We start from the raw sequence: 104,714 nt of genomic DNA on the forward strand, positions 1-104,714 counted from the left end.
AAACGGCGGGGCCGTCCGGCAGGTTTTCCCAGCCTTCGATACGGTAGCGAATACCGTTCAAATAGCGGACGACGGCAACCGTCGCGCGGCACCAGCCCACCGCCATCCAGTAGCGGCGGTCGGCGTTCATGAACGGGAAGGCGATGAAGCATGCCGTCGCGTAAGGGACCGTGAACGCGATAAAGTAGAGAAACAGTAGCAGCGAGCGGATAAAGCGGGTGAGTGGCATCGGGTGTCTTCGATCGGTTGGCAATCAGGCGCGCTTGCGCCTCACTCGTGCTGATCCGCGAGGAACGACAGCACGAACGCTTTGAGGTCGTCGTAGACTTTGGTGCCGTCGGGCAACCCCCCGGCTGCGAGCGTTTTCTTGCCTTTGCCGGTCAGCACGAGGTGCGTCGGAAAGCCGAGCGCGGCGCCGGCTTGCAGATCGCGCAGAGCATCGCCGACGACGGGCGTCGCGGCCGGATCGATCTCGAAACGGTCGACGATCATCTGCAACATACCGGGCTTCGGCTTGCGGCACTCGCAATGATCTTCGGCCGTATGCGGACAGAAAAACACCGCATCGATGCGGCCGCCGACGACCGCGGCCGCGCGATGCATTTTCACGTGCATGGCGTTCAGCGTGGCCATATCGAACAGGCCACGGCCGATTCCCGACTGGTTCGAGGCAACGGCCACGCGATAGCCGGCCTGATTGAGCCGCGCGATCGCCTCGAGGCTGCCCGGTATCGGGATCCACTCGTCGGGCGATTTGACGAACGCATCGGAATCGACGTTGATGACGCCGTCGCGATCCAGGACGACGAGTTTCTTGGCGGAAGTCATATGCGCGCCTCGGTGGCCTCGGTTACGCCGCCAGCTTCGAGATGTCGGCGACGCAATTCATCTGCGCGTGCAGCTCTGCCAGCAGGGCAAGCCGGTTCTTGCGCAGCGCGCTGTCCTCGGCATTCACCATGACGTCGTTGAAGAAGGTATCGACCGGATCGCGCAGGGCCGCCAGCGCCGACAGCGCGCGCGTATAGTCGCGCTGCCCGAGTTGCGCTTGGACGGCCGGCGCGACCTTCTTCAGTTCGTCGTTGAGCGAACGCTCCGCCGGCTCGACGAGCAGCGCCGCCTGCACCGGCGCCGCGGCCGTCGCGCCGCTTGCCTCGGTTTCCGACTTCTTCAGGATGTTCGTGATGCGCTTGTTCGCGGCGGCCAGCGCGCCGGCTTCCGGCAGCGCCGAGAATTCGCGCACGGCCTCGAGCCGCGCGACGATATCGTCGAGCTTGCTCGGCTGCAGGCTCAGCACCGCTTCGATTTCGCTTGCCGCGTGGCCGCGCTCGCGCAGCAGGCCGCGCAGCCGATCCATGAAGAAGGCGTACAGCGCGTCGGTGCAGTCGGCGACTTGCGGCGTGGCGGCGAAGCAGCCTACCGCCTCGCGCAGCAACGCGACCAGATCGAGCCGCAACTGCTTTTCGATCAAGATGCGCAGCACCCCGAGCGCGTGACGGCGCAGCGCGAACGGGTCTTTTTCACCCGTCGGCACGAGGCCGATCCCCCAGATGCCGACGAGCGTCTCGAGCTTATCGGCGAGCGCAACAGCGGTCCCGACCGCCGTGACGGGCAACGCGTCGCCCGAGAAGCGCGGCTGATAGTGCTCGGTGCACGCCAGGGCGACTTGCTCGGCCTCGCCGTCGTGGCGGGCGTAGTAGGTCCCCATCGTGCCTTGCAGCTCGGGGAATTCGCCGACCATGTCGGTCAGCAGATCGGCCTTGGCGAGCAGAGCCGCGCGCTCGGCGAGCGCCGGATCGGCCGCGACGGACGGCGCGATCTTGCGCGCGAGCGCCGCGAGGCGCTGGACGCGGTCGAGCTGCGAGCCGAGCTTGTTGTGATAGACGACGTTGGCGAGGAGCGGGACGCGGTCGGCCAGCGGCTTTTTCTTGTCCTGCTCGAAGAAGAACTTCGCATCGGCCAGGCGCGGGCGCACGACGCGCTCGTTGCCTTCGACGATCTCGCCGGGCGTGGCCGTCTCGATGTTCGAGACGATCAAGAAGCGCGAGCGCAACTTGCCGGCATGATCGGTCAGCGCGAAGTATTTCTGATTCGTCTGCATCGTCAGAATCAAGCATTCCTGCGGCACGGCCAGGAACTGATCGTCGAAGCGGCATTCGTAGACGACGGGCCACTCGACGAGCGCGGTCACTTCCTCGAGCAGCGCCGCGGGCATCACGACGCGATCGTCCTTCGCATGGGCGTTCAGTTGTTCGACGATGCTCGCGCGGCGCTCGTCGAAATCGGCCATTACGCGGCCCTTCGTGCGCAGCGTCTCGGCGTAGTCGTCGGCGTGCAGCAGCCCAACGAGCCCGTCCGACATGAAACGATGGCCGAGCGTCGTATCGCCCGCATCGATGCCGAAAGCCGTCACGGGCACGACATTTTCACCATGCAATACGGTGAGGCGCTGCACCGGACGCACGAACTGCACGCTCGCGCCGTCAGGGCGCTGATAGGTCATGACCTTCGGGATCGGCAGCTTGCCGAGGGCGAGCACTTCGTCGAGCGCGGCTTGCAGGCCGTCGGCGAGCGTCGCGCCGGGTGCGGCGTAGCGCAGAAAAAACGCTTCGGCTTTGCCGTCCGAAGCGCGTTCGAGATCGGTCAGCGCGATATCGGGAAAGCCGAGCGCGGCGAGCTTTTTCGCAAGCGGGGGCGTCGGCTGACCGTTCGCATCGAGGGCGACCGCCACGGGCAGCACTTTCTCGCGCACGTGCTTCTCGGGCGCGAGCTCGCGCACGTTCTTGATGAGCACGGCCAAGCGGCGCGGCGTGGCGAAACGTTCGAACGACGGTTCGCCGTCGATCAAGTCGCGCGCGGCCAGGCGGTCGACGAGGCTTTGCGCGAACGCGTCGGACAAACGGGCCAGTGCCTTCGGCGGCAATTCCTCGGTGAGCAGTTCGACGAGCAGGGTGGCTTGGTGAGCGTGAGTCATGTTCTTAAAGTCTCGTCATTGCTTGTCGATGGCGCGCTCGACCTTCAGCGGCGGCGCCCAGGCGGGCATGGCGGCGTCTTGCGCGTCCGTGGTCAAGCCGGGGACGCCGTGCACGGGGTTGCCGAGCATCGGAAAGCCGAGCTTTTCGCGCGAATCGTAGTAGGCCTGCGCGACGAGTCGCGACAGCGCGCGGATCCGGCCGATATAGGCCGCGCGCTCCGTGACGGAGATCGCGCCGCGCGCATCGAGCAGGTTGAACGTGTGCCCGGCTTTGAGCACGAGCTCGTAGCCGGGCAGCGCGAGCTGCGTTTCGATCATGCGCTTCGCCTCGGCCTCGTAGCTGTTGAACAGCGTGAACAGCAGATCGACGTTGGCGTGTTCGAAGTTATAGGTCGATTGCTCGACTTCGTTTTGATGGTAGACGTCGCCGTAGGTCAGGCGCCGCACCTCGGGGCCGTTCGGGCCCATTTCTTCCCATTCGGTCCAAACGAGGTCGTAGACGTTTTCGACCTTTTGCAGGTACATGGCGAGGCGCTCGAGCCCGTATGTGATTTCCCCGAGCACAGGCTTGCAATCGAGCCCGCCGACTTGCTGGAAGTAGGTGAACTGCGTGACTTCCATGCCGTTGAGCCAGACTTCCCAGCCGAGGCCCCAGGCGCCGAGCGTGGGATTCTCCCAGTCGTCCTCGACGAAGCGCACGTCGTTTTGCTGCAGATCGAAGCCGAGGGCGGCGAGCGAGCCGAGGTACAGATCGAGGATGTTCTCGGGCGCCGGCTTGAGCACGACTTGATATTGGTAGTAGTGCTGCAGGCGGTTGGGGTTGTCGCCGTAGCGGCCGTCTTTCGGGCGGCGCGACGGTTGCACGTACGCCGCGCGCCAAGGCTCGGGCCCGACGGCGCGCAAGAACGTGTGGACGTGCGAAGTGCCGGCGCCGACTTCCATGTCGATCGGCTGAAGCAGCGCGCAACCCTGTTTGTCCCAATAGGATTGCAGCGTCAGGATGATTTGCTGAAACGTGAGCATGTCGTGCCTTTCGAGGCAGGCGGCGTATGTGCCGCTGCGATGCCGGAAAACCGGCGGAATCGGGGCTCCCGTCCGGGCGGCCGATGCGCGGGCCGCGGCGACGGCCGCCGCTCGCGCGGTGAAAACGCTAGATTTTACCGGATTGGGGCTGGCTTGCGGCCGTCGCGGGGTGGGGTGGGGGTTCAGGGATTGGTCGCCGAAATCGAAGCGATCATTGCACAACGATGTCCAGCGTCTCGGCCTACTGAGGCTCCGCCCTGACGTGGCCCGACCGAACGCGGCCCGACCGATATACGAACCCCACCGCGATCAGCACGAACGAGACGGCGAGCACGAGGTTGTTCCCCAAGGTGATATAAGGCGTGCGTCCCGTCATGCCTTGCACCCTCGCTTCGATCTGCCCCGTCGTGAAAGCCGGTAGTTGCGCGCTTACGCGGCCTTTCGCATCGATCACCGCGGTGGTTCCCGTGTTCGTGGCCGCAAGCATCGGCCGCCCGGTCTCCAGCGTGCGCATGCGCGCCATCTGCAGGTGTTGATCGAGCGCGATCGTATCGCCGAACCAGGCAAGATTCGAAGCGTTCACGAGGATGCCGGCCGGCACGGCGGCCTCGCGCAGCCTGCGTGCGATCTCCTCGCCGAAGATGTCCTCGTAGCAAATGTCGACGTCGACCGGTTGGTCGCGGACGAAGAACGGATGTTGCACCGGTTTGCCGCGCGCGAGATCGCCGAGCGGGATGTTCATGAGCTGCACGAACCAGTGAAATCCCAACGGCACGAATTCGCCGAACGGCACGAGGTGGTGCTTGTCGTAGCGGTATAACTGCCGCGAGCCCGGTGTCACGCCGAAGAAGCTATTCGTCTCGTCGGTGTATCGCCCGTCGGGCCCGATCGAGGCGCCGAACGCGCCGATCAGCAGCGACGATCCGGTGTTGTCGGCAAAGCGGCGCAGCGTGTTTGCGAACGTCTCCGGAAACTGTTGCGGCAGCATCGGGATTGCCGTTTCAGGCGTCACGATGAGGTCCGCACCGTGCGAGGTGATCATCCGCTCGTACAGATCCAGCGCGTCGCGCACCCCGGCTTCGTCGAACTTCATCTCCTGTTTGACGTTGCCTTGGAGCAAACGGACGGTCACCGGCGCATTGCCGGGCCGTGTCCACGCCACATGCGAGAGCAGCGCGCCCACGCCTAGGGTGGCCAGCGCCACCAGCGCCGGACCGGCGATCGCCGCGCGGCGCCGCGGGATCGCGAACGCCGCCGCAACGCTCTGAACAATCAGCGCGCAGGTGAGCGCCAACAACCAGCCGACGCCATAGACCCCCACGATCGCCGAGAAACCCGCGAGCGGCCCTTCCACTTGCGCGTAGCCGCTTGCGAGCCAGGGAAAACCGGTGAACACGGTGCCGCGCAGCCATTCGCCGATCGCCCAGGCGCTCGCGAACGCCAAGGCCCCTCGCCAGGTCGGCAAATAGCGGCCTGCCTCGCGGGTGTCTTGAACTACTTGACTCGCGCGGCCCGCGCACAACGACCATAGCCCCGCCGAGAAAGCCGGATAGAGCGCCAAGTACAGCGAAAACAGCACCAGCGCCGCGCCGGCTAGCGGCGCCGGCATTTCGCCGTAGTGATGCATGCTGACATAGAGCCACCAGACGCCGGTGACGAGATTGCCGAAACCGAACGCGCCGCCGGTCAACGCGGCGCTGGCCCAGCCTCTCGTGCGCATGAGCCACGCGTAGAGCACGGCGATGATGCCGATTTCGAGCCAGCCGCCATGTGGCGTGGGGGCGAACGAGAGTGTGTTCAACGCGCCCAGCGCCAGCGCGGCGACGTAGTGCCAGCGCGAGATGGCACCCGGTCCGGTGGTCGTGGTCGAGGCAGCGGCGTAATGACGCAAGCGTGAGGTGATCGATTCGGCCATGGATACGCGGCTAGGGAAAAGCATGGAATCGGGACGGGGCGGAACGAGCGCTCGCCGCAGAGGCGAGTCTGCGCCCGCGCAGCCGAGGCGAGCGCCTCGGCGCGCCGGTTAGGTCTGAACGTGTTGCGCGTCGCGTTCGCGCTGGCCCGCGAGCGGGTCGCGCCGAACGAGCAGCATATGCACCTGGCGCGCGTCGCCGCGCAGGATTTCGAAGATCAGATCGTCGATCCGCACGCGCTCGCCGCGATGCGGTACCCGCCCGAAGTGATGCGTGACGAGGCCGCCGATGGTGTCGACCTCCTCGTCGGAGAACTGCGTGCCGAACGTCTCGTTGAACTGCTCAATCTCGGTCAGCGCGCGTACGCGATAGCGTCCGTCGGGCGAGGCGATGATATTGCCGCTTTCCTCGTCGAAGTCGTACTCGTCCTCGATATCCCCGACGATTTGCTCGAGCACGTCCTCGATCGTGATGAGTCCGGCCACGCCGCCGTATTCGTCGACGACGAGCGCAATATGATTTCGATTCATCCGGAAATCGTGCAGCAGGACGTTCAGCCGCTTCGCTTCCGGAATGAACACGGCCGGGCGCAGCATGCCGCGCACGTCGAACGATTCTTCAGCGTAATAACGCAGCAGGTCCTTTGCCAGCAGCACGCCGATGATGTTGTCGCGATTGCCCTCATAGACGGGGTAGCGCGAGTGCGCCTTTTCAAGGACGAACGGAATGAATTCCTCGGGACTGCATTCGATGTCGATGGCGTCCATTTGCGCGCGTGGCACCATGATGTCGCGCGCGCACAAATCGGCCACCTGAAAGACGCCCTCGATCATCGAGAGCGAATCGGCATCGATGAGGTTGCGTTCATGTGCGTCTTGCAGGATTTCGAGCAACTCGGCCCGCGATTCGGGCTCGGGCGAGATGAAATCGGTCAGGCGCTCGAGGAGCGAGCGTTTTTCGGTAGGCTTGTCGGTATGGCGTCGACTGGGATAGGCGTCGTTCATGGCGATGCGTCCGGGACGGCTGGACGCGTGGTCAACGAAAGAGTTAAGGATACACCACGCAAAAGCAGGACCATGACTGCCGATCGGCCTGCTAAAGTGCGCGACATGGACCGGTCCTGCCGCGCGAGGTGCCCCGAGGCGCGCCGGAGGCTGCCCTGTCACCGTTTTTACATCGTTTGCGCGAAAGAAATATGTCGGAAGAGTTTGAAGTGCGCGGGCCGCACGAAGAAGCGCTCGAACATGCCGGCCACGAGCACGGCCACCGTCACGAAAGCGGGCGCGCGCCGCTCGATCCGTTCGCGGGGCGCATTGCCGTCATGACGGCGATCCTCGCGACGATCGGTGCCGTTTTTTCGTATCAGGGCGGAGCAACCGAGGGCCTTGCGCTCTTTTACAAGAACGAAGCGGCGATCCGCAAGACCGAAGCGGCGAACCAATGGAGCTACTACCAGGCCAAGGGCGAGAAGCAAAATCTCGCCGAATTGGGGGCGGCGCTCACGGCGGCGGATCCGAAAGCCGGCGCGAAGTTCACGGCGGACGTCGCGAAGTACGCGCAGCAAAAGACGGCGATCCGGGCCCAGGCCGAAGCGCTCGAAAAGTCGGTCGCGCAAGCGGATGCCGCCAGCGAGCGGCAACTGCATCTGCACCACCGCTGGGCACAGGCGACGACGCTCACGCAAGTCGCCATCTCGCTCGCCGCCATTACGCTGCTGACGCGGCGCCGTTGGCTGCTCGGTGCCGCACTCGCCGTGGCCGGGTGCGGTACGCTCGTGGGCTTGGCGGCTTTCGCCGGATATTGAGCCGATCGGTCGAGCGACCGGCGAAGGGGCCGCGGGCGGCGTCAAACGCAGCGCCGGAGCAGCGCTTCCAGCGCGCGGTCGGGCATGCCGCATTCGCGCAGCGCTTCGACGGTGCGGCAGACGTAGTCGAGCGTGGTGCCGTAACGGCCCCGCGCGCAGGCGAGCACGGCCTTGACGACGTCGTCCGTGAGCTTGCCCGTATAGGTCGGCACGTCGCGGCGCATCACGAACGCGAGCGCTTGCACGCGGCGTCCGTCCGAGAGCCAGCACGGCAGCCAAGCAGGCCGGTAGGAGCCCATCGGCATCTCGCGCCGCCATAACGCTTGCAAATGCGGCCCGGCGCCTTCGCCTTCCAAGCGAAACGCCATGCCGGTGCACGAGCCGCCGCGATCGAGCGCCAAGACGAGTCCGGGCTGCTCGGGCGTGCCGCGGTTCACGCGCGACCACAGATACAGGCCCCGGTGATAACCGCGTACGCGTGCCCGCACGGTTTCCGCCGCGGGCATGCCGGGATTCCAAATCAACGAGCCATAGCCGAACAGCCATAGGTCGCTCGTACCGTCCCACCGGCTCATGGCTTTAGCGAGGGATTCGGCGAGTTCGCGATCGTCCAGCAAGCGCGCTTCGCCGAGCGCGGGCGGGTAGCCTGGGCAGACGGGTGAGAGCGAAGCGGGGGGCTGGATGGTTTCGGACATCGTGCGGGCCGCTAGTGGGATCGGGATCGATCTCCATACGGGTCGGCGAAGCCGAGGCGGGCGAGGATTTCCGTCTCGAGCGCTTCCATTTCCTGCGCCTCGTCGTCGTTCTCGTGATCGTAGCCCTGCGCATGGAGCGTGCCGTGCACGATCATGTGCGCGTAATGGGCGCCGAGCGTTTTGCCTTGTTCCGCGGCCTCGCGTTCGATCACGGGGCAGCACAGTACGAGGTCGCCGCTGACCGGGTCGTCCTCGCGCTCCGCGTAGGCGAACGTCAGTACGTTCGTGGCGTAGTCTTTGCCGCGATAGGTGCGGTTCAGAACGCGGCCTTCCTCGGCATCGACCAAACGCACCGTCAATTCGCCGTCGGCGAGCAGTGCCGCCTTGACCCAACTCGCGACGTTGGCGCGCGACACCACCGCCTTATGTTCGGGAAAGGCTTTGGCGGCGGGAAACTGCAAGCTCAGTTTCAATTTCGGCGCGGGTGTCTTCTCGTTCATTCGTCGGTTCGATCCGGAGCGTCAGCGGCCGTCGATCGGCGCCGCATCGTCTTTTTTCGCGTGCTTGTCGTACGCTTCGACGATGCGGGCCACGAGCGGATGGCGCACCACGTCGGCGCTCGTGAAGCGCGTGAGCGCGATACCGCGTACGTTCGACAGCACCTGCTGCGCTTCGATGAGGCCGCTCTTGGCGCCGCGCGGCAAATCGACTTGCGTCGTATCGCCGGTCACCACCGCTTTCGACCCGAAGCCGATCCGCGTGAGGAACATCTTCATCTGCTCGGGCGTCGTGTTCTGCGCTTCGTCGAGGATGATGAACGCGTGGTTCAGCGTGCGGCCGCGCATATAGGCGAGGGGAGCGATCTCGATCATCTGCCGCTCGAACATTTTCGCGGTCTTGTCGAAGCCGAGCAGGTCGTAGAGCGCATCGTAAAGTGGGCGCAGATACGGATCGACCTTTTGCGCGAGGTCGCCCGGCAAGAAGCCCAGGCGCTCGCCGGCTTCCACCGCGGGGCGGGTCAGGACGATGCGTTTGACCTGGTCGCGCTCGAGCGCGTCGACGGCGCAGGCCACCGCGAGATAGGTCTTGCCGGTGCCCGCGGGCCCGACGCCGAACGTCACGTCGTGCGACACGATCTGCTTCAGATATTCGCGCTGCGCGGGCGTGCGTCCGCGCAGATCGGCGCGCCGCGTGTAAAGCTTCGGTCCGAGTTCCTCGGCGTCTTCGTCGTCGAGGCCGGCCGGTTCGTCGAACGGATGATCCGGGTCATAGCGCCCCGAGTCGGCGTCGTCCTGCTGCGCGCCGCGATTGGCGGGATGGCGCGCCTCGACGAGCGCGAGCTGGATGTCGTCGACCGACAGCGGATCGCGCGCGCGGTTGTAGAAGTTTTCGAGCGCGCCTAGTGCGAGCTTCGCACCGCGTCCGCGGATCGAGATGCGATGGCCGCGCCGCTGCAGCGTGACGTCGAGCGCCTGCTCGATTTGCCGCAGATTCTCGTCGAGCGGCCCGCACAGGTTGGCAAGGCGCGTGTTGTCTTCGCGCGGCGCGGTAAATTCCAGGGACGGTGCGGTCTTCAAGGCGAAAGTGGTTTCCTTAAGCGAGTTCCGGCTGCGGCACGAGCACGAGTTCGCCGCGCAGCGAGTGCGGATAAGCGCGCGTGATGCGCACGTCGATCATCTGGCCGATCAGCCGCGCGTGCGAAGCGACGGGCGCCGGGAAGTTCACGACACGGTTGTTGGCCGTGCGGCCGGCGAGTTCGGTCGGATCCTTGCGCGCGGGGCGCTCGACCAAGATGCGCTCGACGTTGCCGACCATCGATTCGCTGATGCGCACGACGTTGGCGTCGATGGTGGCCTGCAGGTGTTGCAAGCGTTCGAGTTTCACTTCGCGCGGCGTGTCGTCGTGCAAGTTCGCGGCCGGCGTGCCGGGGCGCGGACTGTAGATGAACGAAAAACTCGTGTCGTAGCTCATTTCGTGCACGAGCGCCATCGTCTTGTCGAAGTCGCTTTGCGTCTCGCCCGGGAACCCGACGATGATATCGGTCGATAGCGAGAGGTCGGGCCGGATCGCGCGCAGGCGGCGGATCACCGATTTGTACTCGAGCACCGTATAGCCGCGCTTCATCGCCATCAAGATGCGATCGGAGCCGTGCTGCACGGGCAGATGCAGGTGCGAAACGAGCTTGTCGACCTTCGCGTAGACGTCGATCAAGCGCTGCGTGAATTCCTTCGGATGCGAGGTCGTATAACGGATCCGCTCGATGCCGGGAATCTCGGCGACGTATTCGATCAGCGTCGCGAAATCGGCAATCTCACCGGCGCCGGCCGTCAGCGCGCCACGATAGGCGTTCACGTTCTGGCCGAGCAGGGTGACTTCGCGCACGCCTTGATCGGCGAGCCCGGCGATTTCGGTCAGCACGTCGTCGAGCGGGCGCGACACTTCGTCGCCGCGCGTGTAGGGCACGACGCAGTAGCTGCAGTACTTGCTGCAGCCTTCCATGATCGAGACGAACGCGCTCGGGCCGTCCACTCGCGCGGGCGGCAGATGGTCGAACTTTTCGATTTCAGGAAACGAGATATCGACTTGCGAGCGGCCGCTGGCACGGCGCGCATCGATCATCTGCGGCAGGCGGTGCAGCGTCTGCGGGCCGAAGACGAGATCGACGTAGGGCGCGCGCGCCACGATCGCGGCGCCTTCCTGGCTCGCCACGCACCCGCCCACGCCGATCAGCAGATCGGGCTTCGCTTCTTTGAGCTCGCGGACGCGGCCTAGGTCGGAAAACACCTTCTCTTGCGCCTTTTCGCGCACCGAGCAGGTATTGAAGAGGATGACGTCAGCGTCTTCGGGGGAATCCGTCTTGACGAGTCCTTCGGCGGCGCCGAGTACGTCGACCATCTTGTCGGAGTCGTACTCGTTCATCTGGCAGCCAAAGGTTTTTACATAAACTTTCTTGGTCATGAAGCTCGCCGTTCGCAGTGGTTGACCTGGGGGCGCGGGTAGTTCGATGCGCGAAGCGCGGCGAAACCTTCGCCGCAGAAACCTTCGCCGCATAACCGGACATTATAGCCTCTTGAGCGTTCGCGCTCGCGGTGCGGCTGGCGCGCTCAATCGCGCAGGCCCGGCAGGGTCGGCCAACGGTGCTCCACCTCGCGGAACCGCTCGATCAGAAAGTCGAGCAACGCGCGTACGCGCGGCGGGCGGTAGCGGTTGCGGTGGAACAACGCATGCAGGGGCGTATCGGGCGCATAACGCCATTCGGGCAACACAATGCGCAAACGACCGGCACGCAGGTCCGCGTCGATATCCCAAAGCGACTTCAAAACGATCCCGTGGCCGTCGATTGCCCACATGCGGGTGACCGCGCCGTCGTTCGTTTCGCGCGAAATCTCGAGCGGCACCGTATAGGTTTCCGTCTCCTCGCCGCGCACGAAGCGCCATTCGTTGAGCGGGCCGGATGCGATCGTGAGCACGACGCATGGAAACCGCGCCAGGTCGGCAGGCGAGTGCGGCTCGCCATGCCGAGCCACATAGTCCGGGGACGCGACGAGCACGCGGCGGTTCGTCGCGAGCAGCCGTGCGATCAGCGACGTGTCCTCGCGCGGCGCACCGAAACGGATCGCGAGATCGATATCGTCGTGCAGCAGATTCGAGACCGAATCGGACAGCGTCAGCGCGAACGTCACCTCGGGGTAACGCACGTTGAACTCGTCGAGCCAGCCCATCAGTACGGCGCGGCCGAAGTCGGACGTGGTCGAGATACGAATCTTGCCGCGCACGACGGTGCTGCCTGCCTGCAATTGCGCCTCGGCATCGTCGAGCGCCTCCAGCGCGCGCATGCAGTGCCGCAGATAGAGGCGGCCTTCGTCGGTCAGGCGAAGCTGGCGCGTCGTGCGCTCGACGAGCCGCGTGGACAGCGACGCCTCCAGCTTGGCCAGCCGCGCGCTTGCCGCGGCCGGCGTGAGGCCGAGTTGTCTGCCGGCGGCGGAAATGCCGCCGAGCCGCGCCGCCTCGACGAAGAGGCGGATGTCGCCGAGTCGATCCATGGGTTAGCCATCCCCTCGGCCGGCTTGCTCGTGTCGGGCTATGCGCTCGGCGTCGCGGCCGGCGCGCCCGTGCTGGCCGTCCTCACGAGCAAGCTGCCGCGCAAGGCGGCATTGCAGGCGCTGATGCTCGTGTTCATTGTCGGCAATGTGCTGTGCGCCGTCGCGGGTGACTACCGGATGCTCATGATCGCGCGCGTCGTTACGTCGTTCGCGCACGGGTCGTTCTTCGGCATCGGAGCCGTCGTCGCCGCCTCGCTCGTCGCGCGCGAAAAACAAGCCAGCGCGATCGCACTGATGTTCACGGGGCTCACGCTCGCCAACGTCCTCGGCGTACCGTTCGGCACGTTCGTCGGCCAAGGGTGGGGCTGGCGCGTCACGTTTTGGATCGTGGCGGGTCTCGGCGTGTTCGCGCTCGCGGGGATTAGCGCGCTCGTGCCGAATCGGCACGACTCGGGGCCGGTTGGGCTGGCCAGCGAAGTGCGCGTGCTGAAGGATCCGCAGGTATGGCTCGCGCTCGCGATGACCGTGCTCGGCTTCGGCGGCGTGTTCGTCGTCTTCACCTATATCGCACCGATCCTCGAACAGATCAGCGGTTTCTCGCCGCGCGCCGTCACGCTGATTCTCGTGCTGTTCGGCGCGGGCCTGACGGTCGGCAACGTCGTAGGCGGCAAGCTGGCCGATCGCGCGCTGATGCGCTCGCTCATGGGCATTCTCATCGCACTCGCGCTCGTCATGGCCGTATTCGCGAAGACGAGCCATGCGCCCGTGGCCGCGGCGATCACCGTGTTCGTTTGGGGCATTGCGGCGTTCGCGACGGTTCCCCCGCTGCAAATGCGCGTCGTCGAAAAGGCGAGCCACGCGCCGCACTTGGCGTCGACGCTCAATATCGGCGCATTCAACGTAGGCAACGCGCTCGGTGCTTGGCTCGGCGGCTTGGCGCTGACGCACGGCGCGGGGCTCGACGCCCTGCCTTGGGTTGCCGTTGCCGTCACGATCGCGGCGCTTTTAGTCACCGCGCTCGCCGCGAATCTCGATCGCCGCGGCACTCCCGCGTCGCCGGCCACGCCGCAGGGCGCGTCGTCCTGTTAATTGAGCAAGAGCCCGCGCGAGGCCGGGGGCTTTGGCTGCAACGGTTCCTGGCCTCGTGTATGCTTGTTTCGACCGGCTTGAAAGCCGGTCTTATATATCTAGTGCGTCTTCAGGGCGGGGTGAAATTCCCCACCGGCGGTATGCCGGCCATGTATTCCATGTGCCGGCGAGCCCGCGAGCGCCCGCAAGCGAGAATAGCCGGTACCGGCTCCTCGCGCGGGGTCAGCAGATCTGGTGCGATGCCAGAGCCGACGGTTACAGTCCGGATGAAAGAAGATGCGCAGACTGCCTCGTTCGCCGTCTCGCTCGGCCCGGCATGGTTTGCCGTGCCCGCGGCGTAGGCGCTCGTGCCGTTTGCGATGCCCTGAAACGTTTTTCGCTATTTTTCTCTCGCGAGGAGCGTTTCATATGTCCTTACCCGTTTCCACGGCCACCGCCGAACTTCCCTTCCTCGACCCCGCATCGGTCCCGCCGCGTATCGCCGCGGCACTTGCCGCATTGCGCGAAGGCCGCGCCGTCGTCTTGCAGGACGACCACGACCGCGAAAACGAGGCCGATCTGATCGTTGCCGCGGAGCGCTTGAGCGTCGAGACGATGGCGCTGTTGATCCGCGAGTGCAGCGGCATCGTCTGCCTATGCCTGCCCGAGGAAAAAATCCGCGCGCTCGAGTTGCCGCCGATGGTCGAGCAAAACGAAAGCCGTCACGGGACGGCCTTCACCGTCTCGATAGAGGCGCGCCACGGCGTGAGCACGGGCGTCTCGGCCGCCGACCGCGTGACGACGATTCGCGCCGCGATTGCCGAGGGCGCCAAGCCCGCGGACATCGTGCGTCCTGGGCACGTGTTTCCATTGCGCGCGCAACGAGGCGGCGTGCTTGCGCGCCGCGGCCATACCGAGGGCACGGTCGATCTCGCCGTGCTGGCTGGGCTGTCGCCGGCGGGCGTGCTGTGCGAGCTCATGAACGAGGATGGGACGATGACGCGCGGCGCCGAGGTCGAGCGCTTCGCGGCAAAGCACGCATTGCCGATGCTGACGATCGAGGAACTCGTCGAATTCCGGCGTACGCTGGCGGCCGCGCGCGAGCGCGATTGCTGCGCCAACGAGGCGTAAGCCGCCGCGACGCCGGCTGCGACGCCCTAAGACAGCAGTTGCCCGAACTCGCCGCGCAATCCCGCCGCGATCATCGCGGGCAATTGCTCCATGCGCTCGATGATGCGCGTCACGCCCAAGTTGCGCAGCACGCGCGCATAGCCCGCGGGCACGTGGCTCGCCCCGACGAACGCGATCGTCTTCATGCCCGCGGCCCGTGCCGCGGACAGTCCCGTCACGCTGTCTTCCACGACGAGGCACCGCTCGGGCGCGACGCCCAATTCGCGCGCCGCATGCAAGTAGACGTCGGGGTGCGGCTTGGGCCGGGCGACCTGCTCGGCGCTGAATACGCGAGGTCCGAAGACATCGGCGAGTCCGACGCGCGAGAGCGAAGCGGCGATCCTATGCAGGCGGCTGTTGGAGACGACGGCCGCCGGCAGCGGTACTTGCGCGAGCGCATCGCGCACGCCCGCGATCGGCGCGAGCGATTCCTTCAATTGCGCCTCGACCTCGCGCTCGACGCCGGCCAGGAAGTTCTCCGGGAGGGTGATTTGAAATCGTTTTTCGAGGTCGGCGAGGAAGGTCGAGGTACGCTGACCGAAAGCCAGATGGGCGACGCCGCCGAAGTCGATGCTGGGAAACTTGGCCGATAGGGCGCGTAGCAACACCCGCTCGGCAATCACTTCACTGTCGACGAGCACGCCGTCGCAGTCGCAAATGAGATGGTCGAACATGAAAAAAATGGCGCGCGCTCGGTAGCCGGCCTAACCCCGCAGCGCACTTTGTTGTGTAATGAGACGCCAATGATACGGTCATTGGCGTCTTGGCGCTGTTTTTCTTCGTTCGATTCCCACTGTCACGGACGTCAACCGCGCTTCTCCGGTTGCCGCAGCGCCACTCCCGGCGCTGGTTTGGCACCGATGCGGCATGCCGCCGCATCGGGTCGGGCGCGGTGATGCGTCCTGGCTTAGTGCGCGTGCACGTACACCCACGATGCCATCGCGCCGCCCATCAGCGGGCCGAACACGGGCACCCAAGCGTAGCGCCAGTCGCTGCCGCGCTTGCCGGGGATCGGCAACAGCGCATGCATGATGCGAGGCGCGAGGTCGCGCGCGGGGCTCATCGCATAGCCCGTCGGGCCGCCGAGCGAGATGCCGATGCCGAGCACGAGCAGGCCGACCGGCAACGCGTCGAGCGCGCCGAGCCCCACCTGCGGCGAGGCCAGATAGAGCACGCCGAGAATCAGGACGAACGTGCAGATCATTTCCGTCAGCACGTTTTGCGGGATGCTGCGAATCGCGGGCGCCGTGCAAAAGCAGGCGAGCTTGATATCGGCATCTTCGGTCGTCGAGAAATGCTGACGGTAAGCGAGCCATACGAGGAACGCGCCGGCCATGCCGCCGAGCATTTGCGCGGTAATGTAGCCGCCCACCTTGGCCCAAGCGAATTTACCGGCGAGCGCGAGGCTGACCGTGACCACGGGGTTCAGATGCGCGCCGCTGAACGAGGCCGTCACATAGACGGCGACGAACACGGCCATGGCCCATCCCCAAACGATGACGATGAGGTCGGCGCCCTTGCCCTTGGTGCGCGCGAGCAGCACGTTGGCGACGGCGCCGTTGCCGAGCAGCACGAGCAGCGCCGTGCCGAGAAATTCCGCGATGAGTGGTGACATGTTTGTCCGTCTCCTGGATAACTATTGTTGGTCGAGCGTTGGTCGATTTGGTCGAATGGTTTTGGCGCGGCCGGGGCAGTGGCATGCGCGACGCGTGTGATCTCGCCTGCCCGGCCCCGAGGCCGCATTCGGTGATTACGCGTCGGCCCAGGCCTTGGCGGCGTTGATCGCGCGCTGCCAGCCCGAGATGCACTGCTGCACGCCTGCCTGCTCCATTGCCGGCGAGAAGCGCCGGTCGAGCTGCCATTGGCTTTCGAGTTCGCCCACGTTGTTCCAATAGCCGACCGCCAGGCCCGCGAGGTAGGCGGCGCCGAGCGCCGTCGTCTCGCTGATGCGCGGGCGCACCGTGCCGACGCCGAGCAGGTCCGATTGGAACTGCATGAGCAAGTTGTTCGCACAGGCGCCGCCGTCCACACGCAACTCGCCGATCTTGATGCCGGAATCGGCTTCCATCGCTTTAAGCACGTCGAGCGATTGATAGGCGATCGAATCGAGCGCCGCGCGGGCGATGTGCGCGCTCGTTGTGCCGCGCGTCACGCCGAACAGCGTGCCGCGCGCGCGCGGATTCCAGTGCGGCGCGCCGAGGCCGGCGAAAGCGGGCACGAGATAGACGCCGTCGCAATGTTCGACGCTGCCCGCCAGCGCTTCGATCTCCGATGCGCTCTTGATGATGCCCAGGCCGTCGCGCAGCCATTGCACCACCGCGCCCGCGATGAAGATGCTGCCTTCGAGCGCGTAGTTCACTTCGTTACCGATCTTCCAGGCCAGCGTCGTGACGAGGTTGTTCTTGGACTCGATCGGCTTTTCGCCGGTATTCATCATCAAGAAGCAGCCCGTGCCGTAGGTGTTCTTGACCATGCCCGACTTCGTGCACATTTGGCCGAACAGCGCGGCTTGCTGGTCGCCGGCGATACCCGCGAGCGGGATTTTCGAGGCGAACACGGTGGTGACCGTGTTGCCGTAGATTTCCGACGAAGCGCGCACCTCGGGCAGCATGCTGCGCGGAATGTCCAGCGCCTCGAGCAAGTCGTTGTCCCACTGCAGCGTGTGAATGTTGAACAGCATCGTGCGCGACGCGTTCGTGACGTCGGTGATGTGCTGCGCGTGCTTGGTGAAGTTCCAGACGAGCCAGCTATCGACGGTGCCGAACGCGAGCTTGCCTTGCTTGGCCTTTTCGCGCGCGCCATCGACGTTGTCCAGGATCCAGCGGATCTTGGTGGCCGAGAAGTAGGCGTCGATCGGCAGGCCCGTTTTGGCCCGCACCTTTTCCTCGAGGCCTTGCGCTTTCAGTTGATCGCACAGGCCGGCCGTGCGGCGGTCTTGCCACACGATCGCGTTGTAGATCGGCTGGCCCGTCTCGCGGTCCCAGACGATCGTCGTTTCGCGTTGGTTCGTGATGCCGATCGCGGCGATCGACGTGCCGTTCAAGCCCGCGCGCGTCACGGCCTCGGCCGCGACGCCGGCTTGCGTCGACCAGATCTCTTGCGGATCGTGCTCGACCCAGCCCGGTTGCGGATAGATCTGACGGAATTCTTTTTGCGCGACCGAGACGATGTTGCCCTTGCGATCGAACAGCATCGCGCGCGAACTCGTGGTGCCTTGGTCAAGCGCAAGGATGTATTGATCCTGCATTGTCTCTTCTCCATGTGTTGTCGTGATGGACAGCGCTCGTCGGGCGAGCGGCTCCGGGGTACTACGGGTCTTGCGGGTACTGCCAATCGCGTTTGTTGAGCGCCGGGCGATCAGCCCGTCATAGCCGATGAGGCGCTCGCCGCGCGTTCGACGGGCGAGCGCGCGAACCAGTCATCGATATCGCGGGTCACGTCGTCTTTCGTGCCCGGCTTCAAGTGCAGGCCGATTTTCGAGCGGCGCCAGAGTACGTCGTGCGCATCGCGCGCCCACTCGACATCGCGCAAGTAGCGCAATTCCCGTTCGAACAAACCGGGCGCGAATTCGCGGCCGAGTTCGGCCAGACTCGTGGCGCCGCCGAGCACTTTGCGCGCTCGCGTGCCGTATGCGCGGGCGTAGCGCCGGGCCACGTCGGCCGGCAGCCACGGATGCTCGCCGGCGAACTTGGCCGCGAACGGTTCGAATTTGGCATGCGCGATATCGCCGCCGGGCAGCGGCGCGCGCGCCGTCCAGGCGCCCTTGGCGACGGGCACGACCGAGGCCAGGCGATCGACCGCTTCTTCCGCGAGCTTGCGGAACGTCGTGATCTTGCCGCCGAAGACCGAGAGCAGCGGGGCTTCGCCGGGATTGGCATCGAGTTCGAGCCGGTAATCGCGCGTGACGGCGGAGGGGTTGTCGGCCCCTTCCTCCTCGAGCAGCGGACGCACGCCCGAGTAGGTCCAGCAGACGTCCGCCGGCGTGATTTTTTTCTTGAAGTAGCGGTTGATCGATTCGCACAGATAGCGCGTTTCGTCTTCGTCGATTGCGACGACGGACGGGTCGCCGCGATATTCGACGTCCGTGGTGCCGATCAGCGTGAACTCGCGCTCGTACGGGATCGCGAAAATGATCCGCTTATCGGGGTTTTGAAAGATGTAGGCGTGATCGTGATCGAACAGGCGCCGCGTGACGATGTGGCTGCCCTTGACGAGCCGCACGCTGTGATGGGCGCCGCGGCCGAGCGCGTCGTGCAGCAACTGGCCCACCCACGGGCCCGCCGCGTTCGCGATCGCCCCGGCGCGCACGTTGATCTGCGAGCCGTCGGCGCGCTGCAACTGCGCGTGCCACTCGCCGCCCGCGCGCACGGCGCTCAGGAGCTTGGTGCGCGTGAGCACGGTCGCGCCGCGTTCGCAGGCGTCGAGCGCATTCAGAACCACGAGGCGCGCATCGTCGACCCAGCCGTCCGAGTAGACGAAGCCGCGCGTGATCGAATCGACGAGCGGCGCGCCGGCCGGATGGCGGCGCATGTCGATCCCGCGCGAGCCTGCGAGCAGTTCGCGCCGCGCGAGATGATCGTAAAGGAACAGCCCCGCGCGAATCAGCCAGGCCGGGCGCAGATTGGGCATGTGCGGCATCACGAAACGCAGCGGCCACATGATGTGCGGCGCCGCGCGCAGCAACGTTTCGCGCTCTTGGAGCGCCTTGCGGACGAGCCCGAATTCCTTGTACTCGAGGTAGCGGAGTCCGCCATGAATCAGTTTCGTGCTCGAGGAGGAGGTATGGGAGGCCAGATCGTGCTGCTCGACGAGCAGCACGGACAAGCCGCGTCCCGCGGCGTCGCGTGCGATGCCCGCGCCATTGATCCCGCCGCCCACGACGAGCAGATCGTATCGGCTGCCTTGCGTCACTTCGCTGTCCCCTCTGATGCCTACCGGCTATCGTCTAAATAAACCGAACCTATCAATGTTCGTTTGCGAAATCTAACGAACATATTCGAAAAAGTAAAGGGCGCGTTTAGGGTTCGTATTCGAACGACGCATGCGCGAGCCGCTGAAACGGCTGCGCGGAGCGGCTAACATCTCGGAAACGACGACGAGGTGCGCGATGCGAGGATGGAAGTGGGCGGCGGTGTGCGCGGGGACGGTAGCGCTGACGGCATGTGCCGGCTTGCTGCCGGGCGGCTCCAGTTTCGCGACGCTGCGCGCGGGCTGCGGCGCCGAAACCGACTACGGCGCGGATGGCCAAGCGGTCTACTCGACGCTCTTCGACGCCTACGTGGCCTATCGCCACAGGCGCTTATCGCAGGCGGATTACTGTGCGTTCGAGGGCGACATGGCCAGCCACTATCGCATGCGAACGGCGGGGGGCTCCGATGCGCAGCGCGCATGGGCCGAGTACCTCAACGCCCAGCGGGTGAAGGCGATCGATTGGCGCGCCGCCGTGGATCCGACATTGCGCGGAGGGTAGGCGCGGCGCGAACGCAAACCCGCCGTGGCGAGGCGGCTCGCCAAACGGGACTCGCGCGGCACGCCAAGCGTCCGCGCGCTGCGTCGAAAGAGAGGCGAAGCTAGGAAAAGCGTTTGATCGCGCGGATCGCCGAGTCGCCCGACTCGGTCAGCCGCCATTGTTGATGCCCGGACCCCAGGCTCTCGAGCCGCACGAGTTGTTGCTCGAGGAGGGCGTCGAGTTCTTCACGGTCCATATCGACTTGGTTCGGAGCGTCCTTGACGAGTAGCAACGTGGCGAATTCATGCGGACTCAGCATTGTTCTCTCCATGGGCAATCGGATTGCCTCGGCAACGGCTGCTCGGCTGCCGTGCGCTCAACCTATCGGGAATAGGAAAGCGATGGCCTGGCACGCGCTCGCTGGAGCGAGATAACGCGTGCTTCGGGGAACTGGAGTGTAGTCAAGCGCCCGTTCATATCCAAATCGTCCCCTGAAAATTTTCCGTTTGACAACGGTGCCTCGGGGAAGCGGTTCGGTTCCGGCGCGAATTCCGCGAAATTACTTTAGGTTTCGCGTGCGACGCAGCATGGAATAAGGCGCCGCCCGTTCACTCCGACGCGGCGACGTACACCTGAGTGCCGGCCGCCGCGAGCGTCTCGGCCATCTCGGGCGGCGCCGGTTGATCGGTGAAGAGGGCGTCGATTTGACTGAGATGGCCTTGCCGCACCAAGGCGGGACGGCCGAACTTCGAGTGATCGGCTGCCAGAAACACGGTTCGCGCGTGCTCGATAATCGCTTCGGCCACGCGGACCTCGCGCGTGTCGAAATCGCGCAGCGTGCCGTCGAGCTCGATGCTCGAGGTGCCGATGATCGCGAAATCGACCTTGAACTGACGGATGAACTCGATGGCCAGTTCGCCTACGATGCCCTTGTCCCAAGGGCGTACGATGCCGCCTGTGACGAGCACTTCGCACTCGGGATAGCCGCTCATCATATTGGCGACGTTCAGGTTGTTCGTGATCACGCGCAGGCCCCGATGCCGGTTCAGCGCGCGCGCGACTTCCTCGGTGGTCGTCCCGAGGTTGATGAACAGCGAGGCTTGGTCGGGAATATGCGTGGCGACGAGCGTGGCGATGCGGCGCTTTTCGTCGTGGAACATGCGTTGGCGCGCCGTGTACGAGACGTTCTCCGAACTCGTCGGCAGGCTGGCGCCGCCGTGATAGCGGCGCAGCAGGTTCATATCGGATAGCCAGTTCACGTCGCGGCGGATCGTCTGCGGCGTCACGGCGAAATGCGAGGCCAAGTCGTCGACCGTCACGAAGCCGTCGCGCTGCACCCAATCGAGCAATTCCTGTTGGCGGGCGTTCAGGCTCAAGCGGGGGTCTCGGCTCATGGCGTGCGTGGGCAGGGCAGTCAAAGGAAAGCTATTGTAAAACCTTCCAGCATCGGCCTTTTGGTAAAAGAAACGTTTTCAGAGCGAGAAACCGACATGAACCGCTTCGACTGGCACAACCCGTATCCCACCCCGCGCCTGCCCGTATTCGCCCGCAACGTCGTCTCGACCTCGCATCCGCTTGCGGCGCAAGCGGGGCTGCAGGTGCTATGGCAAGGCGGCAACGCGGTGGATGCGGCGATCGCCGCGGCGGCCGCATTGACGGTCGTCGAGCCCGTCTCCTGCGGGCTTGGAGGCGATGCGTTCGCGCTCGTCTGGGACGGCGCGAAGCTGCACGGATTGAATGCATCGGGCGTGGCGCCGGCGGCCTGGAACCTCGAATACTTCAAGGAGCGCTACGGCGAGGCCGGCGGCCTTGCGCGGCAGCCGAAGCGCGGCTGGGATACGGCGACGGTGCCGGGCGTCGTGGCGGGCTGGGAGGCGCTGCATGCCAAATTCGGGCTGTTGCCGTTCGGCGATCTCATGGTGAGCGCCATCGATATCGCCGAGCGCGGCCACGCGGTGGCCAGCATCGTCGCGCAAAAGTGGGCGGCCGCCGTGCCCGAGTTGCGCGATCAACCGGGTTTTGCCGGCACGTTCATGCCGTATGGACGCTCGCCGCTCGTGAGCGAACTCGTGCGTTTGCCCGACCATGCGCGCACGCTGCGGCTTTTGGCGGCGAAGGGCGCGCGCGAATTTTACGAGGGCGAGCCGGCGCAGCGGATCGCCGCCTATGCGCGCGAGGGTGGGGGCGCAATGACCGCCGAAGACCTGGCCGCATACCGGCCGCTCTGGGTGGAGCCGATCGGCAAGGACTACCGCGGTTACACCGTGCATGAAATTCCGCCGAATGGCCAAGGCATCGCCGCGTTGATCGCCCTCGGGATTCTCGAGCGGTTCGATTTGCCCGCACTGCCGCGTGACGGCATCGATTCGCAGCACTTGCAGATCGAGGCGATGAAACTCGCGTTCGCGGACGTCTACCGTTACGTGGCCGACCCGAGCGCAATGGAGGTGACGCCCGAGCAGATGCTCGACGACGCGTACCTCGCCTCCCGTGCTGCGCTGATCGATCCGCAGCGGGCCACGCATTTCGCCTTCGGCATGCCGAAGGCGGGCGGCACCGTCTATCTCACGGCCGCCGACGAGCGCGGCATGATGGTGAGCTTTATCCAATCGAACTACATGGGCTTCGGCTCGGGGGTGGTCGTGCCCGGTACCGGCATTGCCCTGCAAAACCGCGGTTGCGGGTTTTCGATGGATCCTCGCTCGCCGAACGTCGTAGCCGGCGGCAAGCGTCCGTTTCACACGATTATTCCGGCGTTCGTGACCGAGCGCGTGAACGGCCGGCAGGTGCCGGTCATGAGCTTCGGCGTGATGGGCGGCGACATGCAGCCGCAGGGACACCTGCAATCGATCGTGCGCATGCTCGATTACGGGCAGCAGCCACAAGCGGCTTGCGATGCGCCGCGTTGGAAGGTCAATCGCGATTTCACGCTCGATATCGAATCGACGTTCGACCGCGGCGTCGCGCGCGCCCTCGAGGCGCGCGGCCATCGAATCAAGGCGATCGACGATCCCTATATGGATTTCGGTTCGGGGCAATACATCTGGAAGCTGTCCCACGACGAACCCGAGCGAGGCTACGTGGCCGCGAGCGATACGCGGCGCGACGGCTTAGCCGCCGGGTTTTGAGCGCTGCGCCTCGTAATATCTTGTAATTCGAATCTATCCTCAAAATAGTCGGTAATGCGGTCGTTTCTCCCGTTCACGGGCTTTTCGGAACCGTCCTTGCTCGTGACGGTCTGTTCACAGTGAAAGCAGTGTCGCGGGACTCCGGCTAAGATTCGGAGAGATAAGTTCAACCACATTCAACGTACCGCATCCCGTCGTCCGCAATGAATTATTGCGCGTGGGTGGACCGCGCAATGCGGGTGAACGGATGCGGTTTTTGGAGCGCAACGTCATGACTCTCGACTCCGACCACGTGATGCCCTGGCGCATCGAAGACATCGACCTGACACGCATCGACCGCCAGCGTGCCGCCGCGAACGAGGATTTATTGCTGCTTCTGTGCGCGGCCTCTTTCATCGAGAGCGGCACCGACCTCTATACGAGCAACCTGACCGACTACTTTCACGGCGACCCGGAAGTATCGGCCTGGTTGAACCGCGAATGGGAGCCCGAAGAGCTCCAGCACGGGCGGGCGCTCAAAGCGTATATCGCGTACGTCTGGCCCGAATTCGATTGGGATACGGCCTTCCGCAACTTCTTCGACGAGTATTCCAAGACGTGTTCGGTGGAGGAGTTCGAGAAAACGCGCGCGCTCGAAATGGTGGCGCGATGCGTCGTCGAAACGGGCACGGCCACGCTTTACCGCGCCATCAACGAATGCTCGGACGAGCCGGTCCTCAAGGAGATCACCGACCATATCCGCAGCGACGAAGTGCGCCACTACAAGCACTTTTTCAAGTACTTCAAAAAGTACAACGTGATTGAGGGCAATGGACGCCTTGCCGTACTCGGCGCCCTCATGCGCCGCGTGATGGAGATCAAGAGCGAGGATTCGGAGATCGCGCTGCGTCACGTGTTCGCGATCCGTTATCCCGAACGCGTGCACGATTCGGCCTACAACCGCGAACGCGCGGCACGGATCAATTCGCTCGTGCGGCGTAATTTGTCCGCCGATATGTGCGTGAAGATGCTGCTCAAACCACTCGATATTCCCGCGCGGATCCAGTCCGGCGTGCACTATCCGCTCGCCAAGGTCGCGCAGCATGTCTTCTTCCGTTGAGAGCGCGGTGCGCGCGCTCGAGCAGCGCACCTATGACGAATGGCCGCCCGCGTTGCGGGCCCTGTTCGACGGCTCGGCACTGAGTTCGAAAGTGGGCTTTACGGCGTCGCTGATCACGAGCGACGCCGCGGGGCATTTGCGTACGTCGCTGCTTGGGATCGGCGAGCTATACGTTCCGGATTCGCGCACCATCGCGTTCGCGTTGTGGCCGAGTTCGCGCGCGGCACGCTCGCTGGCCGGCTCGAACGATAGCGGGGACGTCAGCCGCGGACATCGGCGCGTGCAAGCGGCGCTCGCATTTGTGCATGACGGCGCGTTTCACCAAGTGCAACTGGCCGTCGAGGCGTTGCCGAGCGAGGCGGATGCGGCCGGTTGCGGCCTTGCGCTATTCGTCGCATCGATCGAGGCGGGCGAGGCGCAGCAAGTCGGCTATGCGCGCCTCACGTGCGGCATTACTTTCGAGTTGCCGAACGACGTGCGGGAGCGGCAGGCCGTGCTCGCCCGGTGGGAAAAGCAGATCGGCGCGTTGCGCGAGGCGGTGAATCGCCGATCGGCAAGCGGCGGCTGAGCGCCCATCGAGGGTTGGGCTCGACGGCTCGCCATCGAACCATCGTCAGGCCCACCACAAACACCGTCGGCGTCGAATCAGCCGCGCTCCGCGCCGCGGTTCGGCGTGCCGCCGCGCGGCTTGCCGCCCAAAAGCGCGCCGGGATCGTTCGGCCGGCGCCGGCGATCTCCTTGGCCGGCCGGTGCGTCACCGGCATTGCGGCGCGGTGCGTCGCCGCGCTCTTGCCCGCCCCCGCGCGTGGCTTGCTGCCCCTGCGGTTGCTGGGCCCGTCCTTGGGGCTTACCTTGCTGCTTGCCTTGAGCGTTCTGCGGCTGGGGCCGGCTTTGTCCCTGGGGTTTGCCGCCTTGTCCCTGCGCTTTGCCTTGAGCCTGCGCGTTCTTGCCCTGTTGCGCTTGCGGTTTGGCCGCGCGTTTGACCTGGCCCTCGGCGCCGGCACCTTGTCCGTCCCGCCGAGCGGCCGTCGGGCGCGATGCCGGTTGTCCGCCCGGCGTGCGCCCGGCGTGCTTGCTCTGCTCCTTCGCGCGAGGCTGACGGCCCGCGCCGCCTTGGCCTCGCCGCTGCTGAATCGGCTCGGGTTTGGCGTTCGGATCGGGCTCGAAGCCCGGAATCACTTCCTGCTCGATCGTTCGCTTGATGAGCTTCTCGATGTCCTTGAGTAGCTGCTTTTCATCGACGCACACGAGCGAGACCGCCTCGCCGGTCGCCCCCGCGCGCCCGGTGCGGCCGATCCGGTGCACGTAATCCTCGGGTACGTTGGGCAAATCGAAGTTGACGACGTGCGGCAGTTGATCGATGTCGATCCCGCGCGCCGCGATATCGGTCGCCACGAGCACTTGCAGCGTCCCGTCCTTGAATTCGGCCAGCGCCCGCGTACGAGCCGATTGACTCTTGTTGCCGTGAATCGCCAGCGCGCTGATGCCGTCCTTCGTCAATTGCTCGGCCAGGCGGTTGGCGCCATGCTTCGTCCGCGTGAAGACGAGCACCTGGAACCAGTTGTGTTGCCGGATCAAATGCGTGAGCAGTTCGCGCTTGCGGTCGCGATCGACCGGATGGATCTTTTGCGCGACGAGTTCGGTGGTCGTATTGCGGCGCGCGACTTCGATCAGCGCGGGCGTGTCGAGCAGGCTGTCGGCCAGGGCCTTGATCTCATCCGAGAACGTGGCCGAGAACAACAAGTTCTGGCGGTTTTCGGGCAAGCGCGCGAGTACGCGTTTGATGTCGTGGATGAACCCCATGTCGAGCATGCGATCGGCCTCGTCGAGCACGAGGATCTCCAGCGCGGAGACGTCGATCGTCTTTTGCTGCATGTGATCGAGCAGGCGGCCCGGCGTTGCGACGACGATATCGACGCCGCGCTTGAGCGCGTCGATTTGCGGGTTGATGCCCACGCCGCCGAACAGCACCGTCGATTTGAGCTTCAAGTACTTACCGTAGGCGCGCACGCTTTCCTCGACCTGAGCGGCGAGTTCGCGCGTGGGCGTGAGCACGAGCGCGCGCACCATGCGTTTGCCGGCGGCGCCCGTGGGCGCCGGCGCGGCGCTCAGGCGCTGCAGGATCGGCAGCGTGAAGCCGGCGGTCTTGCCGGTGCCGGTTTGCGCGCCGGCGAGCAGGTCGCCGCCGCCCAGCACGGCGGGGATGGCTTGTTGCTGAATCGGCGTCGGCGAGGTGTAGCCGAGCTCGTGAACGGCTCGCACCAACGGTTCGGACAAGCCCAGTGAATCGAATGACATAAAGTTTCTTTGCAATGCGGTGAGGCAACCGCCGCTCGTCTTGTATGCAAGCTGGACGGCGCACGTGCGATCGTGAGCGTTAGTGGTGCCCGCGGACCGCGTGGGTCCTGGCGCGGCAGGTCGGCGGCGCCGGAAATGAGAAGGGCGCGGCCGCGGTTGCCCGCGTGGCCGCGCCCCCTAGAGGGTGATCAGTTTAATCCAGCGGCGCGGAGCGCAGATCGCTCACTTGCTGCGGCGACACCGGCGTGCCATGGTTGCCCCACGACATCCGGATGTACGTCACGACCGCGGCGACTTCCTCGTTCGACAGCGATTGCGCGAACGGCGGCATGCCGTACGGCTTCGGATTGCCACCCGTGCTCGGCGGGTAACCGCCGTTCAGAACCATGCGGATCGGATTGACGGCCGACGGCATCTGAATCGACTGATTGTTCGCGAGCGGCGGGTAGGCCGGCGGCTTGCCGAGACCATTGTCGGCGTGGCACTTCGCGCAGTTGTCGGCGTAGACCTTCTTACCCGTTTGCAGCAACTCGTCGCCGAACTTCTCCGACGTCTCGTACTGCATCGTCTCCGGCGCTTCGTGCTTCTGCGGGATCGTCTTCAGATACGTCGACATCGCGCGCACGTCGTCGTCCGACATGTACTGCAAGCTGTTGTGGACGACCTCGGCCATCGGGCCGAACACGGCGCCGCGCTGCGACACGCCGGTCTTGAGCAGATCGGCGATATCCTTGGTGTCCCAATCGCCGAGGCCGGCTTCCTTGTTCGAGGTCAGCGACGGCGCGTACCAGTTCTGCAGCGGGATCAAGCCGCCGGCAAACGCCGACGAATTGACGGGGCCGCCCATCAGGTTGATCGACGTATGGCACATCGTGCAGTGGCCGAGGCCTTCGACGAGATACGCGCCGCGGTTCCATTCGACCGATTTCGTCGGATCGTCCTTGTACGTGCCTTCACGGAAGAACAGCGTGCGCCAGCCGATCAGCAGGTTGCGGTTGTTGAACGGGAAACGCAGCTCGTGCGGGCGGCTCGGCACGGCGACCGGGGGCACCGAACGCAGATAGGCGTAGATCGCATCCGAATCGGCGCGCGTGACCTTCGTGTAGCTCGCGAACGGGAACGCCGGGTACAGCAAGCTGCCGTCCTTCGAACGGCCCGTGTGCAGGGCGCGGTAGAAGTCGTCGGAGGACCACTTGCCGATGCCGTATTGGTCGTCGGGCGTGATGTTCGGCGTGTAGAGCGTGCCGAACGGCGTGGCCATCGGCAGGCCGCCGGCGAATTGCTGGCCGCCGCGTACCGTGTGGCAGGCGATACAGTCGCCGGCGCGGGCCAGGTATTCGCCGCGCTTGATCAGCGCGGCTTGGTCGGCCGGCGTGGCCGCTTCGGCCGAACCGTTGTGCAGATTGTCGCTGCCCGACCAAAGGACGGGCACGAGCGCGGCGGCGGCAACGACCAGCGCCGACAGAGCGAACAGGGACTTGCGTTTCATAACTGTGTCTCTCCTCGCGCTTACTGTGGTTCGCTACCGCAGGCAAGCGGAGTCTTCATCGAGCGGGCCGGAGCCGGGACCGGATTGGCCGGGGCGGGTTGCGTCGACAGCCAGGCCGCGACGGCCGTGACGTCGGCGTCGGTCAGGCGCGAGGCGATGTCGTGCATGCAATCGGGCGCGATCGCGTGACGGGTGCCCGAGCGCCAGGCGCCGAGCTGAGCGCTGATGTAATCGCTATGCAGGCCGACGAGCCCCGGGATCGCGGGCTCCATGCCCGTCAGCGCCTTGCCGTGGCAAGCCGCGCAAGCGGGAATGTTCTTGCCTTGATCGCCGTTCAGCACGATTTGCTTGCCGCGCGCGAGGACGTCGTTCGACACGGTCGGCTTGGCCGGTGCCGGATACGGCGGACGCTGCTGCGAGAAGTACGTCGCGATCTGGTGCAGGTAGTCGTCCGAGAGGTACGTGACGAGATAGTTCATCGGCGGGTACTTGCGCCGGCCCGCGCGGAAATTCTCGAGCTGGTTGTACAGGTACTCGGCCGGCTTGCCCGCGAGACGCGGGAAGTAGTCGTTATCGGTGCCCTGACCGTGCGAACCGTGGCAGGCCGTGCAACCTTGCACGCGCTGCTCCATCGTATCGGGGGCCTGGGGCTGACTCTGCGCTTGCGCCGCGCTGTAGACACCGGCACCGCCAATCAAGAGAAGGGCGAGTAGCGGGCGAAAAATGCGTCTGGAAGACACGCGTAACTCCATCGTTATCGGGGACCTACCGGGCTACGATCGGCTCGGTATGGCTTTGGGCTTGGTATTGACTGTTCGATGCGCGATGTTGCAGCGGTCGCGGCAGGCGGGCTGCCGGCTGGGCGCGCGGGCCGAGCCAGGCGCTGCGACGCAGCATTCTATCATCGATGGGGGGCCGAGGCTATTTACCGCAAGCGCCGGGAATCCGTCGCCCCGCGACGGCGTGACAATTTGCCGCGCGTAACGCCGTCGCGGCGTGCATTCCGCGGCGCGGACCGGATCGCACATCGTTGTCTCCTTTTTGCACAGGCGGGCGTGGCAACAGGTAAGAATCCTCGCTGCTCGCATGCCATCCACGCGGCGCGCGCGGCGCCGCAGCGAAAGCACCGCGCGCTCGCGGCGTGCCCCCGGTCCATGCGCACGGCGCGTGCCGCGAATCGCGGGCCACGCGCCGCGGACGTGCGTCGCGCGCGCGGTCCTTCGCACGTACACTCTCGCCTGCGGCGCGCGGCGCCCCCTCGATCGCCGCCGGGGCTCGGCGGTCTTGCGTTCCCATAACCTTTCGAATTCGTTCCGATCCGATGACCTTTCTTTTCGCGCTATCCGGCCGCGCACGCGGCATACCGCTTCTTGGTCCTTCGTCGCAAGCAAGGTGCGGCCGATGAACGTATCGGGATTGGCGATCGGGCAAGTCGCGCTCGCCGCGCTCATGGATATCGCGTACGCGTTCGCGCTCGGCTCGGCGTTGCTCGAGCATTGGCTCGCGCTCGAAGGCCAGGGCGCGCGTCCCGCTCGGGAGCGCGCCCGCGCCTCGCTCGTCGCGGCGTCGTTCGCGCTGGTGCTCGCCGATGGCCTATGGCTGCTTTATCAGTCGGCGCAGATGAGCGCGCTTCCATTGTCGTCCGCGTTCGGTGAGGTGCCGACGGTGCTCGGCCGGACCCACATCGGCCACGCCTGGTGCGTCGCCGTCGGCGGCGCCGTGCTGGCGTTGGCCGCGACGCTGGCCGGGCGCGGCGGCCGCGGCGCAAGCGCCGTGTTCGCGCTCGCCGCCGTCATCGTTGCCATGGGTAAGGCCTCGATGGGGCACGCGGCGGATGCCGGGCCATGGTCCCTGGCGGTCGCCGTACAGGCGCTGCATCTAGCGGCGACGGGGCTTTGGGGCGGCATCGCGTTGGCCGGGGGGCTCGCCGTGCTGCCCGTGCTCGATTCGTCGACGACGCGCGGCGTGCTCATTCGCATCGCAGGGCGTATTTCCTACGTGGCCGCGATGGCGCTCGCCGTGGTGATCGCCACCGGCTTGTTCAATGCGCAACATGGATTGGGTGGCGATCTGGCCCCGCTTTCTGACAGCGGCTGGGGCCACGTGCTGACGCTCAAAGGCGCGCTCGTGCTATTCGCGGTTTTGCTCGGCGCGTTGAATCGGACCTCGGCGTTGCCGCGTTTGCGCCGGACCGCATCGACCACGGATGCCTATACCTTCAAGAACATCTTGCACCTCGAGGCGCTCGTGATGGTCGGCGTGTTCATCGTAGCCGCCGTGCTCGCGCATATGGCGCCCGGGTACGTCGCGTCGCATTGAAGCGTGGGCCGGTCATCCGCGATGTCTCGGATGTCTCAATAGCGAGACGGGGAGACGCGCGGATACGCGCGCGTGCCGATGCGCCTCGTGCCGCCGTTCGTCGCCAAGCGGGCGGTGCGACGCGAGAGGGCCAGAGGCCGGCGGCCCTGGCCCGCGCGGGTGCGCGCGCTCGGGGCGGTGGGGCGGGGTGCGAGCAGACACGCGCGGGATGGGGAGCGATAGTCATTCATAGCCGAGCCTGTGACTGAGGATGGGTGAAAAGAACAGCGCGATCGCCGAGCCGATGACTTTGCCTTCCAACTCGGCCGACGACGCATGCACGACATAAGGATGCGCGAGCACGTCGAAGAGTTGCGGCGCGCAGTAAAGCCCCGCCACGCCGATCGCGCATTTCTCGACGAGGGCGATCGGCCAGCCCCGGCTGAACGCGGCGACCGCCGCCAGCACGCGTAGGACGGCGAACAGCACGAGTGCGCCAACCGCCGCTTGCTCGCGGATCAAATAGTCCGGAATGAATTGCCCCATCTTTGCCTCCCTGAATTCTCGTTTTGCCGAGCAAAAAGCAAGGAGCAGGCCAATGGGCGCGCAGAACGGGTGCGGCAACGCCGCCGCGGCCTTATGGGGCAAGGATTCGAGGGATACGGAAGGGGATGGGCGAACGGCCTGAATGCGGGCGAAAAGCGCGCTTTCCGCCCGGAATGTTACGAATCCGAACACGACTGTTACGGCGCGCGGCGCACGACTCGGCGCACTCGCCGCACGGTGGGCGCGCGCGGCGCCCACGCGCGATTACCACTCGGCGACGCTTCCGTCCGCATGGCGCCAGACCGGGTTGCGCCAGCGATGGCCGATCTTCGCCATCTCGCGCACCTTCGCTTCATCGACTTCGATGCCGAGGCCGGGGCCTTGCGGGATCGCGACGAAGCCGTCCTCGTACTTGAACACCTCGGGGTTGTGCAAGTAGTCGAGCAGGTCGTTGCCTTGGTTGTAGTGGATGCCCAGGCTCTGCTCTTGGATGAACGCGTTGTAGCTGACCGCATCGAGTTGCAGGCATGCCGCCAGCGCGATCGGGCCCAGCGGACAGTGCAGCGCCAGACCCACGTCGTAGGCTTCGGCCATCGACGCGATCTTGCGGCATTCGGTGATCCCGCCCGCGTGCGAGGCGTCGGGCTGGATGATGTCGACGTAGCCTTCCGACAGGATCGATTTGAAGTCCCAGCGCGAGTAAAGCCGCTCGCCGAGCGCGATCGGCGTATTCGTTTGGTTCACGATGTCGCGCAGCGCCTCGACGTTCTCCGACAGCACGGGCTCTTCGATGAACAGGAGCTTGTACGGATCGAGTTCTTTCGCGAGCACCTTGGCCATCGGCTTATGAATCCGGCCGTGGAAGTCGACGCCGATTCCCACGTGCGGACCCACCGCTTCGCGCACGGCGGCGACGTTGGCGATCACCTGCTCCACCTTGTCGTAGGTATCGACGATCTGCACTTCCTCGGAGCCGTTCATCTTCAGCGCCTTGAAGCCGCGCTCGACGACGGCGCGCGCGTTATTGGCGACGTCGTGCGGACGGTCGCCGCCGATCCACGAGTAAACTTTGATGCGATCTCGCACGGCGCCGCCGAGCAGCGCGTGCACGGGGACGCCGTGATGCTTGCCGAGGATGTCCCACAGCGCTTGGTCGATGCCGGCGATCGCGCTCATCATGATGGGGCCGCCGCGATAGAATCCCGCGCGGTACATGACCTGCCAGTGGTCTTCGATATGGCGCGCGTCCTTGCCGACGAGGTAGTCGGCGAGTTCGTGCACGGCGGCCTCGACCGTATGCGCGCGGCCTTCCACGACGGGCTCGCCCCAACCGACGATACCTTCGTCCGTCTCGATTTTGAGAAACAGCCACCGGGGCGGGACGACGAACGTCTCGAGCTTCGTGATCTTCATGGGAACAACCTCCTCCTTTCCATCGATTGCGCTCGCGTGGCGACGACGCGGCGCGTCCAAGTTTCGCGCTTACTATCGTACATCAAAACGTCCTGAAGTACTATTAATAGTATTTATTGAGATTGTGTTGGAAATTCGATCTAACGGGACTCGAACGGCTTGCGCTTTGGCCTCGGCCCGCGATAATCGGCACAGCGCCGATTCGGCGAAAGTCCGAGGCTCGCCGGTGCGCCCGCCGGGAGCGGACCAAAACGACAGGGAGAACGATGATTCAACGGGATCTGCATGGGCGTGTCGCCTATATGCTGGCAACGGCCATTTTGCGCGGCGACTACGCGCCCGGGGCGCTACTGCCGCGCGAGGCGGAACTGATGGAATCGTTCGGCGTGAGCCGGACGGTCTTGCGCGAGGCGCTTCGCACGTTAACTTCGAAAGGGCTCGTCGAGTCGCGGCCGAAGGTGGGCACCCGCGTGAGACGCCGCTCCGCGTGGAATCTGCTCGATGCCGATCTGCTCGAATGGTATTCGCATGTCGCCCCCCCGCTCGCGTTCGCATTGAAACTGCAAGAGGTGCGCGAAATGGTCGAGCCCTATGCCGCGGAACTCGCGGCGCGCGCCTATACGGCCGAGACGATCGAGGCGCTCGAGCGCGCGCATGCGGCGATGGTCGCCGCGCGCAACGTCGACGAATGGGTGCGCGCCGATCTACAGTTCCACCTCGGTATTCTGGCCGCCTGCAGCAATGAACTGCTGATGCCGCTCGGACCGCTGATCGAGCGCACGCTCGAGGCGCAACTGCTGTTGAACGCGAAGCGCGCCGACGTCTTCAACGCCGCATTGGGTCAGCATACGGCCGTGTTCGATGCGATCCGCACGCGCCGGCCCGAGGCCGCGCGGGGGGCGATGGCGGAGCTGCTAGGCGTCACGCGCAAGCGCATCGAAGCATAGATCGGCCTGACGCGGGCGTGCTGTGCGCGGCGCTGTGGAACGCGCGTTGCTGGACTGGAGAGCGTTCCATCGGCAACGCGCCATCGGCGCAAAGGAGGTCACGATGCCATTGAAACGAGGCACCTCGCGCGAGGACATTTCGAAGAACGTCAAGACCGAAATGAAGCACGGCAAATCGCAAAAGCAATCGGTCGCGATCGCGTTGAACCAAGCCCGCAAGTCCGGGGCGAAGATTCCCAAGAAGCACGAGAAGTAACGCACATCGCAGCGTCATATCCGCGCCGGGCGCAACGCCTCTTGCCCGGCGCGGCCCGTTCCGGCCGTACTACAATACGCGCGTCTTTTCCACCCTCCAGGTCTTAACCCGCCGCCCGCCGGCGTCTTTAAGCGCGATGCTCGCAGAACAACGTCACCAACATATCTTGTCGCGTCTGACCCGGGACGGCGCGCTGACCGTCGCCGAACTCGTCCGCGAGCTCGGCGTCTCGCGCGAAACGATCCGTCGCGATCTGCTCGTCCTCGCCGAACGCGGTCTCGTCGTCACGACGCACGGCGGCGCGCTTTCCACCGATCGCCACGAGCCGGACCTGGACGTGCGCGAGGCTGAGAACGCGGGCGCCAAGCGCGCGATCGGCGAACGCGCGGCGCAGTTCGTGCCCGACGGCGCCTCGGTCATCCTCGACTCGGGCAGCACGACCCAAGCGGTTGCCCGCGCGTTGACGGCGCGGCGCCGGCTGTCCGTCTACACGAACGATTGGCGCATTGCGCTGTTGCTCGGCCGCCGCAACGAGAATCGCGTGACGCTGTTCGGCGGCGAGCTGTCCGATATCGAAGACGCCGTTTTCGGTCTCGACACCGTCCAGCAACTGAGCCAATACCATGCGGACTTCGCGTTCGTGGGGGCGGGCGGGATAGCGGCCGACGGCGCCCTGACCGACTACACGCGCATGGCGGCCGAGGTACGCGCGCGCATGTTGCGCGCGGCGAGCACGGCCATCGTCGTCGCCGACCATTCGAAGTTCGGACGGGTCACGCCCGTGCGCGTGGACGGCATCGAACGCGCGGGCTACGTCGTGACCGAGCGCGCGCCGGCCCGCTCGCTGGCCAAGGCCATTGCCGCGCGCGGGCCGAAGATCGTCACGGCCTGAAGGAAGGCGCAGCGAAATCGCTTGCGCTGAGCGAGCGCGAAGCGCCTTGCGGCCCCGGATCAGCGGACTCGAATGCCGAGCCGCTCGATCGCTTGCCCGATCGCGGCCACGGCGCCCCGCATCGCCTGCTCGTCGATGGCGCCGATACAGCCGACGCGAAACGTCTCCACTTCGGTGAGCTTGCCGGGATAGAGGATATAGCCGGCCTCGCGTACGGCGGCGTATAGATCGGCGAACCGCCATGCCGGATCGCGCGGCGCGTGGAACGTGACGATGACGTCCGATTGCGCGGTCGCGGGCAAAAACGGCTCGAACCCGAGTGCGCGCATCCCCTCGACCAATGTCGAACGATTGCGCGCATAGCGTGCGGCGCGCGCGGGCTGGCCGCCTTGGGCCGCGAAGGCGTCCAGTGCGCGGCGCAGCGCCGCGACGACGTGAGTCGGCGGCGTGAAGCGCCATTGCGTCGTCTTCTCCATGTAGGTCCACTGATCGTGCAAGTCGAGCGCGAGCGAGGGCGAGCGACCCGCGCATTGCGCGAGCAGCGCGCGCCGAACGATCACGAAGCCCATCCCCGGCACGCCCTCAAGGCACTTGCCGCTCGCCGAGACGAGCGCGTCGATGCCCGAACCGCGCAAGTCGATCGGCACCGCGCCGAACGAACTCATCGCGTCGACGATGAGCCGCCTGTCATGCCGCGCGCAGACGGCGGCGATGTCATACAGCGGGTTCAGCAAACCCGCGCTCGTTTCCAAATGAACCTGAGCGACGTGCGTGATGCGCGGCTCGCGCGCGAAGGCCGCTTCGATTGCATCGGCGCCGGCCGGCTCGTCTTCGCCGAGCGGCATCGTCACGCAGGCGATACCCATGCGTTCGAGGATCCGTACGATCCGCGCGCAATAAGCGCCGTTGTGCGCAACGAGGACGCAGGCGTCGCGCGGAACGAGCGTGCCGAGCGCCGCCTCCACGGCGAACGTCCCGCTGCCTTGCATCGGCACGCAGACGTAGTCGGTCTCGCCGTGCACGAGCGTGAGCAAGTCGGCGCAGACGCTCGTCGTCATCCGGTTGAACTCGCCGTCCCACGAGCCCCAGTCGCGCAGCATCGCCTCACGCGTGGCCGGTGCGGTCGTGAGGGGACCGGGGGTAAGCAGGATCGGGGAGGGGGCGGGCATCGAACAGTCTCCAGGAAAGGGCCCCGAGCAAACGCTCGACAAGCCGTCAGTTTGCATTTTATTGGCAAAATGTGTCAAAAAGTGCGGTTCTGACGTCTCGTCATCGCACTGTCACTAAAACCTGTGAATCTTGCGTCGCCCGCCGGGCAGCACGCGCTTTTTTCTTGAGCGCGCCGCCGGGCGGATTGTCGGCAATCTGCAATTTCGAACATTGCGTCGTGCGATCGGCAGCGCGGCTCGTGCCGCGCCGGCAGCGCGCTTTCACCGTTACACGGGCGGGGCGATACGCAACCGCCCGAATGTTTGGCATCACACCTTTGGAGATCGACATGAAACAGAGCCCCTCCCCGCGCACGAAGGCCGGTCTCGGTCGCCTGCTCGCCGCCGTGGCCGCCGCCGCGTTGTTCGAGGCGCTCGCGCTGCCGGCTCACGCCGCCAATGCCGTGGTGCTCTATACGGCCGACGGCCTCGAGAATCTGTACAAGGACGTCCTGCCCGCCTTCGAGAAAAAGGAAGGCGTGAAGGTGAACATCGTGACGGCCGGCAGCGGTGAAGTCGTGAACCGTGCGACGGTGGAGAAGGATTCGCCGAAGGCCGACGTCATCGTGACGCTGCCGCCGTTCATTCAGCAGGCCGATCAGGGCGGTCTGTTGCAGCCGTACGAAAGCGTGAACTACACGAACGTCCCGGCGATCGCCAAGGCGGGCAACGGCGCATGGGCCACGTTCGTCAACAACTACTTCTCGTTCGCGATCAATCCGGACACGGTCAAGAACCAGCCGAAGACGTTCGACGATCTGCTGCATCCGGACTACAGCGGCAAGGTGGCCTATTCGAACCCGGCCACGGCCGGCGACGGCATGGCCGTCATCATCCTGACGACCTCGCTCATGGGTGAGGACAAAGCGTTCGACTATCTGAAGAAGCTCGAACAAAGCGCGAAGTTCCACACGAAGGGCACGGGCTATCTCGACGTGCTGCTCTCGCGCAACGAAATCGCGGTGGCCAACGGCGACCTGCAGATGGACCTCGACGACGCGGCCAACGGCGGGCTCTCGCTCAAGCCGGTTTTCTTGTCGGCGAAGGCGGGCGCACAGCCGACGACGTTTCAACTGCCCTATGCGATCGGCCTGATCAAGAACGGTCCCAATGAGGCGGAAGGCAAGAAGCTGATCGACTATCTGATGTCGACGCAGGTGCAATCGAAGGTGCCCGACATCTTCGGCATTCCGGGCCGCACCGACGTGAAGCTGGCCGGCAAGAGCGGCGAGGCCGTCAAGCAAGCGATCGCAGGCGTGAAGCTGATCCCGGTCGATTGGAGCCAGGTCATGGCCAAGAAGGCTGATTGGACGGCACGCTGGAAGAGCGACGTGATCGGCAATTCGGGTAAGCCAATCGAAGTCGTGAAGCCGAAATAAGCGCAAATCGCATGGAGACGAATCCGGTGGATAGCGCGGTTCAGGCATATCGGGGCGCCGACGCGCCGGCGGCGCGCGCATACGACGATACGCTCGGACTGCGCCCGGGCGGGATCGAGATCGAGCGGCTCAGCGTGCGTTTCGGCGCGCGGACCGTGCTCGACGATCTGTCGCTCTCGATCGGCCGCGGCGAGTTCTTGACCGTGCTCGGCCGCAGCGGCTGTGGCAAGACCACGCTGCTCAGGTTCATCGCCGGATTCGTCAAGGCCGATTACGTGGCTGGGCGCCTGTTCGTGGCCGGCCGCGAACTCACGTACGAGCAAGCGCATCGGCGCAATCTCGGCTTGTTGTTTCAGAACTACGCGCTGTTTCCGCACTTGAGCGTGTTCGAGAACGTGGCGTTTGGCTTGCGGGCTCGGCGCACGAGCGCGGCCGAGATCTCGCGGCGCGTCACCGACGCGCTCAAGCTCGTGCAGCTCGCCGACGCCGGGCATGTCATGCCGGCACAGCTTTCCGGCGGCATGCAGCAGCGCGTCGCGCTGGCGCGCGCGCTCGTGATCGAGCCCGACGTGCTGCTGCTCGACGAACCCCTTTCGGCCCTCGATGCCAATTTGCGGGCGTCGGTGCGTTCCGAATTGAAGGCGCTGCACGAGCGCCTGCCGAACTTGACGATCGTCTGCGTCACGCACGATCAAGACGATGCGCTCGTGCTGTCCGATCGCACGCTATTGATGCGCGACGGCCGCATCGCGCAAATCGGCACGCCCCAGGCGCTCTACGACGCGCCCGCCGACGCGTTCGTCGCGCGCTACTTGGGCGCGGCCAATCTGCTGCCGCCGCGCGTCGCATTCCCGATCGGTGACGCGCGTTACGGCGAGCGAGAAAGGCTTGCGTGCTTGCGTCCGGAGAATTTGCGCCTGGTGCCGCTCGGCGCGGGACATCTGCACGGCACGATCGTATCGGTCGATTGGTACGGGCCGGCGCTGTCGGTGTCGGTCTTGCTCGATGCGATGCCCGAGGCGCCCGTGCTCGTCGCGGCGGCCCGCGGACAGGGGCTGACGCCCGAAAAGGGCGCACGCGTCTCGCTGCGCTATGAGGTGGATCATGTCGTCCTCGTTCGACCTTGAGCGCGCGAGCGCCGCGGTGCAAGCGCCGTCGGTGATGACGACGATGCAAGAGGCGGCGCTTGCATCGGATGCGAAAGAGCGCCGCGCGCATCGTAGGCGCCGCGAGTGGGGCGCCCGGGCGCATCTCGTATTTGTGGCGCTCGTCGTGCTCGGCCCGCTCGTGCTGTACCCGCTGGCGCGGCTCGTATTGCTGAGCCTCACCGGAGCGCACGGCGAGGCGAGCGTGCATGCTTATGCCGCGTTCTTTTCGAACCCCGATGCGAGCGGCGTTTTCGCGACGACGGTCGCGATCGTCTTCGCGAGCGCCGGCATTGCGTCGGTGCTAGGAGTTGCGCTCGCCGCGCTGCTCTTTTTCAGGCCGTTTCCGGGCGCCGCGATCGTTACGCGTTTTCTCGAGTTGTTCGTTGCGTTTCCCTCGTTCCTGGTCGCATTCACGCTGATCTTTCTTTACGGCTCGCAAGGGGCGGTCAGCATCGCGCTCCAGCAGCTTTTTCATCTGAGCGCACCGCCGCTGAACTTCCTTTTCGGCGCAGGCGGGATCGTCTTGGCCGAAGTCGTCTTTTACGCGCCGTTCGTCGTTAGGCCGACGCTGGCTTCGTTCGCGCAGATCGACATGCGGCTGCTCGAGGCGGCTCGCAGCCTGGGCGCGAACGGCTTCATGGTGGCATGGCGCGTCGTGGCGCCGCTCGCGTGGCCCGGTATCGCAGCGGGCACGATCTTGTGCTTTCTGCTCACGCTCAACGAATTCGGCATCTTGCTCGTGCTCGGTAGCGCGCATCTCGTGACGCTGCCGGTGGCCATCTATAGTTCGGCGACGGTCGATCTCGACTTGCCGGTCGCGGCGGCCGGCGCCGTGGTGATGTTGGCGATGTCGCTGTCGCTGTATGCGCTCTATAGAAGCGTCGATCGTCGGCAAGCGATGGGAGCGCGATGATGGCGGCGCGAATCGAACCGCGCGGGACAAGCGAGGCGGCCGGCGCGCAACGCGCGCCGCAACGACGAGTCGGCCGGCTCGGCGCCTTCGCCGTCACGGCATTGGCCGCATTGCTTTGCGTTTGGTTGTTCGTGCTGCCGGTGGTGGTCGTCGGGCTGTCGAGCGTCGCCGCGCGCTGGTCCGGCACGATCTTGCCGGCCGGCTTCAGCACGCGCTGGTTCGAGCGGTTGGGTTCGGACGATTTCGATGCGGTCTTGGCCAGCCTGGAGGTGGGGTTCGCCGTGGCGGTGCTCGGTACCGCGCTGGGGCTGTGGCTGGCGCTCGCGCTGGAAGGACGCACGCGGCGTGGCCTCGGAGCGATCGTCGATGCGGTGACGATGATGCCCAACGGCGTGCCGAGCGTCGTGCTCGGCCTCGGCGTGCTGATCGCCTATCACAAGGCGCCGCTCGATCTGTCGAGCTCGCCGGCAATCGTGATACTCGTGCAGCTCGCACTCGTTTTGCCGTTCAGCTATCGATGCGCCGCCGCCGCGCTGCGCCCGGAGTTGACCGTCTTGCGCGAAGCGGCGGCGAGCCTCGGCGCGCCGCCCGCGATGGTGCTCAGGCGCGTTGTGCTGCCGCAACTCGTGCCCGCGATCCGGGCCAGTCTCGCGCTCGGGTTCGCGCTCTCGCTCGGCGAGCTCGGGGCCACGCTCACGGTCTATCCGCCCGGGTTTTCGACGGTGCCGATCGTCGTCGTCGGCCAGGTCGAGCGCGGCTATTACTTGCCGGCTTCCGCGTTGTCGCTCATCTTGCTTGTCGCTTCGTTCGCGGCCCTCTTGCTGATCGCAGCCCGCGTCCCGAAGCGACGCGCCCGATAACGAGCCTTTTCACCCGGTCAGCGCGTGCGCCTTCGGGTCGCGACGCACGTCCGGAAATGTGGCAAAATGTGGCGAATTGACGATTAATATGGAACTGGACCCGATCGAGGTGGTGCGGCGCCATTCGTTGACGGCGCTCGTGCGCGATGCGCTCGAGCGGGAAATCGTCGAAGGACGGCTCGCGCCGGGCGAGAAGCTGAACGAGGCGTATTGGGCGGCGCGCCTGAAGGTATCGCGTGGGCCCGTCAGGGAAGCGTTCCGCGCGCTGGAGCAGACCGGGCTCGTGCAAACGCACAAGAATCGCGGCGTGTTCGTACGCACGGTCACGCTCGATGAGGCCGCCGAGATTTATATGGTGCGGGCGGTGCTGGAGGAGGCGGCGTGCCGGATGCTCGCGCAGCGCATCGGCGACGCCGAGCTGGGGGCGCTGCGCGCATCGCTCGAACGGATGCAAGCCGCGTTGGCGGCCGGCGATCGCGGCGCCTATGCGCGGGAGAACATCGCTTTTCACGACGCGATCGTCGCCCAAGCGGGTAACGCGAAGCTGGCGGAGACGTATCGGCGCCTGGTCGGCGAACTGAACTTGTTTCGCCGGGCGGCGCTGACGGTAACGGACGATGCGGCGCATTGCTCGCTGGCCGAGCACCGGGAGATCGTCGCGGCGCTTGCGGCGCGCGACGGCGAAGCCGCCGCGCTGGCGATGCATGCGCACGTGACGGGCGGCCTCGCGCGCGCGAGGCAAACGGCCGTCGGGCGGGCGGGGCGCGTCGGCGAATACTTCGATAACGAGGAGCATGATGCAGCAGGCAAATGAACGGCCGAACGAGCGCGCCGCTATCGAGGTGAACGGGCGCATCTATGACGTGCGGGGGCTCGCCGAGCGGCCGGTGGCCGTCGTTTGCGTCGATGGCTGCGAGTTCGATTACTTGGAAGCCGCCGCCGCGTCCGGCATCGCACCGTTTACCGCGCGTTTGTTGCGCGGCGACACGGCCACGGCCGTGCGCGCCGATTGCGTCATGCCCTCGTTCACGAACCCGAACAATCTCTCAATTGTCTGCGGCGTCCCGCCGTCGGTCCATGGCATTTGCGGCAATTACTTTTGGGACCCGCGCGCGGACGACGGCGCGGGCGCCGAAGTCATGATGAACGATCCCGCCTATTTGCGCGCCGGCACGCTGCTCGCCGCGGCGGCGCGAGCGGGCGCCCGCGTGGCCGTGGTGACGGCCAAGGACAAGCTGCGGCGGTTGCTCGGCTGGCAACTGGACGGCATTTGCTTCTCCGCGGAAAAGGCCGATTGCGCGACGCTCGCCGAAAACGGGATCCACGACGCGCGAACGCTCACGGGCTTGCCGCTCCCTGACGTCTACAGCGCCGGACTCTCCGAGTTCGTCTTCGCATCGGGCGTGCGCTTGGCCGAGCGCGGCGACGTGGATCTCATGTACCTCTCGACGACCGACTACGTGCAGCACAAGTGCGCACCGGGCAGCGAGGGCGCCAACGCGTTTTACGCGATGATGGACGGCTATCTCGCGCGGCTCGATGCGCTCGGCTGGACGATCGGCCTCACCGCCGATCACGGCATGAATGCCAAGCACGATCCGCGCACGGGCGAGCCCAACGTCGTCTATCTGCAAGACGCGTTGGACGTCTGGCTCGGCGGCTCGCGCTCGCGGGTCGTCTTGCCGATTACCGATCCTTATGTCGTGCACCACGGGGCGCTCGGCTCGTTTGCGACGGTCTATATGAGCGATCCGGCCGATATCGCGCCGGCGCTGGCGCGCATCGAAAAACTCGAGGGAATCGAGCTTGCGATCGGCAACGCCCAGGCCTGCGAGCAGTTCGAGTTGATGCCCGAACGGATCGGCGACATCGTCGTCGTGGCGCGCCGCGACGTGACGATCGGGTCGCGCCGCGCGGCCCACGACCTCTCGGGACTCACGGTACCGCTGCGGTCGCACGGCGGGTTATCGGAGCAAACGGTGCCGCTCGTTTTCAATCGGCGCGTCGAGCATATCGATCGATTGTTCGGCGGACGGCCTTTGCGCAACTTCGACGTCTTCGATATCGCGCTCAATCACGCGAGGCAAGCATGAACGCGTTGCTCGACGCACCGGTCCACGATCACGAGGCGTTCCGCGCGGAAGCATTGCGCTCATGCGGCGAGCGCGTATCGCGGGCACGCACGTTCGACGTATTCGATCCCTACACAGGGTTGCGCGCGGGCACGGTGCCGCTTGCGAGCGCCGATGACGTGCGCGCCGCGCTCGAGTATGCGGCAGCCTACCGGCCGACGCTCACGCGCTTCGAGCGCGCCCAGATACTCGAGCGCGCGGCTGCGTTGCTGCGCGAGCGCACGGAAGCGGCATCCGATCTGATCACGCTCGAATCGGGACTCTCGAAGGAAGACTCGCGCTACGAGATCGGCCGCGTGGCCGACGTCCTGAAGTTCGCCGCGATCGAAGCGCTGCGTGACGACGGACAGAGCTTTTCGTGCGATCTGACGCCGCACGGCAAGAGGCGTCGCGTTTTCACGCAGCGTGAGCCGCTGCCGGGCGTCATCGTCGCCATCACGCCGTTCAATCACCCGATGAACCAAGTCGCGCACAAGATCGCTCCGGCGATCGCAACGAACAATCGCGTCGTGGTGAAGCCCTCGGAGAAGGTGCCGCTCTCGGCCCTGTGGCTCGCCGATTTGCTCTACGAAGCGGGATTGCCGGCGCCGATGCTCCAGGTGCTCACCGGCGACCCGCGCGAAATCGCCGATACGCTGATCACGCATCCGCTCGTCGCGCTCGTGACGTTCACGGGCGGCGTGGCGATCGGAAAATACATCGCGAGCCGTGCCGGATACCGGCGCACGGTACTGGAGCTAGGCGGCAACGATCCGCTGATCGTGCTCGACGACGCGGACGTGGAGCGCGCCGCGCAACTGGCCGTGCAAGGTTCGTATCGCAATTCGGGCCAGCGTTGCACGGCGGTCAAGCGCATGCTCGTGGACCGGCGTATCGCCGATGCGTTCACCGAATGCGTCGTACAAGCGACGCGTAGCTGGACCCACGGCGATCCGTTCGATGCGGCCAACCGCATGGGAACCGTCATCGACGAACAGGCCGCGTGCCTCATCGAAGCGCGCGTGAACGAGGCGATCGGCGCGGGCGCTCGCTTGCTCGCGGGTCACCGCCGCGACGGCGCGCTCTATGCGCCGACGGTCCTCGATCGCGTCGCGCCGCCGATGACGCTCGTGCGCGAGGAGACCTTCGGTCCCGTTTCGCCGATCATCGCATTCGACTCGATCGACGAGGCGATCGCCTTGAGCAACGGCACGCCGTTCGGGTTGTCGTCGGGCATCTGTACGAACCGGCAGGACCTCATCGCGCGCTTCGTCAACGAGTTGCAGGTGGGCACCGTCAACGTATGGGAAGTCCCCGGCTATCGCATCGAACTCACGCCGTTCGGCGGTATCAAGGATTCGGGTCTCGGCTACAAGGAAGGCGTGCAGGAAGCGATGAAGAGCTTTACGAACCTAAAGACGTTTTCGTTGCCGTGGGAGTGATGCGATGGCATTGAATCTCGACGACATTCGCTTCCTGTTCGAGCGGCACGGGCACATCGCCTACAGCGGCGAGCCGGTTACGCAGTTGCAGCATGCATTGCAAAGCGCGGCGCTGGCCGAGGAAGCGGGCGCGCGTGACACGCTCGTCGTTGCGGCGCTCTTGCACGATCTCGGACATCTGCTGAACCTGCAAGGCGAGACGCCGAGCGAGCGCGGTATCGACGACCGGCATCAATACTTCGCCTTGCCGTTTCTGCGGCACGTCTTGCCGCACAGCGTGCTCGAGCCGATCCGGCTGCATGTCGATGCGAAGCGCTACCTATGTGCGATCGACGGCGAGTACGCGGCGGGCCTCTCGGCCGATTCGGTGCGTTCGCTAGCGTTGCAAGGCGGCGTATTCGATGCCTTGGAAGCGCAAGCATTCATCGAGAAGCCCTTCGCCGGCGATGCCGTCGAGCTGCGCCGATGGGACGACGCGGCCAAAAACCCGCGCATGCGCACCCCCGATCTCGCGCATTTTCTCGGCGTGGTCGAGCGGGTGATCGAGGCGTACGCGCGCGGTTGATTTCACGGTGTGCTCCGGTTTCGGTATGCTGACGGCGTTCGTGATCTCGACGGAGGGAACGCATGCGCTATTTCATCGGCATCGATATCGGCACGCAAAGCACGAAGGCCTTGCTCACCGACGCTAGCGGAAAAATCGTCGCGCAGCATTCGAGCGCCTATCGTCCCGATACCCCCAAGCCGTTATGGGCCGAGCAGTGGCCGAGCGTATGGTGCGATGCGGTAGAGCAGTGCATCGCCGCTTGCACGCAGGCCGCGCGCGATACCGGCATCGAAGCGCGCGAGATCGCCGCCGTCGCGATCAGCAGCCTGTACGGCGGCTCGGGGATCCCCGTCGACGAAGCGATGACGCCGCTTTACCCCTGCCTCATTTGGATGGACCGGCGCGCCACGGACCAAGTGGAGTGGGTGCGCCGGCAGGTGGACGTGCAGCGGCTCGAGCGCATTACGGGCAACGGCGTCGATAGCTATTACGGCTTCACCAAAATGCTCTGGCTGCGCGAGCACGAACCGGATGTTTGGGCGAAGACGCGTTATCTGCTCCCGCCCAATGCCTACCTCGCCTATTTGCTGACCGGAGAGTTGGCCGTCGACCATAGCTCGGCGGGCAATATCGGCGGCGTCTACGACATCGAGGCGCACACGTGGTCGAGCGAGGCGCTCGCGATGCTCGGCATCCCGGCGGCGATGATGCCCGCGCGCCTGGTCGAGTCCACCGAGATCGTCGGCCGTCTTTTGCCCGAATGGTCGGCCCGCTTGGGCCTTGAGGCCGGCACGCCGATCGTCGCGGGCGGGGTCGATGCGGCCGTCGCGACGTTCGCGGCCGGCGCGACGCGGACCGGCCAGCATGTCGCCATGATCGGCACGAGCATGTGCTGGGGCTACATCGATCAACGCGTGGATGCGCGTCACGGCCTCGTGGCGATGCCTCACGTATTGAACGGCCGCCGCGATCTCTACGTCTTCGGCGGCGCTATCAGCGCGGGTGCGTCGGTTGCCTGGTACCGCGACCAGTTTTGCCGCGAAGAAATCGAAGCGGCGCGGGCCACGGCGCACGGCGACCCTCATCGCTTGCTCGAGCAAGCGGCGGCGAGCGTGCCGGCGGGATCGGACGGCATCGTGTTCTTGCCGTACTTGATGGGCGAGCGCAGTCCCATCTGGGACGCACGCGCGAGCGGCGCGTTCGTCGGCCTGAATCTCGTCCATACGCGCGCGCATTTGTATCGCGCCGTACTCGAAGGCGTGGCCTTCGCGCTCATGCACAACATCGAAGCGGGCCGGCGCGGCGCGCGCGAGTTCGCACTCGACGAGCGTTTGATCGTCGTGGGCGGCGCCGCGCACTCCGATTTGTGGATGCAGATCATCGCCGACGTAACCGGCTACCCCGTGTTCACGATCGAACAAGAGGTCGAGGCCGCCATGGGCGCGGCGCTCTTGGCGGCCCTCGGTGTCGGGGCCATCGCGCAGCGGGACGCCGAGCGCGGATGGGTGAGCTTACGAGAGAGGGCACGTCCTGAGCCGGCGCGCCGCGAGGTCTACGCCCGTCAGTTCGAGGTCTACAAGGCGCTGTATCCGGCCTTGATGCCGTCGATGCACCGGTTGCGGGAGCAGTAAAGGGGCGCCGCACCCATCTGCCTGATGGATCGATAAAATTGTAACGACGTATTGTCACGATCGTTTCATCGGAATAGGATCGGTGCAAATAAACCATCACGGTATGTTGTGCATTGCACAACTTCCTGTGCCTGCGTGTGCCTATGTCCGACGCCTCAACTCATTCGATCGTCGTCCCTTCCGGTCTTGCGTTCGCGCTCGATGCGCGCAATCGCGGGGTGCCGTTCGATGGCTCGTGGATCGACGGCTTGCGTATCAACCCTTCCGCCGTCGAGCGGCGCACCGCCACGCTCGCCGCGCGCCGCGCCGTCAAGAAGGACGCGCAGGCGGCGTGGCTGCTGAAAGCCGTCACCTGTATCGATCTGACCACGCTGAGCGGGGACGACACCGAAGGCCGCGTGCGTCGCTTATGCGCGAAGGCACGCCGTCCGGTGCGCGCGGATTTGCTGGAGTCGCTCGGCATGCCGCCCGATGCGATCGCAACCGGTGCCGTGTGCGTCTACCATCGCTTCGTGGCGGCGGCCGTCGATGCGCTGGCCGGCACGGAGATTCCCGTCGCAGCCGTCTCGACTGGTTTTCCAGCGGGCCTGAACCCGCATCCGCTCAAGCTCAAAGAGATCGAGGCGTCGGTGGCCGATGGCGCCGCCGAGATCGATATCGTCGTCACGCGCGAGCACATCCTTACCGGCAATTGGCGCGCGCTGTTCGACGAAGTGCGCGAGTTCCGGGCCGCGTGCGGCGCCGCGCATCTGAAGGCGATCCTGGCCACGGGCGATATCCGCACGTTGAGCAACGTCGCCAAGGCCTCGATGGTCTGCATGATGGCCGGCGCCGATTTCATCAAGACGTCGACGGGCAAGGAAAGCGTGAACGCCACGCTCGATGTGTCGCTCGTGATGGTGCGGATGATCCGCGAGTATCGCGAGCGCACCGGTGCGCTCGTCGGCTTCAAGCCCGCGGGCGGCGTATCGAGCGCCAAGGCCGTGCTCGCGTACCAAGTGCTGATGAAGGAGGAACTGGGACGCGAGTGGCTCGAGCCGTCGCTCTTTCGTATCGGCGCATCGAGTCTGCTCGCCGATATCGAGCGCCAACTCGAGCACCATGTCACCGGCCGCTATTCGGCTTTCAACCGTCACCCCGTAGCGTGAGCGATCCGCGATGAGCGTTGCGCATTATTTTCAGACGATGGACTATGCCCCGGCCCCCGAGGACGATCAAGCCGCCCGCGCCTGGCTCGACCGGCACGACGCCACGTTCGGCCATTTCATCGACGGCGCTTGGCGCGCGAGCGCATCGGGCGAGCACTTCACCGTGCACGCGCCGTCCACCGGTGAGCCGTTGGCCGAAGTCGCTCAGGGCGGCTCGGCCGAGATCGACGCGGCCGTCGCGGCCGCCCGCGCGGCACAGCCGGCCTGGCTCGCCGCGGGCGGTGCCCACCGCGCGCGGCACTTGTATGCGCTCGCGCGAATGGTGCAGCGGCATAGCCGGCTGTTCGCCGTGCTCGAAGCGCTCGATAACGGCAAGCCGATCCGCGAGACGCGCGACCTCGACGTGCCGCTCGTCGCCCGGCATTTTCTGCATCACGCCGGCTGGGCGCAATTGCAGGAAACCGAGTTTGCCGGCTGGGCGCCGCTTGGCGTCATCGGCCAGATCGTGCCTTGGAATTTCCCGTTGCTGATGCTCGCGTGGAAGGTCGCCCCGGCGATTGCGCTCGGCAACTGCGTCGTGCTCAAGCCGGCCGAGTACACGCCGCTCACGGCGTTGCTGTTCGCCGAACTCGCGAGCGCGGCAGGTCTGCCCGACGGCGTGCTCAACGTCGTGACGGGTGACGGCCGCACCGGCGCCGCGCTCGTCGACCATCCCGATGTCAACAAGATTGCCTTTACGGGATCGACCGAGGTGGGGCGCTCGATACGTGCCGCCACGGCCGGCTCGGGCAAGTCGCTCACGCTCGAGCTGGGCGGCAAATCGCCGTTCATCGTGTTCGAGGACGCCGATTTGGACGGCGCCGTCGAGGGCGTCGTGGACGCGATTTGGTTCAATCAAGGTCAGGTCTGTTGCGCGGGCTCGCGCCTGCTCGTGCAGGAGGGCATCGAGGCCCGCTTCATCGAGAAGCTCAAGCGCCGCATGGCGACGCTGCGCGTGGGGCCCTCGCTCGACAAGACCATCGATATGGGGGCGATCGTCGATCCGGTGCAACTCGCGCGGATCGAGTCGCTCGTGCAAACGGGACGGCGCGAGGGGGGGGAAGTCTGGCAACCGGGCGAAGTCGCGCTGCCCGCTACCGGCGGCTCGTATTACCCGCCCACGCTCGTGACGAACGTGGCGCCGGCCGCCACGCTCGCGCAGGAGGAGATCTTCGGCCCCGTGCTGACGGCGATGAGCTTTCGTACGATGGATGACGCCGTGGCGCTGGCCAACAATACGCGCTACGGCTTGGCCGCCAGCGTATGGAGCGAGACGATCGGGCGTGCGCTCGATATCGCGCCGCGGCTCGCGTGCGGCGTCGTTTGGATCAATGCGACGAACCTGTTCGACGCGAGCGCCGGCTTCGGCGGCTATCGCGAATCGGGCTACGGCCGTGAAGGCGGGCGCGAGGGCGCCTATGAATATCTAAAGCCCGCGGGATGGGGCAAGGGGCCGCTGCGCGAAGCCTCGGCAGGGGCGCCGCATGCGGGCGCGACCGGCGAGCGTGTTGCCGATCGCGCGTCCGGCGTCGATTTCATCGATCGTACGGCGAAGCTTTTCATCGGCGGCAAGCAAGCGCGCGCCGACGGCGGCAATTCGCGTGCCGTCCACGCGCCGAGCGGGGCGCTGCTCGGCGAAGTGGCCGACGGCAACCGCAAGGACGTGCGCGACGCCGTGGCCGCGGCGCGCGCGGCGACGAAGTGGACGCAGATGAACGGGCACGCGCGCGCCCAAGTCCTGTACTTTCTCGCGGAAAACCTGGCGGCACGCGCCGATGAGTTCGCCGCTCAACTCGCTCGCCGCACGCAGTGCGATGCACAGGCGGGCAAACGCGAAGTGCAGGCCTCGATCTCGCGTCTATTCACTTACGCGGCGTGGGCCGACAAGTACGACGGCGCCGTGCATACGCCGCCGCTGCGCGGCGTGGCGCTCGCGATGCATGAAGCACTCGGCGTCGTTGGCATCGCGTGTCCCGACGAAGCCCCGTTGCTCGCGCTGATTTCGCTGATCGGGCCGGCGCTCGCCCTCGGCAATCGCGTGGTGGTGTTGCCGAGCGAGGCGTGCCCGCTGATGGCGACCGATCTCTATCAAGTCGTCGAGACATCCGACGTGCCGGCCGGCACGATCAATATCGTCACCGGGGCGCGCGATGCGTTGCTGCCAGCGCTAGCGAAGCATGACGACGTCGATGCGCTCTGGTGCTTCGGCCTCGCGCAGCATTCGACGCTCGTCGAACGCGAGTCGATCGGCAATCTGAAGCGCACGTTCGTCGATCATGGCCACCGCCTCGACTGGTTCGACGCGTCGGCCGAGGGCATGGCGTTCTTGCGCCAGGCCGCGCAAGTCAAGAATATATGGATTCCGTACGGCGACTGAGGGGCTGAGCCCCGCGTTCGGCGCAAGCGACGTGGCGCCGCACGACGAACGACTAAACAAAGGAGACATCGTGCTAAAACATCTCGACCCGCTGCTGAACGCGGACGTGCTCTATGCGCTGCGCGCGATGGGGCATGGCGACGAAGTCGTGATCTGCGACGCGAACTTCCCCGCCGATTCGGTGGCGCGCGCAACCGTGCTCGGCAAACTGCTGCGCATGGACGGCGCCGATGCCGCGAGCGCCGTGCGTGCCGTGCTCTCCGTACTGCCGCTCGATACGTTCGTCGAGGCGCCGGCCATGCGGATGGAAGTCGTCGGCAATCCCCACGCCATTCCGCACGTTCAGCGCGAGGCGCAGGCCGAAGTCGATCGCGCCGAGGGTCGCTCCTTGCCGTTCGCGCCGATCGAGCGCCACGCCTTTTACGCACGCGCGCGCAAGGCTTATTGCGTGATCGCGACCGGAGAGGCGCGCGGGTACGGCTGTTTCGTTTTCACGAAAGGCGTGATCTTGTCGCCCGACGCGCCTTTGAGCGCGGACGACGGACGGCGGACGGAGCGCGGCAAATGAGCGGGCGCGTCGTCATCCTCGGCATCTACGTGACCGACCTCGCGTTTCGCGCCGAGCGCATGCCCGTTATCGGCGAGACGATCGCGGGATCGGCGTTCGCGATGGGCCCCGGCGGCAAAGGCTCGAACCAGGCCGTGGCGGCGGCGCGCGCGGGCGCGCAAGTCGTGTTTTGCACGCGTCTGGGCGACGACGCGTTCGGAGCGATCGCGCGCGAGACCTGGCGCGCGGAAGGCATCGTGGCGCGGGCGGCTATTGCCGAAGGGCTGGCGACGGGCGCGGCGCACATCTTCGTCGATGCGGCGACGGGCTCGAACGCGATCATCGTGGCCGCGGGCGCGGCCGGTACGCTCGGCGCGGCCGACGCCGAGGCGATCGAGGCCGATATCGCCGGCGCCCAAGTATTCGTCACGCAATTGGAGCAGCCCGTGGCGGCCGCGCGCCGGGGCCTCGAAATCGCCCGCCGGCACGGCGTGACGACCGTACTGAACCCGGCGCCGGCATTGCCGCTTCCCGACGACATCTTCCCGCTGTGCGACTACCTCACGCCGAACGAAACCGAGGCGCAAGCGCTGACCGGCGTTGCGATCGCGTCGGCCGACGACGCGCGCCGCGCCGCCGATATCTTGCTCGACAAAGGCGCGGGCGCGGTGATCGTCACGCTCGGCGAAGCGGGCGCGCTCTTGCACTCGCGCACGCAATCGGTGCTCGTGCCGGCGTTCCGGTGCGGGCCCGTGGTGGAGACGGCCGGAGCGGGCGACGGCTTCACGGGCGGATTCGCCGCCGCCCTTGCGCGCGGCGCCGCGCCGCTCGACGCCGTGCGCTTCGGCTGCGCGCTGGCCGGGATTTCGGTCACGCGAGCGGGGACGGCGCCGTCGATGCCGCGGTTGGACGAAGTCAACGCGTTGCTCGGCGCAGGCTCGCCCGTTTCGGCTTAGCAAGAACGGTCGATAGGGAGTCGCCCGGCTTTTCTCATCGCGCGTCACGTAGCAAGCTTGGCGAGTTGGCGCATTGACGTATCACCATCGGTATCGCATCACGCATCACGCATCACGTTTCACGAAAAGGGCATCGTCCATGAAAGGCTCGTTCGTAATCGGCAAGTGGTTCGGCGACAGGCAGTTGAATTTCCTACTCGGCGTCAATGCGCTCGTCGTGATTGTGGCCGTCTGGCTCTCGCACGGCCAATTCATCGATATCGACAACCTGCAGTCGATGGGGTCGCAACTGCCCGAGGTCGGTTTGCTCGCGCTCGGCATCATGTTGTCGATGCTTTCCGGTAACGGCGGCATCGACTTGTCCGGGGTGGGGCTGGCCAATCTCTCGGCGATGATCGCGGCGCTCGTCGTGCCGAAGTGGGTCAGCGGCGACGATTCTCCGGCGTTGTATACGACACTCTTTTGCGCCGTCGTCGTGACGATGGGTTTGCTCGGCGGCTTGATCAACGGCCTCATCATCGCGCGCCTGCGGCTTACGCCGATCCTAAGCACGCTCGGTACCCAACTGGTGTTCACGGGTTTCGCGGTCGCCCTCAGCAATGGCGCCTCGGTGCACGTCGACTACGTCGAGCCGCTCGCCGAGATCGGCAACGGCGCCGTCCTTCAAGTGCCGATTTCGTTTTGCCTGTTCATCGCGGCCGTGCTGATCCTCGGCTGGCTCCTCAAACGCACGCCGTTCGGGCTGCGGCTGTATTTGATGGGCACCAATCCGCGCGCGGCGTTCTATGCCGGCATCGGATGCGAGCGCATGCTGATCGTCACCTACACGATCTGCGGCCTCTTGGCCTCGCTCGCGGGGCTCGTTACCGTCTCGCACACGCTCAGCGCGAAGTGGGATTACGGCAGCTCCTACCTGTTGATCGCGATCCTCATCGCCGTGATGGGCGGCGTGAATCCGGCGGGCGGGTATGGGCGCATCGTCTGCCTGTTTTTCGCGGCGACGGTGCTGCAACTGCTCTCGAGTTTGTTCAACCTGCTGGGCGTATCGCAGTTCTTCGGCGATTGCACGTGGGGCTTTTTGCTGCTCGTCTCGCTCGCGTTCGCCGACGGCGATCGGCTGCGGGCGATCTTTCGCTTCGGACGCACCGCGGCGGCGGCGCCCACGACGGGCGGAAAACGGGGGCTGGGCGGGTGACGGGCGGGCAACTTCGGTAGTCGACGGACATCTGGCCTCGGGTATCCGTCAGCGCAAACAAGGGGCGTCGAGGAAAAAAGGAAGGAGACAACGCAGATGAAGCTGAAACGAACGAGCCTCGCGCTCGCCGCTTGCGCGCTCGGCGCGGGCGTCATTTTCGCCGCCCAGGCGGCGACGAACGAAACGATCGTCACGGTGGTGAAGGTGACGGGGATTAGCTGGTTCAACCGGATGGACGAGGGCGTGAAGGAATTCGCGAAAGAGACCCCCGGCGTGACGACCTACCAGACGGGCCCCGGCCAGGCCGACGCCGCGCAGCAATTGCGCATCATCGAGGATTTGATCGCCAAGAAGGTCAGCGCGATCGCCGTCGTCCCCTATGATCCGCCGACGCTGGAGCCCGCGCTGAAGAAGGCGATGGACCGCGGCATCAAGGTCGTCACGCATGAGGCCGACAACGAGAAGAACACGATGGTCGACGTCGAGGCGTTCGACAACAGTGCCTACGGCGCGGCCCTGAACGACCGGCTCGCGAGTTGCATGCACAACGAAGGCAAGTGGGCGACGTTCGTCGGCTCGCTCGGCAGCCGTTCGCAAGTGCAGTGGGCCGACGGCGGCATCGACAACGCGAAGAAGAAATTCCCGAAGATGCAGCTCGTCGAGACGAACATCGAGACGAACAACGACGGGGAGCACGCGTATCAGCAAGCGAAGGAAGTGCTGCGCAAGCATCCCGACATCAAGGGCTTCCAAGGTTCGTCCTCGCTCGACGTACTGGGTATCGGACGCGCCGTGGAGGAAGCGGGGCTCGTCGGCAAGGTATGCGTATATGGCACCGGACTGCCGACGGAGGCGGGCAAGTACCTCGAAAGCGGCGCCATCAACGGCATCGCGTTCTGGGACCCGAAACTGGCGGGGCTCGCGATGAACAAGATCGCGAAGATGCTGCTCGACGGCAAGCCCGTGCAGACGGGGCTCAATCTCGGCATGCCCGGCTACGAGAAGATGACGGTGACCAAAGGGCCGGGCAAGGGCTTGATCGTGCGCGGACAAGGCTGGGTCAGCGTCGACAAGTCGAACTACAAGCAGTACAACTTCTGATGTTCCGACGGCGCGGGCGGCATGCCGCTCGCGCTCTCGGGCGTGCCCGGACGCGAGACGATGAACGACGAAGCGGTTTCGAATCCCTTGCTGCAAGTGATCGACGTGCATAAGCGCTTTACCGGCGTCTATGCGTTGCGCGGCGTGACGCTGACGTTCGCGCGCGGCCAGATCTATCACTTGCTCGGCGAAAACGGTTGCGGCAAGAGCACGCTGATCAAGATCATTTCGGGCGCGCAGCCGCCCGACGAGGGCGAACTCGTCGTGCAAGGCGAGCGCCATGCGCGGCTCACGCCGCTCGAAGCGCTGGCGGCCGGCATCGAAACGGTCTACCAAGATCTCTCCTTGCTGCCGAACATGAGCGTCGCGGAAAACGTCGCCTTGACCTCGGAGTTGGCCGAGCACGGCGGACGGCTCGCGCGGACGTTCGATCGGCGCGAAATGGCGCGCCGCGCCGCGCGCGCGCTGGAGTCGGTCGGTTTGCCGTCCGATGCCGAGTTTCAAGCGACGATCGTCGAAACGCTGCCGCTCGCCACGCGGCAACTCGTCGCCATCGCGCGCGTGATCGCGAGCGAGGCCAAGTTCGTGATCATGGACGAACCGACGACCTCGCTCACGCAAAAAGAAGTGGCGAACCTGATTGCCGTGTTGACGAGCTTGCGTGCACAGGGCGTGACCGTGCTCTTCGTGAGTCACAAGCTCGACGAGTGCTATGCGATCGGCGGCGAGGTCATCGTGCTGCGCGACGGCCGCAAGGTCGCGCAAGGGCCGATCGCCGACTATACGAAAGCGCAGTTGAGCGAGTTGATGACGGGGCGAGAGTTGGCGCATGCGCGCTATCGGACGCAGGCGCCCGAGTCCGCCGACATCGTGCTCGCCGTGCGCGGGCTCGGCCGCGGCAGGCAGTTCAGAGACGTTTCGTTCGCGTTGCGGCGCGGCGAGATCCTCGGCGTGACGGGACTGCTCGACTCCGGCCGTAACGAACTGGCGCGCGCGCTCGCGGGCGTCGCCCCGGCCGACACGGGTTCGATCGCGCTCGACGGGCTGCCGGTCGCGCTCGCCACGCCGGCCGATGCGAAGCGGCACCGGATCGGCTACGTCCCCGAGGACCGCTTGACCGAGGGACTTTTTCTCGACAAATCGATTCGCGACAATGTCGTGACGGCGATGATCTCGAGCTTGCGCGACCGCTTCGGCGGACTCGATCGCAAGCGCTCGCGCGCGCTCGCCCAGCAAACGGTAACGGACCTTCAGATCGCGACGCCCGATATCGAGAAACCCGTGCAATCGCTCTCGGGCGGTAATCAGCAGCGCGTGCTGATCGGCCGGTGGCTTGCGATCGATCCGCGCGTGTTGATTTTGCATGGGCCGACGGTGGGCGTCGACGTCGGTTCGAAAGACATCATCTATCGGATCATGCAATCGCTGTCCGAGCGCGGCATCGGGATCGTGCTGATCAGCGACGACTTGCCCGAGCTGCTGCAAAACTGCGATCGGATCTTGATGATGAGCAAGGGTCGCATGACGGGCGAATACGCGGCCCAGGGGCTGACCGAAGCGGACTTGTATCGTGCGCTGCTCGCGCAGGCCGCTTGAATCGAAGGGCGTGACACAGATGAATCAGACGATGAGTTCCACCGATCCCGTCGACATGGCCGGCCGGCGCCGCGCTCCCGACTGGCGCGCCAAGCTCGCGCGCCGCCCCGAATGGCTGCCCGCCGGACTGATCGTCCTCTCGGGCGTCGTCATTGCGTCGATCAATCCGCGCTTCCTGCAATGGGCGACGCTGTTCGATCTGCTCCATTCGGCGACGACGACCGCGCTGTTCGCGCTCGGCACGCTCGTGGTGCTCGCGTCGGGCGGCATCGACGTCTCGTTCACGGCGATCGCGGCCTTGACGATGTACTCGATCACGAAGGCCGTTTTCGCCTGGTGGCCCGATGCGCCGTTCGCGTTGATCCTGCTCACCGGAGCCGTGGGCGGCGTCCTGCTCGGGCTCGTCAACGGCGTGCTCGTGCATCGGCTCAAGGCGCCGTCGCTGATCGTCACGATCGGTACGCAGTATCTGTATCGCGGCATCTTGCTGACGTTCGTCGGCACGACCTTCTTTATGAATATCCCGCACAGCATGGACCGCTTCGGGCGCATACCGCTCATGGCCTATCGCACGGTGGATGGGCTCGACGCCGTGCTGCCGGTCTCCGTGCTGGCGTTGGCGGCGGCGGCCGTGCTGACCTGGTGGCTGCTCAATCGGACCATGATGGGGCGCGCGGTCTATGCGATGGGCGGCAGCCTCACGATCGCCGAGCGGCTCGGCTACAACGTGCGTGCCGTTCATTTGTTCGTGTTCGGTTATACGGGCTTGCTCGCGGGCATCGCCGGCATCTTGCATGTGTCGAACAACCGGCTCGCGAATCCGTTCGATCTCGTGGGTTCCGAACTCGACGTCATCGCCGCCGTGATTCTCGGCGGCGCGCGCATCACGGGCGGCAGCGGGACCGTCCTCGGCACGCTGCTCGGCGTGGCGCTCGTCACGCTCGTCGACAATACCCTGATACTCGTCGGCGTGCCCAGCACGTGGCAGAAAGTCATCGTGGGGGCATTCATCCTGGTTGCCGGCGTGCTGTTCGTATTGCGCCGCCGCGGCTGATCGCCCGCGCCCGGCGGCAAGGCGCATCAAGCGCTGCGCTTGCGCCGCTCCTGTCCTTTCTCCGTGACGATCGAGTCGAAGGCATCGATCTGCGAGAAGCGCACGGCTTTGACGACGCCGAACTTGCTCGTATCGGCGACGAGATGGCTTTCGACGGCGTTGGCCATGGCCGCTTGCTTGATCGCCACCTCGTGGAAATTCCAGCATGTGACGCCACGCGCGTCGTCGATGCCGCCCGCCGAGATGAATGCCTTGTTGATGCCCATGCGCCTGAGCATCTCGAGGCTTTCGTCGCCCGTGAACGAATCGGACGACGGCACGTAGACGCCGCCGAGCAGAATCATCCGCACGTTGGGCATGCCGCGCAAAATCTCCGCGATGTTGAGCGAGTAGCAGACCACGGTGATTTGCATGTCCGCGGGAATCAGACGCGCCAGCGTCGTGAGCGTCGTGCCGCAGTCGATGAAGATCGTTTCGTTATCGGCGATTAGTTCGGCGGCGTGCGCGGACGCTTGCGCCTTGGCCTGCGCGAAGTGATCTTCCTCCTGTTCGAGCGAATAGCCGGCCGCGTTCGGTACGTTGGCCGCGCTGACGATATAGCCGCCGAGATAGGTAAAGCGTTCGGGGTTCGCATTGATATCGCGCCGCACCGTCATTTCCGACACGCCGAGTAGCGCGGCGGCGTCGCGCAAGCGCATGACGCTGTGTTTATCGAGCGCATCGGCCAGGGCGCGCAGACGATCGGATTTGGACATCGATTCTTTCAAGGAACGCCGCGAGGCGGGGAGGGACCGCCGATCGAATACGTTACATTTATAGCGGAAAGTTGATCGAATTATAACAAGTGCATGCGCGGCCGCGCAAAGAAATCGGTGTTGCGGTGCGAGCTTATCCCGCCGTACCGGCTGACAATTGCGTATGTACGGTACGCGCGAGGCCCAGCAACACATTGCGGTCGATCCCGCCGGAGACCGCGTAGCCGAAGTCGCCGTCGACCCAGTAGAAGACGTTGACCGGGCCGTCCCGGTAGAGCCTGAAGGCCGTCGCGTGCGTGCTGGGATTGCGGCGCGCGATGCACAAGGTGACGCGTTCGCCTTGCTGATCCCGATACATGAACAATGCGGTCGGCCCATCGGCGCCGGGCAGCAGGCGGCCGCCCGTCAACTCGAAACCCGCGCGGGACAGCAGCGGCGGATGGATGGTGGTCCCCAGCCGGTCCGTGAGCCAGCGCATGAATTCGCGCTCGTCTTGTTCGGCGGCGTTCGCAGGCCGGTCCACCGCGGGCATGTAGACCACGTGCGCGACGGCGGCCTGCCGGGCGAAGCCGGTGCCGGTCTCGAGCGCGACCGTATGCGGTGCCTCGTTGCCCCCCATCGGAAAACCCCCGTCGGCGAAGCGGCGCACGCCGGAATCGACGCCCGCTCCGATGCCGATGCCCAACACGAGCATCGCCGCGAGCGCCATCCAACGATGCCGATTCGCGAACGGCCCTTGCGCTTGCCGCTGCATAGCGGCTTGCAAGCGAGCCGGCATGGGCTCGTCCAAGACGCGATCGTAGCGATCGTGCAAAAGGGCTCCGAGCGAACGATATTGGCCGACGCGCTCGGCCAGCTCGGGGTGCCGCGCGACGAGCGCGTCGATCTCGACACGGCGCGCTTCAGGCAGCGCGCCGTCCACGTACGCGTGCAATTCGGCGTCGTCGATGGCGTTTATCTCGTCTCTCACTTGACCACCCGTAGCTTTTCGACAGGGCGTGCACCCGTCATCAACGTTCTGAGCTTTTCGCGGCCGCGCGACAACCGCGACATCACCGTGCCGATCGGCACACCCAGCATGAGGGCAACCTCGGCATAGCTCATGTCCTCCAACCCGACGAGCAGCACGACGACGCGCTGCTCGTGCGGTAGCTGCTGCAGAGCGGCATCGAGGTCTCTGACCTCGAGCGACCGCGTTTGAGGTGCCGGCACCGCGAACTCGCGTTCGTCGACGCCCGCGTCGTCGACGCTGACATGCAAGGCGCGCACGGACGCGCGGCGCGCCTGATTGGCGAACAGATTGTGCATGATCGTGAAAAGCCACGCGCGCAAGTCGGTGCCGGGCGTGAACAGCGCGACGCGCGCCAGCGCGCGCTCGAGCGTGTCTTGCACGAGGTCGTCGGCGAGCTCGCGATTGTGCAGCAGGGCTCTCGCATAACGGCGCAAGCGCGGGACGTGCACCGCCAATTCGTTCCGGATATCCATTCGTCTACCGAGCGCATGCCCGCGCGGCGGCCGGGATGGCGCCGCGCACTGTCGCCCTCAAGCGGGCAAACACGTGTGGCGCGAGTTTATTCCAGCCGAAGCCGGGCGTCCTGCGACAGGGCCGAGGCCGCTCGCCGGGGGCCGGGGAATAAAGGACACCGGCTTGTGTTTGCCTCGACGGTGCTGTCCCATTTCTTATCCGGAGGCTCGATGAATTTGCCTACGCTGCGCCGATCGCATGCGTTCGCGCTTGGTATTGCCGTGTGTTGGGCGTGCGCGGGGAGCATTCCCGTCGTGGCCCTGGCCGCGCGCGCCGATAGCCGTGAGGCTGCTTTTCTCGCGGAGAACGACGAGGCGATGACGGCCATGATGGCCGGCATGGACGCGAAACCGAGCGGCGATGTCGATCGCGACTTCGTCGCGATGATGATCCCTCACCATCAAGGCGCCATCGATATGGCCCAGGCCGAATTGCGCTACGGCCACAGCGAAACGTTGCGTCGTATGGCGCAAGAAATCATCGTCGAGCAGCAACAGGAAATCACGGCAATGCGGTTGGCGCTCGGTCAGCCATTGCCGCCCGCGCTACCCGCCCCCGACCAATTGAAGCGCGTCGAGTCCGAACCGCCGTCACGTTAACTCATCGATCAGGAAACGTAATGAAAACCGAAGCAACGCGAATTTTCCGAGCGGCGCTGGCCGCGTCTTTTCTCGCCGCCATGCCTTGCGCTTTCGCGGGCCAGGCGCCGGGCGCGGCGTCCGCTCCCGACATCCCGGTGAGTCATCGCGACCGGGTCTATGCCGCCGAGCAGTTCTCGAACACGGTATCGGTCATCGATCCGCTCGACAATCGCCTGCTCGGCGTCATTCGTCTCGGCGATCCCGCGCCTGCCAATTTCAGTCCGCTGTACAAAGGGCAACTTCTCGTCCACGGCATGGGGTTCTCTCCCGATCATCGAACCCTCGCGGTCGTCTCCATCGGCTCCAATTCCGTGACGTTTATCGATACGCAGACCAATACGGTCAAACACGTCACCTATGTCGGCCGTTCGCCGCACGAGGCGTTTTTCACGCCCGACGGTCGCGAACTGTGGGTGACCGTGCGCGGGGAGGACTACGTGGACGTTCTCGATGCGGCGACGTTCGAGGAGAAGACGCGCATCAAAGTCCCGGCCGGCCCGGGCATGCAAATCTTCTCCCCCGACGGCCGCTACGGCTATGTCTGCTCTTCGTTCAATCCCGAGACGGAGGTGATTTCGGTCGCCGATCATCGGATCGTCGGCAAGGTTGCGCAAGCGAGCCCGTTTTGTCCCAACATCGCGGCCACCCCCGACGGCAACGAGGTGTGGTTTACGTTGAAGGACGTAGGCAAGACGCAAGTCTTCGAGGCCCGGCCGCCGTTTGCGTTGCTCAAAACGATCGACACGGGCCCCATCACGAACCACGTCAACATCGTGCGTAACGCGAACGGGATGTTCGCCTATGTCACGATCGGCGGACTGAACGAAGTGAAGGTTTTCCGTACCGACGATTTCAGCCAAGTCGCGACGATCCCCGTAGGCAGCCTGCCGCATGGCGCCTGGCCGTCGGGCGACGGCAGCCGTCTATACGTCGGCCTCGAAAACGCCGATGCGATGGCGGTCATCGATACGCTGACGAACAAGGTCTTGGCGAACGTGCCGATCGGACAAGCGCCGCAAGCCGTCGCCTACGTGCCCGAAGCGGTGCCGCGTGGCGATGGGACCTCGAATTTGCAGCCGCTCGGCATAGCCGGCAGCACAGCCCAGATCGCCTTGCTGCCGCGCGCGGGCGCGACCGATGCGCATACGAGCGTGACCTTGTTCGATCAGGGATTGTCTCAAGTGATGCAAGCGGCAGTGGCGGGCTTGCAGCCGAAACGATCCTATGTGTTGGGTCTTGCCGATCGGGCGGATGGCAGCGGCGCCATCGACGTGCTCTCGCGTTTCACGACCAATCCGGCGGGCGCCGCGATCGTCAATGCGGTGGGTCAGATCCGGCAGGCCGTTGCGGCCGCCGATCCGGGTTCGGCGCCGAACGATAGGCGCCGCTATCTAGTGATCGCGCCGGAGACGGACGGCAAGATCGGCGTTCCGGTGCAAACGCAAGCCCTTTGAACGAACCCGTGAGTCTGAAATGGGCGGCAACGCTCGGACCGCTTTTACGGGGGTTGATTTTAATACCCGGCCCCGTTTAACTAAATCTGCTCCGGTCTAATAAAGTTAAGGAAACCTAAGTAACCGAAATGCCACGCAAAAACAAACGTTTACGCGAACGTTTGCGCCCTATGTAAACGTTTTCTTCGTTGGGGTTTCTGAGTACTTCAGATTCAAGGCAGGCGGCCGTTATATCAGACAGGTTTCGAAGGAATAGCCGAAAATGGGATTGCCTGTACTGGTCGTGGACGATTCGACGCTCGCCCGCCGACTGCTGATCAACGCCTTGCCCGAGGCGTGGGACGTCGAAATCACTCAAGCCGCGAACGGTGCGGATGCGCTGGCGGCCTACCGCGAAGGACGCGCCTCGGTCATGTTTCTCGATCTGACGATGCCCGGCATCACGGGTTTCGACGTGCTCGAGACCGTCCGTGCGGAAGGCCTCGATAGCTTCGTGATCGTCGTCTCCGCCGATATTCAACCCGAAGCGAAAGCTCGTGTGAAGGCGCTCGGCGCCGTCGCTTTCATCGATAAGCCGATTTCGAGTGCAAAGTTGTTGCCGGTCTTGAAAGAGTACGGATTGTATGAGTGAGCCTATCCTCACCGAAGACCAGCGCGACGCGCTGCAAGAGATCGCGAACATTGGCATGGGCCAAGCGGGCGCGCGCCTTGCCGCGCTGCTCGGGCGCTTCGTGCACCTGTCCGTGCCGCGCATCCGCATGGTCGATACCGACACGCTGCCCACGGCCGTGCGCGATATGCTCGACTTCACGGAGCCCGTGACGGCGCTGCGCCAAAGTTTTCGCTGCGACATCGCCGGGGAGGCGATCTCGCTGTTCGACAGCCGCAGCGCCGAGCACATGAAGGCGGTGTTCGGCTCCGATGACATGCTGGGGGAGCAGGGCGAGGAAGAAATGTCCGACGCCGAGGCCCTATCGGACGTCGCCAATTTGATCGCCGGCGCGTGCTTGACGGGATTGTTCGAGCAGCTCGGGCAGTTGCCGACGTTTACGCCCCCGCGCGTGATCGGCGTGCAACTCGACCTCGAAGAGGTGTTGCATCCCTCCAAGCTCCCTTGGGACCGCGCGTTGTTGCTCGAGGTCAATTTGCAGACCGAAGACGGCGTGTTCGGCTCGCATCTGCTGACGCTGATGACGGCCAAGGCGGTGCAGTCGCTCGTGACGGCGCTGGAAGGCTTCCTGGCCAATCTTTGAACTTATCGTAGCTGCACAAGATGGACATCCCTGGCACCGCTCGCTTGAGCGAGCTCGCACTGGAGCGCGTTGGGCTCGGCATTTTTGCCGTGGATCGCGACTACCGCGTCGTGCTTTGGAACCGCTTCATGGATGAGCACAGCGGCCTCACCGCCGCGCAAGCGATCGGGCGTAGTTTCTTCGATTGCTTTCCCGACTTGCCGCGCGCGTGGCTCAAGCGCAAATTCGATACGGTCTTTTTGCTCCATAGCGGCTCGTTCTCGTCATGGCAGCACCGGCCGTGGCTGTTGCCGTTCGAGCATGATTGCCCGATCACGGGTTCGCTCGATTTGATGCAGCAAGATTGCTCGTTCATGCCGTTGATCGAGAACGGCGAGGTCGTGGCCGTGTGCGTGACGATCGCCGACGTGACGGAACTCGCGACGGCGTGGAAAGAGCGCGAAGCCGCGCTCGACGCGCTGCGCGACTCGTCCGAGCGCGACGCGCTTACGGGGCTGTACAACCGCCGGCACGTCGATCGCAGGCTGCTGGCCGAATACAACAGTTGGACGCGCCATCACGATTCTTTCGCCGTGCTGCTGTTCGACATCGATCATTTCAAGCGGATCAACGACACGTACGGCCACCCGACGGGCGATGCCGTACTGCGCAAAATCGCCGCCACCGTTTCGCCGCAACTACGTAACAGCGATATCTTGGGGCGCTATGGCGGCGAGGAGTTCATGGTGGTGCTGCCGCATTGCGACGAGTCGGGCGCCGCGGTCGTGGCCGAAAAGATTCGCCATGCTATCGAGGCCGATGCGCTCGAAGTGAGCTCCGGCCAACTGAAAGTGACGGTGAGCGTGGGCGGCTGCGCCGCCTCGCCCGGCTTGACCGGTGTGGCCGCGCTCGTGGCCGAGGCCGATCAAGCGCTTTATGACGCGAAGCACGCCGGGCGCAATCAAGTGTGCATCGTCGCGCACCACGCCTGAGTCTTGCTTGCCGATCCGCCGCACGCGTCGCGCGTGCGGCCGATGAGCTTGCCCCTTCACCCGCTCAGTGGCTCTCCGAACGAGCCGCAATCCAATCCATCGCCGCGAACAGCACGCCCGACACGATGAACGTCAGGTGCAAGATCACGAGCCAGCGCACGCGCGCCTCGTCGAGCGGGATGTCTTGCTCGGTCAGACTCATGAACGCGCGGAGCAACGAGATCGCCGAGATGGCGACGATCGAGCCGATCAGTTTCATCTTCAGGCCCGAGAAGTCGAGCGTGCCCATCCAGCTTGGACGGTCCTCGCTGTCGCCTGTATCGATCTTCGAAATGAAGTTTTCGTAGCCCGAGAAAATCACGATGACGACGAGGTTGGCCGCGAGCGAGAGATCGATGAGAGAAAGCGTCGCGAGAATGATCTGCTCGGGGGAAGCGTGCAGTACGCCGCCGAGCGCGTGCACGAGCTCTTCGACGAACGCGACCAGCAGCATGACGAGCGAGAACACGAGACCGACGTAAAACGGCGCGAGCAGCCAGCGCGACTTGAAAAGGGAAAACTCGAGCAGTTTTTCCAGAGGCTTGCGTTGATGCATGGGGCGTTCTTCCTGTTTTGTTCCCGGTTGCGCGCGTGCATCGACGATCCATGCACGCGCGAACCGGCAATTTTACAGTTTCCTTGCGAACGACTCGTGACGCCCGCCGGCGAAGGCCGCTACAACGGTTTCGCGGCGACGAGGTTCGATACGCGCGCGAAGGTGCCGCCGCCTAGATGGTGGATGGTATGGAGATCCGCGTTCGCATCGTCGAACCGCCAGCGGCCTTGATCGAACACGCGCGCATCGGCCGCGGCCGCGACGACCTCGCCGAAACAGGTGTCGTAGGCGTCTTCCGTATGCGGCTCGCGAATCAGCTTGCACTCCATCCACGCCGCGCAGCCGGCTTCGATCAGCGGCAATCCGAGTTCGGGCCCGGTCGCCGTGGCAATCGCAAAGCGCGCGAACTTATCGACCTCGCGGCCGCTCGTGCTGCCGACCGCGTAAGTCAAATCGATCGCCGCGGCGCCGGGGATACAGACGGCGAACGTGCCGCTCGCGGTCATCAACTGGCGCGTGAACGTGGTTTTGTCGATGACGATGGCGATGCGCGGCGGCGTGAACTCGACGGGCATCGACCACGCAGCCGCCATGACGTTGCGACGTGAACCGTCGGCCGTGGTGACGAGGACGGTAGGGCCATGGTTGATCAGGCGGCTGGCGTGTTCGAGTGCAACGGGGCGGAAGTGGCTCATGGGGGCGATAGGCAACGGATAGGCAACGGATAGGCAACGGGACGAAAGTTAAACGATTCTACTGTCCTATCAAGCCGAACACCGCCACGCCGTTGGTCGTGCCGACATAGACATGGCCGTGCGCGATCATCGGCGCGATGAATTTATTGCCCGGCCCGAACGTATCGCGCGAGCCCGCCTGGTTGCTGTTGTAAAGCTCCTGGCCGAGGTTGCTTGCGTTGAACGCGCGCAACGCGCCGACGGCGCCGTTTTGCGCGGCCCAGACGATGGCGTTTTGCGTACCGTTTGCCGAGACGCTGGGCGTCGTGCCCGGATAGGGGAACGTATTCGCACTGCTCGAGCTGGGTGCCGACGCCAAGCGAGCCGACGCGATCGGAAAGGCTTTGAGCCGATCGCCGACGGCGCCATAGTAGACGGCGTTGCCGTAGTAGGCGGGCATGCCGAACACGCCGCTAGTCAGTTGCCCGTCGATCTCCTGCCAAATGGCGTTCTTGGTGCTGTCGAACTTGCCCATCGCATCTCGATCGACGATGTAGATCTTCGAGTCCTTGCCCGCCCCGACGGCCAGATGCCGTGTCGCACCGGCCGCATCGGTGAGGTCGGGGAGTACGAGCGCGCCGCCCGAGCCGAGATCGACGTCCTGATTCGATTGAGCGACCGTGTTCATCGGCGCAAAGTAATCGGCGACGGATAACTTGGGCGTCGTTGCCAGCTTCAAGAACGTGTTGCCGTAGTCGCCGTGCGAGGGGAAGCCGCTGCTATCGAGCGTCGTGTCGAACGTGCCATTGGCATCGAGCAGATACAAGGCGTTGCCATCGGATGCCATGCCTGCGCCGGCCATCCAGACGGAGCCTTCGCTGCCGTTCGGCGTGAGATCGATGGCGCTCGTTTGGGCGAGCGTACCGGCGTCGTAGGCCATCACCCACCCGCCGTAGACCCCTTGGTCGCAATGCGACGTCCAGCCGAGGTAGAGCTTGCCGTTCACGAGCGTGAGCGCTTGCCGTTCGGCGTATTGCGCCGGATTGAAAATCGCGACTCCGTTCGTGCTGATCGCACCGTTGCCGGGGAACGTCGCGGAAATCTCGGCGGGGCCGCCGTTGAGTTCGGCGCCCGTCGACAAGTCGAGAGCATGCAGCCGCTGGTGATAGGCGCCCTGTGCGTCCTTGCTCATCGCCACCGCGTAGAGCGCGCCGTTTGCCCCGCGCGAGCGGTCGATGACGGGCGTCGAGGTAATGCCGATCTCAGGCGTGATTTGGCTGCAGCCGTGATCGTCGCTCGTCGTTTCGCCGCTTGCGAGCAGCGAGCGCCGCCACAGCGTTGCGCGCGTATCGGCGTCGAACGCGTAGACGGTATCGTGTTCGGTGGCGACGAACACGACGTTGTGAGCCGCCCCGCCTATCGACACACTGCCCGCGTAGAGCGGCTCGGCGTCCACCTTGCCATCGACGGACAGAAAGCCGACCTTACCGAACTGCGTGGCATTGACGTTGGCCGGCGTGAGCGTCGTTTCCGCCAAGTATTGCCCGGTGCGGGCAATGTCGTTGTGATACGTGAGCACGTCCGCGGCCGATGTCGTGCCGCCGCCGGATCCGCTCCCGGCGCCGTTGCCGGATCCACTACCTGCGCCGCTGCCTGAGCCGCCCGCGCTTCCGGCCGAGGCGGGGCTTCCCCCATTGCCTCCGCCTCCGCTGCACGCTGTGCACAGCGTCGCGACGATGCACATGACCATGCCTTGCTTGATGGCGTTCGACGCGACGAAGGCGGTGCGTTTGCGGTCCATGAGCGTCTCCGAAGAACGGATAGGCCTGGTAAGAAGCATTTCTCGTACCGAAGCCGAGGCGACCGCCGGCTTTGAGCGTGCCGCGGACCGCGTTGATCGATACTACGGTCTTGCCTCGTTCCGTCCGGGGTATATGCTGCTCGATTAGGCGGCGACACCGTCCGCCATATCGTCTACACGCTCGAAGGAGGCGCGTCATGTCGTCGAATCGATGGACCAAGATGTTGGCGATGGCCGCTCTGGTGCAGATGGCTGCCGGATGCGCGCCGATGGGCGCTCAAGCCCCGTCGGGTGCGGCCGCCGGTGCGGCCCCATCCGTGGGCGCGGCATGTAAGGCCTCCGACGGCAGCATGGTGGCGGACGGCACGATCGTGTCCAAATGCACGTTGCCGAATCAAGCGATCAGCCAGTGTCCAAGCTATACGTGCCAGCGTTGCGATAGCGGCAATTGGGGCGGCGAGTATTCGTGCCGGCTCCAATAACGGACATCCAATTGCAACAATGTCCCGGTCGATTCGCGCGTTACATTCGAATTGTGAGGGCCGGGACGATCGGCGTAGCCGCGCGATCTAGCGCAAACGCTGTTCGCCCTGTAATGTAACGCCGCCGTCGATTGCAAAAATCGAATTCGGCGAGAGAGGCGGAATTGCCCGCTTGTGGCCGTGCCGCGGTTAATTCAAAAAAACGACGTTAAGTAACTATTGAATAGCACGAGGGGATCAATGTCTAACTTAGTGGGTTCGCTACGTTATAAGAGCGAGCGGCGATACCAATTCATGATGCTGGCGGCGGGGGCGATCCTTTGGGCCATCCTGCTGTGGTTCGTCGTGAAAGAATGGGATGCCCCGAAGATCGGGCATATCGTGCGTCTTTACGTTGGATACGGTGTGGCCTTCGCCATCTTCATGTGGCTCATGAGTGCGGCATACCGCGCCTCGGCGTTCGGGAACATGGTGCTCGTCGGGCCGAACCAGTTTCCCGAGTTATACCGGATGGTCGTCGATGGTTCGCGCGAGATCGGCCTCGCTGAGCCGCCCGCGACGTTCATCTACAACTCCAACGGGATTTTCAACGCGTTCGCACGCCGGCTGTTGGGCGGCCGGTATGTATTTCTGACCTCGGCGCTGGTCGAAGCGAATAACGATGCGCAGGTGCGTTTCGTAATCGGTCACGAACTCGGGCACCATGCCGCGGGTCACCTGAACCCTTGGCTCAATGCGCTGAAGATTCCCGCGCACGCCGTACCGTTTCTCGGAAAGGCCTACTCGCGTTCGCGCGAATATACGTGCGACAGCATCGGCGCCTATTTGTCCAAAGACGCGCATGCATCGCGCGGCGCGCTGCAGATGCTTGGCTGCGGTTGCCGGCGCCTGAACCCTCAGATGAACTGCGACGCCTTCGTGGCCCAGGAAGCGATGGTCCCGCCGATCTTCGGCTTTCTGACCGAAATCAGCCGGACGCATCCGCGTTTGACGCGCCGCGTCGCCGCGATCAAAGCGGGCGTGACGCAGGCGGGCACTAGCATGCCGCACGCGATGGACGATCCCGAGCCGCGGTTCATGGGTAGCACGGGCCGCTGACGAACCTGTCGCGGTCGCGCGGCGGCGAGCCCGAGCCCTAGCCCATGGCAAAGTCCCCCGACCGCGAGCGCGCGCGCTTCGATTTCGAACACTGGGTGCCCGCCGTATCGATGCTGCGAGGCTATCGGCGCGCGTGGCTCGCCAAGGATCTGTTCGCCGGGCTCGTGCTGACGACGATGCTGATTCCCGTGGGAATGAGCTATGCGGAAGCCGCCGGTTTGCCCGTGATCACGGGCCTTTATGCGTCGATCGCGGCATTGACGGGTTACGCGATTTTCGGCCCCAGCCGCATTCTCGTTCTGGGCCCCGATTCGGCGCTTGCCGCATTGATTGCCGCGACTGTCCTGCCGCTATCGCCGGGGGGCGGGAGCCAGGTCGTGGCGCTCGCATCGATGTTGGCGATCATGGCCGGCGCGGTCTGCACGATGTTTGGTCTCGTTAGGCTCGGCTTCGTTTCGGATTTGCTCTCCGATCCGATCCGGTATGGCTATCTGAACGGCATCGGCCTTACGTTGATAGCCAGTCAACTACCGAGCTTGCTCGGGTTTTCGGGTGCGGGGGAGACGTTTCTCGACGACGTCCTGAGCGTCACCCATGCCGTTCTCGCCGGGCAAATCCATCTTGCAACGGCCGCGATCGGCCTGACCTGCGTGGCAACGATCCTCGCCCAGCGCAGGCTCGCGCCGTCGTTGCCGGGGATATTCATCGTCGTATTCGTCATGGCGGCTCTTACGGGATGGTGGCTGCGCCATGCGTATCACGTGGTCGTGCCGGTGATCGGCGCGATCCCCTCGGGATGGACGCTGCCGCGTATGCCGAGTGTGTCGTGGCCTGAGATTCGCCGCTTGTCCGGCGGTGCGCTTGCCATCGCGTTCGTCTCATTCGCCGACATCAGCGTGTTATCGCGCGTGTTTGCATCGCGGGCGGATCGCAACCCCGACCGGAATCAGGAACTCATCGCGCTCGGTGCGGCGAATTTGCTCGCCGGCTTGTTGCAGGGGTGCCCCGTCAGCAGCAGCGCGTCGCGCACGCCCGTCGCCCAAGCCGCCGGCGCGCAAACGCAGATCACGGGCATTGTGGCCGCCGTATGCATCGCCGCGCTTTTGCTGTTCGCGCCGGGGCTATTGGCGCATGTGCCGCATGCCGCGTTGGCCGCCGTCGTGATCTGCGCCTCGATCGCCGTCATGCAAATCCGTGATGTGGCGCGTCTTTACCGGCGCAGGCGCAGCGAGTTCGCGGTATCCCTGCTGTGTTTCGTCGGCGTCGTCCTGCTCGGCGTGGTGCAGGGCATCTTCATGGCGGTCGGACTTGCGCTGCTTTCGTTCGTATGGCGTGCCTGGCATCCCTACGATGCCGTGCTCGGCCGGGTTGCAGGCCTGCGCGGCTATCACGACGTCACGCGTCATCCCGATGCGCGGCAGTTGCCCGGATTGTTGCTTTTCCGGTGGGACGCGCCGCTGTTTTTCGCCAATGCGAATATCTTCGCCGAGCATTTGCGGGAGGCTATCGCTCGCTCCGGGCGCGACGTGCGATGGGCGATCGTGGCGGCCGAGCCGATTACCGATATCGACGTCACGGCGGCCGACGTTTTAGCGCGTTTGCACGACGAGTTGCGCGCGCAAGGCATTGCGCTATGTTTCGCCGAGATGAAAGGACCTGTTAAAGATCTTTTGCGCCAATATGGGCTGTTCGAGAAGTTCACTCATACGGCACCGTTTTTCGCGACCGTAGGCGAAGCCGTCGAGCATTGCGTCGCGTCGGGCCGTCATCGATGAGCCCCCGGGGCATTGCGCCGCGGTTCGATAAATGAGACGAATTACGCGTGAATAACGCGGCTCTTAAGCTCGCGGTAAGCCTGGTCGGGCAAGATCCACGCGTTCATTCCACTTTCTAGGAGCCACAATGTCCACCATGGAACACGCTGGCAGCGGCGAGACTTACGGGCGGGTCGCGCGTCTTCTTCACTGGTTGGTCGTCGTACTGATCGCGGCGCAATTCGTCGTGGGCTGGATCATGCCGGATATACACCGCGACACCCAGCCGGTGGGCCTCATCGCATGGCATCTGGCGATCGGCTCGGCACTGATCGTGGCCGTGGCGGTCCGCATCGTTTGGCGCCTGACGCACCGGCCGCCTCCGGGCGAGTTGCCGCCGCTCTTGGACACCGCTTCGCGCGCCACGCATTTTCTGCTCTATGCCGCGCTGGTCGCGGTGCCGCTGCTCGGTTGGGCTAATGCATCGTCGCGCGGCTGGGCGGCGACGCTTTCCGGCGCGTTGCCGTTGCCGCCGATTGCGGCCACGGGGTCGAGCGTGGCCCATGAGATGGGCGATGTCCATGGCGTACTGGCCTGGGTGCTGCTGGCGTTGATCCTCATGCATGTCGGCGCCGCGCTGTTTCACCGTTTCGTGCGCAAAGACCGCGTTTTGCAACGCATGACCTGGTAAGCGCATTGCCGGCATCGCTTGACTTGCGTCAACCGGTGCCGGTCGGACGGCCGCACAATGGAAAGTCGTTGGGGGAGGTCCATTGTGGCGACGCTCGCGATTTTGTTCGCCGTAGTGCTGTTGATCAATCTGATGCCGGCGTTCGCGCCCCCCACGTGGATGGCGATGTCGTGGGTGGGTTTCAACGTGCCGGAGGGCAAACCCTTCGTTTTTGCACTGGTCGCGGCGAGCGCGGCAACCTTGGGCCGGCTGATTTTGGCGACGTTCGCGCGCACGCTCGTGCGCGGGCGCTTGATGCGCGAAGCCGATCGGCAGAATATCGACGTGGCCAAAGCTTGGCTTGCGCAGCATAAGACGCTTACCGTCAGCGCTTTTTTTCTCTATGCGCTGAGTCCCTTCCCATCGAACTATCTGTTTATCGCATATGGCCTATCGGGCTTGCCGCTTAGAAACATAGCTGCGGCATTCTTCGTCGGCCGTACCGCGAGCTATACGGTTTGGGCTTATCTGGGTCGATTCGTTTCGGCCCGAATCGATCCGGAATCCCAGTTCGAAGGAGGCTACTTGAGCGGCTACTTCGTCGTCACTCAGTTGATCTTGCTCGGGCTCGTCTATGCGCTGACGAAGCTCGATTGGAAAATGCTCTTCGACGAACGCAAACTGAGTTGGCGCCGCTCGGTCAAAGCTGCCGGTCACTCGGATAGACGGTATAGATGAAGACTGAATCCATATTCGACGACGTCGAGAACGGCGAGCATTCAGCGGCCGAGCGTGCCGCGGCCGCCTCCCGCAGCACTTGGGTCAGCGTGGCCGTCAATCTAGGATTGACGTTCGGGCAGGTGCTGGCGGGCATTGTTTCCGGTTCCCAAGGCCTCATCGCGGACGGCATCCATTCGCTATCGGATCTCGTGGCCGACTTCGTGGTCCTGTTCGCGAGCCATCACAGCAGGAAGGGAGCCGACGAGGCGCACCCGTACGGTCACCAGCGCTTCGAAACCGCCGCCTCGTTGGCGCTCGGCATCATCCTCGCCGCGGTGGGGCTGGGCATGCTGTGGGCGGCGCTGCGCAAGCTCGGCGATCCGGCATCGGCCGAGCGCGTTCACATGGCCGCGCTGTGGGTCGCGATCGGCGCACTGATCGCCAAGGAACTGCTCTTTCGGTACATGCTCGCCGTGGCCAAGCTCGTCAAATCGAGCATGCTGGTGGCCAATGCGTGGCACGCGAGGTCCGATGCGGCATCGTCGCTCGTCGTGGGGGTAGGCATCGCCGGCAATCTCGCGGGCTTTCCCATCTTGGATCCGATTGCGGCGCTGATCGTCGGCATGCTCGTGCTGAAGATGGGATGGACGTTCGGCTCGGACGCGCTGCATGATTTGATGGATCGATCGGCTGACGAGCAAGAGGTCGGCGCGATCCGGCAGACGCTGCTCGGTACGCCAGGCGTCATGGGCGTGCACGATCTGCGTACCCGGAAGATGGGTGACATGATCGTAGCGGACGTGCATATCGAGGTAGATGCCGCCATCTCCGTGGAAGCAGGGCACGAGATCGCCGTTGCCGCGCGCCGGCATGTTTTGGCGCGCCATCGCGTGCTCAACGTCATGACGCACGTCGACCCGCGAACGCGCGGCGGCATCGACGCGCCGGCCGCCATCGAGTAGGCGGGGGCGTACCTTACGTCCGGGGTGGATCGGCCCAGTCCACTTCGACTTTCAAGCCGCCTAGCTCATCCGATCGGCGCACGTCGAGCGAGGCGCCATGCGCGTTCGCCACGCGCCGCACGATCGACCAACCGAGTCCGCTACCGCTATGTTCGCCACCGGGTGCGCGGAAGAAGCGCTCCCCGAGGCGCTTCATGTGCGCGTCCGGCAGGCCCGGGCCACTGTCTTGCACAGACAGCACGATATGGTCGAGGCGATGGCGGACCGATACCGCGATACGCGCCTGTGCCGGGCTGTAACGCAGCGCGTTATCGGCGAGATTGCGGATGAGCGAGGCCAGCAGCGCCGCATTGCCCATCACGACACATGGCTGCGGCGCGTCGAGTTCGAGCTGCTGAGATTTGCGGATAGCGATCGGGGCGATGGCGGCAAGGACCTGCTTGGCGACGGCGCTCAGATCGACCGGCGCGTTTGTGTCCAGTGTGGCGCCTGCTTCGAGCCGCGATAGCAGCAAGAGTTGATCGACGAGATGCGCCGAGCGGTCGCAGCCTTCGAGCACGGCCGACAGCGCATGGCGCCGTAGCGCGGCATCGTCCTCACAGATCGCTACCTGCGCTTGCGCTTTGATCGCCGCGATCGGTGTACGGAGTTCGTGCGCCGCATCGGCGGTGAAGCGCCGTTCCGCATCGAGTACCCCCCGAATCCGATCGAACAGGCGGTTGAGCGCATCGAGCATCGGCGCCATTTCCCGCGGTGTGCGATGCATTCGAACCGGGTCCAGCGCGCGCGGATCGCGCCGAGCGAGCATGCGCTCGAGGTCGCGCAGCGGTGCGGTGCCTGTTCTGACGGCCCACCAGATGGCGATGGCGAGCACCGGCAACGCGCCCGCCATCGGCCAGAAGGCGCTGCGCATTACCGCGAGCAGTATCGCAGTGCGCGCGTCGAGCCGCTCGCCCACATACACCTCGACGTCGTGCTGCACGCCGGGCGCGGCGAATACCCGCCACGCTTCGCCGCCGATTCGAACGGTGCGGAAACCCGCAACCCTGGGTGCTTCGGCCGGCATCATCGGTTCGGCGGGAGCATTGGCGGAGTGCGTGCCGAGGTGCCCTTCGTGAAAAACTTGGAACGCGACCTTTGGCGCGTACGGGTGCAGAATCGGCGCATCGAGTGCCTCGTCGTTGTCCTCTGCTTGGGCTTGCTGCATGACGAGCAGCGAGGCCGCTTGTGCGAGGTGACTATCGAGCAACCGATCGATTTCCTGCCGCGAGTCGTGCCAGGTCAGCGCGCCCGCGACCGCCCAAACGATCGCGATGCCTGTCGTCACCAGCACGAGCAGGCGTCCCTGCAACGAGCGAGGTAGCGTCACGGCTCGCCTGTGTGTTCGGAGAGCAGCACGTAGCCGACGCCACGCACGGTCCGGATCAAATCTGCGCCGAGCTTCGTCCTCAGACGATGCACGTGGACTTCGACGGCGTTGCTTTCCACTTCCCGGCCCCAGCTATAGAGGTGCTGCTCGATCTGCTCGCGTGAAAGGACCCGGCCCGCGTTCAGCATGAGGACATGCAACAAATCGAACTCGCGCGTCGAAAGCGGCACGGGCGTGCCCGCGCGGTAGACCGTCCGCGAAGCCGGCTCGAGCACGACGTCTTGTGCCTCGAGGCGCTCGTTCGGCTGGCCATGGGCACGTCTGACGAGGGCACGCAGCCGCGCGCCCAGCTCGTGCAAGTCGATCGGCTTGACGACGTAATCGTCGGCGCCGATGTCGAGACCTTGAATGCGATCGGGCACGGCGTCGCGCGCCGTGAGAACGAGGATGGGAAGCTCGATTCCGGCGCGGCGCACGTGGCGCAGTACATCGAGCCCATCGACGCGCGGCAACCCGAGATCGAGGACCGCGGCCGCATACGCCTGTGCCCGCAGTTCGTGCTGCGCCGCTTCGCCGTCTCGCACCCAATCGACTTGAAAGCCCTGCTGACGCAGGCTGGCGCGCACGCCGTCGCCGAGCAGGGGGTCGTCTTCGACAAGCAGGATTCGCACGGCGCAAGGGTCCTATCGATGTGGTCAGTCGTCACTGTCGGCGTGGGCTCGGCGGTCCGTCGCGGCTCCCGCGGGCTGATGCGGCGCCGATTGCCATTGCACCCACCACCAGGCGAATACGGCTGCGATCACTAGCGCCGCAAACCCCCAGCGGGCGGTCCGAATGCCCTCGTCGGGCGTACCCGGCTTGTATCCGCTGATCATCGGCCGGACCAGGTTCTCTCGGTGCAAGAGACTGCTTACCAAGACCGCGGCGATATGAACGACGACGAGCGCGAGCATCGTGTTGGCGACGCCTTCATGCAATTGTCCGACCCACTCGCCGCCGCCACTGTTATAAGCGGCCCAGCCGGTGATGCCGATGGCCAACGTGACGAGCAACATCGCCAGGATAGCGATCGCGCCGGCCGGGTTATGGCCGACGTAGCGCTCCGGGCAGCCTTTGACCAGGCTCGTGAGATAACGCGCGACGGCAGCCGGCGCGCGCACGAACGAGGAGAAGCGCGCGTAGCGCGTGCCCATGAGGCCCCAAACGAAGCGAAACGCAACGAGTCCGACCATCGTGTAGCCCAAGGTCACGTGAAGCAGACGCCATCGCTCGCTCTCCGCCGTTAGCCAGGCGCCCGCGAACGAGACGACCATGAGCCAGTGAAATACGCGGACCGGCGCGTCCCAGACGAGAATCCGAGTTGAGCCCGATGCGTGCAGGTCGTGCTCAGCGCGGGATGCGGACGTATCGTTCATCGAAGTTTCCTTGATCTGCTCGGGTATGACAGGCGGCGCAGTTCGACGCGCTTTTGACCGAGGCTCGCCGCCAGGCCGCTGCGGGAACTTCGTCGTGCGTGGCGATGAACCATGAAGAACGCGTGATGCGATCGTCGGGCGGCGCGCTTGCCGTGCGTCCCGCGCGCGCGGCGTGGTCGGTGAGCCAGCCCTCGAGTTGTTTCACTGACGCGGGGTCCAGCGACGCATTGGTACCGAAGTGGTGATCGAGGTTACCGAGGATGCGTCGCCAAGAGTCCGCGGGCAGCATGCCGGGCGGATAGGCGATATGACAGGCGGCGCACTCTTGCCGGTAGAGCGGATGTGGCGTCGCGGCAATCACCGCGGGCTCGTCCTCGGCCAGCGTCAGACCGGGTAGCGTAGCCATCGCGAGCATTGCGAAAATGCGTCCAATGGCACGAGAGCGTTCATGGTTCATAGGTTTATCCTTCCACGCCGGCATCCGATTCGAGCGCAACGGCGCCTATCGTTTGAGCGTCATGAGCCAACTGATCACGTCGGCTTTTTCCGCGGGTGTGCATTCGCGCCCGGCGACATCCGTGCAGTTGCGCCGGAACCACTTTTCGACCTTTGCCGATTGCGTGAAGCGCGCGGGATTGAAGGCGGGCGCCAGCGGTTCGATCGTCTTGCCGGTGGCCGCGTGTTTTCCCGTACCGGTCGGCGTGGCGCCGTGACAAGTGGCACAGGCCCACTCGCGGCCGTGCCGCGCCGTAAAGAACTGTTGGCCCCGTGCCGGTACCGGCGCCGTGCCGGCTTGCGTCGCGTAGCCATTCAGGATTTGTTCGGGCGATTCGGCGCGGGCGGCGGAAACGCCGGCGGCGGCGATCGCACCGTAGATGCAAAATGAGCCGAGTACGCGCAGGCGAGCGGAAGTGAACACCGTGAATCTCCCAATCAATGCTTCATATATTTGGGCCGCTTCCTTACCGGATTCTTAACGCCGATACCTGGCCCATTGTGGGCGGTGGGCCCGCGTTCGAGTTGACTTGAGTCAATTGGGGTGCCGCGCGGGTGCCGGGTGACGCCGCATGACCGAACGCTTCCCTCCGCAGTGGTACATTAGGGGGCCAAACTCGAAACGTCGGGTGAGCACGGAAAGCGCCGCCCGAACGGTCATCGGCTTGCGAGCCGGTGCCATTGTGTCCAGCAACGTACGTCCCGGACACAGGAGACAAGCATGGACGTCCGGCAGCGCGATCACATCGAAACGGTGGTCCTGACGACCACCGGCCAGCCCCCGGTAACGGCACGGATGCACGACGCCATCATCCAAAGCTCGTGGCAGCGGTGCGTGCATCAGTACGGTCTCGACCCGACTCGAATGCAAGAGGCTCGCATCGTGCCGGCGCAGCGGTTGCGCGAGCATCAGCAACGGATCGACGACTTTGCCCGCATTGCAAGGTACGGCCTGGAAACGCTGTACAGCCAGGTAGCGGGGACCGGCTACGTCGTACTGCTGACCGATGCGGACGGTGTGGCCGTCGACTACCTCGGCGACGAGGGCGCGGATGCCGGATTGCGCCGCGCTGGCCTGTATCTAGGCGCGGAATGGAGCGAGGACGGGGCGGGCACTTGCGCCGTCGGCACGGCGCTGGCGACGGGGCACGCCTTGACTGTGCACCGCGACGATCACTTCGATGCGACGCACATCCCTTTGACTTGCACCGCGGCGCCGCTGTTCGATTCGCACGGCCGGCTTCATGCGATTTTGGATATATCGGCGCTGAGCTCGCCGCTGGCGAAGGATAGCCAGACGTTCGCGTTGTATCTCGTGCGGACCTACGCGAGCCGGATCGAGGATGCATACTTTCTGCGGCGTCACAGGCGCGACTGGATCCTCAAGCTGAGCGCGGCGCCGGAGTTTATCGACGTCAATCCCGAGTACCTGATCGCACTCGATGCAAGCGGAAGTATCGTCGGACACAATCGCCGCGCTCAGCAAATGTTGACGGCCGAAGCCGGCTTGGATTCGATGGGCGCGCCGCTGCTCGGCATGCGCTTCGACACGTTGTTCGAATTGCCTTTGGAGCAATTGGGACGCTTCGTATACTCGCGGCCGAGCGAGGAACGCGTCGTCCGCTTGGCGAGGACCGGCAAGCGCTTGTATCTGAGCGCCCTGCCGCCGATGCTGCCCGTGCCGGCAGGCACGGCGCGTGATGCGCAACCGCCGTTGCCGCCTGAACTGGCCGCGCTATGCGGCGGCGACGCGGCCCTGCAGCGGCAGCTTCAACTGGCCGCGAGGCTCGTCGATGCGCCGATCAATCTGCTCATCAACGGCGAAACGGGCAGCGGCAAGGAATACTTCGCGCGTGCGTTGCACAGAGCCAGCGCGCGTCGCGACGGCCCGTTCATCGCCGTCAATTGCGCGGCGATTCCCGAAACGCTGATCGAGAGCGAACTATTCGGACACTTGCCCAATAGCTTCTCGGGCGCTGGACCGAAAGCCAAGCGCGGGCTGATCCAGGAGGCCGACGGCGGCACGTTGTTCCTCGACGAGATCGGCGACATGCCGAGGGAATTGCAATCCCGCTTGCTCCGCGTGCTCGCGGAAGGCGAAGTCCTCGCGATCGGCGCTTCACGCCCCGTCCCGGTGAACGTTCGAGTGATATCGGCCACGCACCAATCGCTCGATGGGTTGATCGGCGACGGACGATTCCGCGAAGATCTCTACTACCGCCTCAACGGTGCGCGGCTCGTTCTGCCGCCGCTGCGCGAACGGCGGGATCTCGATTGGCTGATCGACAAGTTGCTCGCCGGACCCGACGGCTCGCGGCGATTCACGCTCTCGGAATCGGCTCGCTCACAACTGCACCGCCACAACTGGCCCGGCAACTTGCGCGAATTGCGCAACGCGCTCGAATACGCCCGCGCCGTCTGCAATGACGGACATATCGAAGCGAGCGACTTGCCGGAAGGTATCGCTGAGCCGCGGGTCCATGCGTTGTCAGATGCCTCCGCGCCCGGGGAGGCCGGACAGAGGCGGGCCGCCGGCATCGAACCGAACGGGCGCGAATCCGAGTGCGCGCTGCTCACGCGGCACCTGCGTGCCCATGGCTGGAACCTCAGCGCAGTCGCTCGGGAACTGGGGATCAGCCGCATGACGCTCTACCGGCGCATGGCGCGTCACGGCATCCAGTCGCCCAATCGCAGCGATGCCGTCTCGGCGCGGCCCGATAACGCACGCTCTTAGCGGGCCGTGGCTTGATCCGGCCAACGATACGCGTGTCCACCGCGATACACCTGATGCTGTGACACCTGTCACACCCACTGCGGCAAATCGCGTGTCTCCCCGCTGATTTCCCGAGGGAATCCCGTACGCGTTGCGCCGGGAGGCGCATGGCATACCTATTGCATTGAGGCCTGTCGATAAAAATACATTAGGAGACAGGCATGCGCGAACCTTCGCCGGTTCGTCCGCCCGCGGTCGGCATCATTGCGAATCCCGTGTCCGCGCGCGACATTCGCCGCGTCGTGGCCAATGCGAACAGTCTGCAACTGGCCGACCGCGTCAATATCGTGTTGCGCGCTATGGCGGCGCTCGGCGCATGCGGCGTCACGCGCGTGTTGATGATGCCGGACCGCGAAGGCTTGATGCCGATGCTCGAGCGGCATCTGAAGCGCGAGCGCGCGGCGTCGAGCGGCAATCAAATTTGGCCGCGACTGGAATGGCTCGCGATGCCGGCGACCGGCCGCGTCGACGACACCTTTCTTGCCGCGCGCCTCATGCGCGAGGCGGCGGTCTCGGCTATCGTCGTGCTCGGCGGAGACGGTACGCATCGCGCCGTCGTGCGCGAGTGCGGACGCGTGCCGATCGCCGGTTTGTCGACCGGAACCAACAACGCGTATCCCGAACTACGCGAGGCCACCTTGGCGGGGCTCGCCGTGGGGCTTTATGCAATCGGCCGCATCGACTCCGATACGGCGCTCGTCCACAACAAGCGGCTCGATGTCACGCTCGTTGCCGGCGGCGGCACCGTTCGCCGAGACATCGCGCTCGTCGACGTCGCCATCGCGCACGAACACTACATCGGCGCGAAGGCGTTATGGCGGACCGATTCGCTGGCTGCCGTCTATCTGGCCTTTGCCGATCCCGAGGCGATCGGCTTATCGGCGATCGGCGGCATGTTGGCCCCGGTGGGCAGGCGTGAGCCTGGCGGTTTGCATGTCGAGGTGGCGCCTCCCATGTCCGATGCCGCGGGATGCGCGGCAGCCGATCCGCTGTTCCATCTTCACGCGCCGATCGCGCCGGGCCTTTTGCAGCCGGTGCCCGTGTACGGCTGGCGCCGCCTACTCGACGGCGAACCGGTAGCGGTCAGCCAGCGCTCCGGCGTGGTCGCCTTGGACGGCGAGCGCGAGATCACGTTCGGTCCGAACGATCGATTGACGATCACGTTGCGCGAGCGCGCCTTCCGTTCCATCGCGGTGGCCGGTTGTCTTCGTTACGCCGCCACGCACGGATTGTTGCGTGCGCAACTTCCAACGAAGCCCGACGCCGGCGCGGCGGCCCTTTGAATCGTTTCTGAATCTTTTCGCACCCCTGAAACAACACACACCAAGGAGACACGCATGACAGCGAACCCCGCAGCCCTACCGCTGGGCCGTAAAGAACTGCTCGACTGCTATCGCAGGATGCGCACCATCCGCGAGTTCGAGGAGCGGCTGCACGTCGATTTTTCGCGCGGCGATATTCCCGGCTTCGTGCATTTGTACGCCGGCGAGGAAGCGGCCGGCGTCGGCATCTTGCACCATCTGCACGACGGCGACCGCATCGCCAGCACGCACCGCGGCCACGGCCACTGCATTGCAAAAGGGGTGGACGTGATCGGCATGATGAAGGAGATCTACGGAAAAACGGGCGGCTCGTGCAACGGCAAGGGCGGCTCCATGCATATCGCCGATCTGTCCAAAGGGATGATGGGCGCGAACGGCATCCTAGGCGCGGGTGCCCCTTTGATCTGCGGTGCCGCGCTGGCCGCGAAATTCCGCGGCAAAGGCGAAGTCGGCATCACGTTCGCGGGCGACGGCGCCTCCAATCAAGGCACGTTTCTCGAAAGCCTGAACCTCGCGGCGGTTTGGAATCTGCCCGTCATCTTCGTCATCGAAAACAACGGCTATGCGGAGGCGACGGCGCGCGAGTACGGCACCGCCGTCGATAGCTACGTCGATCGTGCCGCGGGCTTCGGCATCCCCGGCGTCACGGTCGACGGCACCGACTTTTTTGCTGTGCACGAAGCTGCGGGCGAAGTGATACGCCGTGCGCGCGAGGGCGGCGGTCCATCGTTGCTCGAATGCAAGATGGTGCGCTTTTACGGCCACTTCGAAGGCGATGCACAGACCTATCGCGCGCCCGGCGAACTCGACGAGATCCGAGCCCATCGCGACTGCTTGAAGATTTTCGCGGCGCGCGTCACCGAGGCCGGCGTTCTCACGCAAGGCGAACTCGACGATATCGACGGCGACGTCGCCGCGCTCATCGAGCGCGCCGTGCAAGAAGCGAAGGCCGCGGAGCATCCGAAGCCGGCCGATCTGCTGACCGACGTCTACGTGAAGTACTGAACCGCGAACCCGACGAATTCAAGGAAATACGCATCATGGCCCGCAAACTCAGCATGAAGCTGGCGATCAACGAAGCGATCGACCAGGAAATGACGCGCGACCCGAGTGTGATCATGCTCGGCGAAGACATTGTCGGCGGTGCCGGCGCCGAGGGCGAGAAAGACGCCTGGGGCGGCGTGCTCGGCGTGACCAAAGGCCTCTACGCAAAGCACGGCGACCGCTTGCTCGATACGCCGCTCAGCGAGAGCGCATACGTAGGCGCGGCGATCGGGGCCGCGGCGTGCGGCATGCGTCCCATTGCCGAACTTATGTTCATCGATTTCATGGGCGTGTGCTTCGACCAGATCTTCAATCAAGCGGCCAAGTTCCGCTATATGTTCGGCGGCAAAGCCGAGACGCCCGTGGTAATCCGTTGCATGGTCGGCGCGGGCTTTCGCGCGGCCGCGCAGCACTCGCAAATGCTGACGCCGTTGTTCACGCATATTCCCGGGTTGAAGGTGGTCTGCCCGAGCACGCCGTACGACACGAAGGGGCTCTTGATCCAATCGATCCGCGACAACGACCCCGTGATTTTCTGCGAGCACAAGAACCTCTATGGGTTCGAAGGGGACGTGCCGGAGACCTCGTATGCGATCCCGTTCGGCGAGGCGAATATCGTGCGCGACGGCAAACACGTATCGATCGTCACGTACGGGCTGATGGTGCATCGCGCGCTCGAGGCCGCCACGCAGTTGGCCAAGGAAGGGATCGAAGCCGAAGTGATCGATCTGCGTACGCTCTCGCCGCTCGACATCGACACGGTGCTCGAATCGGTGGAGAACACCGGGCATCTCGTGGTCGTCGATGAAGCCAGCCCGCGCTGCAACATTGCGACCGATATCTCGGCGCAGGTCGCGCAACGCATCTTCGGCACGCTCAAGGGGCCCATCGAGATGGTCGCGCCGCCCCATGTGCCGGTACCGTTCTCACCGACGCTCGAGGATCTCTATATCCCGAGCGGCGCGCAGATCGCCGAGGCCGCGCGCCGTACGCTGGGCAAGGGAGGGAAGCACTGATGGGCGCACAGATCATCCCTATCGTCATGCCCAAGTGGGGCTTGGAGATGCGCGAAGGCACCGTGCAGGATTGGCTCGTCAAGGAAGGCCAGCGCATCGAGGTGGGCGAGGCGCTGGTGGACGTGGAGACCGACAAGATCTCCAATGCCGTCGAAGCCACGGATGCCGGGTTGCTGCGCCGGATCGTCGCGCAAAGCGGCGAGACACTGCCGGTCAAGGCGCTGCTCGGCGTGTTGGCCGACAGCGAGGTCAGCGACGCGCAGATCGAGGCTTATGTCGCTGCGTACGAGGTGCCGGCCGCCGGCGGCGAGGAGGACGACACGGGGCCCTCGTTCGAGTATGCGGACGTGGACGGCATCCGCATTCGCTATGCGAGGCGCGGACCAGCGCAGGGCGGGCCGGTAGTCTTCATTCACGGCTTCGGCGGCGATTTGAACAACTGGCTTTTCAACCTCGATGCGGTAGCCGAGAAACATCCCGTCATCGCGCTCGATCTCCCCGGTCATGGACAGAGCCAAGCGAAGTTGCCCGGCGCGTCCATCGCCGCATTGGCCGAGTTCGTTCTGAAATTCCTGCGCGCGGCCGAGGTGACGGAGGCTGCGCATCTGGTCGGGCATTCGATGGGCGGGGCCATTGCGATCCAGATGGCGGCCAGCGCACCCGAGCGCGTCGCCAGCTTGGCGCTGATCAGCCCGGCCGGTCTCGATACGGCGATCAACGGCGGCTATACCGACGGCTTCGTGCAGGCGCAATCGCGGCGCGAATTGAAACCCGTATTGGAGCAGCTATTCGCAGATCCGGAGTTGGTGAGCCGTCAAATGATCGACGACATGCTCAAGTTCAAGCGCATGGACGGCGTCGAACCATTGCTCGCGGAACTCGGAGCGGCGCTGTTCGGCGGGGGTAGGCAATCGGCCGTGCTGACCGATGAACTGTCGGCGCTGGACAAGCCCGTGCTCGTGTTCTGGGGTAACGAGGACCGAGTGATTCCCGCGCAGCAGGCCGCCAATGCGCCGTCGCATGCGAAGGTGATTCGGTTCGAGGCGACCGGTCATATGGCGATGCTCGAGAAAGCCAGCGAAGTGAACGCCGCGTTGCAACGCCATCTGTCCGGCGGTTGATGCCGCACCGGTCCGGCCGATGCCATGCGGCGGCCGGACCGCATTTCCTTTTGGCGATTCGAATCGGCTTGGCGGGATGCCGCCATGCCTTCGAACTTCGAATTTCGAATAGCAACGACACTTACGGAGACACCCTATGACTTCCTCGACCGTCGCTCACGGCGACACCATGCGCGCGGCTGTCTGGCACGGCCGGCACGATATCCGCGTCGAAACGGTTCCGCTGCCCGAGGCGCCGCCCGAGGGCTGGGTGCAAATCCGCGTGCATTGGTGCGGCATTTGCGGCTCGGATTTGCATGAGTATCTGGCGGGGCCGGTGTTTATTCCGGTCGACAAGCCGCATCCGCTGACAGGCATCCAAGGCCAGTGCATCTTGGGTCACGAGTTTTGCGGAGAGATCGCGGCCTTGGGCGCCGGCGTGCAAGGCTTCGCCGTGGGAGAACGCGTGGCCGCGGACGCGTGTCAGCACTGCGGCCACTGCTATTACTGCACGCACGGGATGTACAACATCTGCGAGAACTTGGCGTTCACCGGTCTCATGAACAACGGTGCATTCGCCGAACTCGTCAACGTGCCGGCCAATCTGCTGTATAAGCTGCCGGATAATTTTCGGACCGAGGCGGGGGCGCTCATCGAGCCGTTGGCGGTCGGCATGCACGCGGTGAAGAAGGCGGGTAATCTGCTGGGGCAGCAGGTGGTCGTGGTGGGCGCGGGTACGATCGGCCTATGCACGATCGCGTGCGCGCGGGCGGCGGGAGCCGCGCAAGTGATCGCGCTTGAGATGTCGGCCGCGCGCAAGGCGCGTGCGAAGGCCGTGGGTGCGAGCCATGTCGTCGACCCGTCCGCCTGCGATGCGTTGGCGGAGATTCGTCGCTTGACCGCGGGCCTGGGGCGGACGTGAGCTTCGAATGCATCGGTCACAAGGACACGGCCAAGCTGGCGATCGATGCGATCCGCAAGGCCGGGACGTGCGTGATGGTCGGTATCTTCGAGGAGCCGAGCAGCTTCAACTTTTTCGATTTGGTCTCGACTGAGAAGCATGTGATCGGATCGCTCGCCTATAACGGAGAGTTCGCCGATGTGATCGCCTTCATCGCCGATGGCCGCATCGATGTGACGCCGTTCATCACGGGCAAGATCCAGTTGGAGGACATCGTGGATAAAGGCTTCGAACAGTTGGTCCACCATAAGGAGAACAACGTGAAGATCATCGTTTCGCCGGGAGAAATGGCGGCCGTTTGAACGTTGCTCGGGATCCTATCGATTGAGATGCCCATGTCATTCGAAATCGTCGATTTCCCAATCGGATCGGACGACCCGCTCGCCGCCGAGCAGGCGTTGCTGTCGCTGGCGGCGGGAGGGCGGTGCGTGGCGCATCTATGGGAGGCGCCCGTCTCGCTCGTGGTGCCGCGCAGCTATCGGCGTTACGCGGCGCTCGAGCAGGCGCGAGCCGAGTTCGCGCGGCGCGGCTGTCCGGTTTTTCTGCGCATGTCCGGTGGCGGGCTCGTTCCACAGGGGCCGGGGATTGTGAATCTGAGCTTGGCGTATCAAATACGGGGGACGGTGGGCGAGCTTTCCGAGGCCGTGTATCGGCACGTGTGCGATATCTTGCGAAGGGCACTGGCGACGCTCGGATTGGAGACGCATTGGCAGAGCGTGGAAGGCTCGTTTTGCGACGGCCGTTTCAACTTGGCTTGGGGGCCACCGGACGACGTGCGCAAGATCGCGGGTACCGCGCAATATTGGCGCCGTCTGGAGGGGGCATCGGAAGGTGCTTCGTCGCCGCTGCATGTGGTGCTGGCGCATGCGGTGTTGCTGGTGAGCGCCGATCCGGAGGAAATCAATGAACGCGCGAATGCATTCGAAGCGGCTATCGGTAGCGGGAAGCACTACCTCGCGGGCCGTGTGATCAGCGTGCAGCAAGCGCTTTGCGCGGCCGGGTTGGGGCTCGCGCCGGCCGATCGGCTCGACCGGGACGTCATGGCGGCACTGCGCGCGTGCGTGGCTGCGACGGAGTCGGGGAGGGGCCGGTAGGGGGATGGGTGTTCGAGGGCAAGCCGATGCTAGTGCGGACGTCCCCGGTTGATCCAATCCTGAGTCTTGCCGATCCGTAGGCGGTAGCGGGCGCAGTTGTATGCCTCTAAGTGCGTCAACTCCGCATTGAGCATGGCGCGAAATGCGGCGGCGTCGGCAGCCGGGATGCTGATTGCCTCAACGGCACGTTCCAGCGTTTCCCCGAAAAAGACTATCTGGCGAATCGCTTCGCCGAGTTGCTCGCGGTAACGCACGCGCAATGGGTCGGGTACGCCCATGGCTTCGACGACGGCCTGGTACTTCGCGACCGACCGGCGGTAGGTCCATTCGAACAACTCCACGGCGACAGTCGTATCCAGCCGTTCGTAGACACCCAGCATCGCCAGTGCGTAGTCGGACTGCCCCACGTCGATAAATGAAAGCGGAGAACAGTTCGCGAGCATGAGCGGCATATTGGCGGCCAGGCGGCTGGTTCGCTTATTGCCATCGACGAAAGGTTGCAAATACGCGAGATGAACCCACAAGAAGAATGCGGCTTCGACCGGGTTGCGGATGAGCCGCGCCTTTCCGACGATTTTCTCCAGAGTCTCTTCGAGCAGGCTTGGAACCTGACTCGGTACATAAACCGTGTCTTGGATGTTGACGATCTTTTGGCGAATGGCACCAAGATCGGCGGGATCCAGCAGCAGATCGCGCATCAACACGCTCTGCAGGTTGCGCACGATGGGAACCGAGATGCCATCGGTGGGCACTGCGTCGACCATGAACTCGATGGCTTCCTTGTGGTTCAGGAGCATGATAGCGTCGCGGTCATCGCTTTCGGAGCGCCCCTTCTCGAACAGTGCGCGCGTGTCCAGTAGGCTCTTGCGGTTGCCCTCGAGACGCGACGAATACCAAGAGAGGTCGATCAGCAATTGCTCCAGCACTTTACGGGCATAAGTGCCGGCGGGCTGCTGGTCTTTGGACTTGCCGATCTCATAGAGCTGCACCGCCAGTGCGGCCGGCAGCAAACTAGACACATTCGGCTCATAGCTGTCCACGTACGACCACTGATAGGAGACGGGATGACGCGCGCCTAGCGGTACGGACAATGCGTCGATAAGCTGGCGCGCGGCGCTGCTCCATGTCGGCGATACGTATTTCTCTGCCCCTTGGACCGGACCTGGTGCGACGTTCTCCCGCTCCGGCGCTCGCTCAGGTAAGCGATACGTCACCGATCGGCCTGCACCTTGCCGCTCGAGCGAGCCGAGCGCCACCAAGTGGGCCAGGGCGCGATTCACGGTAGCTCGCGGGCGACCGATATGGACTTCGATGGCGCTGGCGGAGAGCCCCAATGGGTTGCTTCGCTGCTGATCAGCGATATAGTCAAGGATCGCCTGATGAAGCGGTTGAAGTGACATAGCCGGGTCGAATGAGAAGCTTATCAAAGCTTATCACTTTAGTGATAAGCTTGTCAGTGTTTTGATAAGCTTATCGGCATTTTGATAAGCTTTCAGGGCTTTCGACGCCTCCGATTACTTCCGTCCCTATCGCGCCGTTCGGCGTCCTGAACCGCCTCAATTCAATCGACCACCGCCAATTCCTGCGAGGCTCGAAGCCGGGCGATGTCGCGCGCCGGTGATTCGCCAAAGTGGCGGCGATACTCGCGACTGAACTGCGACGTGCTTTCGTAACCCACGCGCAATGCGGCGGTCGCGACGTCGATATGCTGGACCAGCATGAGGCTGCGCGCGTCCTGCAGCCTGAGCTGCTTCTGGAATTGCAGCGGCGTCATGGCCGTCACCGCGCGAAAGTGCTCGTGCAGACTCGACGGACTCATACCCACTTGCGCCGCAAGCTGCTCGATACTGAACCGATCCCGGAAGTTTTGTCCGATCCATGCGATCGCGCGGCACACTAGGGCCAGCCGCCCCTGGCTCGTGGTGATGTGGCGCATCCTCGCGCCGTCAGGGCCCGCGAGCAGGTGATACAGAATCTCCTGTTCCGCAAGCGGCCCGAGCAAGGGCAGCGCCGCCGGATCGTCGAGCAGACGAACCAGACGTAGCGCCGCGTCCAGCAGACCGGTGCCGGCCTCGGACACCGTTTTGTCTATCGGTGCGGATGGCGCTTGCGGTGGTGGCACGCGCAGCGCCAAGTTGCCGAGCATGACCGGATCGAAATCAAGATACAGACACAGATACGGCTTGCGAGGCGTCGCCTCGATCACGCGCCCTATCGCCGGCAGGTCGTACGTCACGACGCTATAGCGCCCCGGGGCATATTCGAATACGCGATCGCCGGACGTGACTTCCTTGCGCCCCTGCACGACGAGGCACAGTTGCGGGCGGTAGACGTTCGGCATCGGCATCGTCAACGTCGAGGATCGAGCAAACGTCACGCGTTCGATGGGCGTCGCGTGGAAGCCGTCCTCCGAGAGGTGCCGGGTCATCGCGTCCGCGAGTTCGGTCAGTGTTTCCATGAAACTGACAGCTTCTGGAGGATTGGGCAGCAATGGCGGCGCATCCGGCTCACGGTTCCGCGTTGCCGCGGGTCACAGTATCGGCAGCAGCCGTGTCGCAGGATTCGGCCGCGGAACAACCGTGGAGCATATATGACAATCGACAATCTGAAGAACCCCACGATCGCACTGGGCACGTGGGCTTGGGGCGACAGCGGAGAGATCGGCAACGGATACTTCGGCAGCGAACTGACCCAGATTGAACTGGGGGAGATGGTCGACAAGGCGCAGGCGGCCGGGCTCACCCTTTGGGATACCGCCCGAGTGTACGGCATGGGCCGTTCCGAGACCGTACTTGGCGAGGTGCTAAAGCGCTACGCCCGCGGCGAATATCAACTCTCGACCAAATTCACGCCGCAGATCGCGGGAACCAGCGATGATCCGGTGGCCGATATGTTGGAGCAGAGCCTGGCTAATCTTCGCACCGACTACATCGATCTCTACTGGATTCACAACCCGGCCGATGTGCGGCGGTGGACTCCACACCTCGTTCCGTTACTCAAAAGCGGGAAGGTGAAGCATGTCGGCGTGTCGAATCACAACCTCAGCGAAATCAAGCTCGCGAACCAGATTCTCGGTGACGCCGGGTTTCGGGTGGAGGCCGTCCAGAACCACTATAGCCTTCTGTATCGCGGCTCCGAGCGCGCGGGGATCGTCGATTACTGCCGCAACGAAGGCATCCCGTTCTTCGCCTATATGGTTCTCGAACAGGGTGCCTTGACGGGCAAGTACGGTCCCGAGAATCCGCTGCCGCAGGGCAGTACCCGGGCGGAAAATTACAACGGCGTGCTGCCTACGTTGAAAGCGCTGACGGATAAGCTTGCGTCGATCGGCCGGAGCTACGGCGCCGAAGCCGCTGACGTAGCGGTGGCGTGGGCCATCGCCAAGGGCGCGACACCGATCGTCGGCGTGACGAAGCCTCGGCATATAGAGGGGCTGATCAGAGCCCGGCGTATCACGCTCAGCAGCGGCGACATTGCGGAGCTGGAAGCGCTCGCCCGGGCGGCTAACGTCAATACGCGCGGGTGGTGGGAGCAGGAAATGTGAGTCCGATACCGCTGTTCCCAACGCGAGGCTCGTCAGCTTTTGTCAGACAAAGCCTACATGCATCCCGTCGATCCTACACACGTCTCCGCCTTCGCTGATTTCGCTAAACCGCGCCGTCGACCATAGTGAAGTCATCGAACGACGCCGCTTGCAACGCCTCCCCGAACAACCAGCGGCCGTCGTGGGAGACAGATCATGAAGACGATTCGCTTTTTGACGCATCAGGAAATTTTCGACGAGGTTGTCGCCCATTTGAACACGCAGCGCGGCGCCGCATTGCTGCCGCGAGGCGGCGGCGCCTACCGCGGCGCATGCGGTGGCTGCCCGGTCGGGCACTTTATTCGTCCGGCGGATTATTCAACCGCGATGGAAGGTGTGCCGGTGCGATATGTGATTGGTTCCGCAAACCATCCGCACTATATGGATGCCGGTATCGCCGCGCTGCGTAAAGCGTTGCTGAAAGCGAAGATCAATGTCTACGAGGAACGGACGGTCGCGCTGATGAGCTGCCTGCAGAATGTCCACGACGCCTTTGGCGTATGGGAATGGCAAGATCGCCTGCAATCGATCGCTCGGGAGTTTGGCCTCGCAGCGGATGGGCTTAAGGTTGCTGCGTAGACCCTAGCCCTCAACTTGAAACGACAAAAAGCCCGCGAAGCGGGCTTTTTGAAATTGGTGGCGAATCAGAGACTTGTGCCCCGATGAACTGCCAACCAAAGAAAATTCCTTACAAATCAAAGGATTCGGCTCAACTTTTGCGGCGTCAAAGCGTCAAAAGCTTTGGTGGCCCAACTGTACCACCCGTCCCCACATCCGTCTACGAAGGTTCTTCTTCACGACTGCGCGATCTTTGAGCAAGACGCCGTCCCGCCGTTGGGAAATCCCTGTATATTCGTACAGCATCTGGTCCGAGAAATGGGGTCGTTATGTCCTCGAATGCTCTAAATGGCTTGCCACTGGCTGCGTTGCTTGCAGGACAGGATGCGCTATCTGCGGCGCTGGGGCCCACGCTCCCACAGAGCACGACCTACTTTTCGCCACCGGCCCTCGGTCTCGGGTTATTGGGGCAGAGTCCAAGCAATTCTGTGGGCATATCGACGCTACTTGGCGGACTTACGCAATTGCCACCACCGCCGGTGGTCGATAACGGACCAGGATGGATCTACGTCACTAGGAGATTCAGGACATTCCTTGACAACCTCGCGTTGACGTCGAATCAGGTCGCAGACGGGCAGACAAAGTTTGGGGGCGTGGTTTCATGCCTTAACGCGGCCTACCATGGACACAACTCCGAAACGCTGAACGCGTTTTACATCGGCTCGTGGGCCAAGCAAACTCGCATCCGTCCGCCGCGAGATGTCGACCTGTATTTCCTGCTTCCGCTTTCTGCCTATCATCGTTTCCAAGGCTATCAAGGGAACAAGCAGTCGGCCCTATTGCAGGAGGTTAAGGCGAAATTGCTTCAGACTTATCCGAGGACCAATATCAGAGGCGATGGCCCGGTCGTTTTGGTAGGCTTCGATAGCTATAACGTTGAGGTTGTCCCTGCGTTCCTCTACGACGCTGGTGACCGTTCCTACTACGTGTGTGACACAAAGAACGGTGGTCGATACATGACAACTAAGCCGTTGCACGAGGTCGATGCGATCGCGGCGGCTGATGCTAGAAATTCGAACAACGTGCGGCGTCTGGTGCGAATGCTGAAGGCGTGGCAAGCGTGGTGCTCGGTGCCTATTAAGTCGTTCTATTTGGAACTACTAGCAGTCGAATTTATGGACCAATGCCCATGGCGGCAGAACGACTACTTTTACTACGACTGGATCAGCCGCGACTTCTTCGGATGGTTGATTTCCAAGGCGAATACATTCGTTTTGGCACCAGGCACGTTCGAACTGCTCTGGCTGGGTGACGCGTGGAAATCGCGTGCCGAAACGGCTTATGCCCGTGCAATAAAAGCTTGCCAGTATGAACGCTCCAATACGCAGGGAGCCGCTGGCGACGAATGGCAGAAGATTTTCGGGTTCGACATACCAAAGTGGGTCTGATGGAACAACGTACGGAAGAAATCATCGCTGAATGCCGAAGGCAAGAAGAGTCATGCCTTTATACGTCTACTGCTCTTTATGAGTGGTTGAAGGTGATCCGATTTTGGCGTATGACGTTCGTCGTTCTGCCAATTATTTTGGGATCGCTCGCAGGCGCAAAGGTTTTGGTCAAGTACCCATCACTTGACTGGCTCACGGCAGGGGCTGCATTGCTTGCTGGCTTGTTTCCTGCGATTTTCAAAGCTCTCGACCTTGATGTTAGTATGAAGTCGATTTCGGATAGCGCAAGTCGATTCAAGGTCCTGCAGGACCGTTTTCGCCAGACATCGCGGATCAGCGCGACAAAACCTGAAGATGAGCTTGAAGAAGAGTTCAAGGCTTTGATGGAGCGCATGGACGATGCACGTATGGTAAATCCGGTTATTCCTGAGCGCTATTTCAGGTGTGCGCAAAAGAAGATCAAGTCCGGGGACTACAAGTTCGATGGCGTTGTGAGTGAGTGAGTAAGAACGAACCGCGCATTTGTTAAAAGTGGAACCTATAGGCGATGTCAATTTCTGCTGTTATTTTCTAGATAATTGGTTACCCTGTTGTTGAGTATTTTGGTTTTAAGTTTCCCCGCTTAATTCCTTGTTGGGGAACAACAATCACGGAGCGACGAATTCCACGAGCAATGAACACAACGGCCCAAACGAATAACCCGAGCATGACCACACCAACAAGTGAAGCGCTATAAAGCACTGCGGCGGTAATGAGCAGATAAAAAGCTGCGGGCAAGGTGAGTAGTGCAATGTGTCCCGTGAAACCTGGTGCGTGATGTCCCTTGTTCCGGTAGGTGATGAGCAAACTTCCGTCGGCCTGCCGTGCGGTTGTGTACTCAGCCGAGAACGTGCTTTCCATGGTTTTTTCTTGTTGAGGACAAACGGATCCTTCCGCAGCGCGTTGGCACTCTGCGGATAAAGTCTCTTTATGCTACCTACAGAGTGACATTGCAACCTTAGAGCGACTGCATGTCAAGACGTAGCACTGCGACTATTGAAGTAGCGTTGGAGGGATGCTATGGACAAGGATGCAGAGATTGCGTTAGCTGAAGCTGTGGGCCGGAGCGTTAGGGCACGTCGGGAGCAGGCTGGCTACACACAAGAGCAGGTGGCTGAGGCGCTTGGCCTGCAACGGGAAGCTGTTGCTCCGGTGGAGCGAGGCACGGCAATACCGACTGTGGTTCGACTGGTTGAATTGGCTGAGCTATTCGGCTGCAACATCGATGCGCTGTTGCTTGAGTCGTCCATACGGGCGGACGATCAGGCTAGGGCGATGGCGAAGATCTTGGATGGGCTGTTCCTCAAGGACAGGCAAATGCTCGTCAGAGGATTGCAGGAATTGGCTTCGCGGTTTCGTGAGAAATAGTGGCAGGGCAGCAACTCAGGTCGTTCGAACTGACGCACTACCCCCTATCTCACTTATGTGCTTCATCAACTCCGTCCAGCGTTCGATGCATTCCTCTGCGAGCTCAAGGGCGTCAATGAAGCCCGATGACGTGCCGATCAAGTATCGAGCTTTTGTGATTTCGAGACCACCCGAGCCAGTGAGCCAGGTACTAGAGGAATACTGACTGTACGATATATGAGGCTCGCGACCCGTGCGAGTACGTTCAAGTCGGAAGTGTTTGGTCCCGTTGCATAGATCGGCACAAATCTTCAAACACTCGTTTTTGTTGATGAACTGGTCCACTTCTTTCGCTGTAACGCCGACCGTGTTTGAATGAATGATCCAATCTCTCACGTGATAGCAGTGCATAAAGAACGAAAGAATATCGTCTGCGCACTCTTCCTTGCTACGGCTCGTTGAGTCGACGCCTTGATAGACAGCTCGCAATCGCTGAAGATATCGCTTCGCTCGTTCAAGTTGTTCCAAGTTGTCTTCTCTCGCGTTTCAATGTTTCCCGGCTTCGCAGGGGATCTGTTAACGAAACGCTGGCGAGTCACCATGCCTTCAGGTTGTTGGCAACTCCGTCTACAGCGTTGGGCAACACACCGGCAAAGCTGACCCGCCCGTTAATATCCTTCTCATACTCAGCCTTCTTTGCTGGGTCGAAGAAGGCGCCAAGATTGGGAGCTGCCTCCTTCGAAAAATTGGCACTGGCAGCGATCGTGAGCTTCGTCGGATGCGCAAACTTGTGAAAGACGCGATACGCCGCATTAAGTGTTTTCAGTGATTCAGGGTTTACGCCAGCAGCCTTCGCATTCCTGTTCAGGTGATGTATCGAGTCGTTCGTTGAGTACTTGTCGGCCATAAAGTTGTCCAGCACGGGAAGGCCCTTGGTCGAGCAAAGAAGCGCGAGTGCTATGCCTTCCATGGCTTGCCGAAAAAGCGCTCCGCCCGCCACCGTATAACCCGATATGAACAGCTTGAACGACTGGACGTTCAGGTTGATGGTCATGAAAACAATCCCGACCACCATACCTTGGCGTTCGTCCTTTTCAGGTATCGTCTCATAAAGTTCGTGCCATCTCCATAAGGAGGTAGCCATATGTTTGGCGAAATCGTCTATTTTAGTGCTGAAATGGCTATAAAATTCAGACTTTGCACCTTCGTCCGTAGAGCGTAGCTCCAGCGAAAACATTTTTTCGAAGTTCAGAATTTCTTCTTTCTTCATCGTCAACTCCCGTGGTTACGCTTTCTATCGTATTGCCTTAGTGTGGGGCTAGGTGCGAACGAAAACTATCTTTGATTCGAGATTTCGCGAACTCCACCTTTTTGCCGATTTCTATTGCTGCCTCATGAGATTTTTGGAAGCAATCGTCCCGGTGATCCACCGCTTTGCCTTCCTGCGTTAAATGTAAGACTGTAGAGAAATTTCCCCAAAAAACGTTCATGTGACCGTATATCTCTTCGCAAGTGCGTGCGGCCTCGGGAGCGTAGAAATCGGCGATCATTCTCAACTCGTCTACCTTTTCGCACAGCAGCTTGTATTTTTCGTCAAATTCGGATTTAAGTATGGCGGATCTTCTCATGATAACTATTTCTGTTATGGAAAATTCGCGTCCGATATGACTGAGTAATTTGTGAGCAAAGATTAATTGAGCGGATGCGGAATCGTATAGCTTTGATGAAAAATCAATTTTTGATTTTTCTTTTGCAAGATCGAATTGGAATAAGTTGCTTTCCCTCTGATTGCGAACTTGAGTGCGACTCGTGATGACAACTGCGAGAAGCGTGGATGCGGTTCCGATTAATGCGACAATCGTCGTCAATAAGGTTGCTTGCATGGGAGTGCCCGTGTGCTAGAGGCGATGGAGTCAGTTATCAGCCCACCTGAACAGAGTGAGTGGTGTTTACTCACTCTGTTCAGGTGGGAGTGTGGTGCGTGTGTTTCTGTTTGGGCCATTCCTACTTCCAGATATTAAACATCGATCTGTGGTATTTGAATTGTGAAAAATCAAGAAAATCAAATTCCACAAATTCAACGACATTTTTCAGTGTCGTAAGTGATTTTTCAACTTGGTAGGTGATGAAGTGAACTGAGTTGAGCTTTACGTTAACTAAATTTTGTTCGATATGACCAACTAACGACATGAGAAGTGCCGGATTGATGTTGATGTCTGTCAGATAGTTGATGAACGTCGAGCGAAATGAGTGGAAAACCTTCTCGGGGCTGACGATATTGATTTCGCTTGTATCGAGATACTGACCGTAGCGACGGCTCAGATTTTTGCTGAATCCGTTTTTTCCTGCGGGTGGTAAGTAAAAGAAGACATGTGACTTGCCATGCTTTTTGATGTCGGAAACGTATTCGAGAAATCCCGTTTCGATAATTTTGTCGCTGATTGGAACTTTGCGAATTGATTTCACTGTTTTTGCCACGTCGGCGGGAATGTCGAAGTAGTGAACGCTATCTTGCTCTTTGATGAGATCAACGCGCATCGCACAGATTTCTTCGATCCTCATTCCAGTAAAGAGGGCAATCAAAGGGCCGAAGAAGTTGTCGGTTTTTCGCCGCATGAATCCGTAGTTTTTTGGCGAAAAAATCTTTTTCAGTTCGTCATCGACGTAAGCGACCCAATGATGTCCGTTCTGTGCGAGCTTACTTCTTGCCGTAATCCTGATATTGCTGAATGGATTGGGTTGGAAATAGTGCTTGTTATTGATGGAGAACTCGAACAAGTCCTTCAGGAAGGAAATTTTAGAATTAACCTGTTTGGCCGACGTGCCACTACTCAACATTCGTTGCTTGTAGGTGATGGTGGTTTCGTCCGTTACAGCGCCAATTTTCGGCTTATCAAAAAGCTCGATGAACTCGTTGTAACAGTTCTCTTTTTCGTAGAGCGTGCTGTTTTTATTGTCGAACTTCTTCTCAAGCAGGTATTGTTTGACGACCTCGGACAGCAAGAGCGATTGAGTTTCGAGCTTGCCAGCCGCAATAGTCACGGCTTCCTTGAACATGCCTACTTTCTCAATAGCATCCATCGCACGCGCATGATCTTCTGCATCAGACGCTTCGATGATGCCTTCCTTGAGATTGATGCGGTACTTGTCTAGGTCGCTCGGCCTGAGAACGAAATCGGTGATCTTCGGCTTGCTCATCCTGCTGGTCTCGATCTGCATGTTGAAGTGGAGCGCAAGCAACTTTGCTTGCTGGAAATCCTTCGTGCCGAGGGACTTCCTGAACTCTACCTGTTTGAGCGCAGCTTGGAGAGATTTGGGGACGACGACTCGCAGATAGTAGGTGCCATGTCGGTCGCGTTGCAGGCGGGGAATTTTGATCATCTGTGCCACTCGCTGTGACAACAGACAAAAGAAAAAGCCTTGTAGACCATTGATCTACAAGGCTTTTTACAATTTGGTGGCGAATCAGGGACTCGAACCCCGGACCTGCGGATTATGATTCCGTCGCTCTAACCGACTGAGCTAATTCGCCGAAGAAAACGGATTATGGTCAAGGCGGGCGGAGCTGTCAAGCCCTTTCTGCGGCGACCTACGAAAAACGCCGTGCCGCAGAACCCGCCGCCGCCCACTGCCTCAATCCTGAGCGTAGATATTGGAGTCCTTGGTCTCCTTGACGAACAGCATCCCGATCACGAACGTACCAAGCGCGATCACCACCGGATACCACAGCCCGGAGTAGATATTGCCCTGCGCCGCGACGATCGCGAACGCCGTCGCCGGCAGGAACCCGCCGAACCAGCCGTTGCCGATGTGGTACGGCAGCGACATCGACGTATAGCGGATCCGTGTCGGGAACATCTCCACGAGCATCGCCGCGATCGGCCCGTACACCATCGTCACGTAGATCACGAGCACCGCCAAGATCGCCACCGTCATCGGCCAATTCAACTGCGACGGATCGGCCTTGGCCGGATAGCCGGCACCCTTGAGCGCGCCTGCGAGCGTCTTGTCGAATGCCTTGCCCTTGTCCTTTGCGTCGGCGGCCTTACCGTCGTAGGTGTCGATGACCTTGTCGCCGACCTTGATCTGAGCCAGCGTCCCCGCGGGCGCCGCGACGTTCGAGTAGTTCAGGCCCGATTTCGCCAGCGCGCTTTTCGCAATGTCACAAGAACTCGTGAACTTCGAGGTGCCGACCGGGTTGAACTGGAACGAGCATTCATCCGGATTGGCCACCACGACGATCGGGGCTTTTTGCTCAGCGGCTTCGAGCATCGGGTTCGCGTAATGCGTCAGCGCCTTGAACAGCGGGAAGTACGTCACGGCGGCAATCAGGCAGCCCACCATGATCACCGGTTTGCGGCCGATCCGGTCCGACAGCGAGCCGAAGAACACGAAAAACGGCGTGCCGATCAGCAGAGCCAGCGCGATCAGGATGTTCGCGCTCGCGCCATCCACCTTCAGCGTTTGCGTGAGGAAGAACAGCGCGTAGAACTGGCCCGTGTACCACACCACGGCTTGGCCGGCCGTGAGGCCGATGAGCGCGAGAATCACGACCTTGAGGTTCTTCCACTGGCCGAACGCTTCGGTCAGCGGCGCCTTCGACGTCTTGCCCTCGGCCTTGATCCGCTCGAACGCCGGCGATTCGCTCAGTTGCAGACGAATCCAGACCGAAACAGCCAGCAAGATCAGCGAAGCGACGAACGGAATGCGCCAGCCCCAAGCGCCGAACGATTCCTCGCCCATTGCCGTACGCACCCCGAGAATCACGAGCAGCGAGAGGAATAAACCGAGGGTGGCCGTCGTTTGAATCCAGGACGTGTAATAGCCGCGGCGGTTGGCCGGCGCATGCTCGGCGACGTAAGTCGCCGCGCCGCCGTACTCGCCGCCGAGCGCCAGGCCCTGCAACAACCGCATCGCAATGAAAATCACCGGCGATGCGAAGCCGATCGAGGCATAGCCCGGCAGGAAGCCGACGACGAACGTGGACAGACCCATGATCATGATGGTGATCAGGAACGTGTACTTGCGGCCGACCATATCGCCGAGCCGTCCGAACACGAGCGCCCCGAACGGGCGCACCGCGAAGCCCGCGGCAAACCCCAGCAACGTGAAGATGAAGGCAGCGGTCGGGTTGATGCCCGAAAAAAAGCTCTTGCTGATATAGGCCGCAAGCGAGCCCGCTAGATAAAAGTCGTACCACTCGAACACGGTGCCGAGCGACGACGCGAAGATCACGCGCTTTTCGTCGCTGGTCATCGGCGCGTGCGAAATTTGCCCGCCAAGGGTTGCCATCGTTCGTCTCCAATAGTTTTGATCATGCGTTCGTAGGCGGCGGCACTCCTTGCCCACCCGTCGTCGATTATTGGAACGAAAACTTACGGCCTACTGACGCGGACAGCATTTCCATTCGGCCATCCGGCGAACTTCGTTGAGCGGCTTTTTCGCGGAATATGCTACCAAAATTCGTTAAAATAAGCGAAAACACGCCTTTTCACCAAATAGGTGCCGGATGATCGGCGGCACGGAACGCCCCTCTCAGGGTAAGCTCGGGGTGTCGCTCGATATCGGCAAGCTGATGCGGATGAGGGTGCCCGCGAGGCGCGGCGACGCCTGGTAGACATGATCGTCGATCGTGAGCGTCCCGCCGTGCATGACGGCGATCTCGCGGACGATCGCCAGGCCCAGCCCGCTACCGTCGCCTTCCCGCCCGAGGATTCGATAAAACCGCTCGACCACTTTCGGCCGTTCGGCTGGAGCGATGCCGGGGCCGGTGTCCTCCACTTCGATGAGCACGTGGCCGGCTTCTCGCCGTGGCCGCACGCGCACGGTAATCCGGCCGCCGGCCGGCGTGTAGCGGATCGCGTTATCGATGACGTTCGAGAGCATTTCGCGCAGCATGACGGGATTGCCGTCGACGAAAACCGGTTCCTCGGGGCCTTCATAGCCGAGGTCCATCTGCTTGGCGAGCGCCGCTCGCACCCAGTCGCGCACGGCCAGCCGCGCGAGATGAGTCATCTCCACGTGCGTGAATACCTGGCCGGAGCTGCGATTCTCGGCGCGCGCGAGCGCGAGCAATTGCGTCACGAGCCGAGCGGCCTGATCGGCGCCCGTCGCAATTTGTTCGAGCGAGCGGCGCACCTCGGGCGAGACGTCGTCGCGCAGCGCGAGTTCGGCCTGCATGTGCAGTCCGGCGAGCGGGGTCTTCATCTGGTGCGCGGCGTCGGCGATGAAGCGTTTTTGCAGATCGACGTTTTGTGCGAGACGCGTCAGCAGATCGTTGAACGAAGTGACGAGCGGTTCGATCTCGGGTGGGGCGCTCGAAGCTTCGAGCGGCGAAAGGTCGTCGGGCCGACGGCCCCGTAAGTTGGCTTGCAGCGACGTCAGCGGCGCAAGCCCGCGCGACAGTCCGAACCACACGAGCACGATCGCGAGCGGCAGAATCACGAATTGCGGCAGGATCACGCCTTTGATGATCTCGTTGGCAAGCGCGCTGCGCTTGTCGAAGGTCTCCGCCACCTGAACGAGCGCCGTCTGCTCGTTGCCGTTCGCCGAGGGGAGCGCCACCGTCGTATAAGCGATGCGGATGTCGTTGCCCGCGAGCGTCGCGTCGCGAAATTCGACGAGGCCCGGCTGCGGGCGATCGTCTTCGTCCGGCAGGGGCATGTCGGGCACGCCCGCCACGAGTTCGCCGTGCGTGCCGATGACCTGATAGAAGACCTTATCGACGTTGTCGCCGGTCAGGAAATCGCGGGCGGCCTCGGGCAGCGTCAACGTGGCCACGCCGTTGACCGGGTGGATCTGCCGCGCCAGCACGTACGCGTCCGTTTCGAGGCCGCGGTCGAACGGGCCGTTCGCGATCGTTTTGGCGACGAGGTACGTGACCGCGATGCTCATCGGCCAGAGCAGCAGCAACGGCGCGAGCATCCAGTCGAGTATTTCCCCGAACAGCGAACGCGGCCGGTTCGGCGTAACACTCTCGGTTTCGTCGGGCGGCGCGAACGGATTGCGCGCGCCGGCGGCAAGGGGCGGCTTGACGGTATCGGCGTCCGGCCCTGGCTCGCCGGGCCGAATGGGGTGGGGCGGGCCGGACGAGCCGGGCGCGCCTTCGTTCGCGGAAGCGGGTGTGGCCACAGCGGGCCTACTTCGGCCGGGCGTTCGCGGCAACGTCGGCGGGCGGCGGTGGGACGGGCACGTTCGCCACGGGCTCCGCCGGTGCCGGCGCGGCCGCGGGAGCCGCTCCCGCGCCGGCCGTGGCCGGCTTTTCCAGGCAGTAGCCTAGACCGCGTACCGTAATAATGCGCACGCCGCTCGGCTCGATCTTCTTGCGCAGTCGATGAACATAGACCTCGATCGCGTTGTTGCTGACCTCTTCGCCCCACTCGCACAGGTGATCGACGAGCTGTTCCTTCGAAACGAGCCGCCCGATCCGTTGCAACAGGACTTCGAGCACGCCTAGCTCGCGGGCCGACAATTCGAGCACTTGCTCGTTGACCGACGCTACGCGCCCCACTTGGTCGTAGGCGAGCGAGCCGTGCCGCACGAGCGCGGGTCCGCCGCCGCTGCCGCGCCGCGTCAGCGCGCGCACGCGCGCCTCGAGCTCGTTCAGGTGAAACGGCTTGCTCATGTAATCGTCAGCGCCTAAATCGAGCGCTTTCACGCGCTCGTCCACGCTATCGACAGCCGTTAGGATCAGCACCGGCAAAGCAGAATTGCGCGCGCGCAGGCGGCGCAGCACTTCGAGTCCGGACAAGCGCGGCAGGCCGAGATCGAGAATTAGGAGGTCGAACGTCTGCATGGAGAGCGCGGCGTCGGCCTCGTTCCCGCTTTTGACGTGATCGACGGCATAGCCCGATCGGCGGAGTGATCGGACGAGGCCGTCCGCGAGTATGCTGTCGTCTTCGGCAATGAGTATTCGCATGATGCGCCGCGCGGCCCGCCAGCGCTTTCGTACTGGTGCGGCGCGGGTGTCTCCGGTGGTCTTGTGGATCCGACGGCAGCAGCGGTTTGCGAGGCGCCGCTCCGATACTCCGTTGCCGCAACGCAAATCCGTCAGCGCCGGGCTTGCAAAGAACCCTGTTTTTTTATACAGTATCTGCGTTTCGAGCGCCAGCCGGCGTATGGCATGAAGCGGCCCCGGTCGTGACCGAGGTTGCGCAGTCATCGGCGCCTCATCGCCCGGCCCGCCCGCCGCAGATGCCCGCTCATCATAGCAAAGGACGATTCATGGAAGAAAGCAAGAAAGGCTCGGCTGGACTGACGGCTGAAAAGAGCAAGGCGCTGGCTGCCGCGCTCGCGCAGATCGAGAAGCAGTTCGGCAAAGGGTCGGTCATGCGGCTCGGCGACGGCGAGGTGGCCGAGGACATCCAAGTGGTATCCACGGGCTCGCTCGGCCTGGACATCGCCCTTGGGGTCGGCGGCTTGCCGCGCGGGCGCGTGGTCGAAATCTACGGGCCGGAATCGTCGGGTAAAACCACGCTGACGCTGCAAGTCATCGCCGAAATGCAAAAGATCGGCGGTACGGCGGCGTTTATCGACGCGGAACACGCGCTCGACATTCAATACGCGCAAAAGCTCGGCGTGAACGTCGGCGATCTGCTCGTTTCGCAGCCCGATACGGGCGAGCAAGCACTCGAAATCGCCGATGCGCTCGTGCGCTCGGGCTCGATCGACATGATCGTCATCGACTCGGTGGCGGCGCTCGTGCCGAAGGCGGAAATCGAGGGCGAAATGGGCGACTCGCTGCCGGGCTTGCAGGCGCGGCTGATGTCGCAGGCACTGCGTAAGCTCACCGGCACGATCAAGCGGACGAACTGCCTCGTCATCTTCATCAACCAGATTCGGATGAAGATTGGCGTGATGTTCGGCAACCCCGAAACGACGACGGGCGGTAACGCGCTGAAGTTCTACGCTTCGGTGCGGCTCGATATCCGCCGCATCGGCTCGATCAAGAAGAACGACGAAGTCATCGGCAACGAAACGCGGGTGAAGGTCGTCAAGAACAAGGTGTCGCCGCCGTTCCGCGAAGCGATCTTCGACATCCTCTACGGTGAGGGTATCTCGCGTCAGGGCGAAATCATCGATCTGGGCGTGCAAGCGAAGATCGTCGACAAGGCCGGCGCCTGGTACAGCTACAACGGCGAACGGATCGGCCAAGGTAAGGACAACGCGCGCGAGTTCCTGCGCGAGAATCCCGACATGGCGCGCGAGATCGAGAACCGCATCCGCGAGTCGCTTGGCGTCAATGCCATGCCGGTCGGTACCGGCGGCGACGTCGAAGTGGCGGACGAAGAAGAGTAAGCCGCTCGTGATGCGGAAAAGGCGGGCAGCGCAAGAAGGCGACCCGCTGTCCGATGACGAGGCGTTCGACTCGTCGTCGGACGCCTCCGAGCATGCGCAAGAGAGCGACCGCTCGCGCCGGCCTACTCGTTCGCTGAAAATGCGTGCGATCGATTATCTCTCTCGGCGCGAGTACAGCCGCGTCGAACTCACCCGCAAGCTGGCTCCGTTCATTGAACCCGGCGACGATCTCGACCCGCTGCTCGACGCCCTGGAGCGCGAGGGCTGGTTATCCGATGCGCGTTTCGCTGAAAGCGTGATGAATCGGCGCTCGTCGCGCATGGGGACGAGCCGCATTGTCAGCGAGTTGCGCCAGCATGGGCTAGGCGATGAACTCGTGCAATCGGTCGGCGCCCGGCTCCGTGAAACGGAGCGCGCTCGTGCCCAAGCAGTGTGGCGCAAGAAATTCGGCGAGTTGCCCCAATCGCCCGCCGAACGAATGAAGCAAACGCGCTTTCTCGCGATGCGCGGGTTCTCCCACGCCACGATCTCCCAGATTCTCAAAGGCGGGGACGACTGGAGCGACGAATAAAGCTTGCGTTGCAAGCTTGTCGCATCCGTTTCGCGTCCTTGCCGCGTTCGTCTCGCCCGGCCTAGCCGGCGCGCGATGAGTTGCGCCATGCGAGCGGCCGGTGCAACCGCATCCGTCGGCTGCGGGCGCCTGTGATAACTCAGTATGGTAAAATCCAGCGGTTTTCCTCTCCAGCCGTTCCCCTCGCATGCCGCTTTCGCCGCCCGTCTCCCGCCAGTTGCGCCATCGCCGCGCAATCCGAGCGGAAGCCTTCGAGCGCGACGACGGTCTGTGGGATCTCGAGGCGTGTCTGACCGACCATAAGCCGCGCGATGTCGCATTGGCGCCCGGTGTCCGGCCCAAGGGCCTACCGATCCATGAACTCTGGCTTCGCATCACCATCGACCGCAAGCTCACCATCGTCGACGCGCAAGCGTCGTCGGAATGGGTGCCCTATCCCGGTCACTGCGAAGCCGCCAATCCCGCCTACCGCGCCCTCATCGGTCTCAACCTGCTCAACGATTTCCGCCGCCACGCACGGCGCTTGCTCGCCGGAACGGCAGGCTGCACGCATCTCACCGAACTCTGCTCCATCTTGCCGACCGCCGCGATCCAAGCATTCGCCGGCGACGTGTGGAGCACGCGCGACAGCGCGACGGACGCCACCAATGGTGATTCCGCAAGCCCCGGCGCACATCGCGAACCGCCGTTCCAACTCGACCGCTGCCATGCGTTGCGATTCGACGGCGAAGCGGTGCGCCGTTTTTATCCGCGCTGGTACGGACATGCACCGCGCGGCGTCAAGGCGGGCGACGCCCCGGCGGGTCAGGCACCGGCCCCGGTGAACGGGTCGCCCACGCCCGACGAGCATGGCGCGAGCGCACAGAATAATCACGAAGTTCAATCTCACTCTCACTCAGACTGAAGGGAATCACGCATGAAGATTCACGAGTACCAGGGTAAGGAAATCCTGCGGAAATTCGGCGTCGCGGTACCGCGTGGCAAGCCGGTGTTTTCGGTGGATGACGCGGTCAAGGCCGCTGAAGAGCTGGGCGGCCCGGTGTGGGTCGTCAAGGCGCAGATTCACGCGGGCGGTCGCGGCAAGGGCGGCGGCGTGAAGGTGGCCAAGTCGCTCGAGCAAGTTCGCGAGTACGCGAACCAGATCCTCGGCATGCAGCTCGTCACGCACCAAACCGGTCCGGAAGGCCAGAAGGTGAACCGCCTGCTCATCGAAGAAGGCGCGGACATCAAGCAGGAACTGTATGTCAGCCTCGTCGTCGACCGCATCTCGCAAAAGATCGTGCTGATGGGTTCGAGCGAAGGCGGCATGGACATCGAAGAAGTCGCCGAAAAGCACCCGGAACTGATCCACAAGGTCATCGTCGAGCCGTCGACGGGCCTGCTCGACGCGCAGGCCGACGACCTCGCCGCGAAGATCGGCGTGCCGGCCGCATCGATTCCGCAAGCGCGCGCGATCCTGCAAGGCCTGTACAAGGCGTTCTGGGAAACCGACGCATCGCTGGCTGAAATCAACCCGCTGAACGTCTCCGGCGACGGCAAGGTCATCGCGCTCGACGCCAAGTTCAACTTCGATTCGAACGCGCTCTTCCGTCATCCGGAAATCGTCGCGTACCGCGATCTGGACGAAGAAGATCCGGCTGAAATCGAAGCGTCGAAGTTCGACCTCGCCTACATCTCGCTCGACGGCAACATCGGCTGCCTCGTGAACGGCGCCGGCCTGGCGATGGCGACGATGGACACGATCAAGCTGTTCGGCGGCGAACCGGCGAACTTCCTGGACGTCGGCGGCGGCGCGACGACCGAGAAGGTTACCGAAGCGTTCAAGCTGATGCTGAAGAACCCGGACCTGAAGGCGATTCTCGTGAACATCTTCGGCGGCATTATGCGCTGCGACGTGATCGCGGAAGGCGTGATCGCCGGTTCGAAGGCCGTGAACCTGAACGTTCCGCTCGTCGTGCGCATGAAGGGCACGAACGAAGACCTCGGCAAGAAGATGCTTGCTGAATCGGGCCTGCCGATCATCTCGGCGGACAGCATGGAAGAGGCTGCGCAGAAGGTCGTCGCGGCTGCCCAGGGCAACGCGTAAGCGGCTCAGGCGCAACAGGATACGAACAGAGGTCAATACATGTCGATTCTGATCAACAAAGACACGAAGGTCATCACGCAGGGCATCACCGGCAAGACCGGCCAGTTCCACACGCGCGCATGCCGCGAGTACGCGAACGGCCGCGAAGCGTTCGTGGCGGGCGTGAACCCGAAGAAAGCCGGCGAAGATTTCGAAGGCATTCCGATCTACGCAAGCGTGAAGGAAGCGAAGGCCGAAACGGGCGCAACCGTCTCGGTCATCTACGTGCCGCCCGCGGGCGCCGCAGCGGCGATTTGGGAAGCCGTCGAAGCCGATCTCGACCTCGCGATCTGCATCACCGAAGGCATCCCCGTGCGCGACATGATCGAAGTGCGCGATCGTATGCGTCGTGAAAACCGCAAGACGCTGCTGCTCGGACCGAACTGCCCGGGCACCATCACGCCCGACGAACTGAAGATCGGCATCATGCCGGGTCACATCCACCGCAAGGGCCGCATCGGCGTCGTGTCGCGTTCGGGCACGCTGACGTATGAAGCCGTGGCGCAACTGACGGCGCTCGGCCTCGGCCAGTCGTCGGCGGTCGGTATCGGCGGCGATCCGATCAACGGTCTGAAGCACATCGACGTCATGAAGATGTTCAACGACGATCCGGATACGGACGCCGTCATCATGATCGGTGAGATCGGTGGCCCGGACGAAGCGAACGCAGCTTACTGGATCAAGGACAACATGAAGAAGCCCGTCGTCGGCTTCATCGCCGGTGTCACGGCGCCTCCGGGCAAGCGCATGGGCCACGCCGGCGCGCTGATCTCGGGCGGTGCCGATACGGCCGACGCAAAGCTCGAAATCATGGACGGCTGCGGCATCAAGGTGACGCGCAACCCGTCGGAGATGGGCCGTCTGCTGAAGTCGATCCTGTAAGTCGCCGTGACGGGCAGCGCCGGGTGCGAGAGCACTAGGCGCTGCCGCCGAGTCGTTTTTGGTATCCTTTCGAAATTCTTTCGTAAGGCTTCCGGCAGACGCAAAAAAGCGAGGGAGCAAGTTCGTGCTCCCTCGCTTTTTTATTGCTGTCGCCCTTGATTGCTCTGGAACGGCGATTGCCCATGTTCGACGCTATGCTCGATTTTTTCGCGACGCTCCACTGGACGGCGGTTTTTCAGATCGTCGTCATCGATATTCTGCTCGGCGGCGACAATGCCGTCGTTATCGCGCTTGCCTGCCGCAAGCTGCCGGCGGCCCAACGGATGCAAGGCGTGCTGTGGGGGACGGCGGGCGCGATCGTGCTGCGGGTCGTCCTGATCGTCTTCGCCGTCGCCTTGCTCGATGTGCCCTTTTTGAAATTCGGGGGCGGGCTGTTGTTGCTGTGGATCGGCGTGCGGCTGATGGCGCCCTCGCACGAGGCGCACGAGAACATCAAGCCGGCCGATAAGCTGTTGTCGGCCATCAAGACGATCATCGTTGCCGATGCCGTCATGAGTTTGGACAACGTCATCGCGATCGCCGGCGCGGCCGAGACGGCCGATCCCGAGCACCGGATCGCACTCGTCATCTTCGGCCTCGTGGTGAGCATTCCGCTCATTGTCTGGGGCAGCACGCTCGTGCTGCGCATGCTCGACCGTTTCCCCGTCATCGTCACCCTTGGGGCGGCGCTGCTCGGATGGATCGCGGGCGGACTCATCGTCAACGATCCCGCGGGCGACCGTTGGCCGTTGCTCGATACGCCGGTTGCCGAGTACGGCGCGCACATCGCGGGGGCGTTGCTCGTCGTGCTCCTCGGCTATTGGCTCAAGCGCCGGCTCTCGCGTCGGGAGGCGGCGGGCGCGCATCGAACGCACTGACACGCGCGCGGCCAGACCGCGGTTAGCCATTCGGCCAACTACCGCGGCTCACGACGCGCCGATACGCTAGCTCCTCGTTGTCCGCCCGTTCCGGCGGGCCGTCCTTCGAGGAGCGTATTGGCCGATGTGCGTCGTCATTCTCCATGCTGCCCGCCGGTTGTGGGAGCTAACGTCAATAGTGGTGTATGAACAAATTGACGGCGATCGATTTCAAGCGGCGAGTTTCTGCTGAACCGGCCGATCGTCTTG

97 protein-coding genes, 1 tRNA gene, 3 pseudogenes and 1 riboswitch (1 of these 102 only partly in view) are annotated in these 104,714 nt (G+C 63.8%); of the genes and pseudogenes, 57 read left to right on the forward strand and 44 right to left on the reverse strand.

The features are described 5' to 3' along the window. From DXT59_RS22740 to DXT59_RS22765, 6 genes are all read right to left on the reverse strand, one after another. Positions 1-229: the beginning of a lysophospholipid acyltransferase family protein gene (locus tag DXT59_RS22740; protein WP_116139367.1), read on the reverse strand. 587 nt of this gene lie to the left of the window's left edge; 229 of the gene's 816 nt are visible here — the first part of the coding sequence; it begins with the start codon at positions 227-229; its stop codon lies beyond the left edge, outside the window. Positions 230-270: 41 nt separating this feature from the next. Further along, positions 271-828 (reverse strand): D-glycero-beta-D-manno-heptose 1,7-bisphosphate 7-phosphatase, encoded by a 558-nt coding sequence (gene gmhB / locus DXT59_RS22745; RefSeq protein WP_116139369.1) that lies wholly within the window; start codon positions 826-828, stop codon positions 271-273. A 22-nt stretch (positions 829-850) separates the two neighbouring features. Further along, positions 851-2,971, reverse strand: a complete 2,121-nt coding sequence (gene glyS, locus DXT59_RS22750) for a glycine--tRNA ligase subunit beta (protein WP_116139371.1) — start codon at positions 2,969-2,971, stop codon at positions 851-853. A 15-nt stretch (positions 2,972-2,986) separates the two neighbouring features. Beyond that, on the reverse strand, positions 2,987-3,994 hold the full coding sequence (gene glyQ / locus DXT59_RS22755) for a glycine--tRNA ligase subunit alpha (RefSeq protein WP_116139373.1): 1,008 nt from the start codon (positions 3,992-3,994) through the stop codon (positions 2,987-2,989). Between the two features lie 241 nt (positions 3,995-4,235). Further along, on the reverse strand, positions 4,236-5,909 hold the full coding sequence (lnt, locus tag DXT59_RS22760) for an apolipoprotein N-acyltransferase (protein ID WP_116139375.1): 1,674 nt from the start codon (positions 5,907-5,909) through the stop codon (positions 4,236-4,238). Positions 5,910-6,017: 108 nt separating this feature from the next. Next, complete coding sequence (locus DXT59_RS22765) at positions 6,018-6,911, reverse strand: HlyC/CorC family transporter (protein WP_116139377.1); 894 nt, start codon at positions 6,909-6,911, stop codon at positions 6,018-6,020. Between the two features lie 191 nt (positions 6,912-7,102). Here DXT59_RS22765 and DXT59_RS22770 point away from each other — a divergent pair, with 191 nt between their 5' ends. After that, positions 7,103-7,711 (forward strand): DUF4337 domain-containing protein, encoded by a 609-nt coding sequence (locus DXT59_RS22770; protein WP_116139379.1) that lies wholly within the window; start codon positions 7,103-7,105, stop codon positions 7,709-7,711. A 41-nt stretch (positions 7,712-7,752) separates the two neighbouring features. Here the strand turns inward: DXT59_RS22770 and DXT59_RS22775 are convergent, their stop codons facing one another. From DXT59_RS22775 to DXT59_RS22795, 5 genes are all read right to left on the reverse strand, one after another. Next, the gene (locus DXT59_RS22775) at positions 7,753-8,406 is read right to left on the reverse strand and encodes a gamma-glutamylcyclotransferase (protein WP_116139381.1); all 654 of its coding nucleotides are present in this window, start codon (positions 8,404-8,406) and stop codon (positions 7,753-7,755) included. An 11-nt stretch (positions 8,407-8,417) separates the two neighbouring features. Then, positions 8,418-8,906 (reverse strand): rRNA maturation RNase YbeY, encoded by a 489-nt coding sequence (gene ybeY, locus DXT59_RS22780; protein ID WP_116139383.1) that lies wholly within the window; start codon positions 8,904-8,906, stop codon positions 8,418-8,420. A 21-nt stretch (positions 8,907-8,927) separates the two neighbouring features. After that, positions 8,928-9,983, reverse strand: coding sequence for a PhoH family protein (locus tag DXT59_RS22785; protein WP_116139385.1), 1,056 nt, complete (start codon positions 9,981-9,983; stop codon positions 8,928-8,930). Positions 9,984-9,999: 16 nt separating this feature from the next. Then, positions 10,000-11,364, reverse strand: a complete 1,365-nt coding sequence (gene miaB, locus DXT59_RS22790; RefSeq protein WP_116139387.1) for a tRNA (N6-isopentenyl adenosine(37)-C2)-methylthiotransferase MiaB — start codon at positions 11,362-11,364, stop codon at positions 10,000-10,002. A 146-nt stretch (positions 11,365-11,510) separates the two neighbouring features. Further along, a complete protein-coding gene (locus tag DXT59_RS22795) occupies positions 11,511-12,449 on the reverse strand; it encodes a LysR family transcriptional regulator (protein WP_116139389.1) in 939 nt (312 codons plus the stop codon). Between DXT59_RS22795 and DXT59_RS22800 the strand changes: the two are divergent. Continuing rightward, positions 12,438-13,538: pseudogene (locus tag DXT59_RS22800) on the forward strand (MFS transporter); the annotation flags it as partial. The gene DXT59_RS22795 and the pseudogene DXT59_RS22800 sit on opposite strands and share 12 nt — an antisense overlap. A 101-nt stretch (positions 13,539-13,639) precedes the next feature. Next, positions 13,640-13,820: riboswitch (FMN riboswitch) on the forward strand. A 126-nt stretch (positions 13,821-13,946) separates the two neighbouring features. Next, positions 13,947-14,648 carry a 3,4-dihydroxy-2-butanone-4-phosphate synthase gene (gene ribB / locus DXT59_RS22805; RefSeq protein ID WP_116139393.1) on the forward strand — a complete coding sequence of 234 codons (702 nt, stop codon included), beginning with the start codon at positions 13,947-13,949 and terminating at the stop codon, positions 14,646-14,648. A gap of 26 nt (positions 14,649-14,674) precedes the next feature. On the opposite strand, the gene DXT59_RS22810 is transcribed toward ribB, so the two are convergent. The 4 genes from DXT59_RS22810 to glpD all read right to left on the reverse strand — a co-directional run bounded on the left by DXT59_RS22810 (position 14,675) and on the right by glpD (position 19,598). Continuing rightward, on the reverse strand, positions 14,675-15,361 hold the full coding sequence (locus DXT59_RS22810; protein WP_116139395.1) for an HAD family hydrolase: 687 nt from the start codon (positions 15,359-15,361) through the stop codon (positions 14,675-14,677). A gap of 233 nt (positions 15,362-15,594) precedes the next feature. Then, positions 15,595-16,302 carry an MIP/aquaporin family protein gene (locus DXT59_RS22815; RefSeq protein ID WP_116139397.1) on the reverse strand — a complete coding sequence of 236 codons (708 nt, stop codon included), beginning with the start codon at positions 16,300-16,302 and terminating at the stop codon, positions 15,595-15,597. Between the two features lie 135 nt (positions 16,303-16,437). Beyond that, on the reverse strand, positions 16,438-17,934 hold the full coding sequence (gene glpK / locus DXT59_RS22820; protein ID WP_116139399.1) for a glycerol kinase GlpK: 1,497 nt from the start codon (positions 17,932-17,934) through the stop codon (positions 16,438-16,440). 110 nt (positions 17,935-18,044) lie between these two features. After that, on the reverse strand, positions 18,045-19,598 hold the full coding sequence (gene glpD, locus DXT59_RS22825) for a glycerol-3-phosphate dehydrogenase (RefSeq protein ID WP_116139401.1): 1,554 nt from the start codon (positions 19,596-19,598) through the stop codon (positions 18,045-18,047). 196 nt (positions 19,599-19,794) lie between these two features. Between glpD and DXT59_RS22830 the strand changes: the two genes are divergently transcribed. Beyond that, complete coding sequence (locus DXT59_RS22830; RefSeq protein ID WP_116139587.1) at positions 19,795-20,157, forward strand: hypothetical protein; 363 nt, start codon at positions 19,795-19,797, stop codon at positions 20,155-20,157. A gap of 100 nt (positions 20,158-20,257) precedes the next feature. On the opposite strand, the gene DXT59_RS22835 is transcribed toward DXT59_RS22830, so the two are convergent. Both DXT59_RS22835 and DXT59_RS22840 read right to left on the reverse strand, forming a co-directional pair. Beyond that, positions 20,258-20,455, reverse strand: a complete 198-nt coding sequence (locus DXT59_RS22835) for a hypothetical protein (RefSeq protein ID WP_162878202.1) — start codon at positions 20,453-20,455, stop codon at positions 20,258-20,260. 289 nt (positions 20,456-20,744) lie between these two features. Next, positions 20,745-21,530 carry a DeoR/GlpR family DNA-binding transcription regulator gene (locus DXT59_RS22840; RefSeq protein WP_116139404.1) on the reverse strand — a complete coding sequence of 262 codons (786 nt, stop codon included), beginning with the start codon at positions 21,528-21,530 and terminating at the stop codon, positions 20,745-20,747. Positions 21,531-21,626: 96 nt separating this feature from the next. Here DXT59_RS22840 and DXT59_RS22845 point away from each other — a divergent pair, with 96 nt between their 5' ends. The 3 genes from DXT59_RS22845 (at position 21,627) to DXT59_RS22855 (ending at position 24,931) form a co-directional block, all read left to right on the forward strand. Then, positions 21,627-23,264: a gamma-glutamyltransferase family protein gene (locus DXT59_RS22845; protein WP_116139406.1), complete on the forward strand. Its 1,638-nt coding sequence runs from the start codon at positions 21,627-21,629 to the stop codon at positions 23,262-23,264. 295 nt (positions 23,265-23,559) lie between these two features. Beyond that, complete coding sequence (locus DXT59_RS22850; RefSeq protein WP_420823421.1) at positions 23,560-24,363, forward strand: ferritin-like domain-containing protein; 804 nt, start codon at positions 23,560-23,562, stop codon at positions 24,361-24,363. Next, entirely contained in the window at positions 24,347-24,931 is a 585-nt protein-coding gene (locus DXT59_RS22855; RefSeq protein WP_116139408.1) for a hypothetical protein, read from the forward strand. Before DXT59_RS22850 ends, DXT59_RS22855 begins: the two co-directional genes overlap by 17 nt. 77 nt (positions 24,932-25,008) lie before the next feature. Here DXT59_RS22855 and DXT59_RS22860 read toward each other — a convergent pair whose 3' ends face one another. From DXT59_RS22860 to DXT59_RS22870, 3 genes are all read right to left on the reverse strand, one after another. After that, positions 25,009-26,661: a DEAD/DEAH box helicase gene (locus tag DXT59_RS22860; RefSeq protein ID WP_116139410.1), complete on the reverse strand. Its 1,653-nt coding sequence runs from the start codon at positions 26,659-26,661 to the stop codon at positions 25,009-25,011. Between the two features lie 193 nt (positions 26,662-26,854). Beyond that, positions 26,855-28,150, reverse strand: coding sequence for a c-type cytochrome (locus DXT59_RS22865; RefSeq protein WP_116139412.1), 1,296 nt, complete (start codon positions 28,148-28,150; stop codon positions 26,855-26,857). A 20-nt stretch (positions 28,151-28,170) separates the two neighbouring features. Beyond that, entirely contained in the window at positions 28,171-28,902 is a 732-nt protein-coding gene (locus tag DXT59_RS22870; protein WP_116139414.1) for a c-type cytochrome, read from the reverse strand. 649 nt (positions 28,903-29,551) lie between these two features. Between DXT59_RS22870 and DXT59_RS22880 the strand changes: the two genes are divergently transcribed. Further along, complete coding sequence (locus DXT59_RS22880; RefSeq protein WP_116139418.1) at positions 29,552-30,469, forward strand: copper resistance D family protein; 918 nt, start codon at positions 29,552-29,554, stop codon at positions 30,467-30,469. Between the two features lie 222 nt (positions 30,470-30,691). Here the strand turns inward: DXT59_RS22880 and DXT59_RS22885 are convergent, their stop codons facing one another. Continuing rightward, complete coding sequence (locus DXT59_RS22885; RefSeq protein ID WP_116139420.1) at positions 30,692-30,994, reverse strand: hypothetical protein; 303 nt, start codon at positions 30,992-30,994, stop codon at positions 30,692-30,694. Positions 30,995-31,258: 264 nt separating this feature from the next. Beyond that, positions 31,259-32,407 (reverse strand): galactonate dehydratase, encoded by a 1,149-nt coding sequence (dgoD, locus tag DXT59_RS22890; protein WP_116139422.1) that lies wholly within the window; start codon positions 32,405-32,407, stop codon positions 31,259-31,261. Between the two features lie 266 nt (positions 32,408-32,673). On the opposite strand from dgoD, the gene DXT59_RS22895 reads away from it, so the two are divergent. From DXT59_RS22895 to DXT59_RS22905, 3 genes are all read left to right on the forward strand, one after another. Further along, positions 32,674-33,354 (forward strand): FadR/GntR family transcriptional regulator, encoded by a 681-nt coding sequence (locus tag DXT59_RS22895; protein WP_116139424.1) that lies wholly within the window; start codon positions 32,674-32,676, stop codon positions 33,352-33,354. A 103-nt stretch (positions 33,355-33,457) separates the two neighbouring features. Next, positions 33,458-33,610: a DUF6496 domain-containing protein gene (locus DXT59_RS22900; protein ID WP_162878203.1), complete on the forward strand. Its 153-nt coding sequence runs from the start codon at positions 33,458-33,460 to the stop codon at positions 33,608-33,610. A gap of 136 nt (positions 33,611-33,746) precedes the next feature. Continuing rightward, the gene (locus DXT59_RS22905; RefSeq protein WP_116139428.1) at positions 33,747-34,502 is read left to right on the forward strand and encodes a DeoR/GlpR family DNA-binding transcription regulator; all 756 of its coding nucleotides are present in this window, start codon (positions 33,747-33,749) and stop codon (positions 34,500-34,502) included. Positions 34,503-34,561: 59 nt separating this feature from the next. Here the strand turns inward: DXT59_RS22905 and DXT59_RS22910 are convergent, their stop codons facing one another. After that, entirely contained in the window at positions 34,562-35,671 is a 1,110-nt protein-coding gene (locus DXT59_RS22910; RefSeq protein ID WP_116139430.1) for a 2-aminoethylphosphonate--pyruvate transaminase, read from the reverse strand. Between the two features lie 329 nt (positions 35,672-36,000). Between DXT59_RS22910 and phnS the strand changes: the two genes are divergently transcribed. The 17 genes from phnS (at position 36,001) to DXT59_RS23000 (ending at position 55,754) form a co-directional block, all read left to right on the forward strand. Then, positions 36,001-37,089 (forward strand): 2-aminoethylphosphonate ABC transporter substrate-binding protein, encoded by a 1,089-nt coding sequence (gene phnS / locus DXT59_RS22920; protein WP_116139434.1) that lies wholly within the window; start codon positions 36,001-36,003, stop codon positions 37,087-37,089. A gap of 11 nt (positions 37,090-37,100) precedes the next feature. Next, entirely contained in the window at positions 37,101-38,216 is a 1,116-nt protein-coding gene (locus tag DXT59_RS22925; RefSeq protein WP_116139436.1) for an ATP-binding cassette domain-containing protein, read from the forward strand. Further along, positions 38,194-39,150, forward strand: a complete 957-nt coding sequence (gene phnU / locus DXT59_RS22930; RefSeq protein ID WP_116139438.1) for a 2-aminoethylphosphonate ABC transporter permease subunit — start codon at positions 38,194-38,196, stop codon at positions 39,148-39,150. Before DXT59_RS22925 ends, phnU begins: the two co-directional genes overlap by 23 nt. After that, the gene (gene phnV / locus DXT59_RS22935) at positions 39,150-40,010 is read left to right on the forward strand and encodes a 2-aminoethylphosphonate ABC transport system, membrane component PhnV (RefSeq protein ID WP_116139440.1); all 861 of its coding nucleotides are present in this window, start codon (positions 39,150-39,152) and stop codon (positions 40,008-40,010) included. The genes phnU and phnV overlap by 1 nt, the downstream gene beginning before the upstream one ends. A gap of 88 nt (positions 40,011-40,098) precedes the next feature. Further along, positions 40,099-40,824 carry a phosphonate utilization associated transcriptional regulator gene (locus DXT59_RS22940; RefSeq protein ID WP_116139442.1) on the forward strand — a complete coding sequence of 242 codons (726 nt, stop codon included), beginning with the start codon at positions 40,099-40,101 and terminating at the stop codon, positions 40,822-40,824. Continuing rightward, on the forward strand, positions 40,805-42,103 hold the full coding sequence (gene phnA / locus DXT59_RS22945; protein WP_420823419.1) for a phosphonoacetate hydrolase: 1,299 nt from the start codon (positions 40,805-40,807) through the stop codon (positions 42,101-42,103). The genes DXT59_RS22940 and phnA overlap by 20 nt, the downstream gene beginning before the upstream one ends. Further along, complete coding sequence (gene phnY, locus DXT59_RS22950) at positions 42,100-43,563, forward strand: phosphonoacetaldehyde dehydrogenase (RefSeq protein ID WP_116139444.1); 1,464 nt, start codon at positions 42,100-42,102, stop codon at positions 43,561-43,563. The genes phnA and phnY overlap by 4 nt, the downstream gene beginning before the upstream one ends. A gap of 4 nt (positions 43,564-43,567) precedes the next feature. Beyond that, a complete protein-coding gene (locus DXT59_RS22955) occupies positions 43,568-44,128 on the forward strand; it encodes a phosphonate degradation HD-domain oxygenase (protein ID WP_116139446.1) in 561 nt (186 codons plus the stop codon). Between the two features lie 62 nt (positions 44,129-44,190). Beyond that, complete coding sequence (locus tag DXT59_RS22960; protein ID WP_116139448.1) at positions 44,191-45,741, forward strand: FGGY-family carbohydrate kinase; 1,551 nt, start codon at positions 44,191-44,193, stop codon at positions 45,739-45,741. A 143-nt stretch (positions 45,742-45,884) separates the two neighbouring features. After that, on the forward strand, positions 45,885-46,889 hold the full coding sequence (gene deoC / locus DXT59_RS22965) for a deoxyribose-phosphate aldolase (RefSeq protein WP_116139451.1): 1,005 nt from the start codon (positions 45,885-45,887) through the stop codon (positions 46,887-46,889). 10 nt (positions 46,890-46,899) lie between these two features. Further along, positions 46,900-49,305, forward strand: coding sequence for an aldehyde dehydrogenase family protein (locus DXT59_RS22970; protein ID WP_116139453.1), 2,406 nt, complete (start codon positions 46,900-46,902; stop codon positions 49,303-49,305). 70 nt (positions 49,306-49,375) lie between these two features. Beyond that, positions 49,376-49,873 (forward strand): RbsD/FucU family protein, encoded by a 498-nt coding sequence (locus tag DXT59_RS22975; RefSeq protein ID WP_116139593.1) that lies wholly within the window; start codon positions 49,376-49,378, stop codon positions 49,871-49,873. After that, positions 49,870-50,808, forward strand: coding sequence for a ribokinase (gene rbsK, locus DXT59_RS22980; RefSeq protein WP_116139455.1), 939 nt, complete (start codon positions 49,870-49,872; stop codon positions 50,806-50,808). Before DXT59_RS22975 ends, rbsK begins: the two co-directional genes overlap by 4 nt. A gap of 139 nt (positions 50,809-50,947) precedes the next feature. Continuing rightward, positions 50,948-52,003, forward strand: coding sequence for an ABC transporter permease (locus tag DXT59_RS22985; protein ID WP_116139457.1), 1,056 nt, complete (start codon positions 50,948-50,950; stop codon positions 52,001-52,003). Positions 52,004-52,099: 96 nt separating this feature from the next. Next, positions 52,100-53,104, forward strand: a complete 1,005-nt coding sequence (locus tag DXT59_RS22990; RefSeq protein WP_116139459.1) for an autoinducer 2 ABC transporter substrate-binding protein — start codon at positions 52,100-52,102, stop codon at positions 53,102-53,104. A 60-nt stretch (positions 53,105-53,164) separates the two neighbouring features. Next, positions 53,165-54,700 (forward strand): sugar ABC transporter ATP-binding protein, encoded by a 1,536-nt coding sequence (locus DXT59_RS22995; RefSeq protein WP_116139595.1) that lies wholly within the window; start codon positions 53,165-53,167, stop codon positions 54,698-54,700. A 31-nt stretch (positions 54,701-54,731) separates the two neighbouring features. Beyond that, complete coding sequence (locus tag DXT59_RS23000) at positions 54,732-55,754, forward strand: ABC transporter permease (RefSeq protein ID WP_420823422.1); 1,023 nt, start codon at positions 54,732-54,734, stop codon at positions 55,752-55,754. 26 nt (positions 55,755-55,780) lie between these two features. Here DXT59_RS23000 and DXT59_RS23005 read toward each other — a convergent pair whose 3' ends face one another. From DXT59_RS23005 to DXT59_RS23015, 3 genes are all read right to left on the reverse strand, one after another. After that, complete coding sequence (locus DXT59_RS23005; protein WP_116139597.1) at positions 55,781-56,509, reverse strand: DeoR/GlpR family DNA-binding transcription regulator; 729 nt, start codon at positions 56,507-56,509, stop codon at positions 55,781-55,783. 133 nt (positions 56,510-56,642) lie between these two features. Continuing rightward, positions 56,643-57,479: an anti-sigma factor family protein gene (locus tag DXT59_RS23010; protein WP_116139463.1), complete on the reverse strand. Its 837-nt coding sequence runs from the start codon at positions 57,477-57,479 to the stop codon at positions 56,643-56,645. After that, the gene (locus tag DXT59_RS23015; RefSeq protein ID WP_116139465.1) at positions 57,476-57,994 is read right to left on the reverse strand and encodes a sigma-70 family RNA polymerase sigma factor; all 519 of its coding nucleotides are present in this window, start codon (positions 57,992-57,994) and stop codon (positions 57,476-57,478) included. The genes DXT59_RS23010 and DXT59_RS23015 overlap by 4 nt, the downstream gene beginning before the upstream one ends. Positions 57,995-58,204: 210 nt before the next feature. Here DXT59_RS23015 and DXT59_RS23020 point away from each other — a divergent pair, with 210 nt between their 5' ends. The 5 genes from DXT59_RS23020 to DXT59_RS23040 all read left to right on the forward strand — a co-directional run bounded on the left by DXT59_RS23020 (position 58,205) and on the right by DXT59_RS23040 (position 62,353). Then, the gene (locus tag DXT59_RS23020; protein ID WP_116139467.1) at positions 58,205-58,633 is read left to right on the forward strand and encodes a DUF305 domain-containing protein; all 429 of its coding nucleotides are present in this window, start codon (positions 58,205-58,207) and stop codon (positions 58,631-58,633) included. Between the two features lie 20 nt (positions 58,634-58,653). Further along, positions 58,654-60,129 carry a YncE family protein gene (locus DXT59_RS23025; RefSeq protein WP_116139469.1) on the forward strand — a complete coding sequence of 492 codons (1,476 nt, stop codon included), beginning with the start codon at positions 58,654-58,656 and terminating at the stop codon, positions 60,127-60,129. A 262-nt stretch (positions 60,130-60,391) separates the two neighbouring features. Further along, positions 60,392-60,760, forward strand: coding sequence for a response regulator (locus DXT59_RS23030; RefSeq protein ID WP_116139471.1), 369 nt, complete (start codon positions 60,392-60,394; stop codon positions 60,758-60,760). Then, entirely contained in the window at positions 60,753-61,382 is a 630-nt protein-coding gene (locus tag DXT59_RS23035; RefSeq protein ID WP_116139473.1) for a chemotaxis protein CheC, read from the forward strand. The genes DXT59_RS23030 and DXT59_RS23035 overlap by 8 nt, the downstream gene beginning before the upstream one ends. Before the next feature lie 20 nt (positions 61,383-61,402). After that, complete coding sequence (locus DXT59_RS23040) at positions 61,403-62,353, forward strand: sensor domain-containing diguanylate cyclase (protein WP_116139475.1); 951 nt, start codon at positions 61,403-61,405, stop codon at positions 62,351-62,353. A 64-nt stretch (positions 62,354-62,417) separates the two neighbouring features. Here the strand turns inward: DXT59_RS23040 and DXT59_RS23045 are convergent, their stop codons facing one another. The 3 genes from DXT59_RS23045 to DXT59_RS23055 form a co-directional block, all read right to left on the reverse strand. Beyond that, the gene (locus tag DXT59_RS23045; RefSeq protein ID WP_116139477.1) at positions 62,418-62,948 is read right to left on the reverse strand and encodes a TIGR00645 family protein; all 531 of its coding nucleotides are present in this window, start codon (positions 62,946-62,948) and stop codon (positions 62,418-62,420) included. Positions 62,949-63,067: 119 nt separating this feature from the next. Then, positions 63,068-63,643 (reverse strand): flavin reductase family protein, encoded by a 576-nt coding sequence (locus tag DXT59_RS23050; protein WP_116139479.1) that lies wholly within the window; start codon positions 63,641-63,643, stop codon positions 63,068-63,070. A 58-nt stretch (positions 63,644-63,701) separates the two neighbouring features. Next, complete coding sequence (locus DXT59_RS23055; protein ID WP_420823423.1) at positions 63,702-65,372, reverse strand: pyrrolo-quinoline quinone; 1,671 nt, start codon at positions 65,370-65,372, stop codon at positions 63,702-63,704. Between the two features lie 248 nt (positions 65,373-65,620). Between DXT59_RS23055 and DXT59_RS23060 the strand changes: the two genes are divergently transcribed. The 6 genes from DXT59_RS23060 (at position 65,621) to DXT59_RS23085 (ending at position 71,109) form a co-directional block, all read left to right on the forward strand. Further along, complete coding sequence (locus tag DXT59_RS23060; RefSeq protein WP_116139483.1) at positions 65,621-65,905, forward strand: hypothetical protein; 285 nt, start codon at positions 65,621-65,623, stop codon at positions 65,903-65,905. Positions 65,906-66,145: 240 nt separating this feature from the next. Beyond that, the gene (locus DXT59_RS23065) at positions 66,146-67,003 is read left to right on the forward strand and encodes a M48 family metallopeptidase (protein WP_116139485.1); all 858 of its coding nucleotides are present in this window, start codon (positions 66,146-66,148) and stop codon (positions 67,001-67,003) included. 44 nt (positions 67,004-67,047) lie between these two features. Then, positions 67,048-68,778, forward strand: coding sequence for a SulP family inorganic anion transporter (locus DXT59_RS23070; protein ID WP_116139487.1), 1,731 nt, complete (start codon positions 67,048-67,050; stop codon positions 68,776-68,778). Between the two features lie 127 nt (positions 68,779-68,905). Next, on the forward strand, positions 68,906-69,448 hold the full coding sequence (locus DXT59_RS23075) for a cytochrome b (RefSeq protein ID WP_116139489.1): 543 nt from the start codon (positions 68,906-68,908) through the stop codon (positions 69,446-69,448). Between the two features lie 84 nt (positions 69,449-69,532). Further along, positions 69,533-70,165, forward strand: coding sequence for an SNARE-associated domain-containing protein (locus DXT59_RS23080; RefSeq protein ID WP_116139491.1), 633 nt, complete (start codon positions 69,533-69,535; stop codon positions 70,163-70,165). After that, the gene (locus DXT59_RS23085) at positions 70,162-71,109 is read left to right on the forward strand and encodes a cation diffusion facilitator family transporter (RefSeq protein WP_116139494.1); all 948 of its coding nucleotides are present in this window, start codon (positions 70,162-70,164) and stop codon (positions 71,107-71,109) included. Before DXT59_RS23080 ends, DXT59_RS23085 begins: the two co-directional genes overlap by 4 nt. Positions 71,110-71,122: 13 nt before the next feature. Here DXT59_RS23085 and DXT59_RS23090 read toward each other — a convergent pair whose 3' ends face one another. Genes DXT59_RS23090 through DXT59_RS23110 form a run of 5 tightly spaced genes read right to left on the reverse strand, consistent with a single transcriptional unit; the run spans position 71,123 to position 74,812 of the window. After that, a complete protein-coding gene (locus DXT59_RS23090) occupies positions 71,123-72,478 on the reverse strand; it encodes an ATP-binding protein (protein ID WP_116139496.1) in 1,356 nt (451 codons plus the stop codon). Beyond that, positions 72,475-73,149 (reverse strand): response regulator, encoded by a 675-nt coding sequence (locus DXT59_RS23095; protein ID WP_116139498.1) that lies wholly within the window; start codon positions 73,147-73,149, stop codon positions 72,475-72,477. Before DXT59_RS23095 ends, DXT59_RS23090 begins: the two co-directional genes overlap by 4 nt. 24 nt (positions 73,150-73,173) lie before the next feature. Beyond that, positions 73,174-73,893 carry a cytochrome b/b6 domain-containing protein gene (locus DXT59_RS23100; RefSeq protein WP_116139500.1) on the reverse strand — a complete coding sequence of 240 codons (720 nt, stop codon included), beginning with the start codon at positions 73,891-73,893 and terminating at the stop codon, positions 73,174-73,176. Continuing rightward, positions 73,865-74,350 (reverse strand): diheme cytochrome c, encoded by a 486-nt coding sequence (locus DXT59_RS23105; RefSeq protein WP_116139502.1) that lies wholly within the window; start codon positions 74,348-74,350, stop codon positions 73,865-73,867. The genes DXT59_RS23100 and DXT59_RS23105 overlap by 29 nt, the downstream gene beginning before the upstream one ends. 45 nt (positions 74,351-74,395) lie before the next feature. Next, positions 74,396-74,812 carry a DUF1924 domain-containing protein gene (locus tag DXT59_RS23110; protein WP_240324628.1) on the reverse strand — a complete coding sequence of 139 codons (417 nt, stop codon included), beginning with the start codon at positions 74,810-74,812 and terminating at the stop codon, positions 74,396-74,398. Positions 74,813-75,109: 297 nt separating this feature from the next. Here DXT59_RS23110 and DXT59_RS23115 point away from each other — a divergent pair, with 297 nt between their 5' ends. The 7 genes and pseudogenes from DXT59_RS23115 to DXT59_RS23145 all read left to right on the forward strand — a co-directional run bounded on the left by DXT59_RS23115 (position 75,110) and on the right by DXT59_RS23145 (position 83,698). Further along, a complete protein-coding gene (locus DXT59_RS23115) occupies positions 75,110-77,122 on the forward strand; it encodes a sigma-54-dependent Fis family transcriptional regulator (RefSeq protein WP_116139504.1) in 2,013 nt (670 codons plus the stop codon). 200 nt (positions 77,123-77,322) lie between these two features. Further along, positions 77,323-78,444: an ATP-NAD kinase family protein gene (locus DXT59_RS23120; RefSeq protein ID WP_116139506.1), complete on the forward strand. Its 1,122-nt coding sequence runs from the start codon at positions 77,323-77,325 to the stop codon at positions 78,442-78,444. A gap of 54 nt (positions 78,445-78,498) precedes the next feature. Beyond that, complete coding sequence (locus tag DXT59_RS23125) at positions 78,499-79,488, forward strand: thiamine pyrophosphate-dependent dehydrogenase E1 component subunit alpha (protein WP_116139508.1); 990 nt, start codon at positions 78,499-78,501, stop codon at positions 79,486-79,488. Between the two features lie 35 nt (positions 79,489-79,523). Then, entirely contained in the window at positions 79,524-80,543 is a 1,020-nt protein-coding gene (locus tag DXT59_RS23130) for an alpha-ketoacid dehydrogenase subunit beta (RefSeq protein WP_116139510.1), read from the forward strand. Then, positions 80,543-81,664, forward strand: a complete 1,122-nt coding sequence (locus tag DXT59_RS23135; RefSeq protein ID WP_116139512.1) for an acetoin dehydrogenase dihydrolipoyllysine-residue acetyltransferase subunit — start codon at positions 80,543-80,545, stop codon at positions 81,662-81,664. Before DXT59_RS23130 ends, DXT59_RS23135 begins: the two co-directional genes overlap by 1 nt. A gap of 169 nt (positions 81,665-81,833) precedes the next feature. Continuing rightward, positions 81,834-82,906: pseudogene (locus DXT59_RS23140) on the forward strand (2,3-butanediol dehydrogenase). A 33-nt stretch (positions 82,907-82,939) separates the two neighbouring features. Next, the gene (locus DXT59_RS23145; protein WP_116139514.1) at positions 82,940-83,698 is read left to right on the forward strand and encodes a lipoyl protein ligase domain-containing protein; all 759 of its coding nucleotides are present in this window, start codon (positions 82,940-82,942) and stop codon (positions 83,696-83,698) included. Between the two features lie 29 nt (positions 83,699-83,727). Here DXT59_RS23145 and DXT59_RS23150 read toward each other — a convergent pair whose 3' ends face one another. Both DXT59_RS23150 and DXT59_RS23155 read right to left on the reverse strand, forming a co-directional pair. Then, complete coding sequence (locus DXT59_RS23150; RefSeq protein ID WP_116139516.1) at positions 83,728-85,098, reverse strand: Fic family protein; 1,371 nt, start codon at positions 85,096-85,098, stop codon at positions 83,728-83,730. A 161-nt stretch (positions 85,099-85,259) separates the two neighbouring features. Further along, positions 85,260-86,156: an AraC family transcriptional regulator gene (locus tag DXT59_RS23155; protein ID WP_116139518.1), complete on the reverse strand. Its 897-nt coding sequence runs from the start codon at positions 86,154-86,156 to the stop codon at positions 85,260-85,262. Between the two features lie 132 nt (positions 86,157-86,288). Between DXT59_RS23155 and DXT59_RS23160 the strand changes: the two genes are divergently transcribed. The 4 genes from DXT59_RS23160 to DXT59_RS23175 all read left to right on the forward strand — a co-directional run bounded on the left by DXT59_RS23160 (position 86,289) and on the right by DXT59_RS23175 (position 89,790). Continuing rightward, positions 86,289-87,242: an aldo/keto reductase gene (locus tag DXT59_RS23160; protein WP_116139520.1), complete on the forward strand. Its 954-nt coding sequence runs from the start codon at positions 86,289-86,291 to the stop codon at positions 87,240-87,242. 195 nt (positions 87,243-87,437) lie between these two features. Next, positions 87,438-87,860 (forward strand): GAF domain-containing protein, encoded by a 423-nt coding sequence (locus DXT59_RS23165; protein WP_116139522.1) that lies wholly within the window; start codon positions 87,438-87,440, stop codon positions 87,858-87,860. A 308-nt stretch (positions 87,861-88,168) separates the two neighbouring features. Continuing rightward, the gene (locus tag DXT59_RS23170) at positions 88,169-89,287 is read left to right on the forward strand and encodes a nucleotidyltransferase (RefSeq protein WP_162878205.1); all 1,119 of its coding nucleotides are present in this window, start codon (positions 88,169-88,171) and stop codon (positions 89,285-89,287) included. Beyond that, on the forward strand, positions 89,287-89,790 hold the full coding sequence (locus DXT59_RS23175) for an SLATT domain-containing protein (RefSeq protein WP_162878206.1): 504 nt from the start codon (positions 89,287-89,289) through the stop codon (positions 89,788-89,790). Before DXT59_RS23170 ends, DXT59_RS23175 begins: the two co-directional genes overlap by 1 nt. A 79-nt stretch (positions 89,791-89,869) precedes the next feature. On the opposite strand, the gene DXT59_RS30770 is transcribed toward DXT59_RS23175, so the two are convergent. Then, entirely contained in the window at positions 89,870-90,187 is a 318-nt protein-coding gene (locus DXT59_RS30770; RefSeq protein WP_162878207.1) for a hypothetical protein, read from the reverse strand. A gap of 159 nt (positions 90,188-90,346) precedes the next feature. On the opposite strand from DXT59_RS30770, the gene DXT59_RS23180 reads away from it, so the two are divergent. Further along, positions 90,347-90,694, forward strand: coding sequence for a helix-turn-helix domain-containing protein (locus DXT59_RS23180; RefSeq protein ID WP_116139528.1), 348 nt, complete (start codon positions 90,347-90,349; stop codon positions 90,692-90,694). Positions 90,695-91,268: 574 nt separating this feature from the next. Here DXT59_RS23180 and DXT59_RS23190 read toward each other — a convergent pair. The 7 genes from DXT59_RS23190 to DXT59_RS23220 all read right to left on the reverse strand — a co-directional run bounded on the left by DXT59_RS23190 (position 91,269) and on the right by DXT59_RS23220 (position 98,591). Beyond that, a complete protein-coding gene (locus tag DXT59_RS23190; RefSeq protein ID WP_116139532.1) occupies positions 91,269-91,943 on the reverse strand; it encodes a hypothetical protein in 675 nt (224 codons plus the stop codon). 37 nt (positions 91,944-91,980) lie between these two features. Then, positions 91,981-92,556, reverse strand: coding sequence for a hypothetical protein (locus DXT59_RS30775; protein WP_162878208.1), 576 nt, complete (start codon positions 92,554-92,556; stop codon positions 91,981-91,983). Between the two features lie 121 nt (positions 92,557-92,677). Next, positions 92,678-94,054, reverse strand: a complete 1,377-nt coding sequence (locus DXT59_RS23200) for a site-specific integrase (protein ID WP_116139537.1) — start codon at positions 94,052-94,054, stop codon at positions 92,678-92,680. 74 nt (positions 94,055-94,128) lie between these two features. Further along, positions 94,129-94,205, reverse strand: a tRNA-Met gene (locus tag DXT59_RS23205). 101 nt (positions 94,206-94,306) lie between these two features. Continuing rightward, positions 94,307-95,965, reverse strand: a complete 1,659-nt coding sequence (locus DXT59_RS23210; RefSeq protein WP_116139539.1) for an MFS transporter — start codon at positions 95,963-95,965, stop codon at positions 94,307-94,309. 243 nt (positions 95,966-96,208) lie between these two features. Further along, positions 96,209-97,804, reverse strand: a complete 1,596-nt coding sequence (locus tag DXT59_RS23215; RefSeq protein ID WP_240324629.1) for a sensor histidine kinase — start codon at positions 97,802-97,804, stop codon at positions 96,209-96,211. 7 nt (positions 97,805-97,811) lie between these two features. After that, the gene (locus tag DXT59_RS23220; protein WP_116139541.1) at positions 97,812-98,591 is read right to left on the reverse strand and encodes a response regulator transcription factor; all 780 of its coding nucleotides are present in this window, start codon (positions 98,589-98,591) and stop codon (positions 97,812-97,814) included. Between the two features lie 305 nt (positions 98,592-98,896). On the opposite strand from DXT59_RS23220, the gene recA reads away from it, so the two are divergent. From recA to DXT59_RS23250, 6 genes and pseudogenes are all read left to right on the forward strand, one after another. Continuing rightward, positions 98,897-99,970 carry a recombinase RecA gene (gene recA, locus DXT59_RS23225; RefSeq protein ID WP_116139603.1) on the forward strand — a complete coding sequence of 358 codons (1,074 nt, stop codon included), beginning with the start codon at positions 98,897-98,899 and terminating at the stop codon, positions 99,968-99,970. Positions 99,971-100,079: 109 nt separating this feature from the next. Further along, a pseudogene (recX, locus tag DXT59_RS23230) lies at positions 100,080-100,541 on the forward strand (recombination regulator RecX); the annotation flags it as partial. Between the two features lie 187 nt (positions 100,542-100,728). Next, on the forward strand, positions 100,729-101,445 hold the full coding sequence (locus DXT59_RS23235) for a DUF2889 domain-containing protein (RefSeq protein ID WP_116139545.1): 717 nt from the start codon (positions 100,729-100,731) through the stop codon (positions 101,443-101,445). Positions 101,446-101,457: 12 nt separating this feature from the next. Continuing rightward, positions 101,458-102,627, forward strand: coding sequence for an ADP-forming succinate--CoA ligase subunit beta (gene sucC, locus DXT59_RS23240; RefSeq protein WP_116139548.1), 1,170 nt, complete (start codon positions 101,458-101,460; stop codon positions 102,625-102,627). A gap of 39 nt (positions 102,628-102,666) precedes the next feature. Continuing rightward, positions 102,667-103,548 (forward strand): succinate--CoA ligase subunit alpha, encoded by an 882-nt coding sequence (sucD, locus tag DXT59_RS23245; RefSeq protein ID WP_116139550.1) that lies wholly within the window; start codon positions 102,667-102,669, stop codon positions 103,546-103,548. Between the two features lie 194 nt (positions 103,549-103,742). Next, on the forward strand, positions 103,743-104,465 hold the full coding sequence (locus DXT59_RS23250) for a TerC family protein (protein ID WP_116139605.1): 723 nt from the start codon (positions 103,743-103,745) through the stop codon (positions 104,463-104,465). Positions 104,466-104,714 lie beyond the last annotated feature (249 nt).

It is taken from the genome of Trinickia diaoshuihuensis (assembly GCF_003390925.1).
Lineage (GTDB): Bacteria > Pseudomonadota > Gammaproteobacteria > Burkholderiales > Burkholderiaceae > Trinickia > Trinickia diaoshuihuensis.

What these genes read in the sequence shown, in the direction of transcription:
- gmhB (WP_116139369.1), bottom strand. Translation starts at nt 828, where the DNA reads ATGACTTCCGCCAAGAAACTCGTCGTCCTGGATCGCGACGGCGTCATC.
- glyS (WP_116139371.1), bottom strand. Translation starts at nt 2,971, where the DNA reads ATGACTCACGCTCACCAAGCCACCCTGCTCGTCGAACTGCTCACCGAG.
- glyQ (WP_116139373.1), bottom strand. Translation starts at nt 3,994, where the DNA reads ATGCTCACGTTTCAGCAAATCATCCTGACGCTGCAATCCTATTGGGAC.
- lnt (WP_116139375.1), bottom strand. Translation starts at nt 5,909, where the DNA reads ATGGCCGAATCGATCACCTCACGCTTGCGTCATTACGCCGCTGCCTCG.
- DXT59_RS22765 (WP_116139377.1), bottom strand. Translation starts at nt 6,911, where the DNA reads ATGAACGACGCCTATCCCAGTCGACGCCATACCGACAAGCCTACCGAA.
- DXT59_RS22770 (WP_116139379.1), top strand. Translation starts at nt 7,103, where the DNA reads ATGTCGGAAGAGTTTGAAGTGCGCGGGCCGCACGAAGAAGCGCTCGAA.
- DXT59_RS22775 (WP_116139381.1), bottom strand. Translation starts at nt 8,406, where the DNA reads ATGTCCGAAACCATCCAGCCCCCCGCTTCGCTCTCACCCGTCTGCCCA.
- ybeY (WP_116139383.1), bottom strand. Translation starts at nt 8,906, where the DNA reads ATGAACGAGAAGACACCCGCGCCGAAATTGAAACTGAGCTTGCAGTTT.
- miaB (WP_116139387.1), bottom strand. Translation starts at nt 11,364, where the DNA reads ATGACCAAGAAAGTTTATGTAAAAACCTTTGGCTGCCAGATGAACGAG.
- DXT59_RS22795 (WP_116139389.1), bottom strand. Translation starts at nt 12,449, where the DNA reads ATGGATCGACTCGGCGACATCCGCCTCTTCGTCGAGGCGGCGCGGCTC.
- ribB (WP_116139393.1), top strand. Translation starts at nt 13,947, where the DNA reads ATGTCCTTACCCGTTTCCACGGCCACCGCCGAACTTCCCTTCCTCGAC.
- DXT59_RS22810 (WP_116139395.1), bottom strand. Translation starts at nt 15,361, where the DNA reads ATGTTCGACCATCTCATTTGCGACTGCGACGGCGTGCTCGTCGACAGT.
- DXT59_RS22815 (WP_116139397.1), bottom strand. Translation starts at nt 16,302, where the DNA reads ATGTCACCACTCATCGCGGAATTTCTCGGCACGGCGCTGCTCGTGCTG.
- glpK (WP_116139399.1), bottom strand. Translation starts at nt 17,934, where the DNA reads ATGCAGGATCAATACATCCTTGCGCTTGACCAAGGCACCACGAGTTCG.
- DXT59_RS22830 (WP_116139587.1), top strand. Translation starts at nt 19,795, where the DNA reads ATGCGAGGATGGAAGTGGGCGGCGGTGTGCGCGGGGACGGTAGCGCTG.
- DXT59_RS22835 (WP_162878202.1), bottom strand. Translation starts at nt 20,455, where the DNA reads ATGCTGAGTCCGCATGAATTCGCCACGTTGCTACTCGTCAAGGACGCT.
- DXT59_RS22840 (WP_116139404.1), bottom strand. Translation starts at nt 21,530, where the DNA reads ATGAGCCGAGACCCCCGCTTGAGCCTGAACGCCCGCCAACAGGAATTG.
- DXT59_RS22845 (WP_116139406.1), top strand. Translation starts at nt 21,627, where the DNA reads ATGAACCGCTTCGACTGGCACAACCCGTATCCCACCCCGCGCCTGCCC.
- DXT59_RS22850 (WP_420823421.1), top strand. Translation starts at nt 23,560, where the DNA reads ATGCCCTGGCGCATCGAAGACATCGACCTGACACGCATCGACCGCCAG.
- DXT59_RS22855 (WP_116139408.1), top strand. Translation starts at nt 24,347, where the DNA reads ATGTCTTCTTCCGTTGAGAGCGCGGTGCGCGCGCTCGAGCAGCGCACC.
- DXT59_RS22860 (WP_116139410.1), bottom strand. Translation starts at nt 26,661, where the DNA reads ATGTCATTCGATTCACTGGGCTTGTCCGAACCGTTGGTGCGAGCCGTT.
- DXT59_RS22865 (WP_116139412.1), bottom strand. Translation starts at nt 28,150, where the DNA reads ATGAAACGCAAGTCCCTGTTCGCTCTGTCGGCGCTGGTCGTTGCCGCC.
- DXT59_RS22870 (WP_116139414.1), bottom strand. Translation starts at nt 28,902, where the DNA reads ATGGAGTTACGCGTGTCTTCCAGACGCATTTTTCGCCCGCTACTCGCC.
- DXT59_RS22880 (WP_116139418.1), top strand. Translation starts at nt 29,552, where the DNA reads ATGAACGTATCGGGATTGGCGATCGGGCAAGTCGCGCTCGCCGCGCTC.
- DXT59_RS22885 (WP_116139420.1), bottom strand. Translation starts at nt 30,994, where the DNA reads ATGGGGCAATTCATTCCGGACTATTTGATCCGCGAGCAAGCGGCGGTT.
- dgoD (WP_116139422.1), bottom strand. Translation starts at nt 32,407, where the DNA reads ATGAAGATCACGAAGCTCGAGACGTTCGTCGTCCCGCCCCGGTGGCTG.
- DXT59_RS22895 (WP_116139424.1), top strand. Translation starts at nt 32,674, where the DNA reads ATGATTCAACGGGATCTGCATGGGCGTGTCGCCTATATGCTGGCAACG.
- DXT59_RS22900 (WP_162878203.1), top strand. Translation starts at nt 33,458, where the DNA reads ATGCCATTGAAACGAGGCACCTCGCGCGAGGACATTTCGAAGAACGTC.
- DXT59_RS22905 (WP_116139428.1), top strand. Translation starts at nt 33,747, where the DNA reads ATGCTCGCAGAACAACGTCACCAACATATCTTGTCGCGTCTGACCCGG.
- DXT59_RS22910 (WP_116139430.1), bottom strand. Translation starts at nt 35,671, where the DNA reads ATGCCCGCCCCCTCCCCGATCCTGCTTACCCCCGGTCCCCTCACGACC.
- phnS (WP_116139434.1), top strand. Translation starts at nt 36,001, where the DNA reads ATGAAACAGAGCCCCTCCCCGCGCACGAAGGCCGGTCTCGGTCGCCTG.
- DXT59_RS22925 (WP_116139436.1), top strand. Translation starts at nt 37,101, where the DNA reads ATGGAGACGAATCCGGTGGATAGCGCGGTTCAGGCATATCGGGGCGCC.
- phnU (WP_116139438.1), top strand. Translation starts at nt 38,194, where the DNA reads ATGTCGTCCTCGTTCGACCTTGAGCGCGCGAGCGCCGCGGTGCAAGCG.
- phnV (WP_116139440.1), top strand. Translation starts at nt 39,150, where the DNA reads ATGGCGGCGCGAATCGAACCGCGCGGGACAAGCGAGGCGGCCGGCGCG.
- DXT59_RS22940 (WP_116139442.1), top strand. Translation starts at nt 40,099, where the DNA reads ATGGAACTGGACCCGATCGAGGTGGTGCGGCGCCATTCGTTGACGGCG.
- phnA (WP_420823419.1), top strand. Translation starts at nt 40,805, where the DNA reads ATGATGCAGCAGGCAAATGAACGGCCGAACGAGCGCGCCGCTATCGAG.
- phnY (WP_116139444.1), top strand. Translation starts at nt 42,100, where the DNA reads ATGAACGCGTTGCTCGACGCACCGGTCCACGATCACGAGGCGTTCCGC.
- DXT59_RS22955 (WP_116139446.1), top strand. Translation starts at nt 43,568, where the DNA reads ATGGCATTGAATCTCGACGACATTCGCTTCCTGTTCGAGCGGCACGGG.
- DXT59_RS22960 (WP_116139448.1), top strand. Translation starts at nt 44,191, where the DNA reads ATGCGCTATTTCATCGGCATCGATATCGGCACGCAAAGCACGAAGGCC.
- deoC (WP_116139451.1), top strand. Translation starts at nt 45,885, where the DNA reads ATGTCCGACGCCTCAACTCATTCGATCGTCGTCCCTTCCGGTCTTGCG.
- DXT59_RS22970 (WP_116139453.1), top strand. Translation starts at nt 46,900, where the DNA reads ATGAGCGTTGCGCATTATTTTCAGACGATGGACTATGCCCCGGCCCCC.
- rbsK (WP_116139455.1), top strand. Translation starts at nt 49,870, where the DNA reads ATGAGCGGGCGCGTCGTCATCCTCGGCATCTACGTGACCGACCTCGCG.
- DXT59_RS22985 (WP_116139457.1), top strand. Translation starts at nt 50,948, where the DNA reads ATGAAAGGCTCGTTCGTAATCGGCAAGTGGTTCGGCGACAGGCAGTTG.
- DXT59_RS22990 (WP_116139459.1), top strand. Translation starts at nt 52,100, where the DNA reads ATGAAGCTGAAACGAACGAGCCTCGCGCTCGCCGCTTGCGCGCTCGGC.
- DXT59_RS22995 (WP_116139595.1), top strand. Translation starts at nt 53,165, where the DNA reads ATGAACGACGAAGCGGTTTCGAATCCCTTGCTGCAAGTGATCGACGTG.
- DXT59_RS23000 (WP_420823422.1), top strand. Translation starts at nt 54,732, where the DNA reads ATGAGTTCCACCGATCCCGTCGACATGGCCGGCCGGCGCCGCGCTCCC.
- DXT59_RS23005 (WP_116139597.1), bottom strand. Translation starts at nt 56,509, where the DNA reads ATGTCCAAATCCGATCGTCTGCGCGCCCTGGCCGATGCGCTCGATAAA.
- DXT59_RS23015 (WP_116139465.1), bottom strand. Translation starts at nt 57,994, where the DNA reads ATGGATATCCGGAACGAATTGGCGGTGCACGTCCCGCGCTTGCGCCGT.
- DXT59_RS23020 (WP_116139467.1), top strand. Translation starts at nt 58,205, where the DNA reads ATGAATTTGCCTACGCTGCGCCGATCGCATGCGTTCGCGCTTGGTATT.
- DXT59_RS23025 (WP_116139469.1), top strand. Translation starts at nt 58,654, where the DNA reads ATGAAAACCGAAGCAACGCGAATTTTCCGAGCGGCGCTGGCCGCGTCT.
- DXT59_RS23030 (WP_116139471.1), top strand. Translation starts at nt 60,392, where the DNA reads ATGGGATTGCCTGTACTGGTCGTGGACGATTCGACGCTCGCCCGCCGA.
- DXT59_RS23035 (WP_116139473.1), top strand. Translation starts at nt 60,753, where the DNA reads ATGAGTGAGCCTATCCTCACCGAAGACCAGCGCGACGCGCTGCAAGAG.
- DXT59_RS23040 (WP_116139475.1), top strand. Translation starts at nt 61,403, where the DNA reads ATGGACATCCCTGGCACCGCTCGCTTGAGCGAGCTCGCACTGGAGCGC.
- DXT59_RS23045 (WP_116139477.1), bottom strand. Translation starts at nt 62,948, where the DNA reads ATGCATCAACGCAAGCCTCTGGAAAAACTGCTCGAGTTTTCCCTTTTC.
- DXT59_RS23050 (WP_116139479.1), bottom strand. Translation starts at nt 63,643, where the DNA reads ATGAGCCACTTCCGCCCCGTTGCACTCGAACACGCCAGCCGCCTGATC.
- DXT59_RS23055 (WP_420823423.1), bottom strand. Translation starts at nt 65,372, where the DNA reads ATGGTCATGTGCATCGTCGCGACGCTGTGCACAGCGTGCAGCGGAGGC.
- DXT59_RS23060 (WP_116139483.1), top strand. Translation starts at nt 65,621, where the DNA reads ATGTCGTCGAATCGATGGACCAAGATGTTGGCGATGGCCGCTCTGGTG.
- DXT59_RS23065 (WP_116139485.1), top strand. Translation starts at nt 66,146, where the DNA reads ATGTCTAACTTAGTGGGTTCGCTACGTTATAAGAGCGAGCGGCGATAC.
- DXT59_RS23070 (WP_116139487.1), top strand. Translation starts at nt 67,048, where the DNA reads ATGGCAAAGTCCCCCGACCGCGAGCGCGCGCGCTTCGATTTCGAACAC.
- DXT59_RS23075 (WP_116139489.1), top strand. Translation starts at nt 68,906, where the DNA reads ATGTCCACCATGGAACACGCTGGCAGCGGCGAGACTTACGGGCGGGTC.
- DXT59_RS23085 (WP_116139494.1), top strand. Translation starts at nt 70,162, where the DNA reads ATGAAGACTGAATCCATATTCGACGACGTCGAGAACGGCGAGCATTCA.
- DXT59_RS23100 (WP_116139500.1), bottom strand. Translation starts at nt 73,893, where the DNA reads ATGAACGATACGTCCGCATCCCGCGCTGAGCACGACCTGCACGCATCG.
- DXT59_RS23105 (WP_116139502.1), bottom strand. Translation starts at nt 74,350, where the DNA reads ATGAACCATGAACGCTCTCGTGCCATTGGACGCATTTTCGCAATGCTC.
- DXT59_RS23115 (WP_116139504.1), top strand. Translation starts at nt 75,110, where the DNA reads ATGGACGTCCGGCAGCGCGATCACATCGAAACGGTGGTCCTGACGACC.
- DXT59_RS23120 (WP_116139506.1), top strand. Translation starts at nt 77,323, where the DNA reads ATGCGCGAACCTTCGCCGGTTCGTCCGCCCGCGGTCGGCATCATTGCG.
- DXT59_RS23125 (WP_116139508.1), top strand. Translation starts at nt 78,499, where the DNA reads ATGACAGCGAACCCCGCAGCCCTACCGCTGGGCCGTAAAGAACTGCTC.
- DXT59_RS23130 (WP_116139510.1), top strand. Translation starts at nt 79,524, where the DNA reads ATGGCCCGCAAACTCAGCATGAAGCTGGCGATCAACGAAGCGATCGAC.
- DXT59_RS23135 (WP_116139512.1), top strand. Translation starts at nt 80,543, where the DNA reads ATGGGCGCACAGATCATCCCTATCGTCATGCCCAAGTGGGGCTTGGAG.
- DXT59_RS23145 (WP_116139514.1), top strand. Translation starts at nt 82,940, where the DNA reads ATGTCATTCGAAATCGTCGATTTCCCAATCGGATCGGACGACCCGCTC.
- DXT59_RS23150 (WP_116139516.1), bottom strand. Translation starts at nt 85,098, where the DNA reads ATGTCACTTCAACCGCTTCATCAGGCGATCCTTGACTATATCGCTGAT.
- DXT59_RS23155 (WP_116139518.1), bottom strand. Translation starts at nt 86,156, where the DNA reads ATGGAAACACTGACCGAACTCGCGGACGCGATGACCCGGCACCTCTCG.
- DXT59_RS23160 (WP_116139520.1), top strand. Translation starts at nt 86,289, where the DNA reads ATGACAATCGACAATCTGAAGAACCCCACGATCGCACTGGGCACGTGG.
- DXT59_RS23165 (WP_116139522.1), top strand. Translation starts at nt 87,438, where the DNA reads ATGAAGACGATTCGCTTTTTGACGCATCAGGAAATTTTCGACGAGGTT.
- DXT59_RS23170 (WP_162878205.1), top strand. Translation starts at nt 88,169, where the DNA reads ATGTCCTCGAATGCTCTAAATGGCTTGCCACTGGCTGCGTTGCTTGCA.
- DXT59_RS23175 (WP_162878206.1), top strand. Translation starts at nt 89,287, where the DNA reads ATGGAACAACGTACGGAAGAAATCATCGCTGAATGCCGAAGGCAAGAA.
- DXT59_RS30770 (WP_162878207.1), bottom strand. Translation starts at nt 90,187, where the DNA reads ATGGAAAGCACGTTCTCGGCTGAGTACACAACCGCACGGCAGGCCGAC.
- DXT59_RS23180 (WP_116139528.1), top strand. Translation starts at nt 90,347, where the DNA reads ATGGACAAGGATGCAGAGATTGCGTTAGCTGAAGCTGTGGGCCGGAGC.
- DXT59_RS23190 (WP_116139532.1), bottom strand. Translation starts at nt 91,943, where the DNA reads ATGAAGAAAGAAGAAATTCTGAACTTCGAAAAAATGTTTTCGCTGGAG.
- DXT59_RS30775 (WP_162878208.1), bottom strand. Translation starts at nt 92,556, where the DNA reads ATGCAAGCAACCTTATTGACGACGATTGTCGCATTAATCGGAACCGCA.
- DXT59_RS23200 (WP_116139537.1), bottom strand. Translation starts at nt 94,054, where the DNA reads ATGATCAAAATTCCCCGCCTGCAACGCGACCGACATGGCACCTACTAT.
- DXT59_RS23210 (WP_116139539.1), bottom strand. Translation starts at nt 95,965, where the DNA reads ATGGCAACCCTTGGCGGGCAAATTTCGCACGCGCCGATGACCAGCGAC.
- DXT59_RS23220 (WP_116139541.1), bottom strand. Translation starts at nt 98,591, where the DNA reads ATGCGAATACTCATTGCCGAAGACGACAGCATACTCGCGGACGGCCTC.
- recA (WP_116139603.1), top strand. Translation starts at nt 98,897, where the DNA reads ATGGAAGAAAGCAAGAAAGGCTCGGCTGGACTGACGGCTGAAAAGAGC.
- DXT59_RS23235 (WP_116139545.1), top strand. Translation starts at nt 100,729, where the DNA reads ATGCCGCTTTCGCCGCCCGTCTCCCGCCAGTTGCGCCATCGCCGCGCA.
- sucC (WP_116139548.1), top strand. Translation starts at nt 101,458, where the DNA reads ATGAAGATTCACGAGTACCAGGGTAAGGAAATCCTGCGGAAATTCGGC.
- sucD (WP_116139550.1), top strand. Translation starts at nt 102,667, where the DNA reads ATGTCGATTCTGATCAACAAAGACACGAAGGTCATCACGCAGGGCATC.
- DXT59_RS23250 (WP_116139605.1), top strand. Translation starts at nt 103,743, where the DNA reads ATGCTCGATTTTTTCGCGACGCTCCACTGGACGGCGGTTTTTCAGATC.